A 115,343-nucleotide genomic window follows, 5' to 3' on the forward strand; every position below is an offset into this window, starting at 1 on the left:
GCTCATTTTAATTACTGACTTATTGTATCTCTTTAAGAGATAAGAAATTGTTGTTTCTTCATCCTAAGATGAAGTCCCTACACATTTGGTTTGTCTTCTTTGTTCAGTTTTCAAAGGTCAATCGTTGTTTTGCAACAACTTCTATATCCTATCATAGGACATTTTTACTGTCAACAGATTTCATGTAACTTTTTCAAAGTTTTTTTGAAACTGTTTTATAAGCGAACGTTCGCTCAACAGTGATATTAATTTATCATAACTGATAACCAATTTCAACTGAAATGAATAAGAAAATTTTATATATTATATTCTTCTATAAAAATTCAAAAAAGAGCCTAGGTTACATGAACCTAGACTCTCATATATACTCTATTGTACGACTCCTGTATCGATTGCTACACCATCTCTTTTAATGATGTATTTACCACTTGGAACTTGATTGTTAAACGTAAAATCAATAGTTACACTTGTGGTTTCAGAAATCTTGAAAGTACGATACGCAGTATTCATATTATTGTTTGCATCTTGAATAAAGATTTCAACTGTATTTTGTTTTGCTCCCTGGGTATTTGACCCTGAGTTCGCATTATTATTGTTGTTATTATTTGTTTTCTTCGCTTCATAAGGAATCGTGAATTGGCGAGATACTACTCGTTCTCCTTTTCCTTTTGAGATGACAACTGTTAATGTATCACCTTTTTTAAGAGCTGTGCCTTCTGCTGGTGATTGTTTAATAACAGTATCTGCTGTTTCATTACTATTTTCTTCTGAAATTTGTAACTTCAAGCCATGTTCTTTCGCGTAGTCTTCAACGCCTGAACGCGAATAACCTTTTAAGTTGATTAACGTTACTGGCTCTTTTCCTTTAGATACGGTTAAAACCATTTTTGTATCTTTAGCGACTACTTTTTCACCTTTAGCAACACTTTGTTCCATTACCTTACCAGACTCTACAGTATCTGAATAACTTTCTTTCTTCTCTACTGCAATTCCTAGTTTTTGCAAGGCTGCTTTGGCTTCATCGAAAGTCTTGCCGGTATAATCTCCGACTTCAACGGTGTCTTTACCAGCACTTACTTTTAATACGACTTTAGATTTTTCTTTCACAGAACTTCCTGCCTTAGGGTTCGTCTCTACAACTTTCCCTTCTTCAACAGTGTCCGACTTCACTTTTTGCACATCTGACACTTCGAGGTTCGCATCTGCTAATTTTACTTTAGCATCTGCTTCAGTAAGGTTCGTTACATCCGGAACTTTTACGTCTTTTGGAGAAGTTTGAATAAATGCATAGATAGTTCCAGCACTAATGATGATAAATAGTAGCAATAAGATCCATGGCCATTTCTTTTTCTTCTTCTTTTTAGGTTCCTCTTGAACCACTTTCTTCTCTTCGTCAAATTGAATTTCAGGAACTTCCTTACTTGTTGCTGGTACCTTACGAGGGATTGGTCCTGTCGTAATTGGTTGCAACACCTTTGTTTCCTGACTGAAAGCAGTCGGTTTAAACATTGGCTCATGTAAACGTTCTGGATTTAAGCATGTTTGTAAATCTTCCAACATTTCGTCGCAACTACTGTAACGATCAAGAGGTTCTTTCGCTGTCGCCTTCAACACCACATTTTCTAAACTTTGTGGCACAGTTGGTAACATCTGTGAAATACGAGGAAGCGGTTCTTGGAAATGTTTCAACGCGATTGAAACTGCTGATTCTCCTTCAAAAGGTACTTCACCGACTAATAACTCATACAATACGATACCGAGTGCATAAATATCACTGCGGATTGTTGCCATTCCACCTCTTGCCTGTTCAGGAGATAAATAATGAACAGAACCAAGCAATGTATTCGTTTGTGTTAATGACGTTTCAGAAAGTGCAATCGCAATCCCAAAGTCCGTAATCTTCACATTACCTTCTCTATCAATTAAAATATTTTGAGGTTTGATATCGCGGTGAATGATTCGATTTTGGTGAGCGAGTTCAATCGCTGAAACGATTTGTGTCATAATACGAACGGCTTCACGTGGTGGAAGAGGTCCTCTCTCGCGAATGTACTTTTTCAAATCCGTTCCTTCAACGTATTCCATTACAATGTAATTCGTTCCGTCTTCTTCTCCAACATCATATACACTCACAATGTTTGGATGGACTAATTGTGTTGCTGATTGCGCTTCTCGTTGGAAACGTCTCATCGCCGCTTCATTTGTATGGAAGTCTAAGCGCAACACTTTTACTGCCACGGGTCTTTCTAGAATTAAATCTTGTGCTAAATATACAGTGGCCATTCCACCTGTCCCGATATGAGACTTGATTTTATAGCGACCACCAACTGTTTTTCCTGGTGCAATCATTCTTCTACCTCCTCCCTGGCAGTATATTTTGCAATCGCAACTGTAATGTTATCGCGACCGCCCGCTTCATTTGCAGCATCGACCGCTTTATTCGCTTGCGTTGTTACATCTGAATAATTCCCTAGAATTTCTTTAATATATTGATCTTCAACCATATTCGATAATCCATCTGAACATAGGAAAATCGTGTCTCCATTTTTTAGACTCACTCTTACAAAATCAATTTGAACATTGAGTGTAATTCCTAAAGACTGCGTTACAATATTTCTTTGCGGATGACTCTTAGCTTCTTCCTCTGTAATTTCCCCTGATTTAAGAAGCTCTTGCACGAGTGTATGATCTTCAGTTAATTGTTTAATTTGAAAATTGCGATACAAATAAGCACGGCTATCACCGACGTTTGCAATTAACAATTCAGAACCTATGATGACTGCTACAACAAGAGTAGTTCCCATTCCATCTAACTCACGATATTGATTCGCTTTTTGAAAAATACGATCATTTTCGGCCTGAATATTTTTAACGAGCCACTGATAAGCAGCTTCTGTATCCGTAATACTTTCTTCTTCCCAACGTTTTCCCAAATGCGATAATGCCATAGCACTTGCTACATCTCCAGCATTATGCCCACCAATTCCGTCACACACGACAATCATCGGTACGTTTTGAGTATTCAAAAAATATCCGGCAGCATCTTCATTTAAAGTACGTCTCTGGCCGACGTCACTCTTGATGGCTATCTTCATATTTTTCCTCCTGTTGCGAATTATTTTCTTACCATCCTTGCGATGAAAAATCCATCCGTATGATATTCATGCGGTAGAATAGTAAGCATCGGATTCTCCATTGTACAGCCAAATTCTTCGATTGGTTGTAACTCATATTCTGGATGTCCTTCTAAAAAGCTGTGGACTACTTCTTCATTTTCACCCTTGTTAATTGTACAAGTTGAATAGATGAGTTTTCCACCTTTCTTTACCATTGTAGCAATTGCAGACAAAATTTCCAACTGTATTTTTGTTAATTTTGTTAAATCTTCACTATTTTTTGTGTATTTTATATCTGGTTTACGACGCATCAAGCCCAATCCAGAGCATGGTGCATCCACAAAAACCGCGTCAAAGCTTTCTTCTTTAAATAGTTCGCCAACTTTTCTAGCATCAAGTGCATGAGTATGAATTCTGTCTTCTACTCCTAAACGTTTTGCGTTTTGATGAATCTTGCGTAATTTATTTTCATGTAAATCCAGCGCTTCTACAAGTCCGCCCTCTTTGGCTACTAAGTAACTTGCAAAATGAGTGGTTTTCCCTCCAGGAGCTGCACAAGTATCGAGCACTTTATCTCCATGGTGCAACCCTCCTACTTGAGCCACCAATGAGGAAGATTCATCTTGAACCGTTACGATTCCCTCTTTGAATGCTTTTGATTGCAGTAAATCCCCTTCTTCGACAATCACTGCGCGAGGAGACAACTTACTCGGCTGAACCGTTACGCCTTCTTCTTTTAGAAGAGTTTGTACTTCTTCAATCGACATATTCGGATTTTGAATACGCGCGCTTAAATGTGGCGCAATATTTAAACTTGGGAAAATTTCTCTAGCTTCTTCCCCATATTGTTCAAATAATAAATCTACAATCCAGCGCGGCATACTATATTCGACACTCAAGCGTTCCCGTTCATCTTTAATAGAAGAAACTCCATCGAATCCTGCTCGTTGCACATTTCTAAGAACACCATTGACGAATTTTGCAATTCCTTGATGGCCACGTTTCTTAGCAATCTGTACTGCTTCATAAATGGCTGCGCGATCTGGAATACGGTCAAGATACGCCATTTGGTATACAGTCATTCGTAGTAAACTGAGTACCCATAGTTCCATTTTCTTTTGTTTCTCGATAAATGGTTTTAAATAGAAGTCTAATGTCAATTTACGTTGAATAGTTCCATAGAACAATTCCGTTAATAACCCTCTATCTCTTGCATCCAATTGATGTTTTTGTAACACATTTTGAAATGCGACAGTCGAATACGCTTGATTCTTTTCTACATTCGTTAATAATTCTACGCAAATGTCACGTACATTACTCATGGTTTAACTCCTCAAAAATCGCATCATCCTTCAACCATTCTGAAAATCCATTCATAAATGCCTTCGCATCCATTTGAGCTTTTCCTGCTGGTTGAAGTCGTGTAATCTCAAGGACCGTTCCGCTTCCACAAGCCACATATAAACGTCCGCCTTCTACAAATAAGCTTCCTGGTGTTTTAGCCGTTTGTTTATCCGTTAAAGCAACACCCCACATCTTCACACGGTTCCCATTTAAAATCGTAAAAGATGTTGGCCATGGACGTAATCCACGAACGAAGCAATCTACTTCACTCGCTGTTTTATTCCAATCAATTTGCTCTTGCTCTCTTGAAATATTTGGAGAGAACGATACTAGTGCTTCGTCTTGCTCTACTTCAGTAATGGTTCCAGCAAATAGCGCTGGTAAAGTTTCAATCAATAAGTCTGCTCCAACAACGCTTAATTTTTCAAACATACTAGCAACGTCATCTTCACCAGTAATTGGGATGGCGCGTTGTGAAATAATCGCACCCGCATCCATCTTCGCAACCATTTGCATAATCGTTACGCCTGTTTCTTTATCCCCATTCATAATTGCATAATGGATTGGCGCTCCTCCACGATATTTTGGCAAGAGTGACGCGTGAACGTTCACCGCACCAAAACGTGGGAAGTTTAAAAACTTCGTTGGCAAGAATTGACCATAAGCTGCTGTTACAATTAAATCTGCATCTAGTTGCATCAACGCTTCCAATTCCTGCGACCCACTTAATTTTTCAGGTTGATAGACAGAAATATCATGCTCCAATGCCACTACCTTCACAGGAGTTGGTGTAATCACCTTCTTACGTCCAACTGCACGGTCTGGTTGTGTGACAACGGCAATCACTTCAACTGTTTCATCATCAATTAATCGTTTCAAAACACCTGTTGAAAACTCAGGCGTCCCCATAAAAATAACTTTCTTCATTTTTCACCTCTATAAGAAATGTTGTGGTTCCATATCAATCGTCATGAGTAATTTCTTCGAACCCACTTCTTGTGTTTCCATCATCAGCTGTTCAAGAAACTCTTGCAGTTGCGGTTCGTTTTTATATTTCACAATAATTTGGAAATAATAACGATTATTCATTCGCGCAATCGATTTCGCAGTTGGTCCTAGTACAACTGCATTCGGCGACACTTTCGCCTTCAACGCCTTATGCACTTCAACGGCTTTCTTCAACGCCACCCCTTCTTCTTCACTAGAGAAAGTAATCATCGTTGTAAAGAAGTACGGTGGATAGTTGGCCATATGACGCATCCGCATCTCTGTTTCAAAGAATCGTTCATATTGATGGCCTTGCGCTAATTGAATCGCGTAGTGAGTCGGGTTATAAGTTTGGATAAATACTTCTCCTGGCTTATCCCCACGCCCTGCACGACCTGATACTTGAGTCAGTAGTTGGAATGTTTTTTCCGAGCTTCTAAAGTCAGGAATATTCAGCGCCGTATCCGCATTAATCACTCCAACAAGCGTTACGTTTGGATAATCGAGACCTTTTGCAATCATTTGCGTTCCAATTAAAATGTCGGCTTCTTGATTCTCGAACTGTTTCAGAATCGCTTCGTGTTGTCCTTTACGTCTTGTCGTATCCACGTCCATTCGCACAATGCGAGCATCCGGGAATACTTCTTGCAATTCTTCTTGTACCTTCTGCGTTCCTGTTCCAAAATAACGAATTTGTCGACTATGACATTTCGGACAGAAATTAGGGATATGTTCTTCATGACCACAATAGTGACATTTCATACTTCTTGTATCCATATGAAGCGTTAATGAAATATCGCAATTTGGGCATTCCAGTACCGTTCCACAATCACGACAAAGTACAAATGAAGAATATCCACGTCGGTTTAAGAGTAAGACACTTTGCTCTCCTAGTTCTAATCGCTTTTCGACTGCATCTAGCAATGTCTTCGAAAATGATCCTTTTTGATGAACGAATTCTGTTCTCATATCAATCAAATGAACTTCTGGCAAAAGTTGCGCCCTTGCACGCTTCGTTAATCGTAGAAGTGTATACACTCCCTTTTGTGCACGCGCACGGGATTCAAGACTTGGAGTCGCACTTCCTAACACCACTGGACAGTGATGATATTCCCCACGCCAAATCGCGACATCGCGAGCATGGTATCTTGGAGATTCATCTTGTTTATACGTTGCTTCGTGTTCTTCGTCTAAAATAATAATTCCGATGTTGTCTAATGGAGCAAAAACTGAAGAACGAGCACCTACCACAATGTCTGCTTCTTTATTCTTAATCTTACGCCATTCATCGTATTTTTCACCGACACTTAGCCCACTATGAAGCACCGCCACTCGGTCTCCAAAGCGTGACTTAAATCGGTCTACCATTTGAGGAGTCAATGCAATTTCTGGGACGAGCATCATCGCGCTCTTTCCTTTTTCAATCACTTCCCCAATCCATTGTAAATACACTTCTGTTTTCCCAGAACCTGTTACACCTTCTAACAAGTATACTTTCGATATTTCGGTATCGATAGATTCTTCTTTCACTCGGTCAAACGCGACTTGTTGTTCAGGATTTAACTGAAATGGAGCACTTTTCTTAAAGACTCTTCCTTTATAAGGATCACGGTTCACTTCTTTTTGAACAATCGTAATCCAATTACGTTCTACTGCGAATTTTAAATCAGCTGTTATGAAATCCGTATCCTCTAAGAAACGTCTCTTTTCGATTTCCATCACTTCCATCGAAGCTAGTGTTTTTAAGAGCGCTACTTTTTTCTTCGCACGCGCAGAGATTGTAGGGATATACTCCTCGTATTCTTTCATCACGTAATTCAATCGGATCCAGTCTTCTGTCTTTACCTTGGCACGGTCTTTGACAAGTGTCTCGATGACCACTGCGCCTTCTTTTTTCAACTTCATCAATTGTTTTAAATAATCTTGCGGCAGGTCATCGGTATAAAGCAATGTAGTTTCGTAATGGAAAATTTCTCGGAATACATCTTCATAGTCTTTCGGATTCACTAACACAAATTGTTTTTCATAATTGGATTTCAACATCGCTGGAAGCATCGTTTGATAACATTGAATAAGGAAGGCATGAACCTTCTTCGATAAATACGCTCCAAGCTCTATCATCTCTGGTGACAAGACGGGATCTAAATCCATTAAATGCAAAATATCTTTTACTTCTCCGTCAAAATCTACTTCGTCACTAAGTGCTAGTACGAATCCAGAAATACTACGTCCACCAAACGGAACTGCAACACGCATCCCTACTTCAATACTCTCTTGTAAATTTTCTGGGACATGATAATCAAACGGTCGATTCACTTGAATGACTGGAACGTCAACGATTACTTTTGCATACATCTTCTCACCTCCAAAATAGTTTTACTACTCATTATACCATAATGCACTTTAATTTGTTGTCGCTTGCTCTACACTACTAAACTACGAAAACAAAAAAGCCAAGGGAGTATCCCTTGACTATAAATTTGATTATACGTGTTCTGGTTTGCTGTCTTCACGGATTGTTAAGTCACCCGCAACAACTTCTTCCAACGCACGACCTACGTTTTTATGTGATTCGTAGTGTTCTAACATTGGTGGTTCATGGTGGTGTAACTCATGTGCACGTTTGCTTGATAAAATAACTAATGAATATTTTGAATCGATTTTTTTCAATAATTTATCGATTGATGGATATAACATCATAATAGATTCCCTCTTTCTACTCTTCGTCTAAAATTTCTTCTAATTCATCTTCGAACTCTTCAATGCTTTCCAAGTTTCTTTGGATGCGTAAATGTTCTGTTTGAATAATTGCTTCGATTTGTCGAACCGCATTTTCTACTTTGTCATTCACAACAGAGTAATCATAATACTTCATCAAACCAAGTTCTTCTCTTGCAACCTTCATACGGTTTTTAATTACTTCGTCTGAATCTGTTCCACGGTTTACGATGCGAGATTCTAGTTCATGCAAATCAGGCGGCGTTAAGAAAATAAACACCCCATCCGGCATTGCTTCACGTACTTGAAGCGCCCCTTGAACTTCAATTTCTAAGAATACATCTTTCCCTTTGTCTAATGTTTCTTGCACATAATCTAAAGGCGTTCCATAATAATTCCCTACGTACTCTGCGTATTCTAATAATTTTTTATTCGCAATCATCTCTTCAAATTCTTCTCTTGATTTGAAGAAATAATCTTTTCCATCCACTTCACCTGGTCTTGGCTTACGAGTCGTTGCGGATACTGAGTACACAAATTCTTGATTGTCTTTTGCAAAAATTGCTGCACGAACTGTTCCCTTACCGACACCTGAAGGTCCAGATAAAACGATTAATAAACCTTTTCTTGCCATAATCGTTTGAAAACTCCAATCTCTTTACATCTTTTTACTATAGTATCACAAACACTATTCTCTCAACAACCAAAAGTATTGTAAATTCAATAAAAAATCATTATCCATCTGTTTTCTTTCGATTTTCTATAATTTCAGTAAACTACTCCACACGATTTATGCTCAAAACAAAAAGGCTGGAAAATTCCAGCCTTTCCTTTATGCAATTCGAATATTTTTCCATCGTCCACTTCTAAATCGAAGGAGAATAATCATGTCCCTGATAAATTGGTCGATAAAGACTGCATACCATGCACCAGCAAGTCCCCATCCAAAGAAGTTTACAAATACATATCCTACACTCAATCGAATGACGCATGATCCAATGAAAATGGCAATGAGTGGCCATACTGTATCTCCTGCCCCACGCAATGCTCCAGAAGTAATCAATTGATGACTTTGGAACGGTTGAACGAACGCAACGATGGATAAAGCAATAACGGTATTTTGAATAATTTCCACGTTATCCGTATACATCCCTGCTAAAAATGTTGCACCAAAATAGATTGAAGCAGACATCATAACCGCTAACGTTAACCCGATGCGCTGACACATTTTGGTATAGCGCTCTGCTAATTTCTCATCTTTAGCTCCAAGCGATTGCCCCATCAGTGCCGAAGCTGTAATCCCGAATGCTTGAGCTGGAGAGTATGATAGAGAAAGTACATTCAGAGCAATTTGGTGAGCCGCATAAACATTATTTCCTAGTCCTGAAACAATCTTCAAGAACATGATAACTCCAAAACGTAGTGCCAGTTGTTCTAATGCTGTTGGAATTCCGATACGTACTAAATCGTGCATCACTTCCACCCTAAATTCAAATTTTTCCTTAAAATCGAGTTTTAGAACACTTTTTCCTGATAAAATATAACGTACATTTAACACCATCGCGATTAAATTCGATGCAGCTGTAGCAATCGCCGCTCCTGTAACGCCTAATGCCGGAAAGCCAAACATCCCGTAGATTAAAATGGCATTTCCTAAAACATTACAGCTATTGGCTATAATATTATTCTTCATCGGAATTTTGGTTTCACCAATCCCTCGAAGCGCTGCTGTTACAGTAAACGATAATGATTGGAAGATAAAACCAATTGTGACAATTCTAAAGTAGTCCACACCGACATTAATAACTGTCGCATCTCCCCCAAGTAAAGATAAGATTTCCGGGGCGAAAATCAGCATCAATATTGCCGTTGGCATCACACAAAATACCATCGCAAGAATCATTACATGCTTAAGGATGCTTCCCATACGATTGTATTTTTTTGCTCCAAAATATCGAGCAATAATCGCAGTCCCACCGACATTTAATGCCTGAATCAAACTTAGTCCAAGAAACATTGGTTGGTTTGTCATCCCAACTGCAGAAACAGCTGCAGCAGTATCCCCTGGGATTTTACCCACCATCATCATATCGACCATTCCAAAGAGTGCACCAAGAAGCACTTCCACAAATACCGGCCATACAATCACAAATATATTTTTTCGAAGTTCTTTATTCGTAAGTTGTTGCTCTACTTCCACGCAACCAATCCTCTCACTTTAAAATGTAGTTACTATTTTACACCTGTTTCTCTTACAAAACAAATAAGCGACAAAAAATTTTGTCGCTTATTGTCTATCGTTTTCCATCCCATTCGGCATAAAATTGCTTTAAATACAGTTCTAAAAATTCATGCCGCCCTTTCGCCAATTCATTACCATATTTGGTATTCATCAAATCTTTTAACTTCAGTAATTTTTCATAGAAGTGCATAATAGCTGTCGATTCACCGTTTCGATATTCTTCAGGCGTCAAGTTTTCACGTGGCTTCATTTCTGGTTTGTGAATTGACCTTCCTGTACTTCCAGAATAACACATCACTCTGGCAATACCGATAGCTCCAATAGCATCCAATCTATCAGCGTCTTGCACCACTTTTCCTTCAAGAGAGAGTTCTTGCTTCTCCTGATGATTCTTAAACGACATTCTCGTAATAATCGACACAATAGCTTCAATTTGTTCAGGAGTCACTTCGATTGAAGTTAGAAATTTTTTCAATTCCTTCAACGCATCTGCTGGATTTTGGACAATTTTATCGTCGATCACATCATGTAGTAGCGCTGCGGCTTCACAGATAAATAAATCTGCTCCTTCGGCTTTTGCAATCGTCTTTGTTGTATTGACGACTCTTTCAATATGCGACCAATCATGCCCCGAAGTATCTGAGTCGAGCACTCTTTTAGCATATTGTTCCATCGCTTTTAATTGTTCTTGTTGCTTCATACTTCCTCTTCCTCTTCCTCAGGATACTTGATGCCCCATTCACGTCGTAAGTCGGTCATGATTTTCATCACATCGACCGTATATTCTAGATGCATGTGGTCTACTCCTGTATCGATTGTTGACTCCATATCGAGTACTTCATAGGCTAAGGCATCTAGTCCTAGTTCATCTTCAAAAGTTTCAACGTGTCCATCTTCTGTATAAGTAATCGTCGCTTTATGTGCTCGTGGATAATCGACAATCTCAATATACCCTTTGTCGTAAGCAATCACTCCGCGTTTTGGTTGTTTAGCATGGAGCGTCATCGTGACAGTTGCCATTTCTCCAGCATCATTTGTCAAAACGATTCCAGCTTGTTCATCCACACCCGTTGGCGCTAATTTCACTTGAGAAACCATCGAACTAGGAGCTTCACTCATGAAATAGCGAATACAAGACAGAGCGTATACACCGATATCAAGCAATGCCCCTCCTGCTAGATTGCGATTGAAGAAACGATTCGTCATATCATAATCTTTATAGCTACCAAAGTTCATTTGAATCATGCGAAGCTCACCCAATTTTTCAGTTGCTTTTCTTAATTGTTTATAGACTGGCATATGGTACAGCGTCATCGCTTCAGCCAAAATAACATTATTTTCTTTAGCGAGTTGCAACGCTTCTTCCAACTCTTCACTGTTTAGCGTAATTGCCTTTTCACATAATACGTGCTTCCCAGCGGCTAATGCTTTTCGTAAATAGTGAATATGAGTGTTGTGTGGTGTTGAAATATAAATAATATCCACTGCAGGATCTGTAAAGACATCATCAATTGCATCGTATACTTTTTCAATACCATATTTTTGGGCAAATTTCACGGCATTCTCATAGGTGCGATTGGCAACTCCATATAGTTTTCCATTTAAAGATTCCATTGATACGGCTAATTCATTCGCAATAACGCCAGTTCCGATAGTGACCCAGTTCTTTGTTACTTTTTGTTGCATACACTCTACCTCCAAAATTCGTTACTTTCATGATACCTGCCGTGGTGTGAAAACTCAACTCTGGCGTACAAAAAAAGCTAGACCGAAGCCTAGCTTAATGTGTTACGATAAATTGTTTAATCAATTGAATGAGTTGTTTTTGTTGCTCTTCGGCACTCATTGTCGCCTCACCATCACCCTTTTGCTGACCATAAAGTCCAAATCCACTATGATTCCCACCTTCAATGACTGTATAGAGTGTAGACTCTGGCAACCGAGCTTTGGCATCTTCATATTTCTCTTGTTTCAAAATTTTATCGTTCGAAGCCGTAATGGATAATACAGGAATTTGTGTTTCACTGATATCCGTACTCTGATCTGGATAACTTGCTAGTAAAATTAACCCGGCAACTTGACCCGTCTCGTTCAATTTTTTCGCTTCAATCGTCGAAACAACTCCACCTAGAGAATGCCCTCCGACAAACACTTTATCCAAGTGCTCTTCTTTTACAATCGTTGCCATCGTCCCATTATCTAACACTGGTAAATTCAACTGAGAGGAAATAATGTACACTTCGATTCCTTCTTTAGCGAGTCCATCCGCAAGTTTTGCATAAGCTTGCGGTTCAACTAATGCACCCGTATAAAATAAAAGCGTTCCTTTCTTTTCGCCAGTCACCTCAAAATGAGTCCAGTTGTTTTTCTGTTCAAACGCAGCAATATTCCATGTTTCTTGTGCCTCAGGAGTCGCTCGATATGTAAACATTTGAATCAATCCTAGAGCCAATAAAATAAATGCAAATAGGACTCCAAAAACTCCGTACATGATTTTTCTTTGTTTTGTCATCTGTCATCTCTTCTCTCTATAAACCTTACCACTATAGGATACTACAACTGTATGTAAAAACACAATACACCTAATACAAGTGATACCGTATACGGTATCACTTAAATTTCAAAATCGAAATGCTCATCAGCAAGTTTTTACCATTTTAACGTTAATGTACATATTAAACTCATAGAACAAGAAAGAAGTTGATATTACAGATAACAATGGGATTACCGTTCGCGTTTCATTAAACTATTAAAAACAACTAAAAAAGGCGGATGCAATGCATCCACCTTTTTACAATTCAGATTAATTTTCTGCTTCGGCTTGTTTTTTACGTTTATTTGCTTTTTCACGTTCGCCTTTATTTAGAATTTGTTTTCTTAAACGAATTGTTTCTGGCGTAATTTCGCAGTATTCATCATCTGATAAGAATTCTAATGACTCTTCAAGAGATAATTTCTTAGGAGTCTTGATAACTGAAGTTTGGTCTTTTGTTGCTGAACGAATATTTGTTTGTTGTTTTGCTTTCGTAATATTAACCGCTAAGTCATTTTCACGAGAGTGTTCCCCAACAATCATTCCTTCGTAAATTTCAGTACCTGGCTCAGTGAAAATTACACCACGTTCTTCAACACCCATAATTCCGTATGTTGTTGCTTTACCTGTATCTGTTGAAACAAGTGCCCCATTACGACGTCCGCCGATGCTTGTTGGAATGTATGGTAAGTATTGATCGAATGTGTGGTTCATAATTCCGTAACCACGTGTCATTGATAAGAATTCAGTTGTATATCCTAATAATCCACGAGCTGGAACTAAGAAGACAATACGAACTTGTCCGTTATCATTATGTTGCATATCTTGCATTTCACCTTTACGGTTACTTAAAGATTCGATGATTGAACCCATGTACTCTTCAGGAGTATCGATTTGTACACGTTCAAATGGTTCACATTTCACGCCATCGATTTCTTTGATGATTACTTCTGGACGAGATACTTGTAATTCGTATCCTTCACGACGCATGTTTTCGATAAGAATTGATAAGTGTAATTCCCCACGTCCTGATACGATCCATGCATCTGGTGAATCAGTTGGTTCAACTTTAAGAGATACGTCTGTGTGTAATTCACGCATTAGACGTTCTTCAATCTTACGTGCTGTTACAAATTTACCTTCACGTCCTGCAAATGGTGAGTTGTTCGTCAAGAATGTCATTTGTAATGTTGGTTCGTCAATGTGTAATACTGGTAAGCTTTCATGTGTATCTACTGGAGTTACTGTTTCTCCAACGAAGATATCTTCCATACCAGATACAGCGATTAAATCCCCTGCTTTTGCTTCGTTAATTTCTAAACGATTTAATCCGAAGAAACCAAACAATTTAGTAACACGGAAGTTTTTCTTTGTACCGTCTAATTTTAATAGTGTTACTTGGTCCCCAACTTTGATTGTTCCACGGAAGACACGTCCGATACCGATACGTCCAACATAGTCATTATAGTCTAATAATGATACTTGGAATTGTAATGGTTCATCTGAGTTATCTACTGGTGCTGGGATATGTTCGATAATGGTATCGAATAAGTAATCCATTGTTTTTTCTTGGTCCGCTGGGTTATCTGATAAACTTGAAGTTCCGTTTAATGCTGAAGCATAAACTACTGGGAATTCTAATTGATCATCATCGGCACCTAATTCGATGAATAATTCTAATACTTCATCGACTACTTCTTCTGGGCGAGCAGCGTCACGGTCGATTTTGTTTACAACAACGATTGGTGTTAAATGTTGTTCTAATGCTTTTTTCAATACGAAACGAGTTTGAGGCATTGTACCTTCATACGCATCCACTACAAGAACTACACCGTCTACCATTTTCATGATACGTTCTACTTCTCCACCGAAGTCCGCGTGTCCTGGTGTATCCATGATATTGATACGAGTTCCTTTATATTGAACGGCTGTATTTTTCGCTAAAATAGTAATACCGCGTTCACGTTCGATATCGTTTGAGTCCATTGCGCGTTCTGATAATTCTGTACGTGCATCTAATGTATCTGATTGTTTTAATAATTCATCCACAAGTGTTGTTTTACCGTGGTCAACGTGGGCGATAATAGCAATATTGCGAATATCATTTCTTAATTTCATGTATTTCCTCCATTGATTGACAAAATGAAAGTGATGGAATATGAACGCTAAAAGAGCCCTTCCATCACCTAAACTTCTTCTCTTAACTCAAAAAGTATACTACAAAAACGCTATAAACTCAAAAGATAAAACACAACGGGCATCTCTAACTTACATTTGTTAAGAAGAGATGCCCATTCTATTTTTAGTTATTTTGCTTCAAACCAGTTGTCACCGACATTGCTATCTGCTCGTAGTGGAACTTTCAAGCTCACGGCATTTTCCATGACTTCTTCTACTAAGCTTTGAAGGCTTTCTAGTTCCTCTTGTGGCACTTCGAAAATCAACTCATCGTGCACTTGCAATAATAGGTTTGCTTTGAATTTACGTTCTCTCATTTCACGGTCCAATTCAATCATCGCCATCTTCAAAATATCTGCGGCACTTCCTTGGATTGGTGAGTTCATCGCTGTACGTTCGGCAAATGAGCGTAAATTAAAGTTACTTGAATGAATATCTGGCAAGTAGCGACGACGGTGGAATAATGTTTCCACATAATCTTTCTCACGCGCATCTTTCACAACAGATTCCATAAAGTCTTTTACCCCTTGGAACTCTTCCAAATAACGGTCGATAAATTCTTTGGCTCTTTTACGGGAAATATTCAAGTTTTGCGATAATCCGTAATCACTAATTCCATACACAATCCCAAAGTTTACGGCTTTAGCTTGGCGACGCATTTCACTCGTTACATCGTCTGGGTTTGTAATTCCAAACACACGCATTGCCGTATTGGTATGAATGTCGACATTATTTTTGAACGCCTCAATCATATGTTTATCTCCAGCAATATGTGCTAACACACGCAATTCAATTTGTGAGTAGTCACTAGATAGAATCTTCCAATCGTCATGCTCTGGTAAGAACGCGTAACGGATGCGACGTCCCTCTTGTGTTCGAATTGGAATATTTTGTAAGTTTGGATCGACCGAGCTAAGACGACCTGTTTGTGTTAAGTTTTGGACAAAACGCGTGTGAATCTTGCCGTCTTCTTGAATATACGCTTGCAGTCCTTCTACATACGTTGAATTTAATTTCGCTAATTGACGATATTCTAAAATCAACTCTACGATTGGAGCTTGGTGCGCCAATTTTTCCAAAACATCTACCGCTGTTGAATAGCCAGTCTTCGTTTTCTTGATGACTGGTAAGCCCATCTTTTCAAATAAGATGACACCGAGTTGTTTGGTCGAATTAATATTGAACTCTTCCCCAGCTAGTTCGTAAATTTCTTGTTCGATTTCTTTTAGACGCGCTTCGAATTCCACACCCATCTCAACCAAACGTTCTTTATCGACGCGAATTCCTTGAATTTCCATACGTGCTAAAATATCACTCACTGGTAATTCCATTTCCCAATAAAGATGTGTTTGTTCATTTTCTTCAAGTCGTTTCAATAGTTTTTCAGGCGCCACAGCAATCGTATATACTTTTGCAGCTAAATGCTGATTCCAAACTTCTTGATCTTCAGGGATTTGGATTTTTACGCCTTTGCCATAGACGGCTTCATCACTGGCAAGAATCGTCACATCGACACGACGCGCCACATCGCTAATCTCTTTCACGATATCATTTGTGTCCACTAGATACGCAAGAAGTGACACATCATATTTCGCACCCTCTAACACCAAACCGAAACGGTGCGCGAGTACTTTTGCTGCTTTTGTATCAAATAAATGTTTTTCGATTGATGCATCCGCAAGCCATTTCTTGAAAGCTTCTGAAGCAACGGCCGTATTTAAATCAGTCACGAAGACTTCTTTTTCATTTCCGAAGGCAACGGCAATCACATCTGCCACATGATAGTTCGCTTCAAGCGTCTCAAAATGCACACTTGTTGCGCCTTTAAGCATGTCTTCAGTAATCTCTGACACACGTGTTACGTTTGGGCGCTCCGCTTTTGGTGCTTCTTCTACAGTAGTCGCACCTGAATTTAATAGGTCTGTTTGGAAAGAATTGAAGTTCATTTCCTTATAGAATGCCATCAACGCTTCCACATCTTGTTCCTTACGAAGTGTATCCTCTAGCGTGATTTCAAGAGGCGACTCCACATTGATACATGCGAGTTTCTTACTTAAAAAGGCTAGCTCTTTGTCATTGATTAAGTTATCTTTCAACTTACTTTTCTTCATTTCATCGACATGTTCATAGATTCCTTCTACGCTGCCAAATTCTTGAAGAAGTTTCACGGCTGTCTTTTCACCGACTTTAGTAACACCAGGGTAGTTGTCGGAAGAATCTCCCATTAATCCCTTCATGTCGATGATTTGTTCAGGCGTTAATCCATATTTTTCAAAAATCACTTCAGGAGTGTACTCAACTAGTTCCGTTACTCCTTTTGTTGTAATTTTGACTGTGATATTATTGTCAGCAAGCTGAATTAAGTCTTTATCTCCTGAAAGAACCACAACTTCATAGCCTGCAGTTTCCCCTTGTTTTGCAAGAGTACCGATAATATCATCGGCTTCGTATTGGTTTAGACGGTAATGAGGAATTCCCCATGCATCTAAAAGCACATTAAAATAAGGCATTTGTTCGATAAATTCACCTGGAGTTTTCGAACGTCCCCCTTTATAATCTGCATACATTTCAGTACGGAAAGTCGTCTTTCCAGCATCCCATGCAACGAGTACATGAGTCGGTTTTTCAGAGTCTAAAATGGACTTAAACATACGGTGAAATGAATAGAGTGCATTCGTATGTAAGCCATTCGAGTTTTTAAAACGATTTAAATCTAAAATTGAGAAAAATGCGCGGAATGCTAAGCTGCTTCCGTCTACTAATAATAATTTTGGTTTTGCCATAATATGCCTCCTAATTTGTCATTACCAGTGTAACAAATAAACAATCCTATGAACACTAAAAAGAGCGGTATCCCTTCGTCTTCAATACTAAGATGCACACAAAAAGGCCTGGCAACTGCCAGGCCTGAATGAATCAATCTTTAGTTTTGTGTTGGAGATGTATTTGATAAGAGTTTTTCATAAGCAATCTCATATTTTTGAACGTCCCCTGCTCCCATAAACACGATTACTGCGTCTTTATAGTTTAATAATGGAGATACATTATCAAGAGGTAATACTTTCGCGCCACCTTTAACCAGTTTTGCTAAGTCTTCGATAGAAACATCCCCTGCTTCTTCACGAACAGATGCAAAGATATCACATAAGTATACGTGGTCCGCAAGTGATAACACTGCCGCAAACTCTTCTAAAAGCGCGATTGTACGAGTGAATGTATGTGGTTGGAAGACCGCTACCACTTCTTTTTCTGGATATTTTTGACGTGCCGCATCTAATGTTGCACGAATTTCAGATGGGTGGTGAGCGTAGTCATCGATGATTGTCACGCCGTTAATTACTTTTTCAGAGAAGCGACGTTTTACTCCACCGAAAGTACTGAATTGCTCAGCTAATTCATTACGATCTAAACCGTTTAAGTAGTAGAATGCGATAATCGCTAATGCATTAAGGATGTTGTGGTCTCCATATGTTGGAATATAGAAATGACCATATAATTCGCCTTTAATATACGCATCAAAGTAGCTTCCGCCTTTTTCTTTACGGATATTTTTAGCAATCACATCATTGTTTTCACCAACACCGTAATAAGTAACTGGCACGATGGCATCTAATGTACGTAATCTTTCATCATCTCCACAAGCGATGATTCCTTTTTTCACTTGTTTACCAAATGCTTCAAAGGCACTTTGAACATCTTCGATATCTGTATAGTAATCAGGATGGTCAAAGTCAATGTTTGTCATAATCGCATAGTCTGGACGGTACGCCATAAAGTGACGTTTATATTCACAAGCTTCTAAAACGAAGTACTCTGAATTCTCAATCCCTTTACCAGTTCCATCACCGATAAGATAGCTTGTTGGCTCCATTCCACTTAACACGTGAGATAATAGCCCTGTTGTACTTGTTTTACCGTGTGAACCAGTAATGGCAACACTCTTATATCCTTTTAACAATTCGCCTAAGAATTTGTGATAACGAACGACTTCAACGCCTTTTTCACGCGCAGAAACTAATTCTTCATGGCTATCTGGAAATGCATTCCCTGCAATGACAACTTGTCCTTCTTTAATATTGTCAGCGCTAAATGGTAATAATGTAATTCCAGCTTCTTCCAATCCTTTTTGAGTGAAGAAGTATTGTTCTAAATCTGACCCTTGCACTTTATAGCCTTCCCCATGTAATACTAAGGCTAATGCGCTCATTCCTGATCCTTTTATCCCCGTAAAGTGATAAATCTTACTTTTATCCATTTTTTCTCCTCGCTTTTCTACTACTGTTTTTTCGGATGAACATATGGCAACTGACGTTCATGTTGCTCCTGTTCCATAATCATCGATAACGATTTTTTCATCGCGCGTCTTTGTTTGCCCGTAAGTGGTTTTTCCGGCGCTTTTCGTCTTTCAACTTTTGTCTCTGGTAACCCTTCTAACAAGGATTCTTGCACGACTTCAACATCTGATTCTTGTTTGCGTTTAAAGGCTGGAACATAGCCTTTTGTTGCGAAAACTTGGCTTTGTACTGGTTTCTCATAAGAGGTGCCATTGTACTCCTTCAAACGTTTTTCGATCGTATCTTCTTGCTCATCAACCGATACCAATAAAGCTTCTTCTTTTTCGAATAAAATCAAGTCCGTACTATTTGGCAATAACTCATTTTCTAATTCGCGATAAGAAACTTTTGGTGTCTCTTCTTGTTCAAAACCTCTAGTACTCGAAGGTACCGTACTTGGTTTGAAAGGTTTGCGTTGATTCGTATTCAAATAAGAAGTCCAATCTACACGCGGTTTATATTTTTGATGACCTTCCGTCGCTTTTTCCTTAAATGAACGGAATTGCGCGGGTAATTGATGCTCCTCTTTTTCAATCGGTTGTAAGAGTGCTGCATCAGGTCGCTCATCAAAAGGTAGGGATTCTTGTGGAGTCGCATCTTTTCTTGTTGCATCAACTCGCGTCATTTCTTCAACGACTTGATCTTCAAAACTTTGACCTTGCTTCAAGTAGTTTGGAAAAGTAGTCTTTTCACGTCTTGATTGCAAAGAAGCGAATGAATCGTTTTTCTCGTTAAATGGTTCATTCATGACTCCCTATCCTCCTTTATTGTAAGTTTAATGATTTAAATGGCGTTCCAACAGGAGTCGCATCATCTAATACTAAGATTCCTTTTTTCGCTGGTGCATTTTCTAATCCTAATTCACGCGCTGAGCAAAGCATTCCATAACTTGCAACTCCGCGTAACTCTCCAGCCCAAATGATAGCGCCACTTGGCATTACTGTACCAGGTTTTGCAACGACCACTTTTTGTCCTGCTTTCACATTTGGTGCTCCGCAGACGATTTGTAACACTTCAGAGTCACTTACTCGTGTCATTGTTACGTGTAAGTGGTCTGAATCTTCATGATCTACGCAACTTTCAACGTATCCAACAACGAGTGCATCTTCCGGTGTTAAATCTAAAGAAGAAACATCAAATCCAGCTTTTTCAATTAAACCTTTCACAACTTCTTGTTGCTCAGGAGTTAAGATTTGTTGTCCATCTTCTTCAAACGAAATCACTTCAGAAATCTTTTCAATATTATATCCTAGAACTGCTTTTGACTCACGAACAAAGACTTGAGTCACATTCCCTTTTTTATCATAGTCAACGTCGTAACGGTTTGCAGTTCCGCTTGTTAATAATAACGTATCGCCGATTCCCTTTTTGTTATAAAAACTTAACCACATATAATGTACCTCTTTATTCTTAATTTGTTCTTCCGTCTAAAATAGTGTTCACTGTGCTACGATCTAATGCACGGATTGTTTGGATAACCATTTCACGTGCTGCTTCGTAGTCTTTAATTGAGAACATTGTTTGGTGTGTATGAATATAACGAGCACATACCCCAATCACTGCACTAGGAACTCCTTGATTCATTAAGTGCGCTTTACCAGCATCTGTTCCACCTTGAGAAACAAAGTATTGGAACGGAATGTTATGTGTTAATGCAGTATCTTCTAGGAATTCTTTCATACGAGGAAGAGTCACCATACCTGGGTCTAAAATACGTAATAAGAATCCTTGGTCTAAGTGTCCAAACGTTTCTTTTGAACCATTAATATCATCTGCTGCTGAGCAGTCTACAGCGAAGAATAAATCAGGATTGAACTTCGTCACACTTGGACCTGTTCCACGTAATCCGACTTCCTCTTGCACGTTCGCTCCAGCGATTAATGTGTTTGGTAATTCCTCATCTTTAACGGCTTTTAACGCTTCAAGAACGACTGTACATCCATAACGGTTATCCCAAGATTTAGAAATCATGCGTTTCTTATTGGCAGTCCAAATGGTTTCTACATCTGGAACAATTGTATCTCCAGGACGGCAACCATATTCAAGCGCCTCTTCACGTGAAGTGAATCCAGCATCGAATAAAATATCGGTTACTTTCACAGCAGATTGTTGACCACCAGCTGCGCGTAAGAGATGTGGTGGGATTGAAGAAGAAATAATTGGATAGTCTCCATTACGAGTTAATAAAGTAAAACGTTGTGCTGAAACCACGTATGGGTTCCATCCACCTAAAGGACTTACTTTAAACATTCCGTTTGGAGTGATATTTGTTACCATGAAACCAACTTCGTCCATGTGTGCCGCAATCATAATGCGTGGTGCATCTTCTTCTTTGCTCTCACGAACCCCAAAAATGCCGCCAAGACCATCTTGTTCAATGCGGTCTACTAAAGGTGTTAATTCACTTCTCATAAAGTCGCGAATACGACCTTCATGTCCACTAGTCCCTTTCATTTGTGTTAACGTTTTGATTAATTGTTCTGTTTTGGCTTCCATTGTATCCTCTTCTTTCCTACTTCTATAAAACATCTTATAAACGCGCCAAAAGCTGGAGGAACTCCAGCTTTCTTTGATTATCCAATTTTGTATAAATCAATAACGGCTCCTGTTTTTGCATCTGCATAAAATTCGTATTGGACTAGTTCATTATCTTCTTTACGAGTAACCCCGCCATAATAAACTTCCCCATAAAATTCTGGGCTATCCACGAATACAGGTTCCATCTCAATCCAAGAGCCTTCGATAGTACCTACTACTTGAAATAATTTACGTACATTTTGAACAATAACATCTCCATTGACGTTTCTACGTTCAAACCATTTTGAAGTGACCCATGCTCCAATAACAGCACCCGCTGCTAGAAGGAAACTTGCACCTTTGAAACTATTTTTTGATTCCATATGAATCAGGCTCCTTTATTTGTTATTCAGGTTGTTTAAAAGCTTTTCTATCTTGTGGGAAAATCACTTCCACACGATAAATCGGATGACCTTTTGCTGAAAATTTCTCTTCATATTCTGTCATCACATTTCCTGGAAATTCCACTTGATGTAAGTCTAACCAAACTTGTTTTAACACAAGTCCAAATTGCGAGAATGAAGCAAGGCTGTATTCAAACAATCCTCGGTTATCTGTCTTGAAGTGTAATTCTCCAAATGGTGGTAAAACTTTTTCATATCCGACTAAGAAACTCTCATGAGTCAAGCGACGTTTTGCATGACGTTTCTTTGGCCATGGATCTGAGAAGTTTAAGTAAATTTGGTCTACTTCACCATCTTCGAAGTAATCCGTTACTTGTCCACCGTTCACATGTAATAATTGTAAGTTTGGAACATCTGCTGCAAGAGCTTTTTCAAGCGCGACCACTAGGACACTTTCTTGAATTTCAATTCCAATATAGTTAATGTTTGGGTTTTGTCGAGCCATACCGCTCACGAATTGGCCTTTCCCAGAACCAATCTCGATATGGATTGGATTGTTATTGCCAAAACGCTCATGCCATCTTCCCTTCCACTCTGCTGGATCTTGGATGACCATTTCTGGATGAGCCGCTAAAGCATCTTTTGCCCAAGGTTTATTTCTTAATCTCAAAGTCTAACTCCTGTCTATTCTTCTGTGGTTTTTCCAATACGATTATTGTAAATCGATTTCACCAAAAGAATTTTCTCATTCATTTCAAGGTAACGTCCCTCAAAGTGCGATTTTTTAATATAATTCAAGCAATTCATTAAGGCATACCATTCAATTCGTTGATAAATATTTGTAGACAGTTGTAATCCATACATATCAAGCCATTCACCCCATTGATGAACAGGAATGTATTGCGTCAAGATCATTGTCAAATCAGAAACCGGATCGGCAAGGCGAACCATTTCCCAATCGACAAGGTAGAGCTTTTCGTCTTCAGATAACATAAAGTTACGACGATCAAGGTCCCCGTGACAAACGGTTTTTCCAACTTCGCTAACAAGCGGAATTGTTTCAATTAAGTAATTTAATACTTCGCTTAAGAAACGGTGGGTTTGTAATCCTGACTGTAAATTATTTAAATATTCATCGATGAATTTTTGAGTGCTATACTCTTCACCTTGAATTTGTTGTAACATTTGTAAAAGATTTGGGGATTGGTGAATCTGTTTTAACAGCTCAATGACTTCGACGGACCCCATTTCTTCCTTAGTGAGGGATCTTCCAGACAACCATTCTTGAGCTGTAATGACATCACCATTACCCGCACGTTTGGTCCATATTAACTTAGGAGTGATACCTTCACCCGATAGCACCGCTAAAAACGGTGAAGCATTTCTCTTTAGAAATACACGTTCATGGTCTTTTACTCCCATGTACGCTTGACCGGTGTCCCCACCAATTGGATGGAGATCCCATCCTGAGTCCATGTTATATTCCATCTATTCCATCCCTAACGACAAATTCTGTTTCCTTTAATAAATCTATTCTTTTATTTTATGGTTTTATGCCATTTGAGTCAAGTTTGTGTGCTACTTTTAGCCTACAAACTTAAATTTTTCTTCTCTTCTTAAGAAATCGATACCGTAAATAAAACTGTGTAAATAAAATTCCAAAAATCGGATAGAAAACAATTCCTACTAAACCAATCAATTCGCGCATGCCAATTGCAGAAGAAATCCCAAGTACGACACCGGATGCGACCATCGTCATCATGAGAACCGATAAATCATCCTTAAGTCGAGTATTACTATCCACTAAAGAAGCAAAATGACTATTTTGCGTATTCGCGCTTTGAATCACTCCTACCAGTTGGAAGCCTAAAAGCATCACAAGTAACGCGTTTACGATAAAGTTCCAATAATACGGCTGCGAGAATAACGCCACTACAAAGCTCACGACTGCCAGTTGCAATAATAAACTCATGTATTGACTTGTTCGAATGACTGTACGACTTACTAAATAGCGATGCCCACTAGGTTGATTTCCAACAAGCATCTTCAATACGCCATCGAGATAAGTTCGACGATGTGCATGAGGTTTATGCAACATTGGTACATCGACAAATAAGGCAAATAAACGATAAATACGTTGTTGTCTTTCTAATTCCATTTCAATCATTTTATCAAATTGGTATACAAATGCTGCTTTCCCATAATATTGTTCGACAAAAATACTTAGAAGTACTGGAATAACTAATAATACAATTGACCAACCTTCAGAAATCCATAAAAACATTCCAAAGAAGTTCGCAACTGCAATCATGTAAATACCGAGTTTTTCCATCCATGTAAAATGAAGTACTCCACGGTAAGCGTATTTCGTACAACGGAATAACAAGTCTTTAAAGAACACTTGTAATAGGAATAATTTAACGAACATACTTAAATTCGTTCCAAAAGCTTGCGCCACAATTGGAAAAATGATTCCTGTCGAAGCCAACATCACAAGTATCGGAAGCATCCAACTTCGACGAATGGCTTTTTGTAAATACGCCTTAAAGTCTTGTCCTACTACCGATAAAAAGATTCCATCAGCTGGTTCGAGTAACGTTGCTACTCCACCAAAGAATGGAACACTCGCTAGTAAAGTTCCAAGCAATCCTAACAATGGTAATTCCAACACACGAATCGATTGAATCCAACTCGAGTATTGCACCATGATAAAGCCAAATAAGAAAAATAAAACAATCAAGAAATGGTCATTCAGTACATAACGCATATACTTCATGCTTTTCTTTTGATATTTTCTTACTCGAGTTTCAAAAAGCTCTGCACTATTCATCGGCATCGTCCCCTGTCGTTAATGCAAAGTAGATTTCCTCTAAAGAAGATTCTTCAATATTCGAAGAGGCGCGTAAGCCTTCGATATCGCCTTGAGCAATCACTTTTCCTTCGTGTAATACGATGAAACGATCGCAATACTTCTCAGCAGTATCTAATACGTGAGTCGACATTAAAATCGCTGCACCCTTTTCTTTTTTCTCTTTTAAGACCTGAAGTAAAGTACGAATCCCTAGTGGATCGAGCCCTAAGAATGGTTCATCGACCACATAGACGGGTACATCTAGCATTAACGCACAGACGATTAATACTTTTTGCTTCATCCCTTTTGAGAAATACGCTGGGAACCAATCCAATTGCTTCGTTAAACGGAACGCTTCTACAAGTTCCATCGCATGAGCCATTGTTTTTTCGTTCATTTGATGATACGAACGAGCCACAAATTCAATGTGCTCTCTAAACGTTAATTCTTCATAGAGAACTGGACTTTCTGGAATAACCGCAATTGATTGACGGTAGCCACGTTGGTTTTCGAGAATACTTAGTTTTTCTACTTCCACTCTTCCGCTAAAAGGTGTCAGCTGCCCAATAATCGTTTTAATCGTTGTACTCTTTCCGGCACCATTCAGCCCGATAAGTCCACAAATTTCTCCTGGATTCACATCAAAAGTAATATCCGTAATGACAGGAACTTTCGTATATCCTGCAGTCACTTTGTTTAATTGTAGTGTCATATAGATTCTCCTATCTAACTATTCTCCTTATTATACCATAAAGCCAAAAAAGTGTGAAAGAACGCGGAATAAGTGCACTTTTCTTATTCAAGTATAGAACCCTCGAACAATTCCGCCTCTAAGAACTAAATAACAGCTCTCCGTCCTGAAAGCCTTTCATTTTACAGCATTTTTTGATACCATAGAGGTACGAACTCAAGGAGGAAACACCATGACAGATTGCATTTTTGACAAAATTATTAATAAAGAAATTCCAGCACATATTGTGTATGAAGATGACGTAGTACTTGCGTTCCTCGATATTTCGCAAGTAACACCTGGACACACACTGGTTGTTCCAAAAAAACACGTAGCAAATATCTTCGAATATGATGAAGACTTAGCAAGCGCGGTATTTGCACGTATTCCTAAAATTGCACGTGCCGTTCAAGCATCAAACCCAGATATTAAAGGATTAAACATTTTAAGTAATAACGGGGAGTTGGCCTACCAAAGCGTCTTCCATTCTCACATCCACTTAATCCCACGCTATACAAATGAAGATGGCTTTGGATTAAAATGGCACCCGACTAACCCAAGTTCAGAAGTATTAGCAGAAATCGCGCAGTCAATTCGCGAACAAATGGAGGCATAATCAATGAGTAAATTTCTAAAAGGTTTTATTTTCGGTAGTGTTATCGGAGGAGCCGTTGCCCTACTAAACAATCCAAGAAGCGGAAAGGAAAACCGCGAAATTCTATCTAAACAAATTCAAGAAGTAACACAGGATATTACCGTGATTAATACTGGTAAAACAACTCTTCAAAGAGGCATTAAAGAACTCCAAGAAGTGATTGTTCCACAAACAATGGAAGTTGTGAACTCTATTCAAGAAGAAGTCACAAAATTCCAACTGGAAAATAAACCTCGCTTCAGACGTATTCAAGATAAAATTCAAACATTGCAAACACACCTTAAAGAAATGAAATAGAGGGTTTGCCCTATGATTAAATTATTTGCATCGGATATGGACGGTACTCTCCTCACGAACCACGTAGAGGTACATAAAAACAACATTCAAGCGATTCGAAAACTCCAAAAACAGGGGAAACACTTCATCGTTTGTACTGGACGCGATTATCTTCAAGCCAATTTAGCGCTCGAACAAGCAGAATTGCATCTTCCTGTCATCGCCATGAATGGGGCACAAATTTTCGATAAGAACCACAACATCATTTGGGAAGTAACGATTCCACACGATACCGTCTATACTCTATTAGACTACTTCAATTCGATCGATTTGGACTGGCAGCTCGTGACTTCTGAAGGAAACTTTAGAAAAAACTATGCTCTCTTTATCAACAAAGTGATCGAACGAAAAAAGGCTGAAAGAAATAATCTATCGCCTGAACAATTGAAAGAAGAAATCAGACAGCTAAAAATCCTTCTAGAGGCAACCGATGTGACTACTGCCGAAGAAGTGCTATCGATTCCAGATATTAAAGTGTTTAAGATTATCGTTTCTCACGATGACGGGCCAGCCTTTTTCAAGTCCGTTCGTGAACATATCGACCAAGCACATCCAAACCTTGTCGTAACTTCTGCATTTATTACGGATTTAGAAATCAATCATAAGGATGCACAAAAAGGCATCGCGGTTGCTCACTATGCAAAAACTCTTGGCTTATCGATGAAGCAAGTTTTTGGCATTGGAGATAACTTCAATGATGTGTCGATGATTCGTGATGCTGGAATTGGTGTTGCGATGGGAAACGCTCCAGACGAAGTAAAAGCCATTGCTGATTTTGTAACAGACACCAATGTTAACGGCGGTGTGGCAAAAGCCATTTGGCGTGTCCTTGAACAAGAAAAATAAGCATCACTCTCTTCTCTTTCATGAGAGAAGGGAGTTTTTTTATACTCAAAAACTCATGTCATAAAATGTAACGTGAAATGAGACTAGATTTTTGCATTTCCAGAAAAACTTCCATATAATAGAAAAACCTTATACGTAAGGTAGATTTGGAGGAATATGTATGAACATAAAAAAATTGAGCTTGGGAGCTGTTCTAGTCACTCTATTGATGACTCTTCTATCCCTCGTTTCTCCGACAAGTTCTGTTAAAGCAGAAACTAAAAAATATGTAATCGCAACAGATATTACATTTGCTCCATTTGAATACCAAGATACAAATGGTGAATACGTCGGAATTGATATTGAATTAATGAAGAGTATCGCAGAGGCTGAAGGCTTCGAAGTAGAATTCAAACCACTTGGCTTCAATGCTGCCGTTCAAGCACTAGAAGCTGGACAAGTAGATGCCGTGATGGCCGGAATGGGTATTACGGATGAACGTAAACAAAAATTTGACTTCACAGATAGTTACTATGACAGCGGAATCGGGATGGGAGTTTCTAAAAACTCTGACATCACAAGCCTTTCTGATTTACAAGGTAAAAAAGTTGCTGTTAAATTAGGAACACAAAGCGCTACTTACGCAGAATCTATTAAGAGTAAGTATGGTTTTACAACAACAACATTCGAAGATTCATCTAGTATGTATCAAGATGTAATGGTAGGAAACAGTGACGCTTTATTCGAAGACTATCCTGTTCTTGCCTACTCAATCAAAACGAACAACCTATCCTTAAAAATGACAGACCATAATGAAAACAAAACGGAATATGGTGTTGCTGTCAATAAAGGTGACAATGCTGAATTTATCACTGCTTTCAATAACGGTTTGAAAAAACTAAAAGAAAGTGGTAAGTATGATGAAATCATCAACAAATACACAACGAATGCTAGCGAAAACAGTGAAGCAACAAGCATTCTAGGTTTAATCAAAACAAACTGGCACACTCTTGCAACTGGTTTATGGAACACAATCGTATTAACCGTTGTTGCTTTAATCTTCGCAAGTTTAATCGGTATTATCTTCGGTTTAATGAAAACTAGCCAAAACAATATCGTACAAGCCATCGCAGGATTTTACATTGACATTATCCGTGGTGTTCCACTAATCGTTTTAACATTCTTCATTTACTTTGGAATTCCACAAGCCTTTGAAATTACGATGCAACCATTCGTAGCAGGTGTCATCACCCTCAGCTTGAACGCTTCTGCTTATATCGCAGAGATCATTCGTGGTGGTATCCAAGCCGTTGATAAAGGTCAATACGAAGCCTGCATGAGTTTAGGCCTTCCATATTCAAAGAGCATGCGTAAAGTAATCTTACCACAAGCGATTCGCATTATGGTTCCTTCATTCATTAACCAATTTGTCATCACATTGAAAGATACTTCTATCCTTTCAATTATCGGTATTGCCGAATTAACACAAACAGGTAAAGTCATCATCGCTCGTAACTTACAATCAAGTCAAATGTGGTTAATTGTCGGCGTGATGTACTTAATCGTGATCGTTCTATTAACGAAACTATCAGCTCACTTAGAAAGGAATTTAAAATAATGGCTATTATCGAAGTTCAAAAACTACAAAAGAAATATGGCGACTTAGAAGTGTTAAAATCCATCGACCTTTCTATTGAGGAAGGCGAAGTAGTTTGTATTATCGGGCCTTCAGGTTCTGGTAAATCCACTTTCCTTCGTTGCTTAAACCGTCTTGAAAAAATCAATAGCGGACACATCATCATCGACGGCTATGATTTAACAGACAAAAAAACAAACTTAAATAAAGTTCGTGAGGAAATCGGAATGGTGTTCCAACACTTCAACCTCTTCCCTCACCTAAGCGTTCTAGAAAATATCATTTTAGCTCCTGTAGAATTAGGACGTGAGACGAAAGAAGCTGCAACTGAACATGCGATGGAACTTCTAGGCATGGTTGGTCTTGCAGACAAGGCTGATGTCTCTCCTAAATCTCTTTCAGGTGGTCAAAAGCAACGTGTGGCTATTGCCCGTGCACTTGCAATGAAACCAAAGATGTTATTATTCGATGAACCAACTTCAGCACTCGACCCTGAGATGGTTGGGGATGTATTAGAAGTAATGCAAAACCTAGCTAAAGAAGGGATGACGATGGTTGTGGTAACACACGAGATGGGATTTGCGCGTGAGGTTAGCGATCGCGTTATCTTCATGGATGGTGGTTATATCATCGAAGAAGGAACTCCTGAAGAAGTGTTTGGTAACCCACAAAACGAACGTACTCAAAACTTCTTAAACAAAGTCTTACATTAAAATCAACACTGCTCCTGGTACCAATTGGTGCCGGGAGCTTTTTTGTGACATATGATAAATAACGTTAAAAGAAATAATACTAAATTGGTGCTCTTTAAAAGGAAAAAGATAGACTTGCGTCTTTTTGTTTTTTATTGAAAGAGTTATAGTGGGGCAACGGTGCAAGCCTGGGTCTTGCACCTTTGCCCCACTATTCTTTCAATAAACAAAAAGACTCGTCTATCTTCTTAGCTTTTTGATAGAGCATTGTTTCTTCTACCTTGTATTTATGTTTCCAAAAATCCTGCACATTTGGAATGTACAACTATTTTAATCAGCTTTGTAAAGTTTTTGGTGTGTGGCTGCTCAAACACTTCAAGGTTCTTCGACAAGAAAACCACCTCCACTCCGAGGAAAACAAAAACTTAAAATTATCATATATGATAATTTTGAGTATCTACATTCTACTTCACTTCAGATTTCGATAATGGCACGATGGCTAGTGTTTTTCCTAAACACCCTAGAATCTTTAATAAGGTATCTAGTTGTGGCGTACTCTTCCCCGTTTCAATTCGAGCGATAACGGGTTGCTTCACCCCACTCAACTCTTCTAATTGTTTTTGACTAATTCCTAGTTCTTTTCTGGCACGAATTAATTCACTAATAATAACAACTCTTAAATCAGTAGCTGCGATTTCTTCTTGGGTAAATAAATCATTTCTAACATCTGTCCAATTACTTCCAATTGCTGTTTCACTCATCTTCTCACTCCCACTCTCTTAAAATTATCGCACTATTATTATAACTTAAAAATTATCATTTTTAAATACTTTTAAGTTATTATGCTTTAAAAATAAAAAAATCATTATAATGTATACATTATAATGATTACTTAAAAAGACCGAGCGGCTGCTCGGTCTTTACTAGTGACATTCCGTTTGGACACCATCAATCATGTCTTGGATGGTGCGTTTGTTATAGAAATTAATTTGTTGTTGGATTTGTTCTTCTTGCAATTTGCCCATAACGCTTCCCATGCGTGTGCTCACAAGGCAGGTAGGGTCGGCAGCTTCTTTGAAGGCTTTTTCCAAGCGTTCATCCTCGGATACTAATAAGAAGATTTCTCCGAGTTTCACCTTTTTTGGATTGCCTTGCCATTGGTAGCCACCTTGTTTCCCCACAGTGGTTGACACCCAGCCTTTCTTCACCGCTTGGCTCATCAATTTTCGAACAATCGCCGGGTTGCTACAAGCGTTAAATGCGAGGTCTTTGCTTGAATAACGATTTTCGTGATGAATTGCCAGATAAGTTAGGCAGTGAATCATTACGATAAAGTCATTTCCCATAATAACCCCTACTTAATTAAGCCGAATACGTCGTTTAAAGCTTCTGCCATTGTTGGGTGAGTATAGATTTGATCGCGAAGAACTGTGTAAGGTAAGTTCGCGTTCATTGCAGTTGCGATAATGTTAATCACTTCATGTGCTTCTTCTGCGAATAATGTTGCACCAACGATTTGGTTTGTTGAAGCGTCCACTAATACTTTGTAGAATCCTACTTGGTTTCCTAAGATTTTAGCTTTTGGAATTGCCATTGCAGGAAGTTTCGCAACTTTGACTTCGATACCTGCTTCTTTGGCTTGTTTTTCATTTAAACCAACGCTTGCTAAAGGTGGGTTAATAAATGTTGCTGTTGGGAATTTCGCACGTTGTTTTGTTGAATATGTTGTATCCCCTGCTAAGAAACGTTTTACGATACGGAAATCATCTAATGATACGAATGTGAATTGTGGTCCGCCGTTTACATCACCCATTGCGAAGATATGAGGCACATTTGTTTGTAAGAATTCATTGACTTTGATTGCGCCACGTTCTGTTAATTCCACGCCAGCTTTGTCTAAATCAAGACCTTGTACGTTTGCACGACGACCTGTCGCAACTAAGACTGCATCTGCTGTAAAGGCAACTGGTGCACCTTCTCCTGTAGTAGCTTCTACCACTGCTTTACCGCCTTCTTGATGAACTGCTTTTAATTGAACGCCTAAGTTGAAAGTAACGCCTAAAGCTTCTAATTGTTCTTTCACAGCTTGTGCCACATCTTCGTCTTCACGAGGAAGGAATGCTTCAGTCACATCGATTACTGTTACTTTTGTACCGAATTGTGCATAAGTTGCAGCGAACTCTAATCCGATAAATCCACTACCAATAATGACAAGGCTTTCTGGATATTCTTCTAAGTTCATGATTGTTTCGCTTGTGTGAATTGCTCCACCGATTGTTAAACCTTCTACTGGTGGTACGAATGGAGTTGCTCCAGTATTAATGAAAATACGATCAGCTTTGAAGAGTTTTTCTCCTTCTGCAGTATCTACAGCTACTGTATGGTCATCTACAAAGCGTGCAGTTCCGTCGATAATTTGTGTTTTTTCAACTGAATCTACTTTGTTGTAGTTTGCTGTGTTTAAAGCCGCAATCAATGCTTTCTTTTCTTGAACGCTCTTTGTATAGTAGCTGCTAGCGTCTTCGTTTGAATATTGTTTGCGAAGTGCTTTGGTTGCTAATTTTTTAGAAGGAATACAGCCGACATTAATACAGGTTCCACCGTACATTTCTTTTGATTTTTCGATTAAAATCGTGTCTTCTCCAATACTTCCTAGGTATCCTGCTAATGTTTTTCCGGCTTTACCGAAACCAATAATGATATTTTTTACTGTTGTTGTCATAAAATCACCTTTCTAACTGTAATATTTTTAATTACACTTAGAGTATATCTCACGAATTCATAATCACAAAATTATCTGCTCACAAAAAAAGACACCTACTTTTGTAGATGTCTTCTTGTACTATTTATAAATACTCTTTTAAACGATTGACTAATTGAAGCAGGTCATTCTCTTTTGGTTGATATTCTTCAGATGACATTTCTTCCCATGGAACCCACCAGACAGGGCCTCTTCCATTATGGCCATACCCTTTCATATCCCCTGCTTTTCTTGGAAATAGATGCCAATGTACATGTGCATCACCATTACCTAGCAATTCGATATTCATTTTCTCAGCTTGAAACGCTTTTGACACGGCTTCTTGAACAATACTCATTTCTTCAAGAAATTTAATTTTTGTTTCATATTCCATCTGATGCAATTCCGTTACGTGTTCTTTGGCTAGGAACAATGTGTACCCTTTAAAATACTGTCCGTCTCCTATTACCACATAACCCGTTTCAAGTTCTTTTACAAAATGCGGATTTTTACCTTGCTTAATTAACTCTATCCGCTCACAAATCAAACACATATACTTAACTCCTACTTCAATCTATCTGCTTTAATAATCGAATAATATGCCATGTCACAGATACCTTGATTATTCTTGCCATATTGTCGCAGTGTACCTTCATAAATCATGCCAGCCTTTTGCATCACTTTTCCACTGGCTGGATTATTCACATCGTGACGTGCGGCTACTCTATTGCAGCCCGCTTCTTCTAAGAGATAATAGATTACTGCAATAAGCGCTTCTGTCATAATTCCTTTTCCCCAGCATTTGCGACTAAGTGCATATCCGATTTCCACAGCATCCAGCTTTTCTTCCAAATGCACTACATCAATACTACCAACAACCTCATTGTTAAATACGATTGCCCATTTGAATTGAAGTGGATTTTGATAGCCGTCTACCCATCGTTTAATGCTCTCTTTAGTTGTCAGGACAGATTCATGAGGAGGCCACGTCAAATAATGTGTCACTTCTGCATCACTCGACCAATTTTTAAATATCGAAGTGGCATCTTCTAATTGAAAAGGTCTAAGCAGTAATCGTTCTGTCTGAATTGTTTTTGTTCCTATTGGATTCATTGACAGTCCTCCTTACTTTTGTGTTTATGTTAGCACAGGAAGGAACCCACTTCAATACAAAAAAGGAACTAAGCTATAAATTAGCCTAATTCCTCTTAAATCAATCTAACGACTTTCTAATTATGGTGTAGTATTAGCTTTCTCAGCTCTTTTTATACTTTCTGGAGTAAATTCTCGTTTTTCAAAAATAAACGAATTAATTTCGCTAGTTCCCGTCATGTAACCCTCGTTATCCACTTCCTTAATAGTAATAGTGATATGAAGTCCTTTGGGTCTAGTTTCAACAGATACCGTTTTTAGCAAAGTTTTCCTTTTTCCTTGATATACATAGTCTAAATAGAATGGAGAAACACTTCTTTCTGATTTAGAAATGTCTACAGCTCCTCTTGTTCTAGAATGAGCCGCTAAATTTTTTAAATACACCCGGTCCTCTGGAGAGTTAATATCGTTCTCAGAATACTCACCAATAACCAATTCTTCGATATTCTGATCTGATTGATTGATGATTTCATAAGAAAACAAAGCTTCATCATTATATTTTGGACGAGTAAAACTAAACAAAATCCATAATAGCCCGCATAACACAAGGCCTATCGCAAATTGTAAAATCAATTTTATTAGTTTTTTTGAACCAAATGTTCTCATTTCACACCTCGATTAAAAGAGTGTCGGTTGGAGCATTGCTAGTAATATTGATGGCTTATCAATTTACACATACTATCAAACTTTTATTCTTACTCATGGGATAATGGTTTATAAAACGAGCGGTTATCTAAACCGAATACACGCTCTGAGAATGCGCCTGGTTCTGTCTTATCGAGTGCATTTGACATCATTGTAATCGTCGCATCTAACAAGTCGATATGGTGTAATACTTCTGCTTCTAATAATTGCGGACGGACTGGTGAACCGTATTCGAGTTTGCCGTGGTGTGCTAGAACGAGATGTTTTAATAAAAGCACATCTTCTTGATTTTCATCGATATCGAGTTCTTCACAGGCTTTTGTAATCTCTTCGTCCATAATCACGATGTGACCAAGTAGGTTCCCTTTAAGTGTGTATTCTGTTCCGATTGCGCCTGTTAATTCCATCGTTTTACCAATATCATGTAAAATCACACCCGAATATAATAACGAACGGTTGATTTGTGTGTATTGCGTTGCGATGGCTTTAGCAAGGCGTAACATCGAAACTGTATGGAAACTTAAACCACCCACAAACGCATGGTGGTGACGTTTCGCTGCAGGAAACTCGAAGAAGGCTTCTTGGTATTTCTTCAAGATATTATGGACGATGCGACGCAAATATGGATTTGTGATATCGAACATAATTTGGTTTACTTCTTCTTCCATTTCTTCCTTCGTCATTGGAGCGTGTTCTACGAAATGGCTCGCAGATGTTGGCTCTCCTTTTGAAGCGTCAGTAAGTCGAAGGCTGACAATTTTCACTTGTGGCGAATTATTGTACATTTCGCGTTTCCCGTTCACAACTACTACTTTTCCTGGTACGTATTTTGCAATATCGTCTGAAGTCGCAGACCAATATTTTCCGTCCATTTGACCTGATTGATCCTGGAACGTGAAGGCGATAAACGGATTGCCATTTTTTGCCATGCGCACATCTGCAGATTTAATCAATAGGCAGATTTCAAAACTCTCGTCCACATTGTATTCATATAATTTTTTTGTCATGATTTACCTTCTTTCTCTTTCCCCTAACTTCAGTACATTCTCTTTAGGTAACTGAAGCGGAACTTCCGTTGTAAAGTAAAAAACTTGTGTTACGCGTGATAGCTCTTCCATTAATTCTAACATAATCGATAGGCGTTCTCTATCAAAATTGACGAATCCATCATCGATTAACACCGGAATTTTCATCTTCTTCGCTAATTGGAAAATAAAGGCAAAACGAATCGCGACATACAGTTGGTCTAACGCTCCTTTTGAAAGATAGAAAGCTTCCATCCACTGGCCATTTGCTTGTTGCACCTTCGCCTGCGTATCCGTTAAGAGAATCTTTGTATATTGCCCCATCGTCAATCGGCTAAAGATGCGACTCGCCTCATCTAAAATCAATGGCACTCTTGTTGGGACTTTTTCTTCCAGTTGTTTCAAGATCCATTTGGCTGCATACACTTGCGTTGCCCAATCTTTAATAGCCTCTTGCACTTCGAATCGCTCAAAGTCTGCTTCCAGTTGAAGGGCTTCTGCATTGTCATCTTCTTCGAGCAGTTCTGCCTTTGTTTTCGTACTTGCCAATTGGTCACGTACTTCTTTCCGTTTACTTTCCAACTGCGCCTTCGTGAAGGACTCGTCTTGAATTTCCTCTTCAAGCATTTGTCGTTCTAAGCTTTCTTTTTCTTCATCCGTATAGATGGCCACTTGCTTTTCAATATACGCTCTCTTTTGAACTAAGGCTACACGATTGTCCAGTGTTGGTAACTGCGTTCTAAACTCTTCTACTGTTGTCATTCCAAGTGGTGAAATGGCTACTTGTAATTCTTCCCGCACTTCTGTTGTATCTTGTTCCAATTGCGCTAAATGGCGTTCTTTCTTTAAGATACTTTCTTGAAGTTGTTCTAATTTTGCCACTCGTTTTTGCGAAGTCATCCATGTCTCACGGATAATGCGTAGCTGTTGCTCCACCGTAGCAGGAGGTGTGATTTGTTCTTTTGTCCAGAAGTCTTTACTTTCCTCTTTAAAGGCTTCTAGTCTTTGTTCCAATTGTACAAATTGCGCCTTCTTTTGTAAGAAATCATTGACGCTACGTCCTTCATTTCTTCGAATAAATCGTCTTGCTTCGTCTTGAGTTACTTCAATTCCTTTCCCTGAAAGGAGCTGTTGGACTTGCTCATCTACTGCATTCGTTTTTGGAGCAAGGATTTTTCCATTTTTCTGCAAGAAGAAACCTCCGCCAATTCCAAATGTTGCAGCAACCCCAACACCTAGCACTACTTGGTTCGTTAAAAATCCAACCACGATAATGGCAATGATTCCAACAAGCATAATAAGAAGCCATGATTGGAACTGACCTGCATGTCCTTTTTCCCCTTGAAGAGTATCTAATTCTGTTAATTCAGCCTCTGTAAATGGTTTGGCATGTTCACTTTGAACACCAATATTCCCCGGATGCGTCTTCAACTCACGTTCCAATTCAAAGGCACGCTCTTCTACCGCTGCAGCACCTTGAGCCTTCGCGTACAGTGCTTCAAGAGTCGTATCCTCTGTTGCTTGTTCAAGTACTTCTACTTCCGCTTTTGCCTGCTCTAACTCGATTTTTGTTCTTTCGAGTTCTTTTTCAAAGGCACGTAAAGTATTATTGCCTTCTACAGCCTTACTATGGTCGTAGTCTTTTGGAAACTCTTGTAGTCCCTCCATTGCACGGAATTCTTCTAAGGCGTCAAAATGAGCGAGCTTATTCTCTAAGACATCGAGTCTAGATTCTGTGTCTTGTAATTTTACAGATAATCCCTCTTCTTCCTTTTGAAGCTCTTGGATAGTACTCATATAGCCTTCATAAAGCGCATTTTCGCCTTTAGTTTGTGCCAATTGATTTGTTAAGCCTTCGAGTCGGTCCATTCTCTCGTTGAGTTCGAGTTTTTTTGCCTGTGGACGAAACAACTTATTCGCCTCGGCAAGGAGCTTTTGACTCTCCTCATAGGCACCCTTATGCCCCATAACGCTCAAACTGTACAAGAAACGATGGATTTCTTCTTCACTTTCGAACGCATTATTTTGCAATTCCTCTTCATTGAATCCAAAGAGTGAATGATACTCATTCATCGTCAACTCATGAAGAACACGTTCCAGCATCGTTTCTGGCAACTCTTGACCAGTCTCGGCACTCCGTAGAACGAGTTTCCTCTGCGACCCAACGGCGCTACGCTCGATAATGAGAGTACCCAGCCCTTCATCTTCAATCCACATCCGTCCGCCACGCGTATTCGTATGGAGTGGTTGATATGGATAAACGCCATTTTTCTTTTGTTTAAAATCAAAAAGCATCTGCTCGATAAAGCGTCGAAGGGTCGTCTTTCCAGATTCGTTCAAGCCTTGTACGACTTGTAAGTTCGGATGGAAAGTAAAGGTCTCATGTTCCCATTTTCCAAAATGATCGATTTCGATTTTTGAAATGTACATTACCCTTCCTCCCTTCCCGAAAAGCGAGCGTCTAATAAGCGAAGTGCACGTTCGTGAATCTCTTCTTGGACATCTTCTTTTTGCAGGAAGTCGCTCATCAGCTGATTCGAAAACCCACTCTTGGCAATCTCCATTTCAGAAAAGAGGGATGCATCCACATCTCCCGAAAGAGAAATTCCAGAAGCTCCTCGAAGCGGTTTTGTAACTTGTTCTCGAATACTCATCACGGTTACAAGGCTGCGTTTTTCTTCTAATAACCCATTCACAACTTCTGTCAGTTGTTTTAAATCCTCTCTTGAATAGATTGATTCTTCCGTTTGTAAATGCAGCGTCACAAGACTACGTTTAGCCGGACTTGGCAATGCCTCTACGATGAGATACGGTAAAGTTTCTAAACGAGCGGTCTCGCTGATAGCAAACTCTACCTCCGTCCAATCCATCGTACTCGTTTCAATAAAGCGAACCTCTGGGGCAGTTCCGGGTGTAATCTCTACAAGCAAAGCTCCCTTTGGACCATTCTCTTTACGGTCCGCTCCTTGAGTCGTACCGCTATACCACGCACATGGCTGGCTGGAGATTTCTTGGCACGTATGAATATGTCCAAGCGCCCAGTAGTCATAGCCTTTTTCTCGTAGTTCAGGAATAGAAAATGGCGCATAACGACCTTGTGCAGTCGTCAGTTCTCCATGTAAGACCCCAATATGAATGTCACAATTAGCACTCTTTACCGGATACTCTTGAACTTTCCTCGTAGCTACAACAGGAACCTCATAACTAAATCCACTAAAGGCCACACGTTCTCCGTTTCTCGTCTCCACTTCAATCGTTTCAACAGCACTCCCAAAAGTATAAATATGCTCTCCAGAAACGTATGAAGTGCCCGCATCATGATTCCCAAGCGCTACAATGACAGGAATTCCAAATGGTTCCAGGCGATTCAATTGACTCTGCAAAAACAATTTTTCTTTGACGAAGGTACGAGAACTATCCAGCAAATCCCCAGCCAACACAAGCGCATCGACTTCTTCTTCAATCGCCACATCAATGACTCTTTCAAAGGCATCAAACGCCGCTTGCTTTAACTCTCTGGCGATTTTCTTTTGGTTCTTTCCGACACCGGCATATGTAATCCCTAGATGGGCATCGGCAGCGTGGATGAATTTCACCATACGTTGCTCCTTTCTTTTCTTCAAAAAAAGCATATTTTCCTGAACCGTCTGTTGTGCGTTCAAAGAAAATATGCTTTGGATCGATTCTTAATAAAACCGTTTAAAATTGATTATTTTGCGCTATAAAGCTCTTGTAATGGATTTGTGATGATACGGTTGATATCTTGCATAATTGTATTCAAACGTTGCTCAGCTTCCATTAATGCTTTAATATGCTCATTTTCAGACACTTTTTGTCCTAATTCTTGTGCTTTTTGAATATCTTCTTCAGTGATTTCTTGTCCTGAGAATTGTTTTTGTTGTAACTCGACATTCACTGTACGGAATTCTTCAAATAAAGCTCTTGCTGTTTCGTCAGCATAAATCGCTTCGAAGCTTTCCTTTACTGTTTTGAATTCTTGTAATTCGCGTAAGTCGCGTTCTAATTGATTGGCTGTATCATAAATATTACTCATATTTCTTCCTCCTTAAAATACTCTTTTATTATACCATAATTTATATGGCTAAACTATTAATACGTACGTACGTTCGCATTATCTATTCTTGAATTTATCCCAGAGGTTTTTACCCCATTCTTGGATTTGATTCCAAACTTGTTCGCCAGCTTTTTGAGCGTCTTTGATAAATTGATCGACACCGTTATTCGTATTGTTGTTTTGATTATTTTGTTTTGTCTTCACGGCTTCTACATTAAATGGAGTATTCGCGGTGAATTGAAGCAACCCTTCCATCTCTAGTTTAAAGAGCGGCCCTACTCCTTCACGGCTAGAAGCTGATAAAGAGTAATTTCCTGATTGGTCATATCCCATCCAAGTTGCGACAACAACGTCTGGTGTATATCCAATCATCCATTGGTCACGAGAACCATTGTCATTATTGATAGCTTCCGTTGTCCCTGTTTTACCGGCAATCGTCTTACCAGCTGGTGAAAATGGTGCGCCAAGACCTTCTGAACCGTACACGGTTAACAGCATACTTGTCATCTTCTTAGCGACTTCTTCCGTTGTTACACGGTTTTCCTTCACGGCTGTGTTATCTACAACGACTTTCCCATTTGCGTCCACAATTTTTGTCACAAAACGCGGTTGCACACGAACGCCTTTATTGGCAAAGGCTGTATAGGCAGAGGCCATTTGCTCTGGAGAAACCCCTTTGGTAAGTCCTCCAAGGGCAATCCCTAAGTACTCGTCTCCTGGGTCTGTTTCGATTCCAAACTGATGAACCTTCTCGATTCCTTTCTTCAATCCGATTTTATCGAGTAACCATACAGCAGGAGCATTCCAACTGTGGTTCAAGGCTTCCGTCATCGTCACAGTTCCTTGATACTGTTTATTCCAGTTCTCAGGCGTATATTTATCTGAACCATACGAACGTTTCTCGTCCACTAGAACAGAATTAGGTTGATATCCTTCTTCAAGAGCCGGAGTATATACGGCTAATGGTTTGAATGTTGACCCTGGTTGCGCCTGAAGCTGTGTTGCACGGTTAAATCCACGGAAAGTGTGTTTCTCGTTAGTACGTCCACCCACTGTCGCAAGGACATCTCCAGTTTCCGGATTCATGGCAATTGAAGCTGCTTGGGCAATCGTGCCGTCACTAGCTTTCGGGAATAACCAACTGTTTGAGAAGGTTTCTTCCATATCCGCTTGCATATTTTGGTCTAGCCCTGTGTAGATTTTGTAACCTTTGTTCAGCAAGTCTTCTTCACTGATTCCGTATTTCGTTGTAATTTCATTAATTACCGCATCGAAATAATATGGATATTTATAACGGGCATTCGCTTCATACGTATCGGTCACGGTAATCACTTCAGCTGCTGCTTTATCGGCTTCTTCTTGCGTGATTTTGCCATTATCAACCATCAACTGTAAGACAGTCGCACGACGTTTCACCGTCGATTCCATATCGTCAATTGGATTATACACATTTGGTGCCTTTAAGCTTCCTGTAAGAACAGCCGCTTCACTGATGGTTAAATCCTTTGCACTCTTTCCGAAATAACGAAGCGACGCATTTTCAATTCCGTACGCCCCATTTCCGAAATAGGCATTATTCAAATACATCTCCAAAATTTGGTCTTTGGAATATTTCTTCTCCAACTCGAAACTCAAGAAGAGTTCCTTCGCTTTTCGCATAAACGATTGTTCCTGAGTTAAGAACGCATTCTTGGCTAATTGTTGCGTAATGGTACTTCCTCCACCCGTCACTCGGCCACGATTTACTAAAAGGCCAAATGTCGCACGTAGTAGTCCCATCGGATCGAATCCATGATGGTCATAGAAACGTTTATCCTCTGTGGAAACAAGCGCGTTAATCATATTCGGAGAAATCTGGTCTATGGTTAGAAATTCCCCTTTATTGATATTCAGTACGCCAGCTTCTTGGTTATTGCGGTCATATACTTCCGTCACTTGGACCATCCCAGCACGTAATCCACTCACATCGGTTGTCTTTGCGGAATAAACTAAAAATCCCGTAAATAGTGTGACTACCGTTAGCATCATCGCTAGAAGTAGCTTTGTTACATGAAATTTTCTCCAAAAGCGACGAATCGCCATCATGATTTTATGATTCCAAATACTCTTTATAATGGATTGTTTTTTTGGTTCTTCAGTATGACGATGCTCGAGTTCAGTGTCTTGTTCGACATCGAAATTTTCTTCGTCATGATTCTGATTGTTAAATTCTTCGTTCATTACAATCCTCCTTTTAAATTGAGTCTATTATACTGTACCATAAAACCCTTTAAAACCACATAAAAACTGCACACCTTTACGAAAAATTAAACGATACCATCACCTTCTATTTCCCCTAAAAAAACTTACGTAAAATACCAACTTATTTTTATCAATATAAGGTATACCTTATATTGGTTAAAACTTATATTGCGTGTTTTTATTATTGGAGCAAGAAGATTTAAAGATTATTCGCAAAAAAATTAAAGGGCAGTTGCAAACGTAAATGATGACTAGAAACTTACAGATTCTATCATTACAGTAACGTGACTTCGCATTAAAACGAATTAAAGGGCGTAGGAATTATATTCCGTACGCCCTTTTTGAGGATTTAAAGGTGAGAGACTTTTAAGGCTCGAACCGGTGCAACGTTACCGTAATGATGAAGATATCTGTAAGGATTCATAGGAATCATTTACGGTTTCTCGTGCACTGTCTCTTTAATTTTTTAAACTGCGAATAAACGTTCTAAGTCTTCGTGAGTAAATGCTTGTCCGTCTGGTTCGTCCACACGTTCAATCGTTGCGCCTAATGCACGTAATTTTTGATGGAACTCATAATATCCACGGTCTAAGAATTGTAAGTCTGTTACACGTGTATATCCTTTTGCAACCATTCCAGCGATGATTAACGCTGCCGCAGCACGTAAGTCTGTAGCACGTACTTCAGCTCCTGATAATACTGATGCACCACTCATCACAGCTGTATGTGAGTCAATACGGAATTGCGCACCCATACGACGCATTTCTTCTAAGTGGTTGAAACGGTTCTCGAACACTGTTTCCGTCATTGTGCTTGTACCAGTTGCTAATAATTGTGCAATCGTCATTTGCGCTTGCATATCTGTTGGGAAACCTGGGTGAGGTAAAGTTTTCACGTCAGTTGGTTTCAACTCATCTGGACCGATGACACGGATTCCGTCTTCTTCTTCGATAAATTGAACACCCATTTCGCCTAATTTAGAAATTAATGGTTGGTTATGTTCTGCAATTGCATCTTCGATAAACACATCGCCTTTTGTAACGGCAGCCGCTACCATGAATGTACCCGCTTCGATACGGTCTGGGATAATAGAGTGAATCGTTCCGTCCAAACGTTCTACCCCTTCAATACGCATGTTTTCTGTTCCGGCACCGACAATTTTCGCACCCATCTTATTTAAGATATTTGCTAGGTCGACGATTTCTGGTTCACGCGCTACGTTTTCAAGGTATGTTGTTCCTTTTGCTAAAGTCGCAGCCATCATAATGTTTTGAGTAGCTCCTACAGATGGGAAATCTAAGTAAATACGAGCTCCGTGAAGTTCTTCCGCATGCGCTTCGATATAACCTTCTGTTTGAACGATTGTCGCACCCATTGCTTCGAACCCTTTTAAGTGAAGGTCGATTGGACGACTTCCGATAGCACATCCACCAGGCATCGCAACACGTGCATGTCCAAAACGTGCTAATAATGGTCCCATTACAACGATTGACGCACGCATTTTACTTACGTATTCAAATGCTGCAGTCGTTGTAATATCTTTTGTGGCATTTAAAGTAATTGCCTTTTCTTCTTCGTCAAATGTACTTAAGACGTTTAAGCTCCCTAATACGTTTAACATCATATGTACGTCTGATAAGTTCGGTACATTTGTTAAATGAGTAACGCCTTTATCTGCTAAAATACTTGCTGCTAAAATCGGTAATACCGCGTTTTTAGCTCCTTCTACTTTTACTGTTCCCTGAAGACGTGTATCGCCACCGCGCACGATCATCTTATCCATTAAATAACCTCCAAAAACTCTCTATCCATCTACTGTAATATCAATTGAATGTACTGATTTAAATAATCTGATAAATCGAATATGACTTTAGCTATACTAGAACCCATCCAAATAGCGATGAGTAAAAAGAGGATACGGGCTTCTTGAACGCGGCCTTTCCTGAGAATCTTCTCGATTTGAATGCCTTGCAACGCCCAATAGCTTAGCATGATAAAAGCAAGAACCAATGTGATTCGAATGATTAATGTTACTTGAATCATACCTACTCCTCCAGTCATATACTGCCTTTCTATACTACCATATTTGACCATTAAAAAAAAGCAGGAGATATCCTCCTGCTTACCCAATTAAGTAAAAGCATCCTAGTCTAATAAGTGCGGCTAAAATCAGGCTTAAAAATAATATTTTTTTAGAGTCTTGAATGAATATTGCTAGTAGAGTCATCCCTGAAAACAGAATGGGTAACGAACCTAATACAAGGGGATGAACCCCTCCGATTTCGAAAAGTAAAATTGCCTTAATACAGAACATTAAAAATACAGATGGCCATATCAGCCTCACTAATATTCGCCCTATAAACACTCGACTTCTGCTTCGAACCAGTATTAAAAGTCGCATACTTTCATACTCATTAATAAAATACATCAAAATAAGAACTTCCATTACCATTAAGAAAATACTTAAAAGATGGCCAAAAAGAAAGGTAACGGGTATAAAACTGAAGTGTGCCTCGATATAAAATGACGGTAATGGATGATATAAATTCCATACTATTAACAAACCAAAAATGTAGAGAAGCCACTCTCGAATGGGAAATAACTGTTTCATTTAAGAATCAGCTTCCCTTCTTCCATCAAATATTCCTTATCAAAACGTAATTCGGCCAAATTATCATGAGCAGCAATCACAATCGATTTCCCCTCTTCATGAAGCTGTTGAACTAATTGATGAAACTGATCTAGTGATTTTTTATCTAGACCTCGAGTAGGCTCGTCTAATAAAATTAAATTTTGATCCTCCATCACAGCTTGAATAATCCCCATTTTCTGACGCATTCCAACGGAGTATTTTTTCACGTGAACTTTACTATCAAAATCTAAATCGAAATTATTCACTAATTCTCTTATTTTCGATTCATTGTAATTTTTATTGATAGAGGCTAAAAATTTAAGATTCGTTTTTAAACTACTTTCTTCCATGAACGCTGGATTCTCAATCAAAGCTCCAATTCGTACATCACTATCTACAACAATTTCACCTTTATCCGGCTCCAAAATATCACAAAAAAGTTTAAATAAAGTAGACTTTCCGCATCCATTAGATCCTACAATATGAATAAGCTCTCCTTGTTCAATTTTGAAATCGACGTCTTCTAAAATCACTTGAAACCCAAATTTTTTGGATACATTTTTTAGTTCTAACATGAGTACCTCCCCTTCACACTGGTAATAGAAACAATATCGTAAAATAAGATGTTAATGAAAATAGGATAGAACCAATAATAGCCATATTTCTATTACACCCAATAGAAATCGTATAAATGATTAATCCCGAGCAAATTAAATACACGCTTTTTAATAGACCAAATATCAGCATCGCTTTTGTAAATGCTTGCCCATTCCTCATTTGAAATAGTAACGCTAAGGAAAATTGAGCGACAAAATAGCAAACAATTGAAACTAACACCGTTACCAATTGATAGAATTGATACTTTTTCTCTCCAATTCTTTGAATGAGAAGAAAACGAATATGATGCCGTCTCCAAATGACAACCCCTAGTAAAACTAATAATACGGTGTCTGAAAAGTACGCTGTAAAACGAGAGGATAATAAGTCTAATATTAAGTTACCGAAAATTTGCCCTTTTAAAACAAAAGAGATTCCTGAAATAATCGATAATCCATACACCCATTGTTGTCTTTTGCCTTTGAGGAGTTCATCCATTAATACCCCTCCTTCAAATCCATCTTTCTTCTGATAATTAATAGAAGAATCGTCAAAAGACTATAAAATATCGTAGGATATACAAAAACAACCCAGGCTGATTTAGAAATAGTTTCTCCTAATAATGTGTACATTCCTGGTTGAATGAGCGAAAGTATACAAATTGAGTATCCAATAATCGGGGAAATTCCACCTATAACCATTGCTAATAAAAGTGATAAAATCGCTAATAATAATCCACTGCATAAATAAATGATATATCGTTTTAGGAACAATCCAACTGAAAAAACAAATGAATAGAAAATGGCGTATCCTAAAGGGATCATGACTATCGTACAGATTAAATTAACAAAACTATTGGTTGAAAAGTTGATAGTAAAGGACCACGTCAAATATGAACTACTCTCCTCGAAGATAAAAGGAGAATAGAAAATATGAACCATGATGGCTTGAAGCAACATTTTTCCAAAGAAAACAAAATAGATTATGATAAAATTCGTTTTAAATTGTCTTAATAGAAGTGATGAAAAGAATGTTTTTTTATGTTGTAATCTTACATACTGTAGATAGTCATAATGTGTTATCCTTTGTCTGATACATTCATGTGAAAAGAATAAAGGTGGAATCATGAATGCCACAAAACCATATACAGCGTCCAATATCTGAATGGAGCTGAATATAATTTCATAAAACAGTGGTATTCCTCCCTCTGCTCCTCCAAAATGTCCCGTAGACAGATGATAATGAATATAGTTTAGAATCATAATGATGGAAAGTATCCAATAGAAAATGATTGAAAACATTGACCATTTATTTTTATAAAATATCATTTTTTTCACCACCCATATCTTTATCTTTTAAAAGCAACCTTGTTTCCGCTTTCATTATACTCCTCTTATTTATATTCAACAATACAAACTTGTGAAAAAAAACACTTTTATTCGTATAAATTCTCTATTTTTGACACTTAAACGAAAAAAGAAAATTTATGCTATACTAATACCAAAGTGAGGGGAAAGAATGTTAGAGAGATATAAAACGATAAAAGAGGCTGGAACGAATGAAATCGAGATTAAGGGGTCTCGTTTTATTGCGCATTTTCAGCGAGTAACGGATGAAGAACAGGCGCTAGAATTTATCCAAGCTATCAAAAAAGAACATTGGAAAGCAACGCATAACTGCTCTGCTTTTCTCATTGGGGAAAACGACCAAGTGCAGCGTGCGATGGATGACGGTGAGCCAAGTGGTACCGCAGGTGTTCCAATGCTAGAAGTACTCAAGAAAAATGAATTAAAGGATGTCGCGGTTGTAGTGACGCGTTACTTTGGTGGAACAAAGCTTGGCGCTGGAGGACTTGTTCGTGCGTATTCTGGGGCTGTCAGCGAAGGGTTGAAAGCCATCGGAATCGTCGAATGCCGACTCGAAGATCAACTTGCCCTAACCTTTGATTATGCACATGTCGGAAAAGTGGAATATTATTGCCAGACGCAAAATATTCCCATTGTCGATAAAGTCTTCCTCAATAATGTTCAATTCACCTGCAGCCTCCCTGTTCAAGAGGTCGAAGCTTTCAAAGAAGCCATCATTGAACTCTTACAAAATCAAGTGGCGTTTGAGAGCCTTGGAGAAATGTATACAGAATATCCAGTTGGGTAAAAACAGAGGTCTATTCATTCGAATAGACCTCTGTTTCTTATGTTTTATATTCGAGGATGGATGGACAGAGAAGCTGTGAGAGTATTTAGCTTCTCCCCCTTCCAATTCCTACACTAGCGGAAACGTTAAGGGCACGGGTCTCAACGTTTCACTTAAAAGAGAAGATTATCAATATCATTTTGCGATAATAGAAGATCCATTTTCGCAAGGCTTGAATAACGGTTCATCGTTGGCAGTTCATCCAATATAACAATATCCGTTCCTAGTCGTTTTAAGAGCTGATCGACCATATTCGAGAGCCTCATGGCAAATGGTCCACTTGTAATAAAGCGAAGCGGCACAGCCCCCATCATCATGATGAGTTCTAAAATATAATTCTGAATCATTTTTGTCTCTAAATCTGTTTCTTGTAGGAAGATGATTTCACGTTCATCGGCCATCGCCAGCATAAACGCACCTGTTTTATAAAATCCCATGGCCGCAATTGGCGACAATGTCAACTGGATTTCAAAAGTTTCCGGGAAGATTCCTTGAATCGCCTTTTTTGCACGTAAAAGCGAGAAATCACTGACTGCAACGGGTTCAGGTTTTACTTGGAAGAACGGCTTCAATTCTGCAATCTGATCGAAACTGATTTCCTTACGCGTAATATCTAGCGACTTCACAGCCTTTGTTTTTTGATTATATTCGAGAACAGCATAGCAATCCGCGTCTTCTTGGTCGAGAATACTAGCAGCCTTCAAGAGCTCCTTCCAATTGCCTTCTTGCAAGAGAATATCACTCACACGTAGCACAAACTGAACTTCTGACTTCTTTAAGTCTGCGAATAGATCAAACGGTTCATTGAAACTCGAAATCATTGGCAATTCTCTGGCACCTTTCACAGGATACCCTTTTTGCTTCAAGTATTCGATTTCCTCTTCATCAAAATCCGCACGTTTTGAAAACTGAATTTCGATGCCTTTTCTAAACCAAAACGCTTCGGTCCGTTCCTCTCCGACCACCTCATCCGACATGGTTACCAGACGTTCTGAGAGTCGATAACGAACAAGTTCTTCTTCGTTTTTGAAGAATAATAAACGTAAATCTTGCTGTTCATCACGTTCAATTAAAAAGAAAAACTTCACTGCTCCTCGTTTATTTTGAAAAGCAAAGGCAGCATTTTTGAGTTCTGTTTGCTTTTTTACGAGCTTAAATAGCAACGGTATACTTTGGTACAATTCCTGACTCATATACACTACCCCAATCTTTCTTTTATTCATTTATATTATACTACCTTTTACATAAATTTGATAGCGGTTTTAGTTTTTATTTAAAATATTATATATTTGATGTTTTTAAATGATTTAATTCCACTTGTGACTCATTTTTCCCACTATTCAATGAATTAATTCGTTTTTTTAGTGTTGAATTTTTTCAACTTTTCAAAATTCTTAAACTTTTCTTAATTTATTTTCGGGCTCTTTCTTGTAATTTTAAGCATAAAAATACCCCCTCAAGCATTGAGTGAACAATCCTTGACGGAGTATCTTATAAACAATATTTAATTAGCGATTGATTTCAGTAATTTTTCCTGTGTCGTTTGAAATCTTAACGTTCACTTGTTGTCCATTAACAAGCATTTCAAATTCCCAAACTACTTCACCTCTTAAGTTTCGCCTATTATACCGCGGACTCATTGATTCTAAGAGAATATTTTATGAAGTTCCCAAGAAAAAAAACACCCCGTAGCTTTCGCTACAGGGTGCCTGAAAGTCACAGATTATTCATTTGTGTCTTCTTCAGAAGGTGTTGTTTCAACAACTACAACTTCAGTTTGTTCCACTGGTAATACTGGTTCTGAAGTACTTGTTTCCATATTGCGGTAACGAGCCATACCTGTACCAGCAGGGATGATCTTACCGATGATAACATTTTCTTTCAATCCTAGTAAGTGGTCTTTCTTGCCGCGGATAGAAGCATCTGTCAAGACACGAGTTGTTTCTTGGAATGATGCAGCAGACAAGAAGCTGTTTGTTTCTAATGAAGCTTTTGTAATACCTAATAATACAGGACGAGCTGTCGCAGGTACTTCACCGTTCATGATTGCAGAGCGGTTACGTTCTGTAAAGTCTGCAATATCAAGTAATGTTCCTGGAAGGATTTCAGTTGAACCTGGATCCATTACGCGAACTTTACGTAACATTTGACGAACCATTACCTCAACGTGTTTATCGCCGATTTCTACCCCTTGCATACGGTATACTTTTTGTACTTCACGTAATAAGTAGTTTTCAACTGATAATACGTCACGAACACGTAATAATTCTTTAGGATCGATAGAACCTTCTGTTAATGGAGCACCACGATCGATGATTTGTCCTTCTTCCACTTTTAGACGAGCTGTAAATGGAACTGTATAAGAACGAGTATCTGTAGAACCTTTAATCGTAATTTCTTTTGTACGACTTCCAGCATTTTCTTCGATAGAAACTACTTCACCCGCTACTTCACTGATTGTCGCAACCCCTTTAGGATTACGTGCTTCAAAGATTTCTTGGATACGAGGTAAACCTTGAGTAATATCGTCTCCGGCAACCCCACCGGTATGGAACGTACGCATTGTTAACTGTGTACCAGGTTCCCCGATTGATTGAGCGGCAATTGTACCAACTGCTTCCCCAACTTCAACTTCTGAACCTGTAGCTAAGTTACGTCCATAACAGTATTTACATACCCCATGTTTTGTATCACATGTGAACGCTGAACGAATTGTAATTTCTTCAATTCCAGCTTCGATAATCTTACGAGCAATATCTTCAGTAATGATTTCATTGCGTGCTACTAACACTTCACCTGTTTCAGGATGTTTCACTGAACGTTGTGCATAACGTCCTAACATACGTTCTTCAAGTGTTTCAATGACTTCATTTCCTTCTTTAATCGCAGTAATTGTTAAACCACGATCGCTTCCGCAGTCTGTTTCACGAATGATTACATCTTGCGCAACGTCTACTAAACGACGAGTTAAGTAACCTGAGTCGGCTGTCTTCAAGGCCGTATCGGTCATCCCTTTACGAGCACCGTGAGTAGACAAGAACATTTCCATAACGGTTAACCCTTCACGGAAGTTTGATGTAACCGGTAATTCCATGATCTTACCGTTAGGAGCGGCCATCAATCCACGCATACCAGCAAGCTGAGTAAAGTTAGAGATGTTACCACGGGCTCCAGAATCACTCATCATGAAGATTGGGTTACGAGAACCTAATGTGCGAATTAATGCTTTTTGGATATCATCTTTCGCTTTGTTCCATGTTTCGATAACACGTTCATAACGTTCATCATCTGTAATTAAACCACGACGGAATAATTTAGAGATGTTGTCGACTTGTTTATGTGCTTCTTCAAGAATTTCTTTCTTGTTGTCAGCAACTGAGATATCTGCAATCCCTACTGTTAAACCAGCACGAGTTGAGAATTTATATCCTAAGTCTTTCATACGGTCTAACATCATTGAAGTTTCAGTGATATGGAATCGTTTGAACACTTCGGCGATGATTTGACCTAAGTTTTTCTTCTTGAATGGTGCAACGATTTCGCGTCCTGCGATTTCTTCTTTAATGTTTGCCCCTGCTTCTAAGAAGTATTTATCTGGTGTAGCCACTTCTAGGTTTTCCATTGTTGGCTCATTTAAGTAAGGGAATTCGTTTGGCATGATTTCGTTGAATAATAATTTACCAACTGTTGTGACCATCATTCTCTCTTTTTGCCAATCTGTAAATGGTTTATGTGGAAGTGAGCTTGCAGGAATCGCAATACGGCTGTGTAAATGAACGTATCCATTGTTGTAAGCCAAGATTGCTTCGTCCATGTCTTTGAAGAACATACCTTCACCAACACGGCCTTCTTGTTCCATTGTTAAGTAATAGTTCCCTAAAACCATGTCTTGAGATGGTGTAACTACTGGTTTACCATCTTTAGGGTTTAGGATGTTTTGAGCCGCTAACATTAATAAGCGAGCTTCAGCTTGAGCTTCTTGAGATAGTGGCACGTGAACCGCCATTTGGTCTCCGTCGAAGTCGGCATTGTAGGCTTCACAAACTAATGGGTGAAGACGGATGGCACGACCTTCTACTAGAGTTGGTTCGAACGCTTGAATCCCTAATCTGTGAAGTGTAGGTGCACGGTTCAATAGAACTGGGTGTTCACGAATTACTTCTTCAAGGATTCCCCAAATATCGTCATCTAAACGTTCAATTTTACGTTTAGCGCTCTTGATGTTTCCAGCGATTTCACGTTCAACTAATTCTTTCATTACGAAAGGTTTGAATAATTCAATCGCCATTTCTTTAGGAAGACCACATTGGTACATCTTCAAGTTTGGTCCTACTACGATTACAGAACGTCCAGAGTAGTCTACACGTTTACCAAGTAGGTTTTGACGGAAACGACCTTGTTTCCCTTTAAGCATGTGGCTTAATGATTTCAATGGACGGTTACCTGGTCCAGTAACTGGACGACCACGACGACCATTATCGATTAAAGCATCCACAGCTTCTTGTAACATACGTTTTTCGTTTTGAACGATGATACGAGGTGCGTTTAATTCTAATAAACGTTTTAGACGGTTATTACGGTTAATCACACGACGGTATAAATCGTTCAAGTCACTTGTTGCAAAACGTCCACCTTCTAATTGAACCATTGGACGTAAATCTGGTGGGATAACTGGAATAACATCCATTACCATCCAACCAGGTTTGTTTCCTGATTCTTTGAAGGCATCTAAAATGTCTAAACGACGGATTGCGCGAGTACGTTTTTGACCTTGAGCTGTTTTCAACTCTTCTTTTAATTCAGCGATTTCAGCGTCTAAGTCAACATTGTTTAATAACTCTTGAACGGCTTCCGCACCCATTGCAGCGTGGAAACGAGTTCCGAATTCTGCACGTTTTTCACGGTATTCACGTTCAGTTAATAATTGTTTGTTCATTAATGTTGTGTCGCCAGCGTCGATAACAACGTAGCTTGCAAAATAAATGACTTCTTCCAACGCACGTGGACTCATGTCTAACACAAGTCCCATGCGGCTTGGAATGCCTTTGAAGTACCACACGTGTGATACTGGAGCTGCTAATTCGATGTGTCCCATACGTTCACGACGAACTTTTGAGCGCGTTACTTCAACGCCACAACGATCGCAGACTTTCCCTTTGTTGTTGATTTTCTTTAATTTACCACAAGAACATTCTAAGTCTTTTGTTGGACCAAAGATTTTCTCGCAGAATAAACCATCGCGTTCTGGTTTTAAAGTACGGTAGTTGATTGTTTCTGGTTTTGTAACTTCACCATGTGACCACTCACGGATTTTCTCCGGAGAAGCTAACCCAATCTGCATACTTTCAAAATTATTTACATCTATCAAGGGGCCTACCTCCCTTTCTTTTGGAATTGCCCTACGATTCCAATAGTTCTATTACTCTTCGTCAGTATCAAAATTGTCTTCAACGTCTTCTACATCGGCTGCATCTTCTTCTGCTGTATCAGCTGCTTCTTCTGCTGCTGATAATTCAGCTGCACGATCAGAATACTCATCTAATTGAGCACGTCTATCATTTGTTCTTTCAACGTCACTGAAACGAATTCCTTCGTCTTCGTCCATATCTTCAAGTTTGATTTCTTCATCTTGTGCGTCAAGTACTTTCATATCAAGACCTAAAGCTTGTAATTCTTTTACTAATACGCGGAATGATTCTGGAACTCCTGGACGTGAAATTTGTTGACCTTTAACGATTGATTCGTAAGTCTTCACACGACCAACAACGTCATCTGATTTGTACGTTAGGATTTCTTGTAATGTATAAGCAGCACCATAAGCTTCCAGCGCCCATACTTCCATTTCCCCGAAACGTTGTCCACCAAATTGCGCTTTACCTCCAAGAGGTTGTTGTGTAACGAGTGAGTATGGTCCAATTGAACGAGCATGAAGTTTGTCGTCAACCATGTGGGCAAGTTTAATCATGTACATAACCCCTACTGACACACGGTTATCAAATGGTTCACCTGTACGTCCATCATATAGAATTGTTTTCGCATCACGAGCCATACCCGCTTCTGCAACAGTTCCCCATACGTCTTCATCTTGCGCACCATCGAATACTGGTGTTGCGATGTAAATACCTAATTCACGTGCAGCCATCCCTAAGTGTAACTCTAACACTTGTCCGATGTTCATACGTGAAGGTACCCCTAATGGGTTTAACATGATGTCAACTGGTGTTCCATCTGGTAAGAATGGCATATCTTCTTCCGGCATAATACGGGAAACAACCCCTTTATTACCGTGACGTCCGGCCATCTTATCCCCTTCATTGATTTTACGTTTTTGTACAATATATACACGAACTAATTTGTTTACGCCAGGTGCTAATTCATCACCTGCTGCACGTGTGAACACACGTACATCGCGGACAATACCGCCACCGCCGTGAGGTACACGTAGAGACGTGTCACGAACTTCACGAGCTTTTTCACCGAAGATTGCGTGTAATAAACGTTCTTCTGGTGATTGTTCTGTTAACCCTTTAGGAGTTACTTTGCCGACTAAGATGTCACCATCTTTAACTTCGGCACCGATACGGATAATTCCGTCAGCGTCAAGGTTCTTCAATGCGTCTTCCCCAACGTTTGGAATTTCACGAGTAATTTCTTCAGGTCCAAGTTTTGTATCACGAGCTTCTGAATCGTAGTCGTCGATGTGGATTGATGTATACACATCGTCTTTTACTAGACGTTCACTCATGATAACCGCATCCTCGTAGTTGTAACCTTCCCAAGTCATGAACGCTACTAGAACGTTTTGTCCTAATGCTAATTCACCTTTTTCCATAGAAGGTCCGTCTGCTAGGATTTCGCCTTTAACCACTTTATCCCCTTGTGCCACGATTGGACGTTGGTTGTAACACATACCCGCGTTTGATCCGTGGAACTTAGTGATTTGGTAAGTATCTAATGAGCCCTCAGCTGTACGTACACGTACTTCTTTAGCATCAACGAATTCGACAACACCATCACGTTTACATAACAAGGCAACCCCTGAGTCATGCGCAGATACGTATTCCATACCTGTACCGATGAATGGTGCTTTTGGATTTAACAATGGAACAGCTTGACGTTGCATGTTCGCACCCATCAACGCACGGTTTGAGTCGTCGTTTTCTAAGAATGGGATACATGCTGTCGCAACTGCAACTACTTGTTTTGGAGAAACGTCCATGTAGTCCACGCGGTCTACTGGCACTTCTAAGTTTTGAGATACGTAACGCGCCATAACAACATCGTTCACGAAGCTTCCGTCTTCATTTAATGGAGAGTTTGCTTGCGCTACTACGAAGCTATCTTCTTCGTCGGCTGTTAAGTAGTCGATCTTATCTGTAACTTTATGAGTGTTCCAGTCTACACGACGGTATGGAGTTTCGATGAAACCATATTTGTTGATCTTCGCATATGTTGATAAGCTGTTGATCAACCCGATGTTTGGTCCCTCAGGAGTTTCGATAGGACACATACGACCATAGTGAGAATAGTGAACGTCACGAACTTCATATCCGGCACGGTCACGAGTCAAACCACCAGGTCCTAACGCTGATAGACGGCGTTTGTGTGTTAACTCTCCTAATGGGTTTGTTTGGTCCATGAATTGTGATAATTGAGAAGATCCGAAGAACTCTTTAATTGCCGCAACGACTGGACGAATATTTACTAATTGTTGTGGTGTCACTGTTGCAGTGTCTTGAATAGACATACGTTCGCGAACCACACGTTCCATACGAGATAAACCGATACGGAATTGGTTTTGTAATAATTCCCCTACTGAACGGATACGACGGTTTCCTAAGTGGTCGATGTCGTCTGTTGTTCCGATTCCTTCGTAAAGGTTTAAGAAGTAGCTGATTGTTGCGATAATGTCGCTTGCAGTTACGTGTTTTACGTCTTCAGCAACGTTTCCGTTACCGATCACTTTAATCACGCGTTCTGGATCAACTGGTGAGTAAACTTCTACTGTTTGAATTGTTACAGGGTCTTTGATTACACCGTCTTCTGATGGATGTAAAGTAAATAAGTTCGCACCTTTTTCAAGTACTTCTACTACTTTTTCCATTACATCGCGTTCAAGAACAGTTCCTTTTTCTACAACGATTTCGCCTGTTTCAGGATCTACTAAGTTCTCAGCGATTGTTTGGTGTAATAAACGAGTTTTAAGGTTTAATTTTTTGTTGACTTTATAACGTCCAACTGCTGCTAAGTCATAGCGGCGTGGGTCGAAGAAACGAGCTGTTAATAAGTTACGTGAACTTTCAGCTGTTTTTGGTTCACCAGGACGTAGACGGTCATAAATATCTTTTAATGCTTCTTCTGTACGAGATTCATCCATACGTTTATGAACATCTTTATCTAATGTTAAACGTAATGTTTCGCTATCTCCGAAGATTTCTTGGATAAGGTCATCTGAACCGAAACCTAACGCACGAACTAATACCGTTAATGGGATTTTACGAGTACGGTCGATACGTACATAAGAAATGTCTTTTGAGTCTGTTTCGTACTCTAACCATGCACCACGGTTAGGAATTAATGTTGAACCATATAATTGTTTACCGTTTTTGTCAGGTCTGTCATGGAAATAAGCACCAGGAGAACGAACTAATTGAGATACAATTACACGTTCTGCACCATTAATGATAAATGTACCCATTTCAGTCATTAATGGGAAGTCACCGAAGAATACTTCTTGGTCTTTTACTTCGCCAGTTTCTTTGTTCACTAAACGCATTTTCACGTAAATTGGAGCCGCGTAATTTGCGTCGTGGTTTCTAGCTTCTTGTATGTTATATTTTGGAGCATGTAATTCGTAATCTAAGAATTCCAATGACAAGTTACCAGTGTGGTCTTCGATTGGAGAGATATCTTTGAACATTTCGCGGATACCTTCATCTAGGAACCATTGGTAAGAATCTGTTTGGATTTCAATCAGATTAGGTAATTCTAATACTTCACTGATTCGTGCATAACTTCTACGCACACGGTGTCTACCGTATTTCACATCATGATGTGCCAACTCTTCCACCCCTATAAAATTAGTATTGATAAATGTTACATTTTGATGACATTTATTAAAAATTCGTAACAAATGAAGATTTCGGTCGATTTTTAAACAAAAAAAAACCAAAAGAATTGTTTGCTGTCATTTGTGAAAAATGCAAATTCTTTTGTTTTAAGCCTTTATTTGTAAGGAATTGGACAATATTTCAACCCCTCACACCGATTAAAATCCACACTTATTGCGTTATATTATTATACACAAAATCCCAAGTGCCGTCAAGGTCGACAACACTTGGGAAATTTAGATTTTATCTGGTTTTTCGAGGTTAATAGGTGCCCTCTTCTACGGATTGATTCTTCACGATTTTCACAATCCGACTTGTTCCAAGACGACTTGCTCCTAATTCGATGAATTTTTCAGCATCTTCAATGCTAGAAATTCCGCCTGCAGCCTTCACAAGAACGCCTTCGCCAACGTGTTTCTTCATCAATGCTACGTGCTCAAATGTTGCACCTGCAGTTGAGAAACCTGTTGAAGTCTTAATGAATTCAGCTCCTGCTTTCGTCACAACTTCACACATCTTGATGATTTCTTCTTCTGTAAGAAGCGCTGTTTCGATAATTACTTTTAAGATATGACCATTACATGCTTCATGGATTTGGCGAATTTCATCTTCCACAACATCGAAACGACCATCTTTCACATCGCCGATATTAATCACCATATCGATTTCGCTTGCACCATTTTGGATGGCATCTTTTGTCTCGAAGACTTTTGTCGCTGTTGTGCTATAGCCGTTTGGGAATCCGATAACGGTACAGATGGCTAATTTACCATTCACGTATTCGCTGGCACGTTTCACAAAAGAAGCAGGGATACATGCTGACGCTGTTTCGTATTTCATCGCATCATCCAAAATCTCTTTAATTTCACTCCAAGTAGATGCTGGTAATAATAAAGTATGGTCTACTGTTTTTAAAATCTCTTTAATTTCCATAAAATCCCTCTTTCTTATTTAGCGCGGTCTTCTTTAATTAAGTTGCGAAGTGCTTCAACTGCTACTTTAATCGCTGCTTCTGTATCGTGAACGATTGGGTTTGATAAACCTGCTGCTTCACGTTCTTGGTTTCCTACTACTAGGAAAGTAGATCCAACGCGAACGCCTAAGTGGCTTGCTACTACAAACAACGCTGCAGATTCCATTTCAGAAGCCTTCACCCCAAGACGTTTCCAAGCTTCCCATTTATTTTGCAAGTCATAGCTTACTGGCATCACTTGTGGTTCATGTTGTCCGTAGAATGAATCTTTACATTGAACAACGCCTGCGTGTGTTGTGTAGCCTAAGCCTTTACCAGCATTAATCAACGCTGTTACGACATCGTAGTTTGCAATCGCTGGGAATTCGATTGGTGCGTACTCACGTGTTGTTCCTTCTGTACGAATCGCACCTGTCGCAATCACGATATCGCCACCTTTTACGTCAATATCAATTCCGCCACATGTCCCAACACGAACAAAAGTATCTGCCCCACTGCGTACTAACTCTTCAAGTGCAATTGCAGCAGATGGTCCACCAATCCCTGTTGATGTTACACTGACTTTTTCTCCATCCAAGTATCCTGTGTATGTCACGTACTCGCGATTATCAGCCACCAGTTTTGCATCTTCAAAATGCTCTGCGATTTTCGCGCAACGTTTTGGGTCTCCTGGTAAAATCACATAACGACCTACATCGCCTTTACGTGTATGGATATGATATTGTAAACCTTCTTCTGAATATTTCATGAAAAACTTCCTTTCCTTGCACGATACGTGCCCTGATATTGCCCTAGCAAACTAGGAAGGGGCCATGGTTTTTCCACAGCCCCAGATAGGAGGATGATGACAAATCTTCATCAAATAATTATGTCTATAAATGCCTTTTGCAATTATAGTTGAAAGGATTAAATAATTGGATATACAGTTACCATAATTATCTATATTTGCCTTTTCATCCCTCTACACTCACTAATATTTTACCAAAATCACCCTTCTTTTGCAAACGGTTCATTTTTGATTTTGGATACCCTAGCTTGATTTTCTTGTCGGCTAAAAGCTCATCTAACAGCTCCCAGAGACACGCCTCCATCTGGCTTTTGGGATTTGGAACGGGACGCATGAGCGGGCGCCAAACTTCTTCCACTCGCTTTACAAAATCCATCATTTCAACGTCTCCCTTAAAGGCCATTTGTTCCAACAGAATCCACGCATGTCCCTTCCAGACAAGATTGGGTACTTTAAACGTCTCTGTATAAATCGGAAAAGTCAAGAAACGGCTGGGAAAATCTTCCAGCGTTTGCCTACATCGATATAATTTCACGAGAAAGGCCCTCGTTAGCGGAGAGGCTAATTTCTTAAAGAGCATCGTATCTCTTGGTGTCCATTCTATCGCCCCATCTGGCTTCAAGTGCGCTTTTACTGGAAGTGAATCTTTGACCATCTTTCTCCACTTTTTCCACGAGAACGATAAAAGCGGCACGCGTACGACTTGAAACGTCATCTGCTGCGAGCGAGGCTTCACCTTGATTTGCGTATGAAAGATGATCTCTCCATTCACAAAGAAAATAAGGAAATTCCCGAGTTGTGGATGATACTTCATTAAGTAACTAAAGGTGTCTGTCAGTTTATGCTGAGTTTCATACTTCTCTCCTAAAACCCAGTCAACCGACATTCCAGCCTCTCCTAAATGTCTGGTTCGTTCCACTATCTCTTCTGTAGGAATTACACTGCATTGATACTCGATACACCACGCATGTTCTCTTTCTGTCACAATGATATCTGGAATTTGTTCAATAGACGCTACATAAGGTTCGAGTTCTGCATGAAACCCATGACTTTTCAAGCTCTCAAGTATTAAGTGCTTCCCCTCTTGATGCGCGATCGTTTCTTCCTGCCTATGTTTCTTTGGAATATGTGAAAAGAACACGACTCCATTTCTGGAAACCTTCTTTGTTACTTCTTCCCCGCATTCCGGGCAAAAATAAACTTCATCTTCTTTAATTTGTGTGGCATGAATCAATTCTCCTGTTTTCGTTCTAACGATATTCATATCTATCACCTCAACAAAAGATATGAAAAAAACTCTCTAATAGACTTAGAGAGGTTTCACTCATTAGATTAAGTTAGAATCTTTGAGAAGTTCTTCAATCATCGTACCTTTGATTTTCTTTGCAGCACGTTTTTCAAATAATTTTACTAAGAACGGAACTTTCACATCGGCTAATTTCTTACCATCCATCAAACGGTTTGTTGATTTTGTAAGAACGCGTAAATCGTAAGCTGAAGCGAACACTTCTGGCACACCACGATCGACATCAAGCAATGTATATACAGCTTCCATCGCAGTACGAACAGAATACTCTGTTGTAAACACTGTATCTCGTGGAGTTTCAGCGAAGTTACCAATGAAGGCAATATTTTTAGAACCATTTGGAACAACGTCTGGACGGTCGCCATCTTTACGAGCCATGAAGTAGCTTGTGATATAAGGCATGTAGCAAGGGACAGTGTTGCATCCTTCGCTAGCAAATTCATGAATTAATTCTTCTGGAACACCCATGTGGTATAACCATTCTTCGGCAATTTCAATCCCTGTACATTCTTCGATTGGTTTTTCCACATAGTTTCCTTTGATTCCTGAATATAATCCGTAAATCCATACGACTAATTCATCTTTACTTTGGGCTTTGAAGTGTGGTTGACGGTTTAATGTGTAGCTCATCATCCAGTTTGAGTCGCGAACCGTTACGATTCCTCCTGTTACCACTTTTCCAGCATAAGGATCACGTTTAGAGATTTTTTGAATGTATTCAGCGATACGTTTATCTTTTACAGTTGTAGTGGCTGAAACGAACCAGCTTTGGTCTGGCAAGTTTTCACAGAATACTTCTGGATGTCCGAAGCGTTCATCTTGTTTGGCTAAGTTTTTCCATAGGCTCCATGATCCACCTAATTCTTTTGAAATTGGAGCTGGAGTGTTGTTATCCCCGTATGTTGTCGCAGCAGTAATACTTCCGTTTGTCACGAATACTAAATCATTTTCTGTTAAATTGCGTGTTTCTAAAACGCCACCTACTTCTAACACAAGTTCTTTAGCAATCATGTCACTTCCAACATGTTCAACAATCACATTTTTAACGACTGTATCATACTCGAATTGAACATTATGTTTTTTCAAGTAGTTCACGAGTGGTAAAACGAGTGATTCGTATTGGTTGTATTTCGTAAATTTCAATGCAGATAAGTCAGGTAAACCATCGATATGGTGAATGAAACGTAAGATGTAACGGCGCATTTCAATGGCTGAATGCCATTTTTCAAAAGCAAACATACTAGCCCAGTAAGTCCAGAAGTTTGATTCGAAGAATTCTTCACTGAATACATCAGTAATTTTTAGCCCTTGTAATTCAGATTCAGAGGTCATATATAATTTCACCATTTCTTCGCTTGATTTATCGCTTAAAGTGAATTGGCCATCATCTGGAATGCGTTGTCCTTTGTTTTCAATCACACGACATTTTGAGAAGTTAGGGTCTTCTTTGTTAAGCCAGTAGAACTCATCTAACACAGAGGCATCTTCGACTTCTAGAGAAGGGATGGATCTGAATAAATCCCATAAACATTCGAAGTGGTCTTCCATTTCACGTCCCCCACGAATAATGAATCCGCGTGTTGGGTTTAAGATTCCGTCTAAGCTTCCTCCTGCAAGTGGAAGTTCTTCTAAAATATGAATGTTTTCTCCTTTCATTTGGCCATCTCTAATTAAGAAAGCAGCGGCTGATAAGGATGCAAGTCCTGAACCAACTAAGTAAGCTGATTTTTGGTCAACGCCTTGTGGTTTTTTAGGGCGAGCAAATGCTTCGTAATTTCCATTTGAATGATACATAGTAATTCCTCCTGTTTCCTGAAAATCAGGTTTTGTTCTTTACATGCATTACTCTACTCCCGTTTCATCAAAAGCACCATAGACAAAAAAATCCCAATGTCCAAACTTTGGACACTGGGATGGAATTGTAAAGTTTTTTACTGAGAAATTCGAGCTACAATCGTTCCAATCATGACTTGTTCGATTTTTTCAACGAGTTCTTTAGCCGTGCCTGGCATTTGACGACTAATCCAATCAAGCCCAACACCAACGAGTGCATACGTATAAAACTCAATCGAGAATTGTACCTGCTCTGCTTCAGCGCCACTGACATCAATTTCATTGAAAATCAAATCCGTCAAGAAACGCTCCACTTCCCGTTGCAAGAGTCGCTCGACATTTTCTTTACTGACAGAACGATACGTGTTAAGGACAAAGTTGCGATTGTCATCCATATATTGGAAGAGTGCCTCCAGGGCGTCTTGCCAATTCTCATAAGAAATATTCTCACCAAGCGTTATATGCGCCTCATTTAAATAAATCCATTCGACCAATTCATAAATATCATGGAAATGATTATAAAACGTTTGACGACTAATCCCGCATTTCTTCGTTAAATCCTGTACAGTAATCTTCGTCAGCGGTTTTTCATTCATTAGTTCTTTAAGCGTGTTTGCTAACATCTTTTTTACAACAAGTGTCATTTGTATCCCTCTGTTTCATGAAGAAAAAGAGCGGGTTCCCCCACTCTTTATTTTTCTAAATTCTTTTCTTGTACGATATCCCATGAGAACCCTAAGGCACCTTCACCAAGGTGAGTTCCTACTACAGGTCCAAAATACGATAATGAAGTACGTAATTTAGGATATTGCTCTTGCATTTTTTGTCTCCAAGCTTCACCAGCTTCTGGAGCATTTGCATGGATGATGACTAATTCATAGCCTTCACCATCAGTTGTTCCTGTTTCGTCTGCGAATAATTGTTCAATTCGTTTCATCGCTTTTTGTTGTGTACGAATCTTTTCAAAAGGAACGATTTTCTTATCAACGAATGTCAAGATTGGCTTAATTTTCAACATAGAACCGACTAAAGCAGCCCCTGCTGATAAACGTCCACCACGTTGCAAGTTGCTTAAATCATCAACGATAAAGTAAGCTGTCGTACGATCTACTAAACGTTGAACCGTTTCAACGATTTCTTCTGGTGAATATTCTCTAGATTTCGCCATAATAGCGGCTAGTTTTACTGCACGCGCTTGTGGTGCACAACTAATCTCTGAATCGATTGGATAAATGGCTATTTCGTCTTTCATATCTTCGGCAACAGCCACACATGTTTGGTAAGTTCCACTAATTCCACTAGAAATAGTAATAGGAATAATAGCGTCATAATCTTTTGCAAGTTCGTGGAATAATTCGTATGTTTCCCCTACAGCTGGTTGTGTACTTGTTGGAAAGACTGGAGAACTTTTTACTTTTGCATAAAATTCTTCAGCAGTAATATCAATCTCTTCTCGATAAGTTTCTTGTCCGAAAATAACAGACATCGGCAATACGTAAATACCATATTCGGCATATTCTTCCTTTGTTAAGTAAGCCGTGCTATCTGTAACTACAGCAATTTTCATCCATTCAACTCCTTTCAGTTTGAAAATTTAGATTGTTTAAGTCATAAAAACTATAAACTTTCACCCTTCAAGTATAACAAAAAAGCGTTTAACACGCAATGAATGGAAAGTTTTCCTTAAGAGACTTAACATTACTTGCTCATCCTTCAAATTACAGTATAATAGAAGACAGAACATTTATAGGAGGTACTATGGAACAACGATCAACACAACATCAATTAGATAAACAAAGGAAAAATGACTGGTTCTTACGATTCATTAAAGGAATGTTCATCGGATCAGGATTTATCCTACCAGGTGTCAGCGGCGGAGCACTTGCTGCTATCTTTGGACTTTATGAACGCATGATTGCTTTCCTAGCAAACGTCACAAAAGACTTCAAGAAGAACGTATTATTCTTCTTACCAGTCGGAATCGGTGCTCTTGCAGGTATCGTAGTTCTATCATTCGGCGTAAGTTACTTACTTGGTAACTTTGAAACAATCATTCTTTGGTTCTTCATCGGATGTATCGTCGGAACAATCCCTGCTCTTTGGAAAGAAGCTGGAAAAGAAGGTCGCTCAACACGCGATATTATCATTCTACTCGCTTCATTTATTGGTGGATGCGTACTTCTTTACTTAGGTGAAAATGCAATCGGCGGTAGCGTAGAAGCCAACTTCTTCACTTGGATGATTGCTGGTGGATTAATCGCTTTAGGAATTATCGTTCCTGGACTTAGCCCATCAAACTTCATCGTATACATGGGGATGTACAAACAAATGTCAGATGGTTTCAAAACATTAGACATGAGCGTGATTCTTCCAATCGCATTAGGTGGACTAGTAACATTAGCCCTCTTCTCAAAACTTGTACACCACATTTTCAAGAAAGCTTACCCACAATTATTCCACTTCATTTTCGGAATCGTGCTTGCTTCAACTGTAATGATCATCCCAACAAACTACGCTGGATTTGACATCGTTCAATACCTTGCTTGCGTTGTGATGTTAGGATTCGGTACATGGCTTGGCGCATTCATGGCAAAACTTGAAGACACATATAAATAACATTTCAAACAGCTTTGCTTCTCGCAAGGCTGTTTTTTTATGCCCCAAATTAACATATTTGTTAATTTCCACTCTCACTCCATAATGTAACATTTTTGTTACGTAACATAATTGTTACATCAACTCCCCATATGAACCGCACGAACTTCATCCCTTCTCCCTTGCCCTTTGTCGAGAATAGAATTTTATAAACTCTCCCTTGAGTAGAGTTTTATGCCAAGAAGGCGATTATGGTATTGCACAAAAACATTAAAAAGAGAATTCGCTTATCAGACATTTATTGAAACCATAGCGGGGAATCATAGCGAATGCGAATTAAAAGCCGTTATGGATTTATCCATTACGGCTTGTTTGAGGCTTCGAAGGAGAAAGACTATAAGGCTTTCTCCGGTATCCCGCTATTTCGTTTCAATAAACAATGGCTGATAATAAGAATTCTCGTTCTTTATGAAACGCACAAACACCCTCTCTTCTCCCTTGCCCCTAGTCGAGAATAGAACTTTCAAACTCTCTCCTCGAGTAGAGTTTTATGCCAAGAAGGTGATTATGGTATTGCACAAAAACATTAAAAGAGAATTTTCTTATCAGACATTTATTGAAACCATAGCGGGGAATCATATCGAATGCGAATTAAAAACCGTTATGGATTCTATCCATTACGGCTTGTTTGAGGCTTCGAAGGAGAAAGACTCTAAGGCTTTCTCCGGTATCCCGCTATTTTGTTTCAATAAACAATGGCTGATAAAAAGAATTCTCTTTCTAGCACCATCCCTGCTAATACCATAATCGCCGCCCTTGGCGGTTATTACTGAATTTTACGCACAAAAAAACTCTCTCGAAGTGAGAGAGTTTGTAAAGTTCTTATTTGAGACCGTATTTTTTGTTGAAACGATCCACACGTCCGTCTGCTTGAGTGAATTTTTGACGACCTGTGTAGAATGGGTGAGAATCAGAAGTGATTTCCACACGTAGTAATGGGTATTCGTTTCCGTCTTCCCATACAACTGTTTCACTTGAAGTCTTTGTTGAACCTGATAAGAATTTGAATCCTGTAGTTGTATCCATGAAAACTACTGGACGATATTCTGGGTGAATTCCTTGTTTCATTTCTATTCCTCCTGCCCTGAATTATTTGCTAATCCAGAGTTATTTATTTTCGCATGCATAATGCAACACGAATATAATAACATGCTCAAATTGAATTTGCAATAGTTTTATTCATCCCCTAATTCAAGTCCGGGAATTGCGTTTAAATCCATGTTTGCAAAGTCTTTTTGCATGTATTTTGTATAGGCTGCTGCACCAATCATCGCCGCATTATCCCCGCAAAGTGATAATGGCGGGATGGAAAATGTGACTGCTGGGTAGTGTTCTTCCATCATCTGCGTCATCGCTGTACGAAGCCCCTTATTAGCTGCCACTCCTCCTGCTAACACGAATTGTTTTACAGGATACGCTTCAAGCGCACGTCTTGTTTTTTCGACAAGTACTTCTACGACACTGGCTTGGAAACTTGCGGCTAAATCTTCAGGGACAATCTCTTCGCCTTTTTGTTTGGCGTTATGCACACGATTGATGACCGCCGATTTCAATCCACTAAAACTGAAATCAAAATGGTCTTCATGAATCATCGCACGTGGGAAGTCATAAGTGTCCGTTCCTAGATGAGCTAGTTCGTCCATTTTCTTTCCACCAGGATATGGCAAGTTCAGAATACGACCAATCTTATCGTACGCTTCCCCTGCAGCATCATCTCTTGTTTCTCCGATAATTTGGAACTCGCCATCTTCTGGCATATACACAAGTTCCGTATGTCCACCACTTACTACAAGCGCCATTAGTGGAAATTGCAAAGGTTCCACGAGTTGGTTGGCGTAAATGTGTCCTGCCATATGGTTCACTGCTATCAGTGGTTTTCCACTCGCTAAAGCTAAAGCCTTTGCTGCCGAAATCCCAATGAGAAGGGCTCCTACAAGACCAGGACCATACGTCACCGCGATGGCATCCATGTCATCCAACGTCTTTCCTGCTTTTGCAAGAGCTTCGTCAATGACTTGTGTAATCTGTTCGACGTGATGCCGGCTGGCAATCTCTGGCACAACTCCACCAAAACGCATATGACTTTTAATTTGAGAGGCTACAATATTTGAAAGGATGGTGTTCCCGTTTTGAATCACGGCTGCACTTGTCTCATCACAACTACTTTCAATTGCTAGAATCAATGTTTCTTTCATATTGCTCCTCCTATCTTTGTTCTATTTCTAAGCGATATTCAATCGCATCTTCAACTGGGTCACTGTAATAATCGCTTCTCGTATGGAAGGCTTCGAACCCAAGAATTTCATATAAATATTGAGCACGCTTGTTGCTTTCACGTACTTCTAGGAAAACAACTTTCACGTCTTTTTGCTTCAAATCGTATAAGGCCATTTGCCATAAACGTTGCGCGAGACCTTTACCTTGATAGTCTTTTGCAATCACGACATTCGTAATTGTTGCTTCGTCCAGTACGCTTTGGATTCCAAGGAATCCGACTAGTTGGCGTTGCATCCATACTCCGTAATACGTGTTTGTTGGATTTTCTAAATCGGCAAGGAAACTCTCGGCACTCCAATTATTTGGATGCTCGTAATTTTCTTGCACTAACGCCACTAACGCCTCTGCCATCGCTAAATCAGCTGGATGTAATCTGGTAAATGAATACTCTGACGAATGGAATGAAGACGGTGTTTTTGGCGGTAATGCATAGAGCATTTCCACGGCATCTTCATTTTCAGGAGTGTAGTAATTTTCCTTTGTACCAACAACTTCGTATCCATTTTTGCGATAGAGCTTAATGGCTTTTGTATTCGACACGCGGGCTTCGAGCGTAATTTCTTTCTTGTCTAGCGCTCGGGCGATTTTTTCTAATGCTTTCAATAATAAAGTTGCGACATTCAAGAAGCGATAATCGTGAAGTACAGCTACATTGGTAATATGTAAATCTGTTCCCACTGTCGTTCTCGCTCCGATGAAACCAACGATTTCCTCTTCCACTTCCAGCACGATATAAATGGCAGCTGGATTATGTGCGACGTCTTTTTCAAGAACATTCTTTGCCCATGGAGACTCTCCGTCATAGGCTGCTTTTTCCATTTCAAAAATACGAGTGGCATCTTCTGGAAGACCGATTCTGATTTTGGCCTGCGCCCCGTTTCCAAGAATCACTCTTTTTTCAAAGTTCTCAAACTGGTCGCGAATCGGATCCATCTGTTGCGCTTCTTCTAAAAACAGCGCTTTGATTTTTTCAAACCACTGCATGAAGCGTTCTTTAAACTCGTTCCACATACACTGACCCCTTTTCTAAAGGATGCTCAGCTTGCCAATTTTCTTCTGCTTCTGCCAGTTTCAAGTACATTGGGACGAATACGTCCGCGTCAACAGCTTCCTTATTTCTTCCTAATTCGATAAGCGATGTTGCGTGAGGAATCACGTCAGGCCCTTCAAGCCAGTTCGCCTCACTCGCTCCTTTTTCTACGATTGCTTCTTTTGTAATCGACTGTAATTGTCCTACAAAAGTCACTCCCGCTGCATGTTCCGGCAACACTTTCAAGAAATCATCCCATGAAATATGTTGTTCCGCGATCACCTTTTCAAAGCCTTCGTCAGTCTTTTTGTAACCTACTGCGAAAATATTTCCGCGTCTAGCATCAAAAAACGGCACAACGACTTCACCCACTTCCACTTTCAAAACAAGGGTCGGTAAAAAGACGTCGAGACTGGAGACGCCAACAAGTGGAATCTCCAGACTCTTCGCAAGTGTTTTTGCAACGGTTACGCCAATTCGAAGTCCTGTATAAGAACCAGGGCCTTCAGCAACAACAATCTTTGTTAAGTCTTTTGCTGTAATGCCAGCTTCTTTAAAAACGGCTTCGATGGTTGGCACAAGGAGAACACTATGTTGCAACGTGTTCTCAATCGTTTGTTCAATAATGGTACCGTCTGTCAGTTCTACAGCGACCGATAATGTCTTATTCGATGTATCTAGTGCGAGGATTGTCATACGGCACTTCCTTTCTAACTATTTCGTAAATTCATGCATGAAGGCGCTGAATGCTTCTTGGCCTTCTTTTGTTTGTTTAAAGACGCCTGCATATTCTAACACGTGGCAGAATTTTGCACTAACCGCTTTTTGTAAAAATGCGTCTACAGTTTCTTTGGTTGGTGCTTGTGCTTTTAATTCTTTCGCCCATTCTTGGTGAATTTCTGCAACAGCTTCAAGACTTCCTTCTCCAACGAGATAGTCTCTCACTTCGCTAAGTTCACGTTCAAGACGTGGCGGTAAAATCGCAAGCCCCATTACTTCAATTAAACCGATATTTTCTTTCTTAATATGTTGTACATCCGCATGTGGGTGGAAAATTCCGTCAGGAAACTCCGGTGTTGTACGGTTGTTACGTAACACTAAATCAAATTCATACGCATCTCCTTGACGGCGCACGATTGGAGTAATCGCATTATGCGGTTCCCCATTTGATTCACGTAAGATTTCAAGATCTTTGTTTTCGTAGTTTTCCCATGCTTTTAAGATATCAACTGCCACTTCAAATACTTCCTCACGGTTATTCCCGCGAAGACGAAGCGCAGAAAGTGGCCAGTAAAGACGTTCGATTTCAACGGTGTCAAACTTCTTAGAAATACCTGTTTCTAAAACTTTAGCACGGTTCATCGGGAATTCGTAACGTCCTCCTTGATAGTGGTTATGACTTAAAATTGACCCACCAACAATTGGAAGCCCTGCGTTTGACCCTACAAAATAATGAGGGAATTGTGTCACGATTTCAAGGAGGCGGCTAAAAGCACCCTCGTCCACTTTCATTGGTTCTAAGTTTTCAGACAAGAAGATTGCATGCTCTGAATAATAAGCATATGGAGAATAGTGATAACCCCAACTCTCTCCATCCAGTTCCATTCCGACGATACGGTGGTTCGCACGACCTGGCCAGTTGATACGACCATGGTAGCCTACGTTTTCAAAGCATAGGCGATTGGCAGGATAATTGAAATCCTTCGACTGCGCTGCTTTGATGATTTCTTCTTTTGTTTTTTCTGGTTTGGATAAGTTAATCGTGATTTCTAAATCGCCATACTCGGTTTCTCCATTAAAGGAAATATTTTTAGCGATATCATTTACCTTAATTAAGTTTAAATCGAGCGCCATTTTATAAAAAGCATCGGTCGCAACTTTTGGACCTTCTTCGTATTTCTCCCAGAATAGACGGTTCAAATCTGAAGGTTTTGGAATCACAAGGTTCATTAACTCTTGTTCAAGCCAGTCGCGTTCTTCAGAGTCGTTTGCAATCTTCCCACTTTCAACGGCAGCTTCTACTAAGTTTGCCATTGCCTCTAGTAAAGAAGGTTGCTCCACCTCTTTCGAACTTTCAAAAGATTCTTCTCCCACTAAATAAAGCACACGATTTAATAAATAGTAACGATCTTCTTTTGAAGCATACCCTGAATCAATCGCACTATCTACAAACTCTTGAATGGCCTTATTGATTTTCATAATCTTGTCCTCCTACCAACTAGTTCCTAATCGATTAATATGCACGAGCAATCCAAACCGTATGAGTGGCTGGTTTACCTGTTACGATACATTTTTCTTTTTTCACTGGAGCGTTAAATGGAATGTTACGAGTTGTGAAGCCTGTTTCTTCTTTGATTTTCGCTTCACTTTCTTCTGTTCCATCCCAACCAACTAATACCCAACCAGGTACTTCGCCAGCTTCGCGTTTTGCTTCGATATGAGCTTTCAACTCATCTAAAGAATCAATGTTTGTATATTCGTTAGAAGCGCGCATCGCACGAGCTGTTTCTAACAGACGGCCTTGCATTGTATCTAATTCTGCTATGATTCTATCTACTAATCCATCGAATCCTACTGCTACTTTTTCATCTAAGTCACGCATTTTTGTCATCACTTGATTGTTTTCTAAATCGCGAGGTCCGCATTCGATACGCATTGGAACACCACGTAATTCCCACTCATTGAATTTGAATCCTGGTGAGTTGTCAGTGTCGTCAATCTTCACGCGTAATCCAGCAGCTTTCAATTCTTTTTGAAGCTCTTCTAATTTTTCTAAGATAGCTGGATTTTTCTTCCATGGTCCAACTGGAATTAAGACTACTTGTGTTGGAGCTACTTTTGGAGGTAATACTAATCCTTGTTCATCACCGTGAGTCATGATTAATGAACCGATTAAACGAGTCGATACTCCCCAAGAAGTTGTATGAGCGTATACGTGCTCATTTTCTTTTGTTAAATATTTAATGTCGAAGGCTTCCGCGAATTTTGTTCCCATGTAGTGAGAAGTTCCCGCTTGAACGGCTTTCCCGTCTTTCATCATCGCTTCGATTGAGTAAGTATCTACCGCGCCTGCGAAACGTTCTGAAGGAGTTTTTTGTCCTTCATAAACTGGCACTGCTAATACGCCTTCTACAACTTCTTTGTAGATATCTAACATTCTCATTGTACGGCGACGTGCATCTTCTTCATCTGCATGTGCTGTATGTCCTTCTTGCCATAAGAATTCTGAAGTACGTAAGAATGGTAAAGTTTTCTTTTCCCAACGGAATACGTTTGCCCATTGGTTGATTTCATATGGAAGATCACGGTATGAATTGATCCAATTTGAAAAAGCTGTTCCAATCATTGTTTCACTTGTTGGACGAAGCGCTAAACGTTCTTCTAATTTTTCACCAGCTGCTTCTGTCACCCATGGTAATTCAGGAGCGAATCCTTCAATATGGTCTGCTTCTTTTGTGAAGAAACTTTCTGGAATTAACATTGGGAAGTACGCATTACGAATGCCTTCTTCTTTAAAACGACGGTTGAACTCCTCTTGAATATGTTCCCAAATTTCATATCCATCTGGTTTGAAAATCATACATCCACGCACTGGTGAATAGTCCATTAAATCTGCTTTTTGAATGGTTTGAATATACCATTTAGAAAAATCTTCTCTTTGTAAGTTTGTTTTTTCTGTCATCTGCTTGACTCCTTTTTCGTTTTTTGTGAAATAAAAAAAGCCACTCCCCTAAAAAGGACGAATGACTCGCGGTACCACCTTAATTACACTTACGTTGTAAATGTCTCTTTAACATTGATAACGATGATTTCACCGGATTATTTTCATAATCACCTATTTGGTAGGTTCAGTTAAAGAGCGGGGGTTCTTTCTCAGCAATCAGAACTTTCTGTACCCATCATTTCACTTACTTTTCCATGTCCTATCGTACTCTAAACAAAGGTGGAAAGCAAGTGTTTTCTTGCTGTAAACTAGTCGTATTTTGCTGTCTTTTGAAGAAACTCTACTAAGTTCGTTGTATGGTTATATTTAATAGCGGCACTGAGGTCTTTTTCCAAGATGACTTTTTCTAAATCAATGCCGTTTACAGCGGCAATCGCAATCGTATAATGGATGACATCTGCTAGTTCTTTTGCAAGTTCAGCTTGTACTTCCTCAGTATTCCCATCTTTTCTACCGTCACGAATACTAATTTGCTCTGCCACTTCTCCAATTTCTTCGACTAATTTAATAAAGAGCCCTTGGTCAGTTTTTCGATTATTATAGACACCTGCTAAATACTCTTCATAAAGTCTTACGGTTAATCCTGACATCTAATCACACTCCAATAAAATAAGCAATAGACAGTGAAGTCTATTGCTATTTTACATCATTTAATATGGAAGATAAAGGGAGAATAACGACGAAGCAGAATGACTTCACACCGTGAACTCATTCTTAGCTTCTGTCTTTCTGCCTCACATCCTTGTAGTTGAGCTCGCCATCGCAGAAATGGCGTGCGTTTCCTCAAACGTCCGCAGAACGTTTCACGTTTCTTCCGGCGTTCGAGTCCAACGTTCCATTTCTGAGCGCGATGTCTCACATCCTATCGCTTGTCAATAGCTTTAGTCGCACGGTCTCCAATAATTTGGATAATAAATACCAAAATAAGGATGGCTACTGTAGCGACAAAGATGATATCTACTTTGTTTCGTGTATAACCAATGAGGTAAGCTAAGTTACCTAATCCGCCTGCACCGATAACACCAGCTACTGCTGTAGAACCGATTAACGCGATTGCCGTTACGGTAATCCCTGATACAAGTGCTGGAAGTGATTCTGGAATCAGCACTTTTGTAATGATTTGGCGGGTATTTGCCCCCATTGATTCTGCCGCCTCGATGACTCCTGACGGGATTTCATTTAACGCGATATCCACTAAACGCGCATAAAATGGCGCTGCACTGATGATCAATGTTGGGATTGCCCCTTTAGGACCCACAATCGTTGACATGATGGCTTTTGTAAAAGGCATTAATAGAGTCAGTAAAATGATAAATGGAATCGCACGGAAAATATTAATGATTCCACCTAAAATAAGATGAACCCATGTATTTTCAAGACTGCGACCTTTTCCTGTTAAGAAAAGAAGGAGTCCTAAAATTAATCCGATGACAAATACATAGAACGTTGGAATGAAGGTCATATAGAGAGTTTCATTAATAGCTTTAATGACATCAGGCCATACAACATTCTCGAACGAAAACATTTCTCTGAAAAGTTCATCTAGGCTTGCTGATGCTAAAAATAGATTAAACATGCTCTAACACCTCCACGATAATTTCTGCTTGTTTAAGATATTCGATGACCTCTTCTGCTTTTGAAGATTCTTCCTCAATCAAAATAATCATGCTTCCTAATATCCCTTTTTGCGTAATATTTACCTTCGCTTGTAAAATCGATACTGTTGCATCGAGTTTACGAATCGCTTCAGATAATACGGCGTCTCCTGTACGGTCGCCTAAATACTGAATACGAACTGCTACACCTGGGCGAAGGGACGTTGAAAGATGATGGAATACCTCATCGATTTCATCATCCACACGTTCTTCTCCCACGAATTGTTTTGTAATTGGTTGTTGTGGATTTTTGAAGACTTCAATCACTTCCCCACTTTCCACTACTCGTCCTTCTTCCATCACGGCAACACGGTGGCAAATTTGACGAACGACATGCATTTCATGCGTAATTAACACAATCGTTAACCCTAGTTCTTGGTTGATTTCTACTAATAATTTTAAGATATCTTTTGTTGTCTTAGGGTCAAGTGCACTCGTAGCTTCGTCACATAAAAGGACTTCTGGATCGTTAGCTAACGCACGGGCAATCCCTACTCTTTGCTTTTGTCCCCCAGAAAGTTGTGATGGATAAGATTTTTCACGTCCGGTTAGTCCAACTAAATCGATTAATTCGGCTACCTTAGCTTTACGCTCGGCTTTTGGAACGCCTGCAATTTCAAGTGAAAAAGCAATGTTTTCTTCGACTGTTCTCGACCATAAAAGATTGAAATGTTGGAAAATCATCGCGATTTTTTGACGCTCTTTTAACAACTCTTTGCGTTTTAAGGTTGTAATGTCTTTTTCATTAATATAAATATGGCCACTTGTAACCGTCTCAAGTCCATTTAACAAACGGATTAATGTACTTTTACCCGCGCCTGAAAAACCAATCACTCCAAAAATTTCGCCTCTACTAATCTCCAACGAGACATCTTTTACAGCTTCAACCGTGCCTTGTTTCCCAGTATATGTTTTGGACACGTTCTCTACTCGAATCATTGTTTCACTCCTTAATGGTCAAAAGGGAGCGAAAAGTACAAGGCTTTTGGCTTTGTATCTTTCCACTCCTCTTGTTTTCTAATTATTTTTATTATTTCGCAGGAATTACAGAACCATCTGTATATTTTTCGTTGATGAATTTACGGATTTCATCACTTTGTAACGCTTTGATTAAAGCTTGAATTTTTGCTTTATCTTTATCAGCAGGTTTTACAGCGACTAAGTTAGCGTATGGTGAGCTTTCGTCTTCTAAAGCAATTGAATCTTTCACTGGTGAAAGTTTAGCATCGATTGCGAAGTTTGAGTTGATGATCACTGCATCGCCTTCATTGTTTTCGTATGTTGATACTAATAATTCAGGTGCGATTTCTGTTTTGATTTGGATGTTCTTTGGATTTTCAGCAATGTCGCTTAATCCAGCAGTTACAGGGTTCACGCCATCTTTTAATTTAATTAATCCAGCTTTTGTGAAGAAGCTTAAGAAACGACCTACTTCAGCAGGGTTTGTTGATGCATATACCACTGCGTTATCTGGTAATTCTTTTAATGATTTATATTTCTTAGAGTAAATTGCCATTGGTTCGATATGAACGTTCCCTACAGAAACTAAATCTTGGTTATGTTCTTTGTTGAATTTATCAAGATATGGAGTGTGTTGGAAGTAGTTTGCATCCGCATCTCCTCCGTAAACGATGTTGTTTGGTGTTACGTAGTCGTTTACGATGTTGATTTCTAATTTGTACCCTTCTTTTTCTAAGATTGGTTTAGCAGCTTCTAAGATTTCAGCGTGAGGTGCTGGTGAAGCGACTACTTTAATTGTTTTGTCTTCTGCTTTTGCAGCTTCTGTAGTGCTTTCTGATTTTGCTGTGTTGTTTCCACAAGCTACTAATGCTGTTGCTAAAAGTCCGAATGTTGTTGCTTTGAATAATTTATTAAATTTCATGTTATAAGTCCCCTTTTTGGTTAAATGATTGTTCTTTGTTTGGAAACCACATGCGCGCTTCGTAATTTCCAACAGATGGTTGCTCTGTCCACTTTGGTTTGGGCCATAAAAAAAGCTTCCCTCTATACACTAGAGGCGAAGTTTTCGCGTTACCACTCTAATTCCGATAAACCTCACAGTTTACCGTTCCAAAAGTACGTTGCATAATGCAAGATACCCTTGTACGTTATCGAGTACAAATCGCAAAAGCTTCATCACCTTTGTTGCTCCCAGACCATTTTCAATAAATTGCCCCGTATCCTTTCCCACCAACCGGATTCTCTTTAACGTTCTTCTTTATTTACTTATCTGTTCATTGCATTGTTTTATCTGATGAAATTACTATAAACGATGGCCCTATTCTGAGTCAATACGAAACTCGTTATTTGATTATACCTGTTTTTCAGAACTCGTTATAACTTTTGTGCATATGCTCTTCAACAAAAAAAGAAGGAGCACACAACTGCACTCCTTCTGTCATTTATAACTATTTTTTCAAGAACTTTCTCATTGAAAGAATTGAACCAAACGCACCGATAAGAACACCGATGGTAACCATTCCGGCTGATACATAAATCAAGAATGGATTTGGATCGAGTAGGCTAAAGCTTGATCCAGAGAAGAAATCTGAACCGCCTTTATACACCCATAGGTATACAGACCATACTAATCCGATTGGGATAACTGAACCGATTAATCCAATCATACCGCCTTCTAAGAAGAATGGCCAACGGATGTACGCTTTTGTCGCCCCTACCAGACGCATGATTTCGATTTCTGTTCTACGTGCATAGATTGTTGCACGAATAGTGTTTGAAATTAAGAACATCGCTAACGCTAATAGTCCTAAAATCACAACTGCCCCAATATTACGTGCTGTTGCAATAATACGGAATAAGTTATCCGCACGAGCTTCCCCGTAACGAACACGCGCTACATAGTCCATTCCTTCGATTTGTTTCGCAATAGCACTTGTTTTTTGTGGTTCCACTGCTTTTACGTCGAATGCATTACGAAGTGGGTTGGCATCATTTTTAAATAATGATAACTCTTCCCCGAAGTTCTTTGTTACGTCTTCTAACTCTTCGTCTTTAGAACGGAAAGTGATAGACTCAACGCCATCTAAGGCTTTAATTTTTGCTTCTAATTCATCTGTTTTTGTTTGGTCAGCTGCCAAATCAATAAACACACGTACGTTTACGTCATTTTCAATATCTGAACCGATTTTATTCACGTTAAATAGAAGTGATACGAACACCCCTACGATTAATAAGATCATTGATACTGCAGAAACAGCACCAAATGTCATCAATCCATTTCTGAAAAGACTCTTGAAGGCGTCACGTATATGACGACCCATAGTTCTAATCTTCATATCCGTATTCCCCCTGTTCTTGGTCACGTACAATTTGACCATTTTCAATCGCAATTACACGATGCTTTTTCTCGTTAACGATTTGGCTATTGTGTGTTGCCATTACGATTGTTGTTCCTTGTTCGTTGATACGCTCAAGGATATCCATAATTTCCATTGACGTTTCTGGGTCAAGGTTCCCTGTCGGCTCATCGGCAATCAGGATTCCAGGTGTATTCACAATTGCACGAGCAATCGCTACACGTTGTTGTTCCCCACCAGACAATTCATTCGGGAAATTGCTCATACGGTGTTTTAGGTTTACTAACTCTAAAACATCTTCTACACGGCGTTTAATTTCACGAGGTGATTTTTCAATAACCTCCATCGCATATGCCACGTTTTCGTATACAGTTTTATGTTGTAAGAGTTTAAAGTCTTGGAAGACAACCCCTACATAACGGCGTAAGTACGGAATTTGACGATCTCTAATTTTCATCAAATCATATTTACCTACACGAATTCTACCTTTAGTCACTTTTTCTTCGCGATACATCATTTTAATGAAAGTTGATTTACCTGCACCAGAAGGCCCTACTACATAAACGAACTCTCCATCCTTAATTTGGATAGATAAATTATTAATAGCAGTGATGCCTTTATTATATTTCTTAGTTACATTCATCATTTCAATCATAAACTCACCAGCTTTCTAATCCTTCGATATTTTAATCCTCCCTATTATAGCACCCGAATATTACAACCCCTTCACATAAGATTACAGAAATATTAAATTAAGGATACGAGGAAAAGCGGTTAGAAACGGACCACTGGACCGGAGCGACGTAAAGAACGTGAAACGTTCTGCGGACGACTCCGGGAAGTGGACGCCGTTTCTGCTTTTCCGAGTTCAACTACTCAGGATACGAGAGAAATCCTTCACAGTGCGAAGGATTTGGGTGTGGGCATTGCTTCTCGTATACTCATTCATCCCTGTAAGACAATGCTTTACTCTATATCAGCATTATTTACTCATCCTCAAGAAAGTCAATAAACCACTGTGTCTATCTCATTGCTCATACTTATTTGGGTTAGTTTCAAAGCGCAAAAGTACTACTAGGAAGTTTCATCCCATAATAATACAGATAATTAAAACGAACTTAAAACAATTTGACTCACAATAGTAAAACACCTAGCTCATACTAGGTGCTTCTTCCTATTATTCTTCAGTTGCTTTCGTTCCCTCAAGCATCCATTTTAAGTACGCATCCATAAACGGGTCCAAGTCTCCGTCCATGACTGCCCCAATATTTCCTGTCTCATATCCAGAACGTAAATCTTTTACCATTGAATATGGATGGAACACATAGTTACGAATTTGAGAACCCCAGGCGATATCTTTTTGCTCACCACGGATAGCTGCCAATTCAGCTGCCTTCTTCTCTTCTTCTAATTGGAATAATTTCGCCTTCAACATCGCCATCGCTTGGTCTCTGTTTTTAAATTGAGAACGTTGCGCCTGACTCTGCGTCACGATTCCAGTTGGAATATGCGTAATACGAACCGCAGAAGACGTCTTATTAATATGTTGTCCACCGGCACCACTTGCACGGTAAACGTCTACTTTTAAGTCATCTGGGTTAATTTCAATATCAATATCTCCATCCATTTGCGGAACAACATCCACTGAACAGAATGATGTATGACGTTTCCCAGCCGCATCAAACGGAGAAATACGAACGAGACGATGCACGCCTTTTTCAGAGCGTAAATACCCGTAAGCATTTAACCCTTCAATCGACAAGGTTACAGATTTAATCCCTGCTTCGTCCCCGTCTTGATAATCCACTGTTTCAACACGGTAACCATGTTTTTCAGCCCAACGCATATACATACGTAGGAGCATGCTTCCCCAGTCTTGCGATTCCGTACCACCAGCACCTGGATGGATTTCCAAAATCGCACTGTTCTTATCATGTGGACCGTTCAGCAACATGCTTAATTCGTACTGTTGCAAGTCCTTCTCAATGGCCTCTATTGCGTCAACGATTTCCGCATGCACTTCTTCATCTGGCTCTTCTTTATACATTTCAAATAACAAACTAGTTTCTTCCAATGATAATTCCATTTTATGGAACGTATCATAGATAGCCTTTAATTCATTATTCTTTTGAATGACTTGATTCGCTTTTTCGCTATCATCCCAAAACGATGGTTCAGACATCTCTTGCTCATAGGCTGCGATATCTTCCTCTAAGCGATCTAAGTCAAAGAGACCTCCTATAACTGATAATTTGTTCGTTCATGGCCTCAAGCGCATTTCTAATTTCACTAATTTCCATATTGACCTCTTTCTAAAAGAAAACGGCGAAATGCTTCGCCGTCTCCCTTTGTTATTAAGCTTTTTCTGAATCATCGTCAGAAGTTCTGTCATGACCTGTAGCCACTACACTACGAACTCCTTGAATTTGTTCACGTTGTAAGTTTTGACGAATTTGAGATTTCATCAAGATACGTGTTACATCATAGTCGATTGCAGCAATCATTTGTTGGAATCGTTCGTAACCTTCTGTTTGGTACTCTGTTAATGGATCGATTTGAGCGTATCCACGTAAACCAACGCTTTGACGTAATTGGTCCATATCATCGATGTGATCTGTCCACTTACGGTCAACCACACGTAGGATAACTACTTTTTCGAACTCAAGCATTTGATTGTCGCCATTCAATTGCTCTTGTTTTTCTTTGTAGATTTCCATTGCTTTTTCGTTTAAGATGCCTTCGATTTCAGCAGCTGATTTGCCTTCTAAATCGCTAATTGAAAGTTCATCTGGAGCACAGATTGAGTTGTGAGCAAAGTCGACAATCCCTTCTAAGTTCCACTCTTTTTGATCTGTCAATGTATGACTTTCCACAACACGGTGAATTGTACGACGGATCATACCTTTTGTCACTTTTTCAAGTGATTGATCTTCATTAATAATTTGTAGACGTTGTGAGTAGATGATTTCACGTTGTTCACGCATAACCTCATCGTACTCTAGGACGCTTTTACGAGTATCGTAGTTGTTCCCTTCAACACGTTTTTGTGAAGATTCTACTTGTCTTGTTAACATCTTGCTTTGGATGAAGTTATCGTCGCCTTCATCTGTTAAGTTTAGACGTTCCCAGATTGCTTGCATTTTTTCTCCACCGAAACGTTTCATCAAATCATCTTCTAATGATAGGTAGAATTGTGTTGCACCTGGGTCCCCTTGACGTCCACTACGTCCACGTAATTGGTTATCGATACGACGGCTTTCGTGACGTTCTGTACCGATTACGCAAAGTCCACCAAGTTCTTTCACGCCTTTACCAAGCTTGATGTCAGTACCACGTCCGGCCATGTTTGTCGCGATTGTTACAGCGCCACGTTGACCAGCTGACATGATAATTTCTGCTTCTTTAAAGTGGTTTTTCGCATTTAATACTTCGTGCGGAATTCCTTCTGCACGTAACATGTTTGAAAGCAATTCACTTGTTTCAACGGCAACCGTACCGACAAGGATTGGTTGACCTGCTTCATGACGTTGTTTGATATCTTGAACAACCGCACGGAATTTACTACGTAATGATGGGTAGATTAAATCGTGACCATCGATACGTTGAATTGGACGGTTTGTTGGAATCGCAATAACGTTCATGTTGTAAATTTCTCTGAATTCTTCTTCTTCAGTCTTCGCAGTACCTGTCATCCCTGACAATTTACGATACATACGGAAGTAGTTTTGGTAAGTGATTGTCGCCATTGTCTTAGACTCGTTTTCAACTTCAACGCCTTCTTTAGCTTCAATCGCTTGGTGAAGACCATCTGAATAACGACGACCTTCCATAATACGTCCAGTAAATCCATCAACGATTTTAACTTTACCTTCATCCACCACATAGTCGATGTCGCGTAACATAATGTAGTTCGCACGTAAAGCTTGGTCGATATGGTGAACAAGCGCTGAGTTATCCACGTCATAAAGGTTTGGTAAGCGGAATGTTTGTTCAGCTTTGTTAATCCCTTCGTCTGTTAATGAGATTGTTTTAGAAGTTAAGTCGATTGTGTAATCTTCTTCCTCTTTTAATCCTTTCACAAACATATCTGCACGTTGGTATAACACTGTTGATTTTTCAGCTTGTCCTGAAATGATCAATGGCGTACGCGCTTCGTCGATTAAGATTGAGTCTGTTTCATCGACAACTGCGTAGTTTAATGGACGTTGTACCATTTGTGATTTATAAACCACCATGTTATCACGTAAGTAGTCAAATCCTAATTCACTGTTTGTGCTGTAAGTGATGTCTGCAGCATATGCTGCACGTTTTTCTTCTGAAGACATTCCTGTTAAGTTTAACCCTACAGTCAAGCCTAAGAAGTTATATAACTCACCCATTTCGCGAGCGTCACGAGAGGCTAAGTATTCGTTAACTGTTACTACGTGAACGCCGTCTCCTGATAATGCGTTTAAGTATACAGGCATTGTCGCTGTTAACGTTTTACCTTCACCAGTACGCATTTCCGCAATGTTACCGTCATGAAGTGTAATCCCACCCATGATTTGAACTTTATACGGGAATAAGCCTAATACACGTTTAGCTCCCTCACGTACTAAAGCGAATGCTTCTGGAAGTAATGCATCTAAAGACTCCCCTTGAGCATATCTTGCTTTATATTCTTCTGTTTTTACTGGAAAATCAGCATCTTCTAATGCAGCCATTTGAGATTCTAACGCAATTACTTTATCCGCTAGTTTTCCTAAACGACGTAATTCACGCTTATCATTTTCAACTAACTGTCTCAAAAAATTTGCCATTTAATTAACTCCTTTTTTATTTTCACCAGTGATTTTAAATCGGTGAACATTTTAAATCTCATAAAAGTACTACAAATAGGTGGCTACACCTATTGCATCTTATTCATTTTACCATTGTTTAGCTAATTAAGAAAGCAAAACAAGGCGACTTTTTTCAAAGTCACCCGATTTTTTTACATTTTTACGTCAAAGAAACCCAATTTCCTATCCAAACGGAAAGTTGTTGTTGCTTTAACTCCGTTTTCTTTCCGCTAAAACTAGCGCCATTTCTATTCACAAAAAAGGTGGCTTAAAAAAGCCACCTAAATTTTTATTAATTTGTTTCAATCAAACCATATTTTCCATCTTTACGACGATAAACAATGTTTGTTTCGTTCGTTTCAGCATCTTGGTAAATAAAGAAGTTATGTCCTAACATGTTCATTTGAAGAACAGCTTCTTCGCTATCCATTGGTTTCAAATCAATTCGTTTTGTACGAACGATTTCTAATCCTGTTTCGTCCTCTTCAGGCACTTCTGGAAGTGGTGGTAACACAATATCGAATCCTTTTTCACGAGATTTACGATTGATTTTTGTTTTATGTTTACGAACTTGTCTTTCAAGTTTATCGACTACCAAGTCAATACTTCCATATAAATCAATTGAAGTTTCCTCGGCACGTAGAACTAAATAAGGAAGTGGGATCGTAACTTCAACTTTTGCAGTCTTTTCAGTGTAGACTTTCAAGTTGACATATACAGTCGCATTAGCAACGTCAGTAAAGTATTTTTCTAATTTGCTAATTTTCTTTTCTGCGTATTGACGAATCGCTTCTGTGACCTCAATATTTTCTCCACGGATATTATATTTAAACATAATACTCTCCCCTTTCATCTGGAAAACCAGATTTGAAGAAATACCCTAAGGACCACTCTTAGGAATTGCTTCGTTTGATTTCTATAGTTTTATTATAAAGCATGCACAGGGGTTTTACAACCGTTTTCAAGAATTCTTTCATTAAGAATTGTTAAGGAAAAACGGTATTTTTGAGGACTTTTCTTTGGAGATATTTTGTTTTCATGAGATGAAACATCATACAGCATTGAAGATTAGAATCATTCCCAATAAAACTCTCTATCACTAAAATCTTCTCTCTTCCCTTTTTTGAAAGTCTCATATTCCTAGTTAAAACAACACAGAATCTCCATTGACAGAAATCGTTTTCAACGATATAGTGAAATAGTAAACAATTTATAAAGGAGTTATGATTATGGAAAAAGTATTTGCTAGTCCGTCTCGTTATGTTCAAGGGAAAGATGTTCTCAAAACTGGTCTTTCTCACGTTTTGGCCCTCGGGGATCGACATCTCCTTCTTTGCGACCCTATCGTTTATGATTTAGTCGGTAAAGAACTGGAAGAAAACCTCGTGAACGCCGGCGCGTTTGTTCATCGCGAAATCTTCCATGGTGAAGCAACTAATGACGAAGTTCGCCGCGTTGCTGAAGTTGTGAAGGAACATCAACTAAACGTAGTCATCGGCTTAGGTGGTGGTAAATCGATTGATACAGCTAAAGCGATTGCGGATGATTCTAATTGTCCGGTAGCGATTTTACCAACGATTGCTTCAACTGACGCTCCAACTTCTGCCCTCTCTGTAATTTATTCAGCAGAAGGCGTGTTTGAACGCTATCGTTTCTACAAGAAAAACCCAGATTTAGTATTAGTCGATACAAAAGTCATTGCCAATGCTCCTGTTCGTTTATTAATCTCAGGAATTGCCGATGCACTTGCTACTTGGGTTGAGGCTCGTGCAGTCATTGAAGCACAAGGAAGCACAATGGTCGGTCAAGTGCCAACAATTGCCGCAGAAGCCATCGCTCGTGTCTGCGAAAGTACTTTATTCGAAAATGGTCTACAAGCCGTTGCCGCAGCAAACGCCAAAGTAGTTACTCCTGCTTTAGAAGCTGTGGTCGAAGCGAACACCCTCCTCAGCGGTATCGGTTTCGAATCGGCTGGTTTAGCAGCAGCGCATGCCATCCATAACGGATTCACTGCCATCCATGGAGACATCCATACTCTCACTCACGGTGAAAAAGTAGCTTATGGTACATTGACACAACTGTTACTAGAAAATCGTCCAAAAGAAGAACTCGATAAATACATTACTTTCTATAAAGCGCTTGGATTACCAACAACGCTGAAAGAAGTGAAATTGGATTCTGTATCGTATGAAGACTTACTCAAGATTGGATCTCTTGCTACACAAGAAGGCGAAACTATCCACCAAATGGTTGTTGACTATACTGCCGAAGATGTGGCAAATGCTCTTCTTGCTCTTGACCAATATGTCACTACAAGATTCTAAAAATGACTAGGTAGAAACCAATAGCCCAAGCAGATTTCTGCTTGGGCTATTTTGTCGATTGCTTTTGTATCATAAATGATACGTATCATTTATGATACACTTTTTATCTAAATAACGTCAGAGATTCCACTTCTTCAACACCCATTTCCGTTAATGCTTTTGCGGCAAGGTGGATTGTTGCGCCGGTTGTATAAACATCATCCACCAATAAGACTTTCTTTGGAACCCCTACATTCTCTTTCACTTTAAAAGGTTGCTTTAGTTGCAGACGCTCCTGCCTTGTCTTCTCGGATTGCTTCTTTCCGCTGCCAATATGTTCTAAAAGCGAAACAGCTGGTACATGGCACTGTTCCAGTAAAGTTGGAATCGTCTCGAATTCTCTTTTTCTTAGACTCGCTTGGGACGAAGGTAATGGACAAAGAACAAAGCCCCTCTTTTGATATTTGAGCAACTCTTTCCTTAACTCTTTTATGACCAACGTCATCACTCTTGTATCTCCCACAAATTTGAATAACTCCATAAACTTTCGACCTGCCTCGTCATAAGCATATAAGGCAGTATTCTTTAGGAGTACCGCTTCTTTTACTTGATGCCATTTTTGACAATCCGGGCAAACCTCTACTTTTGTCATCAACCTCCCGCACTCTAGGCACGTTGGATGCTGTTTTAATTCTATAAACGGATGCTCACAATTGACGCAAATGCACTTTCTATTTGCTCCTAGTAAAAACGAGAGTATTGGCTGAACTCGCTCCACTTCCTCTCCGCACCATAAACATTTCATCCGTGTTTCCTCCCAAGAAGTGCTTGTTGATTTAAGTCTTCGATTGCCCTGACTGCCTGAACCATCGCTTTTGTTTTGCCATTATGAAAATACACAACTTCTCCTGTTGGACATTCTGCTGTCCGTCCAACGCGTCCTGCGATTTGCACGAGTACTTCTCTTGAGAATTCCTCTTCGTGCGCATTGATAACACAAACATCGACTCCTGGAAAAGTCACTCCGCGTTCTAGAATCGTTGTCGTCAAAAGAAACTCGAGCTCTCCTGCTCTCATTTGAGCAATCCGTTCCTGCCGATACGATTCTTTAGAACTAACCGTCTCGAATTTTGCATTTGGAAACTGTCGTCTAAGTGCTACTTCTATCGGATTAAGAAGTGTAATTCTCGGTACAAACAGCAAAAATCGTTTCCCTACTTTAACATGTTCCTCTATAAACTGACACACAGGTTTTGGCACTTTTTTCTTTTTCAATTTTTTGTCTAAATCTCCGATAAAACTCATCGTCGGTACTATTAGTGGCTTCTTATGATACCGTTCCGGTAGCAAGGATACCGACAGCTCTTTTCGTTTGATTCTTCTCTCTAGTGTCTGGGACGGGGTCGCCGTTAAATACAGTAGGCAACCTTCTTCTTTTACCGCACGATGAACTGCTCGAATCAGTAACTCATTATCCCGGTATGGGAATGAATCTGTCTCATCAATCACGACCAAATCAAATGCGTGGTAAAATCTTAGCATCTGGTGCGTCGTCGCAATCGTCAGTGGCACTCTCTTGTACCCTTCCTCCGACTGCGAGTGAAGGACGTTTTGCTCGACTGTCGGGAAAGCTTCCTTCAAGCGCGGTGCTAGTTCCACACATACATCAATTCTTGGTGCGGCAATGGCGACTCGTTTTCCTTGTTGTAACATCCATTCGATGCTCGCAAAAATCATCTCCGTTTTCCCAGAACCTGTCACAGCCCAAAGTAGGTGCTCACGGAATCCTGTTTGCTTTACGACTTTTAAGCACTCCAAAGATAGCTGTTCCTGTTTTGCACTCAGAGTATGTTTATAGTGTGCTAATTCCTCTTCTCTTTTTGGAAAAGGTTGCTCTTCTTCAGGAGTCGCAATCACCATACTACAAGCCTTCACCTTTCCCATTCCAATACACTTCAAGCAGTACCAACATTCACCGCCCGCGCAATTCAGACAAGGCCCCTTAGCAAATTCCAACGGATCTGTATTCCCACAAAACTGGCACTCCTTCTTTCCATTTTTAGTGGTAATTCCAACATCTAGCACAGCATTCGTAGAAACTTCATGCTCTTTTAGCATCGATTGATAGACCGCTTGAATACGTCCAACAGCTCCTTCCATCCCACTCACCTCACCCCTAACTACGCAAAAAAAATCAGAAGAAGATTTCTCTTCTTCTGATTTTTGTTTGAAAGGAGTGCTTCTATTATGAGAAGAATGCGAGTAATACCCCTGCAGCAATCGCACTACCGATAACTCCGGCTACGTTTGGCCCCATTGCATGCATTAATAAGTAGTTACTTGGGTCTTCTCTTTGTCCTTCTTTTTGTACAACACGAGCGGCCATTGGTACTGCAGATACCCCTGCTGCACCGATCATTGGATTGATTTTACCGCCAGATAGTTTGTACATCAATTTACCCATAATAACCCCCGCCGCAGTACCTGCAGCAAAAGCGATTAATCCTAGTAAAGTAATTTTAAGAGTCGAAACTGATAAGAATAATTCCCCTGTTGCTTTCGCTCCAACGGTTAATCCTAAAATAATGGTAACACCATACATCATCGCATTTTGTAGAACTTTTGTAATGTTTGGTACTACCTTAATTTCTTTAATTAAGTTACCGAGCATTAAGCATCCTACTAATGGTGTTGCACTTGGTACTAATAAGCTGACAAAAATTGTAACGATGATTGGGAAAAGAATTTTTTCCGTTTCACTCACTTTACGATTTTCTGTCATCTTCACTAGACGTTCTTTCTTCGTTGTGAGCGCACGAATAATTGGCGGTTGAATAATTGGCACAAGCGCCATGTATGAGTACGCTGCTAGCGCGATTGCTGGTAATAAGTGCGGTGCAAGTCTTGTCGTTAAGAACAAGGCAGTTGGTCCATCCGCACCCCCGATAATCCCTACTGAAGCAGCTTCTTGCGGTGTCATTCCCCACATTACTGAAAGGAAGAATGCGACGAAAATACCGAATTGAGCTGCCCCACCAAGCAAGATGGTCTTTGGATTTGCAAGTAGCGGTCCAAAGTCTGTTGAGGCCCCTAAGCAAAGGAAAATCAATGGTGGATAAATACCAAGGTTTGTTCCTTGATATAAGTAATACAAGAGTCCACCAGGTCCATTTTCAGTAGGAGCATCCATCAACCCTGCTAATGGTAAGTTTACAAGGAGCATCCCGAACGCAATCGGAACCATTAAGTATGGCTCATACCCTCGTTTAATCCCTAGATATAGAAACACGCAGGCAATAATTAACATAATAACATTTTGAATCGTTAAGTTATAAACCCCACTTGTTTCAATCAACTGTTGAATGACTTCCATAAACCATCGCCTCCTAAATCGTTAAGAGTGGTTGGTTCGATTCGACAGATTCATTACTTGATACATGAATTGCTTTCACAACACCATCAGCCGGAGCAAGGATTTCATTTTCCATCTTCATGGCTTCTAAAATCACAAGTACATCCCCTTTTTTCACTGCATCACCGACATTTTTATTGACCGATAATACAATCCCTGCCATAGGAGCAGGCACCACTTCACCGTCCCCTGTTGGAGCAGGTGCTGGTGCTGCTTTCTTTTCTTCCACTGGCGCACTAGGTGCTGGAGTTGGAGCAGCCGCTAATTTTTGTGTTGCTTCTTCATTTGAAATTTCTTTTAGTGAGACGATAAATGTTTCGCCATTCACTTCTACCTCGTATTTTTTCATTTAGTCCACCTTCTTTTCAATCGATACAATTTCAAAGTGCTTGTCCGGAACATCCGCACTCGCTTTTGTTAAAGCGACCAGTGCGGCAACTCGAGCAAGTTTATTCGTTTCAAATAGTGTTCCATCATTTGTTGGAGCCTCAGGTTTCACCTCAACTGGTTTACCTACAACTCCAGCTGTTGGATGACTCTTTGCTTCCAGGATTTGGATAACTTTAGAGCTTCCTTGCATGAGAAACATTAGAATCGTCAACATCACAAACACAATTCCCATTGAAACGATTGTGATCCATAGGATTTCTAATAAACTTAAGTGCATAACTCTCTCCTCACTTTACAGTCGCAAAAATCTTCACGATTTCAGATGGTTTTTGCCATTGTCCATTCTTCTTGAGCAAGAATTCTTTACCGACTTTAGGGAAGAGTGCGTAAGTTAAGACATCTTCGTCACTTCTTGCTAAATCTCCAAGTTCTGCTTTGAGTGTTTCGAATTCTGGTGGCAAGTGGTTTGCTGGTCTGTCACTGATAACTTCTTGGTCACCAATGATGCTTCTTCTGAAGCTTTCTTGAATTGGTACTGGTGATTGTCCATAAGAACCAAGTAAGTAAGATTTCACTTCGTTAGAAACCACTTTGTAACGTTGGCCTGTAAGAACGTTCATCGTTGCTTGTGTTCCCACCATTTGACTCATTGGAGTTACGAGCGGTGGATATCCAAGGTCTGCTCTTACTTTAGGCACTTCTTTTAATACCTCTTCGTATTTATCAGTTGCACCCGCTTGCGTTAATTGAGAATACATATTTGATAACATTCCACCAGGCACTTGATATAAAAGCGCACGTGGATCTGGTGTTAACATTTTTGGATTCAAAGTTCCATCTTTAATGTATTTATCTTTAATCACTCGGAAGTGGTCTGCAATTGGTTCTAATTTTGCCAAATCAACCGAAATATCATAGCCTAATTCGCGAAGTGCGATCACTAATGATTCCGTAGGTGGTTGGCTTGTACCTTCACTAAGTGGTGAAAGTGCAGTGTCGATGCGGTCTGCACCTGCTTCAATGACTGCTTGATAAGTAAGTTGGGCAATACCGCTTGTGCAGTGTGTATGCACGACGATTGGAACTGTAATCACTTCTTTTAATGCACGAACAAGCTCGATACCACGAGCTGGTGTCAAAATTCCGGCCATGTCTTTCACACAGATAGAATCGGCACCCATTTCTTGCATTTTAGCTGCTAGTTCTTTGTAATAGTCGATGGTATGCGCATCACTAATCGTATAGCAGATTGTCATTTGCGCTTCTTTCCCTGTCTTCTTCACAGCATTTAGTGAAGCTTCCAAGTTACGAACGTCATTTAACGCATCGAAAATTCTGAAAATATCAATCCCGTTTTCTGCTGATTTTTCGACAAATTTTTCTACAACATCATCGGCATAGTGACGATATCCTAAAATATTTTGTCCACGTAATAACATTTGCAACGGTGTTTTCTTTAAATGTTTTTTCAAGGTGCGCAGTCTGTCCCATGGATCTTCGTCTAAGAAACGAATACATGCGTCAAACGTTGCTCCACCCCAACATTCCAAAGAGGCAAATCCTGCTTCGTCTAATTGATCTAAAACAGGGAGCATATCTTCAATTCGCATACGGGTTGCCATCAAAGATTGATGGGCATCCCGTAAGATTGTATCTGTAATTCCTATTTTTCGAGTCATCACCGAACACTCCTTCCACTATAATACGTCGATAAAGCGTTCGATTGTCTTGATGCTTTCAAGGGCATCTTGTGGAATTTGATGTTCTGGATTTGCATCGTTAAATGCCTTCAAGTAGTCTAGACGGAATTGCATACGGTCACGAATTAATTCAGCGTAGTCTCCGCTCATTTCAGGCACTTCATATCCTTCCACTGGTAAGTATTCCATTCCTGGAAGCCCACCGAATAATTCGAAGTTTGCTTTGCCATCTACTACTGTTTCGATTACACCTAGGGAAACTTCTTTTGTAACTTTCTTACCTAAGAAATCTCCTGTATTGATAATGTAGCAGTCTACATCTTTATCAAATAAGGCTTTGAATTTTTCGTAGTCCTCTACTAATGGATATACACGGAATGGGTTTGCGTATGGTTCGATAACAAGCGCATCTAAGTTTGCCCCAGCTCCTGTATTTTCAGCGTTAGAACGTTTTGTCATTAATGTACATCCTAAAATAGATGCCAAACGTGGATCTGTGATTTTCACTAGTGGTGGTAGTGCATCATCTTTCATAATCCAGAAAATAGATTGAATTGGTTCTTTAATCTTATCAACACGGTTTGGTGTAGAATAACGAGATTTAACCGTACGACCATTACCGTTACGAATATCTTCTGTTACTAATACTTTATGGCCGTTTTCATCCAGAGTCACACCACAGTTTTGAACCGTTACGAAGTAATCTTGTTCTCTGTGACCTGCTGGATAGTCATTTGTTTTGTCGAAATAAGAAGGTTCCAAAGCTACAGATGAACCATCTTCTACCGAAATCACAAATGCATCGTCGTGTAATACTTCAATGTCGTATTTATCGTCATGTTTAGCGTGTGTTAATGTAGACTTACCTGATCCAGATAATCCGAAGAAGCTTGCAACGTAAGAAGCGCCTTCTTTACGGAAAATCTTCAAACCACCGTGGCAAGAAACATAATTGTTACGAGCGGCAGTTGCCCATGCTAATGTTAACGTTCCTTTTTTGATTTCCCCAAAATAACTCATTCCTAAAATTGCAGCACAGTTATGTTTTGTATCAAAGAATGCTAATCCATCTGGGTAATCAGGATGTCTCCAAGTTGGGTCGAAGAAAATGAAAATGTCATTTTCGTCATATTGTTTAGACGCATCATAACGTCTCTTATATTGGTCATTGAAAATTTGGAAGTTCAATAACCATGAGTACAAGTTGTTGATGTGTTCTTTAGGCATTGTGATATGTGCCTTCACCATGAAGTCTTCATCAAGACCTACAACGGCTGTACCCTTAATAAACGGTTTGAACGAACTGTTATAAATCTCTTCACGAATGATTGGAATAATCTTAGCATCTTCTGCTGGATTATTACCTAAAATTCGACGAGCTTTTGCAGTACGTCCTACAACGCTCCCATCAACAACCGTAAGAATATGTGCATCCTCCGGTAACCCTAAATCCTTTGCGTTTGCAACGAACGCATCTAACACTGTTGTATTAGGTGCATGTGACGCTAATTCATACGCCTCTGCCAGAGTCGGAATTTCAGTCGCATTGTTCGAATAAAAAGCTGGTTCAATAGTTGCCTTCAATTGCGAAAGATGCGGATTGCTCTTGCGTATAGTGTCTGTAGCGAAACGATCAATTGTTGCCATAATATCAACCTTCCTATCTTTTTATTGATACTTTAATTATACACGAAAACGCTTTAAATGTAAGCGTTTTTTGTGATTTTTTTTGCTAATTTCTCCATTTTTTTCTTTTAATTCTTGGAATCTCGTCCAAAAGTGGCAAATCCCTTCCAAATAGAAAAGAATGGGTTACCGCATGCGGTAACCCATTCTTTTAAGTTTTGTCTTTAAAATTCATCTCAAAGCACATACCTTCTGACGTTGCAAAGAAGCGGTGTTCTATTTGTTCACGCTCGAGCAGCTGATGAACACTATAAAGTCCCACTCCATTTCCTCCGCCAGTCGTTCCTTTTGAAGATGGTAGGAGTGAAAATGCCGTTTCAATTTGTTCTTTTGTGAGAGGTGTACATGGATTTTCAATCATCAAACATTGATTTTTTAATTCCACTCGAATGACGCCTTCTTTTGATGAGTGTTTAATAGCATTCATCAATAGATTATTCCATACATTTCGAAAGGCAATTGGACTCGCTTCAATCGTGAATGGTTCGATGCTTTCTTCAAGCACTAGTCCTTTTTCTTGTAATAATAACTGGAATTCTCTGTTCCACTCTGGAAGAACGCTTTCTAATGCTATTTCTTCTTTTGTTAGAGTTTCTTCTTGTAATTTAGAGAGTGCTAGAATTTCCTGAACGAGTACAGACATTTGATCGACTTTGGCAATCGACTCTTCCAGGTACTTATCACGGTCTTTATATTTACCAACATTGAGGCTCATATTCTCTAATAAAATACGCAGACCTGCTAATGGCGTCTTCAACTCATGAGAAGCGCTTCGTAAGAAATCTACCTTTGTTTTTTCCAACTGAATCATCTTCTGGTTCTTCTCTTCCAGTTCATCGATGACAGATAGCAGATGCTCGTATAAGTCATTGATTTGGATTTCCATTTGTCCAATTTCATCGGACCTTGGATTTGCAAACCGTGCTTCTCTATCCAATTCCATCATCTTCTGAGTGACTTTGGACATTTGCATCAGCGGTTTCGATAATTTTCTAGCATATATATACGAGAAAATCACTGCTGTAAAGATCGAAATGGCGAGCGATAATGGTAAATAACGGAAGGTGACCTTGGTTGCCTGTTTCACTGATTCGGTTGTCGTAACAACCTGCAGTTGCATTTGTTTGCCATCTTTTGTAGTGACTTGTCTATCCTCGATAATCACTGAGTTCTGGTCACTATTCTCATCAATGGCTAACTCACTTCCTAGCTGTAAGTTTTCCCCATTCGATTCTTTTCTTAAGTAAGCTGTAATCCCTTCGTTTTTAGCATACAGTTGCAAAGCAGACGCTGCTTCTTGTTCATCGACTTTGGATAAACTTTCCACTAACACATCCGCTTTTTGACTCAATTCTTGCTGACGTTCCTGCAAATAAAAGTGCGGAAAAGCAAAATATAAAAACAGATGCGCAATCGCCACTAGCGTACCTAGAATGCTTAATGTATAAATAAAAATCTTAGGAAACAGTTTTAATTTTCTCATCTTAACTCCAACTTGTATCCGACATTTTTAACGGTCACGATACAATCCAACAATAGTTTTTTTCGCAATTGCTTGATATACACATCCACAACACGGTCAAATGGTGGATCTTCATGAGCTGCCCACACGTGATCTAAAATTTGAGCACGACTCAACACTTGTCCTTGATGTTCTACGAGCAGTTTCAAAATCGCCAGTTCCTTTGCGGTAACTTCCACGATTTGGCCATTTACTCTGGCTTCAAAACTGGTAAAATTCACACTCGTAGACTCATAGTTCCACACATCCATTTCTCCGTAGTGACGCTTCAATACGGCTTCAATCTGCTTATGCAAAACGACGAGTGAAAAAGGTTTTTGAATAAATCCATCGACGAGCATCTCGAACGTTCTCACCTGTGTCTCTTCGTCATGAAGGGCCGTTAGCATTAGAATAGGAACTTTACTTGTTTTTCGTACCTCTTCTAGTACTTCAAAGCCATTTTTTCGAGGCATCATAATATCGAGTAGGATTAAATCAATCGACTCTTTTTCAAATACTTCAAGCGCCTCTACTCCATCTTCTGCTTCAAACACATGGAATCCTTGCTCTGTTAAATATTCACGGACACCTTCGCGAATCGCTCCTTCATCTTCAACGACTAATAAATTCAAAACCATCACCTCTTTTTCGCTATTATATCAATCAATTGGTCTTGCGACTAGACCCTTGCATTTTTATTCCGTATCTTGCAATAAACTCTTCGGAGATTTTTGTAAAATAAACGCACTTCCTAGGAGAACTGCAATGACAATAACTACAAGCCCAAGTCCAACAACCGTTGCTTTATCCATATTAGATACTGTCACTGATAATTCTGTCAATGTCTTATTGAAGCCATCCACTGCTGCTCCACCACCAAGATTTGCTGATTTTGCTTCATTCGCCAGTTGCGTGCCAAGGCTACTATTGACTTGGCCTAAAATGAGTTTTCCAACCCATTCGCTGACAGGTCCACCTGCAAGAATCGCAGCGATAAAGCTGGCAATGCTGACCATTCCAACTTCGCACAGCATTTGTGCGATAATCGTTTTGTTCGTCATTCCAAGCGCCAAACGGACACCGATTTCTCGACGACGGCTGTTTGTCCATAAGAAGAGAACGAGCACTAAAATAATCGCAGAGAAAATCAGACTTCCAAGGAATAGTTTATCCGTTAAGCCGTATACTAAGTTAATTGATTTTTGAAGCGTTGGGTAGTTTTGACTACTCTTAATGAGCGTATATGCCTTCCAGTCAATTCCCAATTTCTTCGCTTGCTCCATCACCTTATCGATGTCATATTGACCACCTACAAGGAACGTAGCATCCAGGTAAATGGCATTCTCTTCAGTATATCCATACATTAAGGCACTTGTCTTTAAGTCCGTTAAAATGGTGTTTTCATATAATTCTTGAGGCGCTGTGACTCCACCTTTATTTTTACCTCCAAATAGACCAACAATCGTCACTTCGGTTTGGTTATTGGCTTGCTTCTCGTTATCTGCATCATAGATGTTTGATTTCAACTTAAACTTGTCGCCGACTTTTAAATTATTTTTCTTAGCAAAGTCTTCGTGTACTAATGCCACGTTTGTATCGTCATCTTTAATATGACGCCCTTCTGTAAGCGTGAAGGTTTGTGCAGCAAATCGTTCATCCATACTAGAATCGTTAATTCCTGTTACCTGAGCTGCTTTCCCGAAACGTTGCTGACGAGTGGCGTCAAGACGAACTCCTTTTGCTGGAATCAATTCTTGATCCACAAGGTCAGCTACGACTTCCATTCGCTTCACTGCCTTTTGAACGCCTTCGATTCCTTCAATCGCTTGAATATCTTTTCCTTTCAAGTTCCCGCCCCCACGAGCAGTTCCTTGATTATGTCTGCGGTCGATTTGCATCGAGAACGAAGAATTAATCGACTTAAACGTTTCTTTTGCAGCAGTATCCGTTGCGTGTTTTACGGCTAAGCTACTAAGAGCCACTGTTGCCATACTGAATAAAATAAAGAAAATAATGAAGGTTTTAAACTTTTTTCTTGAGACATATGCCCAAGCATTTTGTAGGATATTCATCTATTTTCCCCCTCTTGCTTTCTTTAGTTTTCCATCTTCTAATTCCAACACTTCATCACTCGCAGTCGCTACTTGCGGGCTGTGAGTCACTACGATGACGCATTTCCCACTTTCATGTGCTGCCATTTTTAAGATATCGATAATCTCTGCTGCGGTTCCCTCATCAAGGTTTCCGGTTGGTTCATCCGCTAAAATAATTGGCGCCTTTGAAACAAGCGCTCTCGCAATCGCAACCCGTTGTTGTTGCCCACCTGATAGCTTCAATACATTACGATGAATTAATTCTTCCTCTAATCCCAATTTCAACAATATATCTTTGCTTGCTTTTCCATTTACGAGCCTTACATTTTCAAGTGGTGTTAAATAATCGATTAAATTATAGTTTTGGAACACTAAGCAAATATGGTCACGACGATGTTCACTGTATGACCCTTGCGCAATATCTTGCCCATTGAAACACACTTTTCCTTTTGTTGGGCTATCTAGTCCTGCTAATAGCGATAAGAAAGTTGATTTCCCTGCTCCGGATTTCCCAACGACCGCATAGAATTTCCCTTCTTCAAAAGTGGCATTCAAATCATTCAATACATATTTTTGAGAATCCTCGTATCGATAATAAATATTTTCTAATGATAATACTGACATAAAAACACTCCTTAGTTCATTTGACTTAAAATTTTCTTCGGTTTCTTCATTAAGATAACTGCCGTACTAAATAGAACAGCTAGTGCAATAATGATAAGTACGACTCCAATGGTTAGCAGTCCTTGCATCAGACTGAACTCTGGCAAGCTCGATTCAAATAATGATTTCACTTGTATTGGAATCTCATCCGAAGATAAGAGACCAGTGTAAAATTGCTTGGCTACAAAGCTTCCCAACATAAGAGCGAAAATCGAGCTCGTCGCCGCAACAGTATAGAGTTCTAATAAGATTTGCGCGATAATTTCTTTTCTTGAAATTCCAACCGACATCAAAATTCCAAACTCATGAATTCTTTCTCTTAATGTAAATAATAAAATTAAAAATAAAACAATTACTGCTAATACAAATACAGAGCTCGTCAACAATGTCATGAGCGATTTAAAGTTTTGGATAGGCGAGGCTACCTGCTCAAATACTTGTTCATTTTTAGAAAGTTGCATGCTATCCCACTTGAGAGGAAGTTCTTTTACTCTTGAAATCACTTCATCTAGTTTTGATGGATCTTTCACCGTAAAAATCGCACGGTGAACAATCGCATTCGATTCATCTTTCCCGATTAATGATTGACTCGTTTTATAATCCATATAGATGCGATTTTCTGTTAAGTCACTCGTCAACCCTGTCGATTGCTCCGATAATTTCCCGTTGAAGATTCCAACGATTTCGACGGTTACTTCTTTACTGTTTGCAGTAGCGTCCCCGTTTTGGAAGTTCTTCAATTTAATCTTGCTTCCGACTGTCCAATTGTTTTCTTTTGCAAGTTCTTCATGTACGAGAACTTTTCCGGAATCGTCTTTCGTTAACGCACGGCCTTCTTTAAGACTTAGCGCACCACTAGCAAAATTTAGCTCCTGATTGCTAGAAGTGACACCATGATACCCCACCAGTTCTCCCATATTCCCTTGATCGAGTTGGACCGCTTGTTCTCTTTCAACAGCCTTTGCGTCTTCTAGTTGACCAATGCCATCAAATTCATACTGCGCCTCTTTCACTCCCTCAACTTGTTCTACTTGGAACAACTTCTTTTGTTCGATGTTTCCATCTTGTAAGAGCGATTCTATTTGAAATCCCGAATTGGATAATTCTAATAGCTTCGTTTGAACCTTCCCTGTACTTTCTTGCATCGAGAGTACCGCCAAGACGGCTGCTGTAATTAGCATCATGATGAAAAATAATATTCCTGTACGAATCTTCTTGCGCACAAGATACGCACCTGCTCTCTTTTTCCAATCCATGTGCTCTCCCACATCCTTTCCTATTCTGTACTATTAGTTTGCACTTCCAATATGAAACAAATATGAAACGGAATTCTTTTTTGAAATATTTCATTACCATATATGGTAATGAACTGTTTTTGTATGCAAAAAAGGCTGGACAATTTGTCCAGCCTTTCTCTTTAATATCTCTCTTTCATTGCACGATCGATTTCGCGTTTCATATCCTTTTGCTTTAAGGCATCACGTTTGTCGTAATTTTTCTTCCCTTTCGCAACTCCGATTAACAACTTCGCAACGCCATTTTTTATGTAGACCTTCAGCGGCACTACCGTATTTCCGGCTTGCTTTACTTGTTCTAGTAAATAGTTGATTTGCTTTTTATGAAGCAATAATTTTCTCGTTCTTAATGGGTCATGATTGAACAGTGTCCCTTGTTCAAACGGACTAATATGGACACCTACAAGAAAAGCTTCTCCTTGCTTCAAGCTCACGTATCCATCTTTTAAATTGATACGCGCTTGACGAACCGATTTGATTTCTGTTCCAGTTAAGACCATCCCAGCTTCAATCGTTTCGAGAATGGTATAGTCATGACTTGCTTTTCGATTTTGTGCGAGCACTTTATCGTTCGTTCCTTTAGGCATTCACGAACCTCCTAGCGTCTTTTCTTTTTCGTTTTAATTGCTTTTTTAAAGCGTTGGCGTCCTTTTGATTTTTTGCCTTTCTTAGAAGACTTTTCATCAAAGCGTTCGCCTTTTCTTGGGCGTTCTGTTTTGGCCAATTTTGCATCTTCTACGAGTAGGAAATCGACTTCTCTAGCTTCCACATCTACTTTCACACATTTCACACGAACACGGTCACCGATACGGTAACTAACACCCGTACGTTCCCCAAGTAAAATCATGTGGCTTTCAATAAAGTTAAAGTAGTCTTGCTTCAAGTGAGAAATATGAATTAATCCTTCTACGGTATTAGCTAACTCGACAAACATTCCAAATTTTGTAACTGAGCTTACGATACCATCGAATTCCTCGCCGACTTTGTCTTGCATGTATTCAGCTTTTTTCAATGCGTTCACATCGCGTTCAGCCTGTACTGCAAGTCGTTCCATACGAGACGATTGGTCTGCAATTTGTTGTAATTTATCTTCCAGAAGCGTTTCTTCTTTCTTCGATAAATGACCTGGACGTTTTCCGTAATGACGAATCATACGATGGACGATTAAGTCAGGATAACGACGAATTGGCGAAGTGAAGTGCGTATAGTCTTCCGCTGCCAGTCCATAGTGTCCCGTTGGCGTAATATCGTACTTAGCTTGTTTCATAGAACGCAGCATCATCGTCGATACCACCGCTTCATACGGCTCACCACGCACCTCATTCAAGGCTTTTTGCAATTTCTTCGGTGTAATCGAATCGTTCTTCCCTTTAATCGTAATTCCAAACGCTGTAATAAACTCTAAGAATCGTTGGAGTTTTTCGCTATCTGGATTTTCGTGAATACGATAGATAAATGGCACCTTCAATTGTTCATAGTGACGGGCCACTGTTTCATTCGCCGCAAGCATAAAGGACTCGATGAGTCGCTCTGCTATACCACGTTCACGTAGTACGATTTCTGTTGGCGCTCCTTTTTCATCCACCAGAATTTTTGCTTCTTGTGTATCAAAGTCAATCGCTCCACGTTCCGTACGTCTACGTTCAAGAATCGTATGTAATTCCTTCATATTCCATAGCATTTCAGCAATCTCTGGAGTGATTTTTTCAGAAGCTTCATTCGTATTGAATAATACGTTCACTTCATCATACGTTAATCGCTCGTTCGATTGAATCACACTTGGAAAAATCTCATGCTGGTAAATCGTTCCGCTACGGTCGATTTCCATGCGGGCTGTTAACGTTAATCGCTCTTCATATGGATGAAGCGAGCAGATTCCATTGGATAATCGTTGCGGTAACATTGGAACAACACGGTCCGTTAAATACACACTCGTTCCGCGTTCAAATGCTTCCTTATCCATTTCGGAATTTTCCGTTACATAATAAGAAACATCAGCGATGGATACCGTTAATACAAAGGTTCCATCTTCGCGTTTAACAAGAGCCACCGCATCATCTAAGTCTTTGGCGTCTGCTCCGTCAATCGTCACGGTTAATTCTTGGCGTAAATCCACACGCCCTTCTAGTTCTTCCGGTGAGATGGTTTCACTCACACGGTTGGCTTCCTCTAATACTGATTCTGGGAATACTGTTGGGATTTTTAATTGATGTAAAATCATTAAAATGTCCATGCCGACAGCGTCTTTATAGCCGATTTCTTTGACGATATGCGCCTTCAAGACGAGTTCGTGACGCTCTGTTTCATAATGTTCCACTTCGGCAATAACGACGGTTCCGTCAACTGGGTTTAATCCCTTTCTAGTCACATAACATTTCGTTTTCTTTAATTTAGAATCTTTTATTGCAATTTCGCCACAATAGCCTGTTTGCAGCATAATCTTCGATGGATAACGTGTATAAATCCCCACCACTTGCTTCACAGCGCGTTCTAAGATTTTCACAATCGTTCCGCTTGCGGCTTTATCGTTATAAGGATTTTCTTCTTGAACGATACGAATCGCAACTGTGTCTCCATCCATAGCGCCATGGACATCCGTTCTTGGGATAAAAATATCTGGTTTGCCTTCTTCAACTGTTACAAAACCAAATCCTTTATCGTTTAATCGGAATGTTCCTTCTAACGTACGATTTTTTTGATTGAATCCAAATTTACCTTGTCGTGTCAATACAATTTTTCCAGAATCTTCGAGGTCAGCTAATTGTTTCACTAAAATCTTAAAGTCCTTTGAAGCAGTAAATCCGAAATGCTCACTAATTTCTTGAACAAAAAAACTTTCGGATTCATGTTCCATAAAGAAATTCATTAAGATTTCTTCTAATGATTGTCTCATTTCTTTACCTCCATTCTTGTTGATTTAGAAAAGAGAGAACAGTCTCTTGGAATTCCTTTCTAACAGGACTAACCGTAATCACATGCCCTGCTTCTTCATACCAATGTAACTCCACTTGTGCGTTAATGAGGCCCTCTTTTAATTCAAGAGAAGACTCTGGATCGACAAGTGTATCTTGTTCCCCTTGTGCAATATAAAAACTTCCTGTCACTTCGTCTAAATGTGAAGCAACGTCACTTGAAAATGATTGAATGTGTGCTAATTGTGTTTGTGCTTTTTCCTTCATTTCAGCTTCATCAAATGGTCGTCCTACATTTCTATAAGATGCCTTCGCATACATCATAAAACTTTGAAACAGTCCTGGCAACTGAGGATTCCCAGAAGATACCGGAGAACAAAATGTGCCCGCATATTCCACTAGATGTTCGGTTGCTAATTTAGTCGCCATAATACCGCCCATCGATAATCCAAAGGCACTAACCGTGTGATAGCCTTGTCCTCGAACAAAGTCGACAGCACGTTTAGCATCATCGTACCAAGCCTCAGGAGAACTTGCTAAGATATCTTCCACATCTGGAGTTCCATGGCCAGAAAATACTGGAACATAGACTGCATAATCATGACGATGTAAAAACTGCGCAAGCATTCTCACATCCGCAGGTGTTCCTGTATAAGCATGAAATAAAATCACCGCTCTTGTATTGCTTTCTTTTCTTAACCATAGTGCTTCCATATAACTCTCCTCTAATCTGCCAAATAAAAAAGTACAATTGGTTGGATGTCCGAACAATTGTACTTAAATTTATTATTTTGATGAAATGTATGCTAATGCAAATGCTAATAACATGAAGATTGTTCCTAAAACAACTGTTACGCGAATTAAGAATGCCTCAAAACCACGTGCCTTTTGTTTACCGAATAATTGCTCTGCTCCACCTGTTAAATTCGCAGCATTTGTTTTTGAAGGTTGCATTGCAACAACAATAATTAATAATACGCATACCACAACCATCAGTGATAAAATCAAATTGTACAAAGGATTCCCTCCTTAACTAAAATTCTTTTCAATTTTAACATAAAAACTACGATATTTCTACTCTTTCACGCGAAATGTTTTCAATTCGAACTACAATTAAAATCCTTCGAAACATGGTATAATAGAAAAAGACAAAATGAATGGAGTGACGGAATGAAAGGTTTTGTATTTTTTGATTTGGATGGAACACTTTTAAACGGCGAGTCAAAAGTGGACGTCGCTACAGCCAAAGCCATTCAAACGCTAAAAAACAACGGGTATGAACCCTTTATCGCAACAGGACGTTCTTCTGCTGAAACACGCGATATTATGGAGAGTGCCAATATCCACTCAGGAATTTTTATGAACGGTCAAGTCGTTCTTTATCAAGGCAAGCGTGTTTATTCTTCAGAAATTCCAACTGAAATGGTGAAGAAATTCCATCAAATGGTAAAAGAAGATGGATATGGGTTTACGGCCTATAATGACAAAGAATTCTACTTAGTAGAATCCACAGATGGAGCTAAGGATGCTTACGGATTTATTCACACGAATCCACCTGCACTAAACGCAGATTTTTATATAGATAATCCGATTAACATGTTGCTCTTTATCTGTCTTCCACCAGCGGAAGAAAAATATAAAGTAGCATTTCCTAATCTTGATTTCCTACGGAACACACCGTACTCAGTCGATGTGATTTCAAAAGGGAATTCAAAAGCGGAAGGAATCAAACGCTTCTTAGAGTATTTAAATCAAGAAGATGCTGAAACTTACGCATTCGGAGATGGTCCAAACGATATCGAGATGCTTCAAGCAGTGACGCATCCTGTCGCTATGGGAAATGCCATCCCTGTACTCAAAGAAATTGCAGAATTTATTACAACGGACAATACAGATAACGGCATTATCAACGGATTAAAACACTATGACCTTATTTAAGAAAGGAGGAAAATGAATGTCAATTTATGAAATCGAAGTCCCTACAGTAAGTGGAGATGTAACTACTCTAGAAGACTATAAAGGACAATTACTGCTAATTGTGAATACCGCAAGCGGATGCGGACTCGCTCCACAATTTGACGGTCTAGAAAAACTCTATTTAGAATTCAAGGACAAAGGATTCACAGTTCTTGGATTCCCTTGTAATCAATTTGCTGGCCAAGAGCCTCTCACTGCTGAACAAGCAGTCGCACATTGCCAATTGACATACAATACGACTTTCCCAATGTTTGGTAAGGTTAAGGTAAATGGTCCAGAAACACATCCTTTATTTGAGTTATTAAAGAAAGAAACTGCTGGTCTTTTCGGCGAAAAGGTAAAATGGAATTTCACGAAATTCCTCGTAGCTAAAGATGGAACGATTTTGAAACGTTTTGCTCCGACTACAACGCCTGAACAAATTCGAGACGAAATCGCAAGTCTTCTTTCATAAAACAATCTATGATAAAATAAAAAGAAAACAGTTAGGAGAAATCACCATGGAAGTCAATGAAATTTTACGTATTTTAGAAGAAATGAATGTAGCTGTTGTCGCGACTGCAGATGAGAACAACCAACCTCATGCGCGTCATATCCATATTGGTGTTGCAAACGAAAAAGGCGTGTTCTTTATGACTAGTCCAAAAACAAACTTCTACAAACAACTACAAAACAACCAAAAAGTTGCCATTACTGCTATGAAGAGCGAAGATTACTTAATCCAAGTGATTCGTATCGAAGGTGTTGTAAAAGAAATTGGTCGTGAACGTCTTGAAGAAGTTCTTAAAGATAACCCATTCGTAAAAGATGTTTACCCTAACGAAGAAGACATTGCTGGCGTACAAGTATTCCACTTATATGACGGTAAAGGATTCTACCATAGCCTTACACAAGGCCACAAATACGTGTTTGATATTCACGAATAATCATTAGAAAGAGGATTTTTATGAAAAAACTTTTATTGGCTCTTGCAGCACTGATGGTTGCAGGATTAGCTACATTTTATTTATTACCATCAAGCAGCAAACCTGCTGATGCAAACGTCGTATTCCAAGACGCAAGCGGAAAAAAATTAACTGAAAAAGACTTTAACGGAAAGCCAACAGTCTACTACGCTTGGGCAAGTTGGTGTCCAGATTGCCAACAAGAGCTCCCAATTTTAAATACATTAAAAGAAAAATATGCAGACAAAGTTGAATTTGTTGGTGTAGCGATGATCAGTCAGAAAGAACCGATTGAGAACGGAAAGAAATACTTAAAAGAGCATTCTCTATCCCTCAACTATTACTCTGACGTTGATTCAAGCTTCCAAAAATATCACGAGATTACAGAAATTCCAACCCTAATCTTTGTCGATAAAGATGGAAAGATTGTTAAAAAAACGGCCGGCGTTCTAACTCAAGAAGAACTCGAAACATACATCAAAGAAATCTTATAAAATCAAAAAACACTAGCAGAATTCTCTGCTAGTGTTTTTCGTTTCTATAAAAGAGAGGATGAAAACATCCTCTCTTATTTATTTTCTTCTATGTTTAGAAACACCAATACGGTTGATTGCCTTACTTAAAGCAATTTTTGCACGCTCTACATCACTTTGAGAACGACTACTATCGCTAATCACTTTTTCAGCTTTATCTTTGGCTTGTTCTGCACGAGTCACGTCAATGTCTCTTGCACGCTCAGCCACGTTGGCAATGATCGTTACGACATTATCCCGCACTTCCATAACTCCTCCACCGATTGCAATATAATCAGTTGGGGAATCCTCTAAGAATCGTTTCACTCGAAGAGCCCCGATTTTTAAAGGAAGCATGATTGGAGCATGATGCGGTAGTATGGTGATTCCGCCATCGACTGCATCGGCACTCACAGAATAGGAACGATGGTTATACACTTTTCCTTCTGGTGTTGTGACAACGACCAGTAATTCATGTTCAGCCATCTTTAGTTTCCTCCATAAAACCCTGCTGCTTTAGCTTTTTTAATCACGTCTTCGATTGGTCCTACGTTACGGAACATATCTTCTGGAATATCATCATATAAACCATCAATAATTCCTTTAAATCCGCGAACCGTATCTTTAATCGGAACGTATGAACCAGGTTGCCCTGTAAATGCTTCGGCAACGTGGAAGTTTTGTGATAAGAAGAATTGAATTCTTCTTGCACGGTTTACAATAACTTTTTCGCTATCTGACAATTCATCAATCCCTAAGATGGCAATGATGTCTTGTAATTCACGATAACGTTGTAGCATTTGTTGTACTTTCATCGCTACTTCATAGTGTTCTTCCCCAACAATTTCTGGAGTTAGAGCACTTGAAGTTGAAGCAAGTGGATCCACCGCTGGATAAATTCCTTGTTCTGTTAAACGACGCTCTAAGTTTGTAGTTGCATCTAAGTGGGCGAATGTTGTTGCTGGAGCCGGGTCAGTATAGTCATCGGCTGGCACGTAAATCGCTTGAATAGATGTAATCGATCCGTCTTTAGTAGAACTGATACGTTCTTGTAATTGACCCATTTCTGTCGCAAGTGTTGGTTGATACCCTACGGCAGAAGGCATACGTCCAAGCAGGGCTGATACTTCTGAACCTGCTTGTGTGAAACGATAAATGTTATCGATAAATAAAAGCACGTCTTGTTTTTCAATATCACGGAAGTATTCCGCAATCGTTAACCCTGTTAGTGCTACACGCATACGAGCTCCTGGTGGTTCGTTCATTTGTCCAAACACCATCGCTGTTTTAGCGGATACACCTGAATCTTGCATTTCATGGTAAAGGTCGTTCCCTTCACGAGTACGTTCCCCTACTCCTGTAAATACTGAAATACCACCAAGTTCTTCAGCAATATTATGAATCAATTCTTGAATTAATACGGTTTTCCCTACACCGGCACCACCGAATAAACCGATTTTACCACCTTTAAGATATGGTGCTAAAAGGTCAATTACTTTAATCCCTGTTTGTAGAATTTCGTATTGACTGTTTAATTCTTCAAATTTTGGTGCTGGTTTATGGATTTCATGTCTTGTGAAATCTTCTGGGAATGGTTCCTTCAAGTCAATCGTGTCTCCAAGAACGTTGAATACACGACCTAATGTTTCAGGACCCACAGGAACGCTAATTGTGCGTCCTAAGTCAATCACTTTCATGCCACGTTGCAAACCATCTGTAGATTCCATGGCGATTGTACGAACTGCACCATCTCCTAATTCTACAGCAGTTTCCAAAGTAACAGTTGTTTCGCTACCATCATTGGCTGTTTTCACAACTTGTAATGCATTATGAATATCTGGAACGCCTTCTTCTAAAGGAAATACCACGTCTACAACTGGCCCTACAACTTGTAAAATCTTTCCAGTTCTCAATCCATTTTCCTCCTTCTAAAATCCTAATGTTCTTCCAGAGCGGCTGCTCCACCGACAATTTCTGTAATTTCTTGTGTAATTTGCGCTTGTCGTCTCTGGTTCAAATCTTGTGTTAAGTTACTGATTAAATCTTTAGCATTATCAGTTGCACTTCTCATTGCAGTCATACGAGATGCATGTTCTGCTGATTTGGCATCGATAATGGCTCCGTAAATAAGCGATTCTGCATATTGTGGAAGCAAGATGTCCATAATAATTTCCTTGTTCGGTTCAAAAATATAATCCAATTCGTACTCTTTTGCTTCTTCCGCGTCCAAGTCGATAATTGGTAACATTTTTTCAACACGGTAATTTGATAACAGTGCGTTTACATGGTGATTATAGCAAACGTAAAACTCATCAAATTCACCGTCACGGAACATTTGGACCGCACTTGACACAATCTTTCTTACTTCTTCAAAGGTTGGAATATCCGACACGTCATTAATTTCAAGACGTACATCGACTCCCATCTTCTTGAAGAAGCGACTTGCAGCATCCCCAATCGTTAAGATGACATATTCATCTTTAGACTGGTGGTCTAACTCTAACATTTCTCTTGTTGCTTGGAAAATGGAAGAGTTGTAACTCCCAGCAAGTCCTTGGTCAGATGAAATCACTAAGTATCCAGTCTTTTTAACCGGACGTTCAATTAATAAGTCGTGATAGTCGATAAAAGAAGTTACTACTTCTCCGTCCTCTGACGTTTCATCGACAATCTCTTCTTTATTGTGATTTGCGTATAGTAAGTGAGTTACAACTTCACGGATTTTTTGAGCGTAGTCTTGATAGTGACGCACTGCTTGCTCTGATTTGGCTAATTTTGCTGCAGAGACCATCTGCATGGCGCTAGTGATTTGACTTGTTTTCTTTGTTGAAACAATTCTCTTCTTTAAATCATTTAAGGAAGCCGTCATTCAGGTCACCTCTCCTTTCTACGCTTATTGAACACGTTCAAATAAATGAATTTGTTTGAAATTCTCAATTACTTTGTAGAATTTCTCTTCATCCGAAATCACATGTTGATCGCGGATTTCATTTAATAAATCTCTATGTTCGCTTTCTAAATGTTGATATAACGCTTTTTCAAATGGTTTAATACGGTCGATTGGAATCGCATCTAATAAACCATGTGTTAAAGCAAATAAAATCGATACTTGATACTCGATAGGTAATGGTTGGTGAACATCTTGTTTCAAGACTTCAACCGTACGTTTACCACGATTTAATTTTTGTTGCGTTGCCGCATCTAAGTCAGAACCAAATTGAGTGAAGGCTTCTAACTCACGGTAACTTGCTAAGTCGATACGTAATGTACCAGAAACTTTCTTCATCGCTTTAATTTGGGCAGAACCCCCAACACGAGATACAGATAATCCGGCAGATAACCCTGGACGTACCCCTGAGTAGAATAAATCACTTTCTAAGAAGATTTGTCCATCTGTAATAGAGATTACGTTTGTTGGGATATATGCAGAAATATCTCCGGCTTGTGTTTCGATGATTGGTAAGGCTGTTAATGACCCTGCTCCTAATTCATCACTTAATTTTGCTGCACGTTCTAGTAAACGTGAGTGCAAGTAGAATACATCCCCTGGATATGCTTCACGACCTGGTGGACGACGAAGTAATAGGGAAATTTCACGATATGCTGCAGCTTGTTTTGATAAATCATCGTACACGATTAATACATCGCGTCCTTGATACATCCACTCTTCACCCATTGCAGTACCTGCATATGGTGCAATGTAAAGCATTGGTGCTGGCTGAGAAGCGCTCGCTGATACAACCGTTGTATATTCCATTGCTCCGTAACGTTTTAACGTTTCAACAAGAGCTTTAACCGTAGATTCTTTTTGACCAATGGCTACATAAATACATAATGTATTCTTACCTTTTTGGTTCAAAATTGCATCCACTGCGATACTTGTTTTACCAGTTTTACGGTCACCGATGATTAACTCACGTTGCCCTTTACCAATTGGTACTAAAGCATCGACTACTTTTAATCCTGTAGGTAATGATTGCTTTACACTTTGACGTTGCATAACGCCAGGTGCTTCATTTTCTACTGGACGTTTTTTCGTTGTTTCGATAGCACCAAGACCGTCAATTGGACGACCTAACGCATCGACAACACGACCAATCAATGCATCTCCTACTGGAACATCAAGGATACGTCCTGTACGTTTAACAGGTTCTCCTTCATGGATATTTTCATATCCTCCGAAGATGATGACACCAACATCGTTTTTTTCTAAGTTTTGGGCCATCCCGTAGGCGCCATTTTCAAATTCTACTAATTCTCCAGCCATTACATTTGTAAGACCGATGACACGAGCAATTCCGTCCCCGATGAAGGAAACTTCACCGATTTCTTCAATCTGTTCTTTCGTTTCAAAAGAAGCGATTTGGTCACGAATTCTCGCTGTAATATTACTCATTTCCATTTATGCCATCTCACCTCTTTAATCCTGTTTGGCTAATTTTCTCTTTGAATTGTTTTAGTTTGTTTGCAATCGTTCCATCTAATAAATACTCTTTTGTCTTAATTTGAACGCCACCAATCACTGAAGGATCAACGGTATTCACCCAAGAATCAAATTCTTTATGTGTTTTATTTTGGAATGCAGTTGCAATACGATCCATCTGCTCATTCGTTAAAGGAATCGCAGAAACAATCTCTAATTTGTTAGCATTGTAAATATCTAAGAACGCTTCTAGTGCTTCTACAATATTCATCGAACCATCTTCAGACGGGAATGTTGCTAAGTACTCTTGTGTTTCTTTTGATAAATGTCCAAATGCTGATTCTAATACAGATAACTTTTTGTCATAAGAGACATGCTCTAAATGCATCATCTGTCTAAACGTCGAAGTGTTTTGAATTCCTGCTAAAATTGCTTGGAGTTCATTCGTCACCTGCTCTAAGTGACCTTCGAATTTTGCCTTCGCATAAAAATGGCTGGCTTCTTTAACGATATCTTTATGATATTTAACCATTATTTTCCAACCCCTTAATGAAGGCTTCGATTACTTCTTGATGTTTCTCTTTTGTCACTTCTTTTTCAAGAATTTGACTAGCAAGTTGAACCGATAGGTCTACAATATCATCTTGCACTTGCGCAATGGCACGTTGTTTCATTGAATCGACTTCACGTTGTCCATCTGCTTTCATGCGAGAGACCACATCTTTACCTTCTTTAATCATTTCATCTTGCGTTTTTGAAGCTGCTTCACGAGCGTTATCTAAGATTTCGCTACCTTTCACTTCTGCGTTATGAATAATTTCGTTGGCATTAGCCTGAATTTCTTCCGCTGATTTTCTTTTCTCAGCAGCTTCGTCTAAATCTTTAGCAATTTTATCTCGACGTGCTTCTAACATGGCATTTACTTTATCCCAAGCAAAGAATTTCACCAAGAATAGTAACAACGTCATTGAAATTAATACGACTAAAGTATCGCCTAAAACTGTACTGACATTACCTGATAACATTACTTCAAACATCTCTCACCCCTCCTTTGCGACAATAATTCCATTTGTTGGATTATTTAACGAATACAAGGATAAGAGCGATTAATACGGCGAAGATTGGCATCGCTTCGATTAAGGCAACCCCGATGAACATTGTTGAACGTAATTCATTGCTCATTTCTGGTTGGCGTGTCATTGATTCAATTGTTTTTACGATAACTGCTTGGTTACCAAAGGCTGCTGCTAAAGCTGCTCCTGCTACTGCGATTGCTGCTGCTAATTCTGTCATTATAAATTCCTCATTTCTTAAAATTAATGTTTCATTACTTTATGTGAGATGTAAACCATTGTCAACGTACAGAATACGTACGCTTGAATAGCTCCAATTACCACTGAAAATCCTTGCCATACTACTCCTAGTGGAATTGCAAGAATATAGGTTATTAGTCCTGCTGCGGATGAGAACATCACAATCAATCCTAATAACACTTCGCCGGCATAAATATTTCCGTAGAGACGGAATGCCAACGTAATTGTGTTCGTAAACTCTTCAATCAATTTGATTGGGAGCATTATCGACATCGGACTTAAGTAAGAATGTTGAATATATCCTTTGAGTCCCATTTTCTGTACACCAGAATAATGTGCGATTAATGTTGTCATAAGCGCTAAGGCTAAACATACTATCGGGCTAGCTGTTGGACTGGCAAAATAGCTGTGATCTTCATAGTGAATAAAGATAATTAGCCCAACCATATTAGCGACTAGTACAAAAGAAAACAGTGAGAAAATGTATAAATAATACGTTTGTGCTGTTTTCTCATCAACTGCACTGTTTACAATACCCTTCGTGAAGTCCATAAGAGCTTCTAAAGCATTTTGCAACTTACCAGGCTTCATCGAAACCTTCCTTGAAGCAAAAATTGTAAACAATGCGATTAGTAAAACACTAACCCCACATGAAATCAAAATCGGAACTGAAAACGACAATCCAAAAATCTCAACCACTTTTGGTGTTGCTTCCATGTTTCTTATTTCCCCTCCTTTACACCAAATAAAAAAACTGACAATAATCCTATACTTTGAGTTTTACGCTCAGTACGGTGATTATTGTCAGATTTGGTGGCAATAGTCTATCGCAAAAGCGTTGACTATGTAAATTTATTATTTGGTTCCGAATAAACGATCTCCAGCATCTCCTAATCCTGGAAGAATGTATCCATGTTCATTTAATCTTTCATCTAACGCTGCTGCGTAGATGTCGATATCTGGGTGAGCTTTACGTAGAACTTCTACACCTTCTGGAGCAGCTACAAGACAGCAAAATTTAATTGAGCTAGGTTGTGCACCACGCTTCAACAGTGCGTCAATAGCAGCTACTGCAGATCCCCCAGTTGCTAACATAGGATCAACGACAAACAATTGTCTTTCAGAAATATCTGAAGGTAACTTCACGAAATACTCAACAGGTTGCAATGTGTCATGATCACGATACATACCAACATGCCCAATTTTGGCTGCTGGGATTAATTCGAGAATTCCATCAACCATTCCAAGTCCTGCTCGCAGAATCGGAATGATAGCAACTTTTTTACCAGCTAAGGTTTTCAATGTTGTTTTAACAAGTGGAGTTTCGATTTCTACATCTTCAAGAGGCAGATCTCTAGAAACCTCATAAGCCATTAGCATTGAAATTTCGTTTACAACTTCGCGGAAAACTTTTGTTCCACAATCCTTTTGACGAATCATTGTCAATTTATGTTGAATTAACGGATGATCAAGTACGTGAAATTTACCCATTTGTCATTCTCCTTCCAATACATTAGTGTCACTTCTATTATTTTACCTAAAAATCAGTTAAATATCTAGTCTCAGTTTGAAAACTTATTATTATTTTCATAATCTGAAACCAACCTTTACATTTACTTCGTTACGCGTATAATTTGAAAGTTTCCGTCAACTGTTTCACTTCTTGACGAACCGTGTTTAATACTTCTTCATTTTCAGGATGTGTTAATGTTGTAAGGATTAACTCAGCTACTTTTTTCGCCGCAGCTTCATCGAAACCACGTGTTGTAATAGCTGCCGTTCCGACACGAATTCCACTTGTTTTAACAGGTGGTAATGTATCAAATGGAATGGCATTTTTATTCACTGTAATTCCAACAGTGTCGAGTAATTCTTGCGCTTCTTTACCGTTTAATCCAGTATCTTTAATATCTAGGAGTAATAGATGGTTATCTGTACCACCTGAAATCGCACGAATCACTGTTCCTTCGAACACTTGTGCCATAGCTTTAGCATTTTTCACGACTTGCTCGATATACTCACCAAATGCTGGTTGAAGAGCTTCATGGAATGCAACTGCTTTACCTGCAATCACGTGCTCTAGGGGTCCACCTTGGATTCCAGGGAAGATCGCACTGTTTAATTTTTTACCAAATTCTTCTTTTGCTAAAATTAAACCGCCACGTGGTCCACGTAATGTTTTATGTGTTGTTGATGTCACAACATCAGCATATGGAACTGGATTTTGATGAGCTCCTTTAGCAACTAACCCAGCGATATGGGCCATATCCACCATAAAGTAAGCTCCAACTTCTTTAGCAATTTCACTAATGCGTTTGAAGTCAATCTCACGTGGGTACGCTGAAGCTCCAGCCACGATTAATTGTGGCTTTTCTTCCTTAGCGATACGTTCTAATTCATCGTAGTCAATAGTTTCAGTTTCTGGATTTACTCCATAAGAAACGAAGTGATAATCTTGTCCAGAGAAATTTACTCCCATTCCGTGAGTCAAGTGCCCACCATGGTTTAAGTCCATCCCTAAAATTTTATCGCCTTTCTTCACTAGTGCACGATACGCAGCCATATTTGCTTGAGAACCTGAGTGTGGTTGAACATTGGCATATTCTGCACCAAACAATTCTTTTACACGATCAATCGCTAATTGCTCGATGACATCCACATATTCACATCCGCCATAGTAGCGACGTCCTGGATACCCTTCTGCATATTTATTCGTTAGAATACTTCCTTGTGCACGTAAAACTCCTTCAGATACGAAGTTTTCTGATGCAATTAATTCAATCCCTTGTTGTTGACGATGTAATTCTTTTTCAATCGTCTCAAAGATGATCTTATCTTCTGTAAATTGACTCATTCAACTACCCCTTTCTTTTCTTACCTTTTCTATTTTATCACATTATAGGCTTTTGTAGAAAACCTATGAGTTCTTCTATAGAACGGTTGATGCCGCTTTTTTCAAACGATTCATATACGCGATTCCTACTCCTGTTTCAGGAGCAGATTCGGCTAAAATAACATCTAATTTTAAGTGATCCAATGACCTCAAAGCATCGAACAACGCACGGTTCATATCATCCACACTCGCCCCCATCTTGTAAGTACCTTCAACTTTATTTTCAAAGGCATCTACAATAGCGCTTTGAGCCATCACACCCACTGTTTTTCCTTGTACTTTGTATTGATCGATAGCTTCTTCAAAAGCTTCCACTGTACCTTCTACCACAAATACTGGAGTTTTTGGTGCGTAATGACGATATTTCATGCCAGGAGATTTTGGCACTTCCTTCTCCCCTGTTTTTGTCGTGATAGAAGATTGAATAGGTCCGATTACCGATTCAATTTGATTCTTCGTAATCACACCTGGTCTTAAAATCACTGGCCCTTCTTCATTTGTTAAGTCAATCACCGTCGACTCTACACCGACAGTAGATGAACCACCGTCAACGATTCCACGAATACGGCCATTCATATCTTCGAATACATGCTCTACTTTTGTTGGGCTTGGCTTCGTTGAAAGGTTCGCACTTGGCCCTACAAGAGGAATACCTACCTTCGTGATTAACTCTAATGTGACAGGATGATTTGGCATTCTAAATGACACCGTTGGAAGTCCGGCAGATAAGGCCGGAGCATAAATTCCTGGTTTTGCCTTCAGAATCATCGTAAGTGGTCCAGGCCAAAATGCCTTCGCTAAAGTTAGTGCAATGTCAGGAACATCTTCTACAGTAGAAGTCATCTGCTGGATATCACTAATATGAACAATCAGTGGATTATCACTTGGACGTCCTTTGGCTTCAAACACCTTTAAAACAGCTTCTTGACTTGTTGCGATTGCTCCTAATCCATATACCGTTTCCGTTGGAAAAGAAACAATTTCACCTTGTTGCAAGGCTTTAGCTGCAATATCTAAGTTCTCTTTTGTAAAAATTTGTGTTTCCATTACCGCACCTCCTTTCCACTCACAATAATCATTCGGTCCATACCTGCAATGTCTTTATGGATCGTTACTTTTCGATTCGGACAAGCTTCACTAAAAATTCGTTGCACGCTTGGTCCTTGCTTAAATCCAATTTCAAAAAAGGCTTGGCCACTATCTGTTAGATACTCTTCTAAGCGGTGGGCAATCTTTTCGTAAATCGCAAGGCCCTCACGTTCTGCAAATAACGCTTGTTTTGGTTCATAGCGTCTCACCGATTCATCCATTAATACTTCTTCAGAAAAAGCAATATACGGTGGATTACTAATAATACATTCAAATTTCTCATGTGGAACATTGCTGTACACATCGCTGTAAATTAATTCGGTTTGAAGACTAAACTTATCCCGATTCTTCTTAGCAACAACGAGCGCTTCCTCTGAAATATCACACCCTATATAATGATGAAGGCCTACTAGTCTTTCCAGGCTCAAAATTATACATCCTGTTCCAACTCCAATTTCTAGAACTCTCCCAACAGGGCACTGTTCTAAAAAGGACTGTGCTTTTAAAACAAGTTCTTCTGTTTCTGGACGAGGAATTAAAGTATCCTTTGTGACCATAAATTCTTCCCCTAGAAATTCAGCCACTCCTGTAATTTGCTGCAATGGTTCAAACTCACTAAGACGTAGTAACTCGCCTTCTAAGTCTTCAAAAGTCACAGTAGCCTCTTGGCGTAAATTTAATAAAAATTGAGATAAAGTCCATTGATTCTTATATAACATCAATTCTCTGACAAGATGCTGGCATTCCTCATGCCCTAATTTCGGTTGTTTTTCTTCTAAAAAACAAGAAGCCCTAATGAGGACTTCTTGGTTCGTTGGATTAGTTGCTTCCATTATTTAATTGCTCCAATTTTTCTGTGTGATCATAAAGAATTAAAGCATCGACAATTTCATCAATTTTTCCAGCTAACACTTGGTCTAGCTTTTGAAGAGTTAAACCAATACGGTGGTCTGTAACACGGTTTTGTGGGAAGTTGTACGTACGAATACGTTCAGAACGGTCCCCTGTACCTACTGCAGACTTACGGTTTGCATCATATTCAGATTGCGCTTCTTGAGAAATCTTGTCATACACACGCGCACGTAATACTTTCATCGCTTTCTCCCGGTTTTTCAATTGTGAACGTTCATCTTGCATAGCAACAACAATTCCTGTTGGCAAGTGAGTTAAACGTACGGCAGATGCAGTCTTGTTAACGTGCTGTCCACCAGCACCTGATGCATGGTAAATATCCACACGAATATCTTTATCTTCTAATTCAATTTCTACTTCTTCTGCTTCAGGCATAACAACGACTGTAGCTGTTGAAGTATGCACACGTCCTTGAGATTCAGTTGATGGAACACGTTGTACACGGTGAGCACCAGATTCATATTTTAATTTAGAGAATACATTATCCCCTGTAATCATTAAAATAACTTCTTTATATCCACCGATACCTGTTACATTGGCATCCATCACTTCTACACGCCATCCTTGTGCTTCAGCGTATTTTTGATACATGTTCAAAAGATCTCCCGCAAAGAGTGCAGCTTCATCTCCACCAGCTGCACCACGGATTTCCATGATGATGTTTTTGCCATCGTTTGGATCTTCTGGTAACAGTAAGAATTTGATTTTATCTTCTAATTCTACCTTTTCTTTTTTGAGGGCACTTAATTCTTCTTTAGCCATTTCTGCCATTTCAGCATCTAAGCTTTCCCCAAGCATTTCCTCTGTGTCGCTAATTTCTTCAACCACTTGTTGATAACGTTTGAACGTTTCTACTTTTGGTCGTAAGTTTGCTTCTTCTTTTGTTAATTCCATGAAACGTTTTGTATCGCCGATAACTTCCGGGTCACTTAATAACTCTGAAAGTTCATCATAACGAATAATAAAACTATCTAATTGATCGAACATACTTTTCTCCTTTATCTTCTCTTATAAGCGTTCTTCACCAGGATGATTATAATGATAACGACAAACTGGATAATAGGCATCATTGCCTCCAATTTGAATTTGTTCTCCCGTATACACTGGAACACCATCCACTACGCGCATATTCATACTTGCTTTTTTATGACAATACCAACAAATCGTTTTAATTTCTTCAATTTTATCAGCATAAAGTAATAAGTATTTAGAGCCTTCGAATAACTCGTTTTGGAAATCATTCTTTAAGCCAAATGCCATTACTGGAATATTTAATTCGTCAACAATTCGAGCGAGTTCGAGAATGTGTTGTTTTGATAAGAATTGAGATTCATCAATCAAAATACAATAAGGTTTCACCGCTTGACCTTCGACAATTTCGTAAATAGGTGTATCGTCAAAAATCGGAATGGCTTCACGTCTTACTCCGATACGACTGGATACATATCCTACTTGGTCACGGTCGTCAATTGCACTCGTAAATAATAAAACCGGTTTATCTTGTTCTTCATAATTATGTGCAACCTTTAAAATTTCGATTGATTTTCCACTATTCATTGCACCATATTTAAAAAACAATTGTGCCACATTTATCCCTCCAATTGCTAAACTATACCTTTAATATCTTACGATAAATGGGTACCTTTGTGCAAAGAAAAACCGTTATTTCAGGCGATTTTTCACAAACAATTTTAATAAAATTTTAAAAACGTTTTTATAAACCACTTTTCATGAAAATATGCTACAATAGTGAAGTATATTAACGGAAAGGATCGTCTAAATTGAATCTTAGAACACAAGTTGCCTTAGGAGCTGGTAGATTTACTCGCTGGGCTCTGAAGACTTTTACAAAAGGCGGTAGTAGCCTGCCAGGGAAAGTAGCTCATGCTATCGATCCAAATATTTTAAAATCACTCGCTGAAAACTACGATGTCATTATCGTCAGCGGGACAAACGGGAAAACTTTAACAACTTCACTGATTGTTCAATTGTTAAAACAAAAATATCCAAATATTTTAACAAACCCTACTGGAGCTAATTTAACTCAAGGGATTGTTTCAACATTTTTAAACCACTCTCCAAAAACTGGGGAGAAGAATATCGCTGTTCTTGAAGTGGATGAAGCGACAATTCGCCACATCACTCCATATATCGAACCAAAACTATTTGTGTTCACGAATATTTTTCGCGACCAAATGGACCGTTTTGGAGAAATTTATACAACCTATCAATTAATGCTAGATGGTGCTGCTTTTGCACCAAGTGCAACTATTTTAGCAAATGGGGATGCTCCTATTTTTAATAGTGTGGACACTCCAAATCCTCGTGAGTATTTCGGATTTAACAATGCTGAAGATAGCGAAATGATGGCGCACTACAATACTGATGGTGTTCTTTGCCCTCATTGCCAATCAATCTTGCACTATAAGAGCATTAC

General features: G+C 39.3%; 104 protein-coding genes and 2 other annotated features (1 of these 106 running past the window's edge). Of the genes, 13 read left to right on the forward strand and 91 right to left on the reverse strand.

Features of this window, described 5'->3' with window-relative positions; translation table 11 throughout:
- Positions 1-369: 369 nt before the first annotated feature.
- From pknB to O3793_RS03355, 22 genes are all read right to left on the reverse strand, one after another.
- Positions 370-2,349, reverse strand: coding sequence for a Stk1 family PASTA domain-containing Ser/Thr kinase (pknB, locus tag O3793_RS03250; RefSeq protein WP_371445606.1), 1,980 nt, complete (start codon positions 2,347-2,349; stop codon positions 370-372).
- Complete coding sequence (locus O3793_RS03255; RefSeq protein WP_371445608.1) at positions 2,346-3,095, reverse strand: Stp1/IreP family PP2C-type Ser/Thr phosphatase; 750 nt, start codon at positions 3,093-3,095, stop codon at positions 2,346-2,348. Before O3793_RS03255 ends, pknB begins: the two co-directional genes overlap by 4 nt.
- 20 nt (positions 3,096-3,115) lie before the next feature.
- Positions 3,116-4,438, reverse strand: a complete 1,323-nt coding sequence (gene rsmB / locus O3793_RS03260; protein ID WP_371445610.1) for a 16S rRNA (cytosine(967)-C(5))-methyltransferase RsmB — start codon at positions 4,436-4,438, stop codon at positions 3,116-3,118.
- Complete coding sequence (fmt, locus tag O3793_RS03265) at positions 4,431-5,387, reverse strand: methionyl-tRNA formyltransferase (protein ID WP_371445611.1); 957 nt, start codon at positions 5,385-5,387, stop codon at positions 4,431-4,433. Before fmt ends, rsmB begins: the two co-directional genes overlap by 8 nt.
- Positions 5,388-5,396: 9 nt before the next feature.
- Positions 5,397-7,802: a primosomal protein N' gene (gene priA, locus O3793_RS03270; RefSeq protein ID WP_371445613.1), complete on the reverse strand. Its 2,406-nt coding sequence runs from the start codon at positions 7,800-7,802 to the stop codon at positions 5,397-5,399.
- A gap of 129 nt (positions 7,803-7,931) precedes the next feature.
- Positions 7,932-8,147: a DNA-directed RNA polymerase subunit omega gene (gene rpoZ / locus O3793_RS03275; protein ID WP_048712313.1), complete on the reverse strand. Its 216-nt coding sequence runs from the start codon at positions 8,145-8,147 to the stop codon at positions 7,932-7,934.
- Between the two features lie 16 nt (positions 8,148-8,163).
- A complete protein-coding gene (gene gmk / locus O3793_RS03280; protein WP_371445615.1) occupies positions 8,164-8,799 on the reverse strand; it encodes a guanylate kinase in 636 nt (211 codons plus the stop codon).
- A 198-nt stretch (positions 8,800-8,997) separates the two neighbouring features.
- Positions 8,998-10,365 (reverse strand): MATE family efflux transporter, encoded by a 1,368-nt coding sequence (locus tag O3793_RS03285; RefSeq protein WP_371445618.1) that lies wholly within the window; start codon positions 10,363-10,365, stop codon positions 8,998-9,000.
- Positions 10,366-10,459: 94 nt separating this feature from the next.
- Complete coding sequence (locus O3793_RS03290; protein WP_371445620.1) at positions 10,460-11,107, reverse strand: HD domain-containing protein; 648 nt, start codon at positions 11,105-11,107, stop codon at positions 10,460-10,462.
- Positions 11,104-12,093 carry a Gfo/Idh/MocA family protein gene (locus O3793_RS03295; protein WP_371445622.1) on the reverse strand — a complete coding sequence of 330 codons (990 nt, stop codon included), beginning with the start codon at positions 12,091-12,093 and terminating at the stop codon, positions 11,104-11,106. Before O3793_RS03295 ends, O3793_RS03290 begins: the two co-directional genes overlap by 4 nt.
- A gap of 94 nt (positions 12,094-12,187) precedes the next feature.
- Positions 12,188-12,919: an alpha/beta hydrolase gene (locus O3793_RS03300; RefSeq protein WP_371445624.1), complete on the reverse strand. Its 732-nt coding sequence runs from the start codon at positions 12,917-12,919 to the stop codon at positions 12,188-12,190.
- Positions 12,920-13,210: 291 nt separating this feature from the next.
- Positions 13,211-15,058 carry a translational GTPase TypA gene (gene typA / locus O3793_RS03305; protein WP_048784170.1) on the reverse strand — a complete coding sequence of 616 codons (1,848 nt, stop codon included), beginning with the start codon at positions 15,056-15,058 and terminating at the stop codon, positions 13,211-13,213.
- A 188-nt stretch (positions 15,059-15,246) separates the two neighbouring features.
- Positions 15,247-17,901 carry a DNA polymerase I gene (gene polA / locus O3793_RS03310; protein WP_371445625.1) on the reverse strand — a complete coding sequence of 885 codons (2,655 nt, stop codon included), beginning with the start codon at positions 17,899-17,901 and terminating at the stop codon, positions 15,247-15,249.
- A 140-nt stretch (positions 17,902-18,041) separates the two neighbouring features.
- On the reverse strand, positions 18,042-19,373 hold the full coding sequence (gene murC / locus O3793_RS03315; RefSeq protein ID WP_371445626.1) for a UDP-N-acetylmuramate--L-alanine ligase: 1,332 nt from the start codon (positions 19,371-19,373) through the stop codon (positions 18,042-18,044).
- Between the two features lie 20 nt (positions 19,374-19,393).
- Positions 19,394-20,200, reverse strand: a complete 807-nt coding sequence (locus tag O3793_RS03320) for a hypothetical protein (protein WP_371445627.1) — start codon at positions 20,198-20,200, stop codon at positions 19,394-19,396.
- Between the two features lie 16 nt (positions 20,201-20,216).
- The gene (gene ytpR, locus O3793_RS03325; protein ID WP_371445629.1) at positions 20,217-20,843 is read right to left on the reverse strand and encodes a YtpR family tRNA-binding protein; all 627 of its coding nucleotides are present in this window, start codon (positions 20,841-20,843) and stop codon (positions 20,217-20,219) included.
- 19 nt (positions 20,844-20,862) lie between these two features.
- On the reverse strand, positions 20,863-21,948 hold the full coding sequence (pepA, locus tag O3793_RS03330) for a glutamyl aminopeptidase (RefSeq protein ID WP_371445632.1): 1,086 nt from the start codon (positions 21,946-21,948) through the stop codon (positions 20,863-20,865).
- Between the two features lie 77 nt (positions 21,949-22,025).
- Positions 22,026-22,352: a PepSY domain-containing protein gene (locus tag O3793_RS03335; protein ID WP_048710056.1), complete on the reverse strand. Its 327-nt coding sequence runs from the start codon at positions 22,350-22,352 to the stop codon at positions 22,026-22,028.
- A gap of 22 nt (positions 22,353-22,374) precedes the next feature.
- Positions 22,375-23,043, reverse strand: coding sequence for a tRNA (guanosine(46)-N7)-methyltransferase TrmB (trmB, locus tag O3793_RS03340; RefSeq protein WP_371445634.1), 669 nt, complete (start codon positions 23,041-23,043; stop codon positions 22,375-22,377).
- A 14-nt stretch (positions 23,044-23,057) separates the two neighbouring features.
- A complete protein-coding gene (locus O3793_RS03345; RefSeq protein WP_371445636.1) occupies positions 23,058-23,861 on the reverse strand; it encodes a phosphotransferase in 804 nt (267 codons plus the stop codon).
- A 109-nt stretch (positions 23,862-23,970) separates the two neighbouring features.
- Positions 23,971-25,203, reverse strand: coding sequence for an ABC transporter permease (locus tag O3793_RS03350; protein ID WP_371445637.1), 1,233 nt, complete (start codon positions 25,201-25,203; stop codon positions 23,971-23,973).
- Positions 25,196-25,936 carry an ABC transporter ATP-binding protein gene (locus O3793_RS03355; protein WP_371445640.1) on the reverse strand — a complete coding sequence of 247 codons (741 nt, stop codon included), beginning with the start codon at positions 25,934-25,936 and terminating at the stop codon, positions 25,196-25,198. Before O3793_RS03355 ends, O3793_RS03350 begins: the two co-directional genes overlap by 8 nt.
- A 211-nt stretch (positions 25,937-26,147) precedes the next feature.
- On the opposite strand from O3793_RS03355, the gene O3793_RS03360 reads away from it, so the two are divergent.
- The 5 genes from O3793_RS03360 to O3793_RS03380 all read left to right on the forward strand — a co-directional run bounded on the left by O3793_RS03360 (position 26,148) and on the right by O3793_RS03380 (position 30,119).
- The gene (locus tag O3793_RS03360; protein ID WP_371445642.1) at positions 26,148-26,570 is read left to right on the forward strand and encodes an HIT family protein; all 423 of its coding nucleotides are present in this window, start codon (positions 26,148-26,150) and stop codon (positions 26,568-26,570) included.
- 3 nt (positions 26,571-26,573) lie between these two features.
- Entirely contained in the window at positions 26,574-26,906 is a 333-nt protein-coding gene (locus tag O3793_RS03365; RefSeq protein ID WP_371445644.1) for a YtxH domain-containing protein, read from the forward strand.
- A 12-nt stretch (positions 26,907-26,918) separates the two neighbouring features.
- Positions 26,919-27,791, forward strand: a complete 873-nt coding sequence (locus O3793_RS03370) for a Cof-type HAD-IIB family hydrolase (protein ID WP_371445646.1) — start codon at positions 26,919-26,921, stop codon at positions 27,789-27,791.
- A 160-nt stretch (positions 27,792-27,951) separates the two neighbouring features.
- A complete protein-coding gene (locus O3793_RS03375) occupies positions 27,952-29,388 on the forward strand; it encodes an amino acid ABC transporter substrate-binding protein/permease (RefSeq protein ID WP_371445648.1) in 1,437 nt (478 codons plus the stop codon).
- Positions 29,388-30,119: an amino acid ABC transporter ATP-binding protein gene (locus tag O3793_RS03380; RefSeq protein WP_371445649.1), complete on the forward strand. Its 732-nt coding sequence runs from the start codon at positions 29,388-29,390 to the stop codon at positions 30,117-30,119. The genes O3793_RS03375 and O3793_RS03380 overlap by 1 nt, the downstream gene beginning before the upstream one ends.
- A 443-nt stretch (positions 30,120-30,562) precedes the next feature.
- Here the strand turns inward: O3793_RS03380 and O3793_RS03385 are convergent, their stop codons facing one another.
- The 15 genes from O3793_RS03385 to O3793_RS03455 all read right to left on the reverse strand — a co-directional run bounded on the left by O3793_RS03385 (position 30,563) and on the right by O3793_RS03455 (position 45,703).
- A complete protein-coding gene (locus O3793_RS03385; RefSeq protein WP_371445651.1) occupies positions 30,563-30,859 on the reverse strand; it encodes a helix-turn-helix domain-containing protein in 297 nt (98 codons plus the stop codon).
- Positions 30,860-31,021: 162 nt separating this feature from the next.
- A complete protein-coding gene (locus O3793_RS03390) occupies positions 31,022-31,444 on the reverse strand; it encodes an Rrf2 family transcriptional regulator (protein WP_371445653.1) in 423 nt (140 codons plus the stop codon).
- An 8-nt stretch (positions 31,445-31,452) separates the two neighbouring features.
- Positions 31,453-32,820, reverse strand: coding sequence for an FAD-dependent oxidoreductase (locus O3793_RS03395; protein ID WP_371445655.1), 1,368 nt, complete (start codon positions 32,818-32,820; stop codon positions 31,453-31,455).
- Positions 32,821-32,944: 124 nt separating this feature from the next.
- Positions 32,945-33,391 (reverse strand): HIT family protein, encoded by a 447-nt coding sequence (locus O3793_RS03400; protein WP_371445656.1) that lies wholly within the window; start codon positions 33,389-33,391, stop codon positions 32,945-32,947.
- Positions 33,392-33,402: 11 nt separating this feature from the next.
- The gene (locus O3793_RS03405; RefSeq protein WP_371445658.1) at positions 33,403-33,951 is read right to left on the reverse strand and encodes a GNAT family N-acetyltransferase; all 549 of its coding nucleotides are present in this window, start codon (positions 33,949-33,951) and stop codon (positions 33,403-33,405) included.
- Positions 33,952-34,071: 120 nt separating this feature from the next.
- A complete protein-coding gene (locus O3793_RS03410) occupies positions 34,072-34,596 on the reverse strand; it encodes a hypothetical protein (RefSeq protein ID WP_371445660.1) in 525 nt (174 codons plus the stop codon).
- Positions 34,597-34,685: 89 nt separating this feature from the next.
- Complete coding sequence (locus tag O3793_RS03415; RefSeq protein WP_371445662.1) at positions 34,686-35,642, reverse strand: 3'-5' exoribonuclease YhaM family protein; 957 nt, start codon at positions 35,640-35,642, stop codon at positions 34,686-34,688.
- A gap of 3 nt (positions 35,643-35,645) precedes the next feature.
- Entirely contained in the window at positions 35,646-38,090 is a 2,445-nt protein-coding gene (locus O3793_RS03420; RefSeq protein WP_371445664.1) for an AAA family ATPase, read from the reverse strand.
- A complete protein-coding gene (locus O3793_RS03425) occupies positions 38,090-39,259 on the reverse strand; it encodes an exonuclease SbcCD subunit D (RefSeq protein ID WP_371445665.1) in 1,170 nt (389 codons plus the stop codon). Before O3793_RS03425 ends, O3793_RS03420 begins: the two co-directional genes overlap by 1 nt.
- A gap of 110 nt (positions 39,260-39,369) precedes the next feature.
- The gene (locus O3793_RS03430) at positions 39,370-39,714 is read right to left on the reverse strand and encodes a YlbF family regulator (RefSeq protein ID WP_371445667.1); all 345 of its coding nucleotides are present in this window, start codon (positions 39,712-39,714) and stop codon (positions 39,370-39,372) included.
- Positions 39,715-39,792: 78 nt separating this feature from the next.
- Complete coding sequence (locus tag O3793_RS03435; protein ID WP_371445669.1) at positions 39,793-41,955, reverse strand: transglycosylase domain-containing protein; 2,163 nt, start codon at positions 41,953-41,955, stop codon at positions 39,793-39,795.
- Positions 41,956-42,442: 487 nt separating this feature from the next.
- Positions 42,443-43,759 (reverse strand): UDP-N-acetylglucosamine 1-carboxyvinyltransferase, encoded by a 1,317-nt coding sequence (gene murA / locus O3793_RS03440; protein WP_371445671.1) that lies wholly within the window; start codon positions 43,757-43,759, stop codon positions 42,443-42,445.
- 29 nt (positions 43,760-43,788) lie between these two features.
- On the reverse strand, positions 43,789-44,019 hold the full coding sequence (locus O3793_RS03445) for a DUF1146 family protein (RefSeq protein ID WP_371445673.1): 231 nt from the start codon (positions 44,017-44,019) through the stop codon (positions 43,789-43,791).
- Positions 44,020-44,583: 564 nt separating this feature from the next.
- Entirely contained in the window at positions 44,584-45,183 is a 600-nt protein-coding gene (locus tag O3793_RS03450) for an ATP-binding cassette domain-containing protein (RefSeq protein ID WP_371445675.1), read from the reverse strand.
- Between the two features lie 13 nt (positions 45,184-45,196).
- On the reverse strand, positions 45,197-45,703 hold the full coding sequence (locus O3793_RS03455) for a hypothetical protein (RefSeq protein WP_371445677.1): 507 nt from the start codon (positions 45,701-45,703) through the stop codon (positions 45,197-45,199).
- 1,020 nt (positions 45,704-46,723) lie between these two features.
- Here O3793_RS03455 and O3793_RS03460 point away from each other — a divergent pair.
- On the forward strand, positions 46,724-47,359 hold the full coding sequence (locus O3793_RS03460) for a YigZ family protein (protein ID WP_371445679.1): 636 nt from the start codon (positions 46,724-46,726) through the stop codon (positions 47,357-47,359).
- 152 nt (positions 47,360-47,511) lie between these two features.
- Here O3793_RS03460 and O3793_RS03465 read toward each other — a convergent pair whose 3' ends face one another.
- The 9 genes from O3793_RS03465 to O3793_RS03505 form a co-directional block, all read right to left on the reverse strand.
- On the reverse strand, positions 47,512-48,591 hold the full coding sequence (locus O3793_RS03465) for a hypothetical protein (protein WP_371445680.1): 1,080 nt from the start codon (positions 48,589-48,591) through the stop codon (positions 47,512-47,514).
- Between the two features lie 530 nt (positions 48,592-49,121).
- The gene (rpoC, locus tag O3793_RS03470) at positions 49,122-52,766 is read right to left on the reverse strand and encodes a DNA-directed RNA polymerase subunit beta' (RefSeq protein ID WP_371445682.1); all 3,645 of its coding nucleotides are present in this window, start codon (positions 52,764-52,766) and stop codon (positions 49,122-49,124) included.
- A gap of 51 nt (positions 52,767-52,817) precedes the next feature.
- Positions 52,818-56,459, reverse strand: coding sequence for a DNA-directed RNA polymerase subunit beta (gene rpoB, locus O3793_RS03475; protein ID WP_371445684.1), 3,642 nt, complete (start codon positions 56,457-56,459; stop codon positions 52,818-52,820).
- A gap of 310 nt (positions 56,460-56,769) precedes the next feature.
- A complete protein-coding gene (gene deoC, locus O3793_RS03480; RefSeq protein WP_371445686.1) occupies positions 56,770-57,441 on the reverse strand; it encodes a deoxyribose-phosphate aldolase in 672 nt (223 codons plus the stop codon).
- A 14-nt stretch (positions 57,442-57,455) separates the two neighbouring features.
- Positions 57,456-58,229 carry a uridine phosphorylase gene (udp, locus tag O3793_RS03485; protein WP_371445687.1) on the reverse strand — a complete coding sequence of 258 codons (774 nt, stop codon included), beginning with the start codon at positions 58,227-58,229 and terminating at the stop codon, positions 57,456-57,458.
- A 205-nt stretch (positions 58,230-58,434) separates the two neighbouring features.
- Entirely contained in the window at positions 58,435-59,532 is a 1,098-nt protein-coding gene (locus tag O3793_RS03490; RefSeq protein ID WP_371445689.1) for a competence protein CoiA, read from the reverse strand.
- Between the two features lie 63 nt (positions 59,533-59,595).
- On the reverse strand, positions 59,596-61,368 hold the full coding sequence (locus tag O3793_RS03495; protein WP_371445690.1) for an oleate hydratase: 1,773 nt from the start codon (positions 61,366-61,368) through the stop codon (positions 59,596-59,598).
- Between the two features lie 137 nt (positions 61,369-61,505).
- Positions 61,506-62,051, reverse strand: coding sequence for a TetR/AcrR family transcriptional regulator C-terminal domain-containing protein (locus tag O3793_RS03500; protein ID WP_371445691.1), 546 nt, complete (start codon positions 62,049-62,051; stop codon positions 61,506-61,508).
- 47 nt (positions 62,052-62,098) lie between these two features.
- Positions 62,099-62,974 carry a DegV family protein gene (locus O3793_RS03505; RefSeq protein WP_371445692.1) on the reverse strand — a complete coding sequence of 292 codons (876 nt, stop codon included), beginning with the start codon at positions 62,972-62,974 and terminating at the stop codon, positions 62,099-62,101.
- Between the two features lie 191 nt (positions 62,975-63,165).
- Here O3793_RS03505 and O3793_RS03510 point away from each other — a divergent pair, with 191 nt between their 5' ends.
- Positions 63,166-64,023, forward strand: coding sequence for a DUF368 domain-containing protein (locus O3793_RS03510; protein WP_371445694.1), 858 nt, complete (start codon positions 63,166-63,168; stop codon positions 64,021-64,023).
- Between the two features lie 861 nt (positions 64,024-64,884).
- Here the strand turns inward: O3793_RS03510 and O3793_RS03515 are convergent.
- The 15 genes from O3793_RS03515 to hpf form a co-directional block, all read right to left on the reverse strand.
- Positions 64,885-65,130, reverse strand: a complete 246-nt coding sequence (locus O3793_RS03515; protein WP_048713517.1) for a type B 50S ribosomal protein L31 — start codon at positions 65,128-65,130, stop codon at positions 64,885-64,887.
- 107 nt (positions 65,131-65,237) lie between these two features.
- Positions 65,238-66,257, reverse strand: coding sequence for a tRNA (adenosine(37)-N6)-threonylcarbamoyltransferase complex transferase subunit TsaD (gene tsaD, locus O3793_RS03520; RefSeq protein WP_048713519.1), 1,020 nt, complete (start codon positions 66,255-66,257; stop codon positions 65,238-65,240).
- Positions 66,258-66,267: 10 nt separating this feature from the next.
- Positions 66,268-67,350 carry a ribosomal protein S18-alanine N-acetyltransferase gene (gene rimI / locus O3793_RS03525; RefSeq protein WP_371445695.1) on the reverse strand — a complete coding sequence of 361 codons (1,083 nt, stop codon included), beginning with the start codon at positions 67,348-67,350 and terminating at the stop codon, positions 66,268-66,270.
- Positions 67,334-68,065: a tRNA (adenosine(37)-N6)-threonylcarbamoyltransferase complex dimerization subunit type 1 TsaB gene (gene tsaB / locus O3793_RS03530; protein WP_371445697.1), complete on the reverse strand. Its 732-nt coding sequence runs from the start codon at positions 68,063-68,065 to the stop codon at positions 67,334-67,336. Before tsaB ends, rimI begins: the two co-directional genes overlap by 17 nt.
- An 18-nt stretch (positions 68,066-68,083) precedes the next feature.
- Positions 68,084-69,568 (reverse strand): UDP-glucose--hexose-1-phosphate uridylyltransferase, encoded by a 1,485-nt coding sequence (locus O3793_RS03535; protein WP_371445699.1) that lies wholly within the window; start codon positions 69,566-69,568, stop codon positions 68,084-68,086.
- A 34-nt stretch (positions 69,569-69,602) separates the two neighbouring features.
- On the reverse strand, positions 69,603-71,051 hold the full coding sequence (gene proS / locus O3793_RS03540; protein WP_371445700.1) for a proline--tRNA ligase: 1,449 nt from the start codon (positions 71,049-71,051) through the stop codon (positions 69,603-69,605).
- A gap of 50 nt (positions 71,052-71,101) precedes the next feature.
- Positions 71,102-71,305: a binding site (T-box leader), on the reverse strand.
- Between the two features lie 36 nt (positions 71,306-71,341).
- Positions 71,342-71,683, reverse strand: a complete 342-nt coding sequence (locus O3793_RS03545) for a MazG nucleotide pyrophosphohydrolase domain-containing protein (protein ID WP_371445702.1) — start codon at positions 71,681-71,683, stop codon at positions 71,342-71,344.
- 272 nt (positions 71,684-71,955) lie between these two features.
- A complete protein-coding gene (locus O3793_RS03550; protein ID WP_048709659.1) occupies positions 71,956-72,669 on the reverse strand; it encodes a methionine ABC transporter permease in 714 nt (237 codons plus the stop codon).
- Positions 72,662-73,687, reverse strand: a complete 1,026-nt coding sequence (locus O3793_RS03555) for a methionine ABC transporter ATP-binding protein (protein WP_048709653.1) — start codon at positions 73,685-73,687, stop codon at positions 72,662-72,664. Before O3793_RS03555 ends, O3793_RS03550 begins: the two co-directional genes overlap by 8 nt.
- A 91-nt stretch (positions 73,688-73,778) precedes the next feature.
- Positions 73,779-74,630: a MetQ/NlpA family ABC transporter substrate-binding protein gene (locus O3793_RS03560; RefSeq protein WP_371445704.1), complete on the reverse strand. Its 852-nt coding sequence runs from the start codon at positions 74,628-74,630 to the stop codon at positions 73,779-73,781.
- Positions 74,631-74,758: 128 nt separating this feature from the next.
- Positions 74,759-74,995 (reverse strand) — a binding site (T-box leader).
- A 161-nt stretch (positions 74,996-75,156) separates the two neighbouring features.
- Entirely contained in the window at positions 75,157-76,044 is an 888-nt protein-coding gene (gene ftsX, locus O3793_RS03565) for a permease-like cell division protein FtsX (protein WP_371445706.1), read from the reverse strand.
- Positions 76,034-76,720, reverse strand: coding sequence for a cell division ATP-binding protein FtsE (gene ftsE, locus O3793_RS03570; RefSeq protein WP_371445708.1), 687 nt, complete (start codon positions 76,718-76,720; stop codon positions 76,034-76,036). The genes ftsX and ftsE overlap by 11 nt, the downstream gene beginning before the upstream one ends.
- A 522-nt stretch (positions 76,721-77,242) precedes the next feature.
- Positions 77,243-78,365, reverse strand: a protein-coding gene (gene prfB / locus O3793_RS03575; RefSeq protein WP_371445710.1) for a peptide chain release factor 2 whose coding sequence is annotated in 2 segments (ribosomal slippage) — positions 77,243-78,292 and positions 78,294-78,365 — 1,122 coding nt in all. Because the reading frame shifts where the segments join, the coding sequence is not laid out codon by codon here.
- 54 nt (positions 78,366-78,419) lie between these two features.
- Complete coding sequence (secA, locus tag O3793_RS03580; protein ID WP_371445712.1) at positions 78,420-80,864, reverse strand: preprotein translocase subunit SecA; 2,445 nt, start codon at positions 80,862-80,864, stop codon at positions 78,420-78,422.
- 313 nt (positions 80,865-81,177) lie between these two features.
- Complete coding sequence (gene hpf, locus O3793_RS03585; RefSeq protein ID WP_371445714.1) at positions 81,178-81,720, reverse strand: ribosome hibernation-promoting factor, HPF/YfiA family; 543 nt, start codon at positions 81,718-81,720, stop codon at positions 81,178-81,180.
- Between the two features lie 394 nt (positions 81,721-82,114).
- On the opposite strand from hpf, the gene O3793_RS03590 reads away from it, so the two are divergent.
- Entirely contained in the window at positions 82,115-83,209 is a 1,095-nt protein-coding gene (locus tag O3793_RS03590) for a glycerol dehydrogenase (protein ID WP_371445716.1), read from the forward strand.
- A 103-nt stretch (positions 83,210-83,312) separates the two neighbouring features.
- Here the strand turns inward: O3793_RS03590 and O3793_RS03595 are convergent, their stop codons facing one another.
- The 16 genes from O3793_RS03595 to secG all read right to left on the reverse strand — a co-directional run bounded on the left by O3793_RS03595 (position 83,313) and on the right by secG (position 99,860).
- Positions 83,313-83,840 (reverse strand): ComF family protein, encoded by a 528-nt coding sequence (locus O3793_RS03595; protein WP_371445718.1) that lies wholly within the window; start codon positions 83,838-83,840, stop codon positions 83,313-83,315.
- A 149-nt stretch (positions 83,841-83,989) separates the two neighbouring features.
- Positions 83,990-85,348, reverse strand: coding sequence for a DEAD/DEAH box helicase (locus tag O3793_RS03600; RefSeq protein WP_371445720.1), 1,359 nt, complete (start codon positions 85,346-85,348; stop codon positions 83,990-83,992).
- An 85-nt stretch (positions 85,349-85,433) separates the two neighbouring features.
- Entirely contained in the window at positions 85,434-86,561 is a 1,128-nt protein-coding gene (locus O3793_RS03605; protein ID WP_371445721.1) for a sodium ion-translocating decarboxylase subunit beta, read from the reverse strand.
- Between the two features lie 13 nt (positions 86,562-86,574).
- Positions 86,575-86,949 (reverse strand): biotin/lipoyl-containing protein, encoded by a 375-nt coding sequence (locus tag O3793_RS03610; protein ID WP_371445723.1) that lies wholly within the window; start codon positions 86,947-86,949, stop codon positions 86,575-86,577.
- The gene (locus O3793_RS03615; protein WP_371445725.1) at positions 86,950-87,267 is read right to left on the reverse strand and encodes an OadG family protein; all 318 of its coding nucleotides are present in this window, start codon (positions 87,265-87,267) and stop codon (positions 86,950-86,952) included.
- 10 nt (positions 87,268-87,277) lie between these two features.
- Positions 87,278-88,669 (reverse strand): oxaloacetate decarboxylase subunit alpha, encoded by a 1,392-nt coding sequence (locus O3793_RS03620; RefSeq protein ID WP_371445726.1) that lies wholly within the window; start codon positions 88,667-88,669, stop codon positions 87,278-87,280.
- An 18-nt stretch (positions 88,670-88,687) separates the two neighbouring features.
- A complete protein-coding gene (locus O3793_RS03625; RefSeq protein ID WP_371445727.1) occupies positions 88,688-90,337 on the reverse strand; it encodes a phosphoenolpyruvate carboxykinase (ATP) in 1,650 nt (549 codons plus the stop codon).
- A gap of 190 nt (positions 90,338-90,527) precedes the next feature.
- A complete protein-coding gene (locus O3793_RS03630) occupies positions 90,528-91,859 on the reverse strand; it encodes a histidine kinase dimerization/phospho-acceptor domain-containing protein (RefSeq protein WP_371445729.1) in 1,332 nt (443 codons plus the stop codon).
- Positions 91,856-92,512, reverse strand: a complete 657-nt coding sequence (locus O3793_RS03635; protein WP_371445731.1) for a response regulator transcription factor — start codon at positions 92,510-92,512, stop codon at positions 91,856-91,858. The genes O3793_RS03630 and O3793_RS03635 overlap by 4 nt, the downstream gene beginning before the upstream one ends.
- A gap of 63 nt (positions 92,513-92,575) precedes the next feature.
- The gene (locus O3793_RS03640) at positions 92,576-93,952 is read right to left on the reverse strand and encodes an ABC transporter permease (RefSeq protein ID WP_371445733.1); all 1,377 of its coding nucleotides are present in this window, start codon (positions 93,950-93,952) and stop codon (positions 92,576-92,578) included.
- Positions 93,953-94,597: an ABC transporter ATP-binding protein gene (locus O3793_RS03645; RefSeq protein ID WP_371445735.1), complete on the reverse strand. Its 645-nt coding sequence runs from the start codon at positions 94,595-94,597 to the stop codon at positions 93,953-93,955. It abuts the gene before it with no gap.
- 11 nt (positions 94,598-94,608) lie between these two features.
- Entirely contained in the window at positions 94,609-95,892 is a 1,284-nt protein-coding gene (locus tag O3793_RS03650; protein ID WP_371445737.1) for an ABC transporter permease, read from the reverse strand.
- A gap of 161 nt (positions 95,893-96,053) precedes the next feature.
- A complete protein-coding gene (gene smpB, locus O3793_RS03655; RefSeq protein WP_005604901.1) occupies positions 96,054-96,518 on the reverse strand; it encodes an SsrA-binding protein SmpB in 465 nt (154 codons plus the stop codon).
- Between the two features lie 11 nt (positions 96,519-96,529).
- On the reverse strand, positions 96,530-98,824 hold the full coding sequence (gene rnr, locus O3793_RS03660; protein WP_371445739.1) for a ribonuclease R: 2,295 nt from the start codon (positions 98,822-98,824) through the stop codon (positions 96,530-96,532).
- Between the two features lie 4 nt (positions 98,825-98,828).
- On the reverse strand, positions 98,829-99,557 hold the full coding sequence (locus O3793_RS03665; RefSeq protein WP_371445741.1) for an alpha/beta hydrolase: 729 nt from the start codon (positions 99,555-99,557) through the stop codon (positions 98,829-98,831).
- A gap of 72 nt (positions 99,558-99,629) precedes the next feature.
- Positions 99,630-99,860 (reverse strand): preprotein translocase subunit SecG, encoded by a 231-nt coding sequence (secG, locus tag O3793_RS03670; protein WP_298647714.1) that lies wholly within the window; start codon positions 99,858-99,860, stop codon positions 99,630-99,632.
- 153 nt (positions 99,861-100,013) lie between these two features.
- On the opposite strand from secG, the gene O3793_RS03675 reads away from it, so the two are divergent.
- From O3793_RS03675 to O3793_RS03690, 4 genes are read left to right on the forward strand one after another with little or no spacing between them, the layout of a single operon-like run.
- Positions 100,014-100,781, forward strand: a complete 768-nt coding sequence (locus O3793_RS03675) for a Cof-type HAD-IIB family hydrolase (protein ID WP_371445742.1) — start codon at positions 100,014-100,016, stop codon at positions 100,779-100,781.
- Between the two features lie 16 nt (positions 100,782-100,797).
- A complete protein-coding gene (locus O3793_RS03680; RefSeq protein ID WP_371445743.1) occupies positions 100,798-101,274 on the forward strand; it encodes a glutathione peroxidase in 477 nt (158 codons plus the stop codon).
- Between the two features lie 46 nt (positions 101,275-101,320).
- A complete protein-coding gene (locus O3793_RS03685) occupies positions 101,321-101,746 on the forward strand; it encodes a pyridoxamine 5'-phosphate oxidase family protein (RefSeq protein WP_371445744.1) in 426 nt (141 codons plus the stop codon).
- A gap of 20 nt (positions 101,747-101,766) precedes the next feature.
- Positions 101,767-102,258, forward strand: a complete 492-nt coding sequence (locus O3793_RS03690; protein ID WP_371445745.1) for a TlpA family protein disulfide reductase — start codon at positions 101,767-101,769, stop codon at positions 102,256-102,258.
- A gap of 78 nt (positions 102,259-102,336) precedes the next feature.
- Here the strand turns inward: O3793_RS03690 and O3793_RS03695 are convergent, their stop codons facing one another.
- From O3793_RS03695 to O3793_RS03760, 14 genes are all read right to left on the reverse strand, one after another.
- Positions 102,337-102,762 carry a F0F1 ATP synthase subunit epsilon gene (locus tag O3793_RS03695; RefSeq protein WP_371445747.1) on the reverse strand — a complete coding sequence of 142 codons (426 nt, stop codon included), beginning with the start codon at positions 102,760-102,762 and terminating at the stop codon, positions 102,337-102,339.
- Between the two features lie 2 nt (positions 102,763-102,764).
- Positions 102,765-104,189, reverse strand: a complete 1,425-nt coding sequence (atpD, locus tag O3793_RS03700; RefSeq protein ID WP_371445749.1) for a F0F1 ATP synthase subunit beta — start codon at positions 104,187-104,189, stop codon at positions 102,765-102,767.
- 23 nt (positions 104,190-104,212) lie between these two features.
- Positions 104,213-105,145, reverse strand: a complete 933-nt coding sequence (locus tag O3793_RS03705) for a F0F1 ATP synthase subunit gamma (RefSeq protein WP_371445751.1) — start codon at positions 105,143-105,145, stop codon at positions 104,213-104,215.
- 24 nt (positions 105,146-105,169) lie between these two features.
- Entirely contained in the window at positions 105,170-106,678 is a 1,509-nt protein-coding gene (gene atpA / locus O3793_RS03710; protein WP_371445752.1) for a F0F1 ATP synthase subunit alpha, read from the reverse strand.
- Positions 106,679-106,688: 10 nt separating this feature from the next.
- The gene (gene atpH, locus O3793_RS03715; protein WP_371445754.1) at positions 106,689-107,231 is read right to left on the reverse strand and encodes an ATP synthase F1 subunit delta; all 543 of its coding nucleotides are present in this window, start codon (positions 107,229-107,231) and stop codon (positions 106,689-106,691) included.
- Positions 107,224-107,736 carry a F0F1 ATP synthase subunit B gene (atpF, locus tag O3793_RS03720; protein WP_285252120.1) on the reverse strand — a complete coding sequence of 171 codons (513 nt, stop codon included), beginning with the start codon at positions 107,734-107,736 and terminating at the stop codon, positions 107,224-107,226. Before atpF ends, atpH begins: the two co-directional genes overlap by 8 nt.
- 40 nt (positions 107,737-107,776) lie before the next feature.
- Positions 107,777-107,992 (reverse strand): F0F1 ATP synthase subunit C, encoded by a 216-nt coding sequence (gene atpE, locus O3793_RS03725; protein WP_048711085.1) that lies wholly within the window; start codon positions 107,990-107,992, stop codon positions 107,777-107,779.
- A 23-nt stretch (positions 107,993-108,015) separates the two neighbouring features.
- The gene (atpB, locus tag O3793_RS03730; protein WP_048784308.1) at positions 108,016-108,729 is read right to left on the reverse strand and encodes a F0F1 ATP synthase subunit A; all 714 of its coding nucleotides are present in this window, start codon (positions 108,727-108,729) and stop codon (positions 108,016-108,018) included.
- A gap of 138 nt (positions 108,730-108,867) precedes the next feature.
- Positions 108,868-109,503, reverse strand: coding sequence for a uracil phosphoribosyltransferase (upp, locus tag O3793_RS03735; RefSeq protein ID WP_048784310.1), 636 nt, complete (start codon positions 109,501-109,503; stop codon positions 108,868-108,870).
- 130 nt (positions 109,504-109,633) lie between these two features.
- Complete coding sequence (gene glyA, locus O3793_RS03740; protein WP_371445758.1) at positions 109,634-110,866, reverse strand: serine hydroxymethyltransferase; 1,233 nt, start codon at positions 110,864-110,866, stop codon at positions 109,634-109,636.
- 75 nt (positions 110,867-110,941) lie between these two features.
- Positions 110,942-111,952: an L-threonylcarbamoyladenylate synthase gene (locus O3793_RS03745; protein ID WP_371445760.1), complete on the reverse strand. Its 1,011-nt coding sequence runs from the start codon at positions 111,950-111,952 to the stop codon at positions 110,942-110,944.
- On the reverse strand, positions 111,952-112,827 hold the full coding sequence (gene prmC, locus O3793_RS03750) for a peptide chain release factor N(5)-glutamine methyltransferase (protein ID WP_371445761.1): 876 nt from the start codon (positions 112,825-112,827) through the stop codon (positions 111,952-111,954). The genes O3793_RS03745 and prmC overlap by 1 nt, the downstream gene beginning before the upstream one ends.
- Entirely contained in the window at positions 112,814-113,893 is a 1,080-nt protein-coding gene (gene prfA, locus O3793_RS03755) for a peptide chain release factor 1 (protein WP_285252720.1), read from the reverse strand. The genes prmC and prfA overlap by 14 nt, the downstream gene beginning before the upstream one ends.
- A 21-nt stretch (positions 113,894-113,914) precedes the next feature.
- Complete coding sequence (locus O3793_RS03760; RefSeq protein WP_048711092.1) at positions 113,915-114,493, reverse strand: thymidine kinase; 579 nt, start codon at positions 114,491-114,493, stop codon at positions 113,915-113,917.
- A 194-nt stretch (positions 114,494-114,687) separates the two neighbouring features.
- Here O3793_RS03760 and O3793_RS03765 point away from each other — a divergent pair, with 194 nt between their 5' ends.
- Positions 114,688-115,343, forward strand: the beginning of a protein-coding gene (locus tag O3793_RS03765) for a MurT ligase domain-containing protein (RefSeq protein ID WP_371445764.1). The gene runs 688 nt beyond the window's last position; only the first 656 of its 1,344 coding nucleotides appear in the window; the start codon lies at positions 114,688-114,690; the stop codon falls past the right edge of the window.

This window comes from Granulicatella sp. 20925_1_28 (assembly GCF_041433575.1).
Lineage (GTDB): Bacteria > Bacillota > Bacilli > Lactobacillales > Aerococcaceae > Granulicatella.

Excerpts from the sequence above, each read along its gene's own strand:
- pknB (WP_371445606.1), bottom strand. The coding sequence starts at position 2,349 with ATGATTGCACCAGGAAAAACAGTTGGTGGTCGCTATAAAATCAAGTCT.
- O3793_RS03290 (WP_371445620.1), bottom strand. The coding sequence starts at position 11,107 with ATGAAGCAACAAGAACAATTAAAAGCGATGGAACAATATGCTAAAAGA.
- O3793_RS03445 (WP_371445673.1), bottom strand. The coding sequence starts at position 44,019 with ATGATTCAAGTAACATTAATCATTCGAATCACATTGGTTCTTGCTTTT.
- O3793_RS03360 (WP_371445642.1), top strand. The coding sequence starts at position 26,148 with ATGACAGATTGCATTTTTGACAAAATTATTAATAAAGAAATTCCAGCA.
- O3793_RS03435 (WP_371445669.1), bottom strand. The coding sequence starts at position 41,955 with ATGAACGAAGAATTTAACAATCAGAATCATGACGAAGAAAATTTCGAT.
- udp (WP_371445687.1), bottom strand. The coding sequence starts at position 58,229 with ATGAAATATTCAGAAGAAGGTTTACAATATCATATCCATACACGTAAA.
- O3793_RS03645 (WP_371445735.1), bottom strand. The coding sequence starts at position 94,597 with ATGTCAGTATTATCATTAGAAAATATTTATTATCGATACGAGGATTCT.
- O3793_RS03590 (WP_371445716.1), top strand. The coding sequence starts at position 82,115 with ATGGAAAAAGTATTTGCTAGTCCGTCTCGTTATGTTCAAGGGAAAGAT.
- O3793_RS03600 (WP_371445720.1), bottom strand. The coding sequence starts at position 85,348 with ATGGAAGGAGCTGTTGGACGTATTCAAGCGGTCTATCAATCGATGCTA.
- O3793_RS03430 (WP_371445667.1), bottom strand. The coding sequence starts at position 39,714 with ATGAGTAATATTTATGATACAGCCAATCAATTAGAACGCGACTTACGC.
- O3793_RS03665 (WP_371445741.1), bottom strand. The coding sequence starts at position 99,557 with ATGGAAGCACTATGGTTAAGAAAAGAAAGCAATACAAGAGCGGTGATT.
- secA (WP_371445712.1), bottom strand. The coding sequence starts at position 80,864 with ATGGCAAATTTTTTGAGACAGTTAGTTGAAAATGATAAGCGTGAATTA.
- gmk (WP_371445615.1), bottom strand. The coding sequence starts at position 8,799 with ATGGCAAGAAAAGGTTTATTAATCGTTTTATCTGGACCTTCAGGTGTC.
- O3793_RS03405 (WP_371445658.1), bottom strand. The coding sequence starts at position 33,951 with ATGAATCCAATAGGAACAAAAACAATTCAGACAGAACGATTACTGCTT.
- glyA (WP_371445758.1), bottom strand. The coding sequence starts at position 110,866 with ATGAGTCAATTTACAGAAGATAAGATCATCTTTGAGACGATTGAAAAA.
- tsaD (WP_048713519.1), bottom strand. The coding sequence starts at position 66,257 with ATGAAAGAAACATTGATTCTAGCAATTGAAAGTAGTTGTGATGAGACA.
- O3793_RS03675 (WP_371445742.1), top strand. The coding sequence starts at position 100,014 with ATGAAAGGTTTTGTATTTTTTGATTTGGATGGAACACTTTTAAACGGC.
- rsmB (WP_371445610.1), bottom strand. The coding sequence starts at position 4,438 with ATGAGTAATGTACGTGACATTTGCGTAGAATTATTAACGAATGTAGAA.
- O3793_RS03465 (WP_371445680.1), bottom strand. The coding sequence starts at position 48,591 with ATGAGTCAGGAATTGTACCAAAGTATACCGTTGCTATTTAAGCTCGTA.
- O3793_RS03555 (WP_048709653.1), bottom strand. The coding sequence starts at position 73,687 with ATGATTCGAGTAGAGAACGTGTCCAAAACATATACTGGGAAACAAGGC.
- O3793_RS03410 (WP_371445660.1), bottom strand. The coding sequence starts at position 34,596 with ATGAGAACATTTGGTTCAAAAAAACTAATAAAATTGATTTTACAATTT.
- O3793_RS03505 (WP_371445692.1), bottom strand. The coding sequence starts at position 62,974 with ATGAAAATTGCTGTAGTTACAGATAGCACGGCTTACTTAACAAAGGAA.
- O3793_RS03395 (WP_371445655.1), bottom strand. The coding sequence starts at position 32,820 with ATGACAACAACAGTAAAAAATATCATTATTGGTTTCGGTAAAGCCGGA.
- O3793_RS03370 (WP_371445646.1), top strand. The coding sequence starts at position 26,919 with ATGATTAAATTATTTGCATCGGATATGGACGGTACTCTCCTCACGAAC.
- O3793_RS03495 (WP_371445690.1), bottom strand. The coding sequence starts at position 61,368 with ATGTATCATTCAAATGGAAATTACGAAGCATTTGCTCGCCCTAAAAAA.
- O3793_RS03490 (WP_371445689.1), bottom strand. The coding sequence starts at position 59,532 with ATGAATATCGTTAGAACGAAAACAGGAGAATTGATTCATGCCACACAA.
- polA (WP_371445625.1), bottom strand. The coding sequence starts at position 17,901 with ATGGCAAAACCAAAATTATTATTAGTAGACGGAAGCAGCTTAGCATTC.
- O3793_RS03400 (WP_371445656.1), bottom strand. The coding sequence starts at position 33,391 with ATGTGTTTGATTTGTGAGCGGATAGAGTTAATTAAGCAAGGTAAAAAT.
- typA (WP_048784170.1), bottom strand. The coding sequence starts at position 15,058 with ATGAAATTAAGAAATGATATTCGCAATATTGCTATTATCGCCCACGTT.
- O3793_RS03335 (WP_048710056.1), bottom strand. The coding sequence starts at position 22,352 with ATGGAATCAAAAAATAGTTTCAAAGGTGCAAGTTTCCTTCTAGCAGCG.
- tsaB (WP_371445697.1), bottom strand. The coding sequence starts at position 68,065 with ATGACAATCCTCGCACTAGATACATCGAATAAGACATTATCGGTCGCT.
- O3793_RS03425 (WP_371445665.1), bottom strand. The coding sequence starts at position 39,259 with ATGGTGAAATTCATCCACGCTGCCGATGCCCATCTAGGGATTACATAT.
- O3793_RS03460 (WP_371445679.1), top strand. The coding sequence starts at position 46,724 with ATGTTAGAGAGATATAAAACGATAAAAGAGGCTGGAACGAATGAAATC.
- O3793_RS03415 (WP_371445662.1), bottom strand. The coding sequence starts at position 35,642 with ATGACAAAAAAATTATATGAATACAATGTGGACGAGAGTTTTGAAATC.
- O3793_RS03450 (WP_371445675.1), bottom strand. The coding sequence starts at position 45,183 with ATGTTAGAACTAAAAAATGTATCCAAAAAATTTGGGTTTCAAGTGATT.
- O3793_RS03355 (WP_371445640.1), bottom strand. The coding sequence starts at position 25,936 with ATGACACTACAATTAAACAAAGTGACTGCAGGATATACGAAAGTTCCT.
- O3793_RS03345 (WP_371445636.1), bottom strand. The coding sequence starts at position 23,861 with ATGGAATATAACATGGACTCAGGATGGGATCTCCATCCAATTGGTGGG.
- deoC (WP_371445686.1), bottom strand. The coding sequence starts at position 57,441 with ATGGAAATTAAAGAGATTTTAAAAACAGTAGACCATACTTTATTATTA.
- O3793_RS03295 (WP_371445622.1), bottom strand. The coding sequence starts at position 12,093 with ATGCAACAAAAAGTAACAAAGAACTGGGTCACTATCGGAACTGGCGTT.
- O3793_RS03255 (WP_371445608.1), bottom strand. The coding sequence starts at position 3,095 with ATGAAGATAGCCATCAAGAGTGACGTCGGCCAGAGACGTACTTTAAAT.
- O3793_RS03705 (WP_371445751.1), bottom strand. The coding sequence starts at position 105,145 with ATGACGGCTTCCTTAAATGATTTAAAGAAGAGAATTGTTTCAACAAAG.
- O3793_RS03420 (WP_371445664.1), bottom strand. The coding sequence starts at position 38,090 with ATGTACATTTCAAAAATCGAAATCGATCATTTTGGAAAATGGGAACAT.
- O3793_RS03515 (WP_048713517.1), bottom strand. The coding sequence starts at position 65,130 with ATGAAACAAGGAATTCACCCAGAATATCGTCCAGTAGTTTTCATGGAT.
- atpE (WP_048711085.1), bottom strand. The coding sequence starts at position 107,992 with ATGACAGAATTAGCAGCAGCAATCGCAGTAGCAGGAGCAGCTTTAGCA.
- O3793_RS03510 (WP_371445694.1), top strand. The coding sequence starts at position 63,166 with ATGGAACAACGATCAACACAACATCAATTAGATAAACAAAGGAAAAAT.
- O3793_RS03365 (WP_371445644.1), top strand. The coding sequence starts at position 26,574 with ATGAGTAAATTTCTAAAAGGTTTTATTTTCGGTAGTGTTATCGGAGGA.
- smpB (WP_005604901.1), bottom strand. The coding sequence starts at position 96,518 with ATGCCTAAAGGAACGAACGATAAAGTGCTCGCACAAAATCGAAAAGCA.
- priA (WP_371445613.1), bottom strand. The coding sequence starts at position 7,802 with ATGTATGCAAAAGTAATCGTTGACGTTCCAGTCATTCAAGTGAATCGA.
- atpA (WP_371445752.1), bottom strand. The coding sequence starts at position 106,678 with ATGGAAATGAGTAATATTACAGCGAGAATTCGTGACCAAATCGCTTCT.
- O3793_RS03390 (WP_371445653.1), bottom strand. The coding sequence starts at position 31,444 with ATGGGAAATGACTTTATCGTAATGATTCACTGCCTAACTTATCTGGCA.
- murA (WP_371445671.1), bottom strand. The coding sequence starts at position 43,759 with ATGGATAAGATGATCGTGCGCGGTGGCGATACACGTCTTCAGGGAACA.
- atpH (WP_371445754.1), bottom strand. The coding sequence starts at position 107,231 with ATGGTTAAATATCATAAAGATATCGTTAAAGAAGCCAGCCATTTTTAT.
- rpoZ (WP_048712313.1), bottom strand. The coding sequence starts at position 8,147 with ATGATGTTATATCCATCAATCGATAAATTATTGAAAAAAATCGATTCA.
- ftsE (WP_371445708.1), bottom strand. The coding sequence starts at position 76,720 with ATGATTGAAATGATGAATGTAACTAAGAAATATAATAAAGGCATCACT.
- O3793_RS03680 (WP_371445743.1), top strand. The coding sequence starts at position 100,798 with ATGTCAATTTATGAAATCGAAGTCCCTACAGTAAGTGGAGATGTAACT.
- O3793_RS03745 (WP_371445760.1), bottom strand. The coding sequence starts at position 111,952 with ATGGAAACACAAATTTTTACAAAAGAGAACTTAGATATTGCAGCTAAA.
- O3793_RS03300 (WP_371445624.1), bottom strand. The coding sequence starts at position 12,919 with ATGACAAAACAAAGAAAAATCATGTACGGAGTTTTTGGAGTCCTATTT.
- rimI (WP_371445695.1), bottom strand. The coding sequence starts at position 67,350 with ATGTGGAACGAGTTTAAAGAACGCTTCATGCAGTGGTTTGAAAAAATC.
- O3793_RS03560 (WP_371445704.1), bottom strand. The coding sequence starts at position 74,630 with ATGAAATTTAATAAATTATTCAAAGCAACAACATTCGGACTTTTAGCA.
- O3793_RS03695 (WP_371445747.1), bottom strand. The coding sequence starts at position 102,762 with ATGGCTGAACATGAATTACTGGTCGTTGTCACAACACCAGAAGGAAAA.
- ftsX (WP_371445706.1), bottom strand. The coding sequence starts at position 76,044 with ATGAAGATTAGAACTATGGGTCGTCATATACGTGACGCCTTCAAGAGT.
- rnr (WP_371445739.1), bottom strand. The coding sequence starts at position 98,824 with ATGAGACAATCATTAGAAGAAATCTTAATGAATTTCTTTATGGAACAT.
- murC (WP_371445626.1), bottom strand. The coding sequence starts at position 19,373 with ATGGATAAAAGTAAGATTTATCACTTTACGGGGATAAAAGGATCAGGA.
- O3793_RS03320 (WP_371445627.1), bottom strand. The coding sequence starts at position 20,200 with ATGAATGAACCATTTAACGAGAAAAACGATTCATTCGCTTCTTTGCAA.
- atpF (WP_285252120.1), bottom strand. The coding sequence starts at position 107,736 with ATGTTTGAAGTAATGTTATCAGGTAATGTCAGTACAGTTTTAGGCGAT.
- O3793_RS03500 (WP_371445691.1), bottom strand. The coding sequence starts at position 62,051 with ATGACACTTGTTGTAAAAAAGATGTTAGCAAACACGCTTAAAGAACTA.
- O3793_RS03630 (WP_371445729.1), bottom strand. The coding sequence starts at position 91,859 with ATGAGAAAATTAAAACTGTTTCCTAAGATTTTTATTTATACATTAAGC.
- O3793_RS03375 (WP_371445648.1), top strand. The coding sequence starts at position 27,952 with ATGAACATAAAAAAATTGAGCTTGGGAGCTGTTCTAGTCACTCTATTG.
- ytpR (WP_371445629.1), bottom strand. The coding sequence starts at position 20,843 with ATGTGGTTAAGTTTTTATAACAAAAAGGGAATCGGCGATACGTTATTA.
- O3793_RS03640 (WP_371445733.1), bottom strand. The coding sequence starts at position 93,952 with ATGAATATCCTACAAAATGCTTGGGCATATGTCTCAAGAAAAAAGTTT.
- upp (WP_048784310.1), bottom strand. The coding sequence starts at position 109,503 with ATGGGTAAATTTCACGTACTTGATCATCCGTTAATTCAACATAAATTG.
- fmt (WP_371445611.1), bottom strand. The coding sequence starts at position 5,387 with ATGAAGAAAGTTATTTTTATGGGGACGCCTGAGTTTTCAACAGGTGTT.
- O3793_RS03605 (WP_371445721.1), bottom strand. The coding sequence starts at position 86,561 with ATGGAAGTCATTCAACAGTTGATTGAAACAAGTGGGGTTTATAACTTA.
- O3793_RS03595 (WP_371445718.1), bottom strand. The coding sequence starts at position 83,840 with ATGACAAAAGTAGAGGTTTGCCCGGATTGTCAAAAATGGCATCAAGTA.
- O3793_RS03380 (WP_371445649.1), top strand. The coding sequence starts at position 29,388 with ATGGCTATTATCGAAGTTCAAAAACTACAAAAGAAATATGGCGACTTA.
- O3793_RS03535 (WP_371445699.1), bottom strand. The coding sequence starts at position 69,568 with ATGAAAATCAATAAGGCCATTCAAGAGTTTGTAGATAGTGCGATTGAT.
- O3793_RS03610 (WP_371445723.1), bottom strand. The coding sequence starts at position 86,949 with ATGAAAAAATACGAGGTAGAAGTGAATGGCGAAACATTTATCGTCTCA.
- O3793_RS03615 (WP_371445725.1), bottom strand. The coding sequence starts at position 87,267 with ATGCACTTAAGTTTATTAGAAATCCTATGGATCACAATCGTTTCAATG.
- O3793_RS03550 (WP_048709659.1), bottom strand. The coding sequence starts at position 72,669 with ATGTTTAATCTATTTTTAGCATCAGCAAGCCTAGATGAACTTTTCAGA.
- O3793_RS03350 (WP_371445637.1), bottom strand. The coding sequence starts at position 25,203 with ATGAATAGTGCAGAGCTTTTTGAAACTCGAGTAAGAAAATATCAAAAG.
- O3793_RS03625 (WP_371445727.1), bottom strand. The coding sequence starts at position 90,337 with ATGGCAACAATTGATCGTTTCGCTACAGACACTATACGCAAGAGCAAT.
- O3793_RS03385 (WP_371445651.1), bottom strand. The coding sequence starts at position 30,859 with ATGAGTGAAACAGCAATTGGAAGTAATTGGACAGATGTTAGAAATGAT.
- prfA (WP_285252720.1), bottom strand. The coding sequence starts at position 113,893 with ATGTTCGATCAATTAGATAGTTTTATTATTCGTTATGATGAACTTTCA.
- hpf (WP_371445714.1), bottom strand. The coding sequence starts at position 81,720 with ATGTTTAAATATAATATCCGTGGAGAAAATATTGAGGTCACAGAAGCG.
- O3793_RS03545 (WP_371445702.1), bottom strand. The coding sequence starts at position 71,683 with ATGTCAGGATTAACCGTAAGACTTTATGAAGAGTATTTAGCAGGTGTC.
- O3793_RS03690 (WP_371445745.1), top strand. The coding sequence starts at position 101,767 with ATGAAAAAACTTTTATTGGCTCTTGCAGCACTGATGGTTGCAGGATTA.
- atpB (WP_048784308.1), bottom strand. The coding sequence starts at position 108,729 with ATGGAAGCAACACCAAAAGTGGTTGAGATTTTTGGATTGTCGTTTTCA.
- O3793_RS03620 (WP_371445726.1), bottom strand. The coding sequence starts at position 88,669 with ATGACTCGAAAAATAGGAATTACAGATACAATCTTACGGGATGCCCAT.
- O3793_RS03650 (WP_371445737.1), bottom strand. The coding sequence starts at position 95,892 with ATGGATTGGAAAAAGAGAGCAGGTGCGTATCTTGTGCGCAAGAAGATT.
- O3793_RS03455 (WP_371445677.1), bottom strand. The coding sequence starts at position 45,703 with ATGGATGAACTCCTCAAAGGCAAAAGACAACAATGGGTGTATGGATTA.
- proS (WP_371445700.1), bottom strand. The coding sequence starts at position 71,051 with ATGACAGAAAAAACAAACTTACAAAGAGAAGATTTTTCTAAATGGTAT.
- O3793_RS03685 (WP_371445744.1), top strand. The coding sequence starts at position 101,321 with ATGGAAGTCAATGAAATTTTACGTATTTTAGAAGAAATGAATGTAGCT.
- pepA (WP_371445632.1), bottom strand. The coding sequence starts at position 21,948 with ATGGAAGCCAAAACAGAACAATTAATCAAAACGTTAACACAAATGAAA.
- prmC (WP_371445761.1), bottom strand. The coding sequence starts at position 112,827 with ATGGAAGCAACTAATCCAACGAACCAAGAAGTCCTCATTAGGGCTTCT.